Here is a 91,740-nt window from a genome sequence, read left to right as displayed (position 1 = left end):
GCTAAACGGCGTTAATGCCATCTCGAATCCAACTGGGAGGAAGTGCTTCATACCACCGCGTATCAACCACGAGCTCGAGATGCTCCGATCGTGTCCGAATCCATCAGCCGCGTGTTGCCTCTGTAGGGGCGAGACCTGCCGGCGCACATCATTGCGCCCTTGGACCGAAAATCCGAAAGTGCTGCTTCTCCCCCATTCCGCGCCAAGGCTCGGTCACGCCGGCGACCCACTACGGTCCCCCGGGCGTGAGACTGGCTCTTCTGAGCACGGGTGGTGCGGCGTAGCGTCGCTGACGCGGGTCCGGGATCGGCTGGTCGAAGTGTCATTGGCTGGGGCGCGGCGAGGTCGTCGACTTCGACCGCCTCAAGTTGTCGTGGCAGATCGACCAGACGGACGCCTGGCCGTCGGATCACGCACTGTGCGGGGCTCCGGGTCCGCGAGTCTGGCGAGGCTCGCCGCGAGCGAGGTTGCAACGTCGCCCACATCGGACGCCTCTGCGGAAAAGGCGTCGACATCTGCCTTCGACGGAGCGTCAACGTGTCCCGGCGTCTTCGCGTTGAGGAGTTTTCCCGAAGGATGATCGCTGTCGGACATGGACGACCATCCCTGCTCCCGCATCACCAACCAAAGGTCCATGATCGCTGCGGAGTGCGCCCATACGTCCCGACGCGCCTTCAGACTTCGGAGGCCAACACAGAGGTCCCTCGCGTCGCTCTTGACCTCCGTATACGCCCGACCAACATTCTTGAGCCAGTCGGTCAGGACACCTGAGTTCGATGAGAAGGTCAGATAGTCGGTGCTCATCGCCACTCCCCAATTGCCGTGGGCAGCCATCACGACATGTCCGGCCTCCAGCTCGACGCGCGCGTATACGTGGCAAACCCGCCCGATCAGGCCTTCCAACTCGGGGTCCTCTGAGAACTGCATTCGCTGCCACCCTCGACGTCTTGTCGGTCTGCGAGCTTCTATCTCGAACTCACGCCATCATGACCGAAACAACAAGAAGACCCGGACTGGCGGCCGGGTTCTTCTGTGCGTGGGGCCAGCCGTCAGCCCGCCGGACCATCTGGGCCTGCGGATCCACGTCCTACGACAATGTCTTCACGGAACACCCGAAGGGGCGCCTGAGCCGAACTCGTGACGAGCCTCGCGTCAGTCTCTGCCTTGCCGAGCAGTGCCGCCGCGGTGGGGTTGGAGTTCCTCAGAAGCAGCAGGCGGGGCTGACTGATCGCGTCCTGGGCATCACGGTCGGTCGCCATCGGCCTGACTTCACAGGCGTAGACCTGAGCGGCGAAGGAACCGCCACCGGCGCCCTCGGCGCCCGGCTTGAGCTTCGCGAGCGTGTGGTCGGGGATGCCGTCGTACTCGTTCACCAGGGAACGAACCGTCGGTGTAGTCGTCGCCCCTGTTGAGCGTGTTTACCCCCAAGAAGGTCACATGTTGCCGGGAGAGAATCGGGAACGCGCGCCGGGCTCGCCCCTGGGATGGTAAGACTGGCCCACATCGGAGAGGGGCATCGTGGCTGGCAAGACACGCAGCAGCACCGGTCGGCGAAAGTCAGTTGCCGCAGGGACGTCGCAACCTCGAAGCGCTATCACGGGTCGCTTCGTCAAGAAGGCACCTTCTGGACGCACGGCGGCCAAGACGACGGCCGCGAAAAAAGCCGCCCCCTCGAAGAAGACGGCCGCGAAGAAGCAACCCGCGAAAAAAGCCGCCCCCTCGAAGAAGACGGCCGCGAAGAAGCAACCCGCGAAAAAAGCCGCCCCCTCGAAGAAGACGGCCGGCGAGAAGGCGTCGTCGGGCAGGTACGCCCCCGCGAAGAAGGCCTCGGCGAAGAAGGGGGGCCACACGGGCGGCTTGGGTGCATCATCGGGAAGTCGACCGTCTCGGCCGAAACCGGGTGGCACGCCGAGCACAGGTCCACAGTCGTGAGCCGACTGCCTCGCGGCGCGGGAGGCTGGTTTGCGTTCCTGACTGTGTGCTTGATCTGGTTGAAGCGCAGTGGCCCGAAGCCTGCTCCCCTGCCCCGGCAGGACGATTCACCAACACCTGACGAGCCCGTGCCCTGGTTGGCGCGGGACACGGCCCTCAGCGCCTACTACGCCGCAACAGCGACCGTCAGCACAATCGTCCGACAACTAGCCTTCGTTGGGATCGCAGTCGTCTGGCTCTTCAGCGGGGTTGATCTGAAGACCGGCGAAGGCTTGGACATTCCGCATGACCTTCTGTTGCCCGGCGTCCTTCTCATCGCAGCGCTGATCCTAGACCTCGTGCAGTACGTCGTACGGACGGTCATCTGGGGAATCTGGAGTTGGCACCTCCACCGCCGGCAGGACGCCGAAAGACAACTTGCGCCGCGCTGGTTCAACTGGCCGACGCTGGTGCTCTTCTACTCAAAGATCATCTGCATCGGTTGGGCCTACGTCTTGCTTGGGCACTATCTCTACGACCTAATGCCCGATTGAAGACTCTGCCACCGCCGCGACGCACAACCTTCGAGGGGAGCCCGGACACAGATCACCAAGCTCGCGTTCGAGCGAATCCCGACTGCGTCTGCCGCCGAGGGGACTGCTGTACGGATCAGCGGACTTAGCCCATTCCGCCGCGTCACGGCGCCACAATGACACGCGCAGCGCTATTGGTTCGAGCCCACGGCGCCGAGCCCAGGGCCACTAAGGCCGACGCGGCCCAGGCCCAACCGTTGCAAGCGAGGCGCGGACAGTCCTACCCGTCTACTGAGCCTTCGTTAACCGGGATAGCGTGTGACGCCGCCCAGGCTTCCACCATCGGCCAGGCCTGGTGGCTCCAATAGCGATGCCGTACTTCGCCTTCGGTTGAGAGTTGGCCGAGTTCGGGTATGCCTGCGCCTTGCGCGAGTTCGTCGCACATGCGGGCCGCTAGGCGCACGAGATCCGGGCCGGGGTTGGCGAGATCATCGAGCGCTGCCGCTCCGATCGCCGCAATCGAGGGCACCACGTTGGTGCTGCGAGATTGAGCGAATCCTCGACGCACATGACCGATTGCGACGCCGCTCTTCAGATCTTCTGAGAGCACACGAGTGCCGACGATGCAACCCCCGCTCGCGGCCGCATCCTCCGCATGGCGCCCAAGGCGGGTGAGGCCGGTCAGGACAGCCGCGACTAGACTTTCGTCGTTGATCAAGGTGGCTTCGTGCCTTATTTCTGGCACCGATTGGCTGCGTTCCCGTAGGTCTGGAACTTGCAGAGCATAGGAACCGCACCCGTCGGCGTGCAGTTCAATGGATACCCAGCGCGACGACTGGGCACGGGAAGCGTCCTCGCTTGTGCTCCCGTCAGCCCGTAGCCGACGCCAACCAACGTCGGCTCTTTGAAAGCGCACGCTCATTGGCGTAACGGACCAGGCTTCCTGGTTCAGGATCGACTCTCGGAAACGGTGCACGGACTCTGTCGTGAGCGCCAGGTCGCCGGCCACGTCCGGTACCAGCGTTACGACCACCCACGGGCGGTCTCTTCTCAACCGGGTGAGCGCCTGGCTCTCGACTTCGCAGCGGCGGTCCTGCTGCTGCCCCGCGCTCGAGAAGCGGCTCCTGTAGGCGAAAGCAACCTCGGGCTCGGACAGGTAGCGAGTGGTGCTGCCGTTGCGTTTCGGGAACCGCAGTCCATCGTTGATCAAGACGGCGTGGGGAGCGCTTGGGCTCGGAGGTACGCAGACTACGAAGAACCCTGTTTGCTCGTCGTCGTTCTTTGGGATGAGCGAGATGTCGAAGGCAGGCAGCGGCGCGACGAGGCTCGCAACGATCTGGCGCATTCGACTTGCCTCGCCGTCGCTGAGCACAACGCCAGGAGCAGAGCTCGCGCGGGCTCGTGAGTCTTCCTGTACGCCGACGATGAGCATTCCGCCGGCAGTGTTCGCCAGCGCTGCGACGTCAGAAGCGAGCGCACGCCGGTCCGCGTCCGACCTGCCATAGAGCGAGCCTTTGAAGTCGAGGTCAAACTCCTCGCCCACAGCGCTATCAACTAGCAGCGCGATGTGATCGGCAGTCAGTGTCGCCAGCGTGGTTCCGAAGAGCGCTTCAAGACGCCGCGACCGGAAGGTTGTCACGCCCATATGGTGACGGACCCTCGCTCGGCGCGCCGGAAAATCTGACGCTCGACCCACGACGATGGGCAACCTCGACGAGACGCTCGGCGTCTGCACCTTCGCGCCGCGTTCACTCGTTGCTCCGCGGTTGAAGCGACGTTGACGCCACGAAGCGCCAGCACCGCCACTGCGGGATACCGCGCAAGCTCGACGTCGAGGGTCTCCGCGCCGATCCGGCCGGCGGCACCGCGCCGTTTCGAGATGCGTCTATCCACCGCGTGTCCGCGCATCCCAGGGAAATAGCCGGATAGGCGAGCGGGAGCAGCACTAGTGTGCGTGCCGTGGGAGCGAAGACGGCCGCCGAGCTTGCGGCGGAGTTGGAACTGCGCAGACTCAAGGACGACTTCCATCGTGCCGAACGCGCTCGCGAAGAGGCCGAGCGCGCCGAGTGGTACAGGCTCTTGGAGATCGCCGAGAAACCCGTGGCTGAGGACCTCAGGTCGATGGGGCTCGACGTGGACAGCGCGTGGGACCTCTACCTGATCCCGGACTCGCGTCCGAAGGCAATCCCCGTTCTGCTAAAGCATCTTGCACTCGACTACCCAGACCGCGTCCTGGAAGGCATCGCCAACGCACTCAACGACCCCACGGCCCGTCCATGGTGGGCAGACCTGCGAGAAATGATGCTCAGCACCCACCGCGAAGCAGTCCGAGATCGGCTTGCAGCAACACTGAGCGGTATCGCGACCAGGGTCCACTACACCGACCTTCTGGACTTTCTCGGCAACGACAAGCTCGGGTCGAATCGGATCTACTTTCTGAGACCCGTCAATCGCATCGGCAACCGGATCAGCCCCGGTCAGGGTCGAGCCGTCATCGAGACCGTCGCCGACGATCCCATCTTGGGTGTGGAAGCAAACCGGATCCTGGATCCTCAGAGGTCGGAGCCGGAGCCAATAGGCATCCTCATCCCGCGTTGAGCGCGACCGAGGGACTGCGGCGTTCCACCGCCATGGTTCCACAGCTCGGCCGAACGACAACAAACGCGTCAGGTCAGGACGCAGCCAAATTCGGCACAGACCGAATCTATGTCCTGAACGTAGCTGATCGACGAGGGGCATCCGGCGACCGTGCCCGCTGCGCCGACGACCGTCCCGATCACCACCGCGCCGGACGTGACGGCTGCGCCGGAGTGGCCGGGCTCAGAGAATGCGCCCCTGGGGGAGGAGACCATGTAGCAGTCGCACCAGGAGCTGCCGGTCGTCGCTACCCACGCTGCGTAGCCCACGACGTGACCGGAGCCCGCTGAGCCCGTCGTGACCCGACTGACGGGGGCGGTGTGCCCGGCCCCGCCCTGGGGGCCGAGGCTGCCCGTCGGAACCCCGGTTGCGTCGAGGATGGCGCCGTCGATAGCCCCCCGCAACGTCGCCGCCCGGCTAGTGCCGATGCCTCGTGGCACCTCGGACTTGAAGATCGTTAGGCGAACTGGCCCTCCGGGTTGGTCCACGTTCACTGTTCCGAGGGGGTCGGGCACCACGTGGCCAGCGGTGAGGAAGCCAGGCGTGCTACGTCCATGGTTGTCGGCGTAGGTGATTGGTGCTCCCACCCGGCCGGTGAGCGGTGTACTCGCGCCGGCAGCGGACCAGTTCGTGACATCGCCGCTCGTGACAGCGTTCGGGGATGGGGGCAGCGTCGCGCGAAGTACCGTCCCGTGCGGGACTTCGATCCCGAGTGTGGTCGACAGGGCGTGGGCGGCCCATTCGGCCTCGTCGGAGGTGAGGACAGGGCTACGACTGCCCAAGCGGCGCATGTCGCGGTCCAACCAGGCAGGATCGAGCAATAGTTGGTGCCGGAAGAACGATTCGCCGCGGTACTCCAACGCGGTCGCACCGACGCCGTACACACCCCAGCCGTCTGCGACGTCCAGTACGCATCGCACACCGTCCGGAAGATATGGCGACGTCGGGTCCGGGCGATCGTCGATGCGGTGTAACACCTCGTGAGCGACCTGATCCACGGTCGACGGGTCGACGTCGCGGTGCGCAAACGGATGCCAGTGCGGTCCCTGGCCGTACAGGTAGTGCTTCAGTGACATCGCTGGCCTCTCCTATTGAGTCTGCCCTCGGCCCTGGATGACTGTGGCGACCTGCTTGATGGCCTCGGCGGTGACTGCTCCCCACAGCAGAGCCGTCAGGTAGTCGCCGGCTGTACCCCAAGTCGCATCGGGCACGTAGAGCGCGACCATTCCTGAACCGACCGCGAGTACGAACGCGACCAACAGCAGGAAGCGGTCGTCCGCCGAAAGGGCCCGTCGCGCGCGTTTGAGCCGGCCGACCGCAGTGTCCGCTGTGCCGGACCACCTGCCCAGGACTTGGCTGTCGTGCTCGCTGACAACTCTCGCCTCTAATGTCTTGGGACCGTCAGCGAACATGTGCTGCACCTTGAGTTCGACCACTTCGCCGGCCGCACCCTCAGCGGTGTTGGCAGAACTCGTGGAATTGTCGCTGAACTCCCAGTGGTAGCGCTCGTTGTCCCGCGCCAGGGTTGCCGAGACGCGAACCATGACGAGGTCGTCGCGATCGACGCGTAGCTTCTCTGTGGGATCCTCCAACGCCTTGAGGTGACGGATCCAGTCGCGTACGCGCGACCCGACATCATCGAGGCCCCGAACGGCTTGTGGTGTAGCCGCCTGCTGATCGGCGACAAGAGGCGGCGCATCTGCGGACGGTTGTAGCGCTTCCACCTTCGTCTGAAGCTCGGCGGCGGTCTTCCGCACAGCCTCGACCTCGGCCTCGCTACTGCTCTGGACCAGTCGAGGCCCCAGCCCCTCCCACTCCTCGGTGACCTCGGTGACGTCACAGTGCGCGGCCGCTCGCTCCCCGATGGCGTCGCGGAGAGAACTGAGGCTCTCAGCGACGGCGACGGCCTTCATGCGGGTCGTAGCTGCAGTTCCGGCGGCCTGGCTCAGGTGGGTGACACGAGTCGTCGAATCGGCGACGCTCTGCCCGGGGACGAATAGGGGGTTCGGCTCGTCGACCAAGGCCGAGAGCCAGGTCGGATCCCGGTCGATGGCGTCGCCGTACAAGACCTGCAGCACCGAGCGCAGCCCCATCGCGTTCTCGATCTCGGCACGGACACCGACCCGAGTAGAGTCCGCGGTCTCGGCGAAGGTCTCGATCGCCGACAAGTCTGTCTCGGCTTTGACAGGGTCGGACGCATAAGTGGACGAAAGGCCGTCCAGATGCTGCTTGACGTAATCGTGGATGCGGTAGCGGCACGCCCAAGGCTGGTCACCTTCGCCCAGGAGCCACTGGCTCTCCCGGCTGGCGACCTCGCGCCGGACCTCCGCCACCGCAACGGAATGGAGCGCACTGCGCCGGCGCTGCGCGTACAGCACGCTCACCAGGAATCCGATCAGCACGCCGACTGTCACCGCAGCGACGGCCCACCCCCAGTAGTCGTGCACGGTGACAGTCGTCTTGATCTCCCCACCGCCTACGGACGGCTGGGTGTCCACAGTGCCCGTGTAGTTCCCTGCCCGGTCCAGCCCAGAAATTGTCAACGTGGCGGCTTCGCTCACGAGGAGGCCGTTGCCGCCCGTGTCGCCTGCGAGCGTGGCGCCCGATCGGCCTGAGTTCGGTGGCGCGATCGTGTTGGAGACCTCAGGGACGTTCGGATCCGCCTTCTCGACGAACTGCGCGACCGTCACGCCCACCACCAGGAGGGCAGCGGTTAGCCCAAGGAGCGCCAGGATGGACGCGACGAATGCCCACAAGCCGTCCTTGGCCCGCTGACCCCGATAAGCCAGTACGCCGAGGACAGCGACGACCGCGACACCCGCCACCACCAGCCACCAGTCCCGGTTCTGGGCGGGGACGGGCCGGACAAAGGAGGGGACCGCACTTACGGCGGATACCTTGAGCTGTTCGAACGTGCCTGGAACGAGAACGCCGGGCTCCTGCGGCGCGACGCCGACTAACTTCACGGCAAGCCGCTCCAGAGTTCCGTCGGTGCCGGTCAGCACAAGCGTTCCGGTCGTCGGGGGAGGTTCGGCGTCCACGCGGAGGGTGAACGATCCCGCCGCTCCGGCTGCAAGCACCTGCGAAGCCGAGGAAGGGTGGAGGTGTGGGGCAGCGTTCCCAACCACGGTGAGCGTGTACGTGACTTGCTCGGTGCCCGTGTTGATGATGTCGACCCCGACCGGGTCGGCCGTGGGGTTAGTCAGGTCGATGACGACCGGCTGGTCGTCGAGGAAGTGCCCGGCCGGGTCAGCCCCAGACGGCGGCGCCCAACCCAGCATCAGAGCCGTTACGGCGACAAGGACCGCAACGAGTCGCCCCACCAGGACCCTGGCCATCCCAACAACCTAGCCTTCTCGGGCCCGGGCTGACAGAGACAACTCCTATCGAGAACACCGAGTATGTGCCGACAGATTCCGGAGTACGCGAGGAGGTCCGACGGTTACCTGGTCTCGTGACACCAGCGTCATATCACCGCCAAGGGGCAACGCCACGACGCTTGTTCGACCCGATCCGAGCCTTGCGATCTTGACTCCACCACAGCCGTAACTGGGCAACGTCGCTGAACTTCTTGCGGACTGTGTGCGGACTCAGAAGGGTCACACCCCCTCTGACCTGCACAAACGCGCCAATTCAGACGTTGAAGCGGAACTCCACCACGTCGCCGTCGGCCATCACGTAGTCCTTGCCCTCCATGCGCACCTTGCCGGCCTCCTTGGCCTTGAGCATGGAGCCGGCGGCGAGCAGGTCGCCGAAGGAGACGATCTCGGCCTTGATGAAGCCGCGCTGGAAGTCGGTGTGGATCACGCCGGCGGCCTCGGGAGCGGTCGCGCCCTGGGGGATCGTCCAGGCGCGGGTCTCCTTGGGCCCGGCGGTGAGATAAGTCTGCAGGCCGAGGGTGTCGAACCCGACGCGGGCCAGGGTCTCGAGGCCGGGCTCGGTCACACCCATCTCGGCGAGCATCTCGCGCGCCTCCTCGTCGTTGTCGAGCTCGACCAGCTCGGACTCGAACTTCGCGTCGAGGAAGATCGCCTCGGACGGCGCGACCAAGGCGCGCATCTTGTCCTTGAGCGACTCGTCGGAGAGCTCGTCGGCATCGCAGTTGAAGACGTAGATGAAGGGCTTCGCGGTGAGCAGCGAGAGCTCCCGGATCAGGGACCGGTCGACCTTGGTGGCGATGATCGGCGTACCCGCCTCGAGGTGGCCGAGCGCCTCCTTCGTCGCGTCGAGTACGGCGGCCTGGGACTTGTTCATCCGGGCCTCCTTCTCCAGCCGCGGGATCGCCTTCTCCACGGTCTGCAGATCGGCCAGGATCAGCTCGGTCTGGATCGTCGAGATGTCGTTGCTCGGGTTGACCTCACCATCGACATGGGTGACGTCCTCGTCGCGGAAGACCCGGGTCACCTGGCAGATCGCCGCCGACTCACGGATGTGCGAGAGGAACTTGTTGCCCAGTCCCTCACCCTCGGAGGCGCCGCGCACGATGCCGGCGATGTCCACGAACTCCACCGTCGCCGGCAGGATCTTGGCCGACCCGAAGAGCTCAGCGAGCTGCGGCAGCCGGCTGTCCGGGACGCCCACGACGCCGACATTGGGCTCGATGGTCGCGAACGGGTAGTTCGCGGCGAGCACGTCGTTCTTGGTGAGCGCGTTGAAGAGGGTGGACTTGCCCGCATTGGGGAGTCCGACGATGCCGATGGTGAGTGCCACGGGCGGTCACTTTACGGGCGTACGACGACCGCGCCCCAATCAGCGCTCAGACCGCAGGACGGATCGGCCCGGCGCCCGGTGCGACCGCGTCGAGGACCTCGACCTCGTCGCCCACCCGGATCGTCACACCGGCGGTGTCCGGGACCAGGTTGACCCCGAACCAGGTGGCGCCGTCCCAGCGCCGGATCCGGGCCAGCGAGGCGATCGGCTCCTTCTCGCGTACGGCGGTGTCGGGGTCGATCGTCGTGATCACGCAGCGGGCGCAGCCCTTGACGGCCCGGAAGACCGCGTCGCCGATCCGGATCCGGCGCCAGCCGTCCTCGGCCCAGGCCTCCGAGCCGGCGATCACCACGTTGGGGCGGAAGCGCGTCATCGGCAGCGGCGCGTGGGCACCTGCGGAGCGCTCGACGATGACATCGTTGAGGGCGGCCAGCGATGCCTCGGTCGCCACCAGCAGCGGGTAGCCGTCGGCGAAGGAGACCCGATCGTCCGGCTCGCTGAACTCCGGACTGGTCGCCCGCCTCGTGGGGTCGTCGAGATAGACGAGCCGAGCCGGTTGGCCGAGGGCCTTGCTGAACCAGGCGTCCGCCTCTGGACCGGCCGGGGCTGCGGTCAGCTCCGACTTCCACAGGTCGACGGGGGTCTGCGTCCGCGGGTCCGGGGTCGAGATCGTGAACGGCGGCAGGTCGGGCGCCGCGACGATCAGGCCGTCGGCGGTGAGCTCGGGATGCACCAGCAACAACTGGTTGGCTTCGCGCGCCGTGATCGCCGAGCCGGCCTCGTCGACCAGCATCCAGCGGCGGTCTCCGGCCAGCCCCCAGGGCTCGACGACCGCGGAGTCGACGGACTCGCCGCGGCAGGACTTGACCGGGAACCGGTGGATCGAGGCGAGGCTCAGTGGCACGCGATCAGGATAGGTGCGGGTCCGCCGTACCGAGGAGTTCGGAACGCCGGGACCACCCGTAGCGCAGCGCGGTCAGCGAGAAGACCAGCGTCATCCCGACGATCCCCGCCTCGACCGCACCGCCACCGCCGGAGGTGAAGATGCCGTGCTCGAGGTCGTAGAGGAGGTCCATGCCGAAGAGGTACATCCCCGCCGAGCCCGCACACAGGATCCAGAAGAGCGCCATCGGCGTACGCCGGGTCAGCGTGACGAGCGCGCCCAGGCAGGCGAGGCCGAGCCAGAGGTCGGCGAGCGGGAAGGCGTTCTCGAACTCGTAGTAGGCCGAGCGGTGCGAGCTCGCCAGGATGTCACGGTCGGTGAACCAGATCGCCCAGTAGGCGATGTCGATGACGATCGCGATCACGAGCATCACCTGCACGATCCTTCTCATGAGCGCGATCCAACCAGTTCCAGGTCGGGGCGGAGGCCGATCGCCCGGATGGCCGGTCGCGACTGTGGCAAGAGCATCAGGACGGCCATTGCGAGTCCGTACGCCGCGCAGGCAGCCCCGACGCCGTACGCCGCGACCAGCGCGCCGAACCCCGCCATCGCCGTCGGCATCAGCACGTCGGCGCCCGCACCCCCCTCGCCCTGCGCCCGGAGCGCGACGCCGAGCGCCAGCGCCGGCGACACGGCGAGGTTGAGCCCCGACAGCGTCAGCACGAGGACGCGGGTCGTCGGCTCGTCCCGCAGGTGGCCGAACCCGCACACCATCCCGCGCAGCACCCGCTCGGCCTCGGCTCGCGGCAGCGGATAGCGCGGGCGCAGCACCAACGCCAGGTAGCCGACGACGACCGCGAACGTCACCGCGTTCGCGACCGCACTCCCGCCCAGACCCCACGTGGCCACCACCACTCCGCCGAGCGCAGCCCCCGCCATGCTGCCCAGGCGGATGGCCGTCTGGCTGGCGCCGGCGTACGCCGGAGCTGCTCGGGTGGGACGAGCTGGCGCGAGATCGTCGCCACAGAAGGCTGGTAGAGCGCGTCGCAGAGCCCGAAGGCCACGGCGGCCGCGATCAGCACGGGGACCGTCGTACCGGCCACGATCACCCACAGCGCCGTCGCGACGAGGACCGCGATCCGAACGACGTTGACGACCAGCATCACGAGGCGCGGCTCGCGCCGGTCGGCCACCACTCCCCCGAGCAGCAGCACCAGCGCACGCGGGATGGTGCCGGCGGCGACGACCAGGCCGGCGACGGCCGGGCTCGCGCGGCGTACCGTCGTCGGTGTCGATGCCCGCCTGCCAGCCGCGGACGACGTCGAGCAGCGCGTCCCGAAGGCCGGCGAGCTCGTCGGGCGTCGTCAGCGCGAGGAAGTCGGCGCTGAAGGCCGCGCGCCGCCAGGCGGGGTCGGCGCGCTCGGACGCCCGCTTCCAGGCCGCGAGCTTGCCGAGCTGGTGCTCGACGTCGAGCCGCTCGGCCGCCTTGGCCTGCGCGCGGTCCGCGACGTCGTCCGCGAAGTCCTCCACCGACCACGAGATCGAGGACTGCTCCAGGCCACCAGCTGGTGCGGCCGTCGGTGGCGAGCTCGGGCGGGCGCGACGATGCCGGCCCTCTCGATCATCCGCAGGTGGTGGCTGATGCTGCCGACCTGCTCCCCGAGCTCCCGCGCGAGCGTCCCCACCTGGGTCGGACCGTGCAGGTAGAGGTAGTCCACCATCCGCCGTCGGGTCGGGTGGTGGATCGCCCGCAGGGTCTCGATCGAGGTCACGTCCGGGACGGTAGACGGCACCACCGACCTCTACAGGAGTTCTCGTACGACTCGGGCTCTAGGCTGCACGTCGTGCGCATCGCGACCTGGAACGTCAACTCTCTCCGGACCCGGATCGACCGCGTCGAGGCACTCCTCGACCGCCACGAGATCGACGTGCTGGCCCTCCAGGAGACCAAGGCACGCGAGGAGCAGCTGCCGCTGATGGGGCTCCAGGCGCGGGGCTACGAGATCGCCGCGGCCGGGACCAACCAGTGGAACGGCGTCGCGATCCTCAGCCGGGTCGGGCTGGAGGACGTGCAGATCGGGTTCCCCGGGCAGCCCGGGTTCACCAAGGAGCTCGACACCCCGGCGGAGGCGGAGTCGCGGGCGATCGGCGCCACCTGCGGCGGCGTACGCCTCTGGTCGCTCTACGTGCCCAACGGCCGCAAGCCCGACGACCCGCACTACGTCTACAAGCTGGAGTGGTACGCCGCGCTGCGCGAAGCCGCCCGGGACTGGCTGGGCGCGGACTCGGTGCTGGTCGGCGACTGGAACGTCTGCCCCACCGACGACGACGTCTTCGACGTCACCCAGTTCAAGAACTCGACGCACGTGACCCCCGCCGAGCGCGCCGCCTTCTTCGCCTTCATCGAGGACGGCTGGGCCGACACGGCGAAGCCGTACGACGCCGGCTACACCTACTGGGACTACTACCGGCAGCGCTTCGAGCGCAACCGCGGCCTGCGCATCGACTTCCTGCTCGGCTCGCCGTCGCTGGCGGCGCGGGTGACCGGCGCCTTCGTGGACCGCGACGAGCGGGATCCGGCCCAGGGCACCGGCGCCCCCTCCGACCACGCCCCGGTGATCGTGGACCTCGACTGACGCCGAGACCGTCGAGTGACGTGAATTCGCCCTTCTGAAGGTGATCTGGGGGCGATCTCACGTCGCTCGACGGCAATGTCGGTGGCCACCCCCATGCTGGGGCCATGGAGATCCTGACGCTCTTCCTCACGCTGCTGGTGGGCCTGGCCCTCGGCGCGGTCGTCGGTGTGCTCTGGTCCCGGTCGCGGCCGACCTACACGGCCGGCGTCGTGGACCAGGCCGAGGTGATGCAGGGGCTGGACCGGCTCAGCGACCAGATGCAGGACCTGGACCACCAGCGCGCCTCCTGGCAGGGGCAGCTCAACGAGCAGGTGCTCGACATGCGGATGACCGCCGAGGGGCTGCGCCGCGAGACGCAGTCGCTCTCGACCGCGCTGCGCAAGCCCCAGGTGCGCGGCCGGTGGGGCGAACTCCACCTGCGCAAGGCCGTCGAGCTCGCCGGCCTGGTCGACCGGTGCGACTTCGCCGAGCAGGTGCGCTTCGACGACGGGGCGCGCCGCCCCGACCTCGTCGTACGGCTGGTCGGCGGGCGCAGTGTGGTCGTCGACGCCAAGGTACCGCTGGACGCCTACCTCGACGCCACGTCCACCGACGACGAGGACGACCACCGCCGCCACCTGGTGCGGCACGCGGGCCAGCTGCGCACCCACGTCGACGCACTGGGCGCGAAGCGCTACTGGCGATCGCTGGAGGAGAGCCCGGAGTTCGTCGTGCTCTTCGTCCCGGCCGAGTCGTTCCTGGCCGCGGCGCTCGAGACCGACCCCACCCTCATCGAGTACGCCGCGGCGCGGCAGGTCGTGCTCGCGACTCCCACCACCCTGATCGCCCTGCTCCGCACGGTCGCGCACGGCTGGGGCCACGAGGCGCTGGCCGATCAGGCGCGGGAGATCCACCGCGTCGGCCGCGAGCTCCACGAGCGACTGTCCAGCATGAACGGCCACCTCGACCAGCTCGGCCGCTCCCTCAACGCCGCCGTCGGCCATTACAACCAGACCGTCGGCTCCCTCGAGACCCGGGTCCTGGTCTCTGCTCGGCGCTTCGGAGACCTGCCCGCACCTCGCCAGGTCGAGGCGGCGACGCGCTCCGTCGACGGAGTCACCAGCGCCGGCCTGCACGCGGTCGACCGGCGCGGCGCCGACGACGACGGTGCCGCGGACCATAGCGTGGCCCTGTGAGCCAGAGGACCCTCTGGGAAGAGGGGCACGAGTCCGGCCGTCAGGTCGTCGTGCTCGGGGTCGCGCTCGCCCTCACCTTCACCGCGCTGGACCTGCTGGTCTTCGGCCGGCTCACCGTCCTCTTCGACATCGGCTTCGTGCTGATGTGCGTGGCCGTCGCGCTGCTGGTGCGACCGTCGGACTTCTTCACCGTCGGCGTGCTCCCGCCGCTGCTGATGGTCGGCGCGTTCGTGCTGATCGGGGTCGCCCAGCCGGACCTGGTCGCCGACGCCGGTGACGGGGCCATCCAGGCAGTCGTCAGTGGGCTGTCACACCACGCCGGTGCGCTGATCGTCGGCTACGCGTTGTGCCTCGGCGTGCTCGCCATCAGGCATCGGGTGCTCCGACACCGGGTGCCGGGGCAGCGGACTCAGGCCTCGAACCGGCCCGCGTCGCCGGCTCCGACGCGCACGACCTCGGGGTAGCCCTCCGACCAGTCGATGACGGTGGTCGGCTCGGCCAGGGTCTCCCCTGCCTCGACGACGACGTCGACCTGGTGGTCGAGCTCCTCCTTGATCTCCCAGCCCATGCTGCGCGGCTCGGTCTCACCGGGCAGGATCAGCGTGCTGGTCAGCAGCGGCTCGTCGAGGGTCTCCAGCAGCGCCTGGACGAAGACGTGGTCGGGGATGCGTACGCCGACGGTCTTCTTCTTCGGGTGCATCAGCCGCCGCGGCACCTCCTGGGTCGCCGGCAGGATGAACGTGTAGGGCCCCGGGGTCGCCGCCTTGATCGCCCGGAAGGCCGTGTTGTTGACCTGGACGAAGTGCCCCAGCTGGGCGAAGTCACGACACATCAGCGTGAAGTGGTGCTTCTCGTCGAGGCCGCGGATCCGCAGGATCCGGTCCCTGCCGTCGCGGTTGCCGAGCCGGCAGCCCAGCGCGTAGCCGGAGTCGGTCGGGTAGGCGATCAGCTGGTCGTCGCGCAGCGCGTCGGCGATCTGGGCGAGCAGCCGGGGTTGCGGGTTGTCCGGATGTACGTCGAGGTAGCGGGCCATCGTCTCTAGACCCGACCGGCGGCCTTAAGGTCGCGACGCAGCTCGTGCGGGAGCGCGAAGATCAGCGACTCCTCCGCGCTGTGCACGGCCTGCGCGTCCGGGTAGCCGCGCTCGGCGAGGTAGGCCAGCACTCCGTCGACCAGTGCCTCGGGCACGCTCGCGCCCGAGGTCACGCTGACGGTGCGGACGCCGTCGAGCCAGGCCTCGTCGATCTCGGAGGCGTCGTCCACGCGGTACGACGACCTCGCGCCGGCCTCCAGGGCGACCTCGACGAGGCGCACGGAGTTGGAGGAGTTGCCGGAGCCGACCACGATCACCAGGTCGGCGGCCGGGGAGATCTCCTTGACCGCGAGCTGGCGGTTCTGGGTGGCGTAGCAGATGTCGTCGCTCGGCGGGTCGAGCAGGTCGGGGAACCGCTCGCGGATCGCAGCCACCGTCTCCAGGGTCTCGTCGACCGAGAGGGTCGTCTGCGAAAGCCACGCGACGCGCTTCGGGTCGCGGACGACGATGCCGGGCACGTCGGCCGGGCTCTGCACCAGCTGGATGTGGTCGGGTGCCTCGCCCGCCGTACCCTCGACCTCTTCGTGACCGGCGTGGCCGATCAGCAGGATGTCGTAGTCCTCGGCCGCGAACCGCTTCGCCTCGTGATGGACCTTGGTCACCAGCGGGCAGGTCGCGTCGATGGTCTTGAGCGAGCGCTCGTCGGCCTGGCGGTGCACCTCCGGCGAGACGCCGTGGGCGGAGAACACCACGGTCTGGCCGGCCGGCACCTCGTCGAGCTCCTCGACGAAGATCGCACCGCGCGACTCGAGGTCGGCGACGACGTGCTTGTTGTGGACGATCTGCTTGCGCACGTAGACGGGCGCGCCGTACAGGTCGAGCGCCTTCTCCACGGTGATCACTGCCCGGTCGACGCCGGCGCAGTAGCCGCGCGGTGCCGCCAGCAGCACGGCCTTCTCGGCCGCCTCCGGCGACAGGATCGGCGGCATGCCCATGTCGGTCGTCATGGTGTCCATCCTAGGTGCGTCGGTGCGATCCCCTAATCTCGCCGCATGGCCATGGAGACCTCGCTCGAGTCCCCGGCCCCGGTGCGCCAGATCGCCAATGCGATCGCGGGCTGGGTGGACCGACTCGGTGCGGTGTGGGTCGAGGGCCAGGTCGCGCAGGTGAGCCGCCGGCCGGGGATGAGCACCGTCTTCATGACGCTGCGCGACGCGGTAGCCGACATCTCGGTGACGGTGACCTGCTCGCGCACGCTCTTCGACAGCCTCAACCCGCCCGTGGTCGAGGGCGCGTCGATCGTCGTCAACGCGAAGCCGTCGTACTACGCCAACCGCGGCACCATCTCCCTCTACGCCCGTGACATCCGGATGGTCGGCCTCGGCGAGCTGTTGGCACGCCTGGAGCGCCGCCGCCAGCTGCTGGCCGCCGAGGGGCTCTTCGCGCCCGAGCTGAAGCGGCCGCTGCCCTTCCTCCCCGGCACCGTCGGGCTGGTCACCGCCCCCAACAGCGCGGCCGAGCGCGACGTGCTCGAGAACGCCAAGCGGCGCTGGCCGGCGGTCACCTTCGAGGTGGCGTACGCCGCCATGCAGGGCCAGCGCTCGGCGGCCGAGGTGATCGAGGCGGTGGAGCGCCTCGACCGCAACCCCGCCGTCGACGTCATCGTGGTCGCCCGCGGCGGTGGCTCGGTCGAGGACCTGCTGCCGTTCTCCGACGAGGCCCTGATCCGCGCGGTGCACGCGGTCCGCACCCCCGTCATCTCCGCGATCGGCCACGAGCCCGACCAGCCGCTGCTCGACCTGGTCGCCGACGTCCGTGCCTCGACGCCGACCGACGCCGCGAAGCTGGTCGTCCCGGACGTGGCCGAGGAGCAGCGCGGCGTCGTCCACGCACGCGACCGGATCCGCGGCGCCGTCCGCGGCTGGCTGGCGCGTGAGCAGGCTGGGCTGGACGCGCTCCGCTCGCGGCCGGCACTGGCCGACCCGCGCACCCTGCTCGACGCCCGTCTCGACGAGGTCGTCCAGCTGCGAGACCGGGCTCGCCGTACGTTGAGCCACTCGCTCGACCGGGCCGCCGACGACGTCGGTCACCAACGCGCCCGGGCTCGAGCGCTGTCTCCCCTGGCCACCCTGCAGCGCGGGTACGCCGTGCTCCAGGACGCCGACGGCCACGTCGTCACCTCCATCGAGGGGGTGGCCGCGAAGCAGCGGATCAGCGTGCGGGTCGCCGACGGCCGCATCCACGCCACGACCACCAGCACCACCCCCACCGAGGAGCACGATGGCTGAGAAGAAGGCCGCGAAGACCGAGACGCCGTCGTACGAAGCCGCGCGAGAGGAGCTCATCGACGTCGTACGCCGCCTGGAGGCTGGGGGTACGACGCTGGGGGAGTCGCTCGCACTCTGGGAGCGCGGCGAGGCGCTGGCCACGATCTGCCAGGACTGGCTCGACGGCGCCCGGAAGCGGCTCGACGCCGCGATCGAGGCCGACGACGAGTAGTCCGACCCGGACTGCAACGTTTTGCGCACCGCGCCCCTCTAGACGGGTGTGATGACCGATCTGCTGGACGAACCGGTGACAGCCGTGCGACGACCCGAGAGCTTCGAGGAGTTCGTCGTCGCGACCGGCGACCGGATGCTGCGCACCGCGGTGCTGCTGACCGGTGACCGCCATGCCGCCGAGGACCTGGTGCAGAGCGCGTACGCTCAGGCGTTCTCGCGGTGGCGGCTGGTGAGCCGCGCCGACAACCCCGCGGCGTACACGAGGATGATCCTGACCCGGCTCTTCCTCTCCGACCGGCGCCGCAAGCGGGTGCGTGAGCTGCCGCTGCTCGAGGGTGCCGACGCCCCGGCGGCGTCCGGCGACCCGTCCCTGCGGCTGTCGCTGGTCGACGGGCTCGGCACCCTGCCGCCGCTGGACCGGGCGGTGCTGGTGCTGCGCTACTTCCACGACCTGCCGGTCGCCGAGGTCGCCGACCAGACCGGCCTGTCCGAGTCCGCCTGCCGGACCCGCGCCTCCCGCGCGCTGGCCCGGCTGCGCACCCACTTCCCCGACCTGGCCGACGAGGCCTGAGAGACCCGAGGACCTGACCATGAAGCTGCACGACTCCCTGGACCACGCCGTCGCCGACGTGTCCGCCGACCTGCCCGCCCTCGCCGTCGCCTCGCGCAACCAGGGCCTCTCGATCCGGCGTCGCCGCCGGGCTCTCGCCGCCGTCGGCTCCGTGGCTGCGGCCACCGTGCTCGCGGTCGGCGCCTATGCCCTGGCGCCCGGCCTCGACGGCGGCGCCGACCGGGGCGTAGCCACCGACCTCGCGGCACCCGTCGTCCGCGGGCCGCTGAGCGGGGAGACGGCGACGGCCACCAACCGCAGCCTCGCAGCAGCGCTCGCCGTGACGGTCGACAACGTGGCCGACGGGACCGTCGGGCGGTTCCAGGGCGCAGCCCACCGCCACGAGGGTTTCGCGTCGCTGCTGTTCCAGCCCACTGCAGGGTCAGGCCCCGCCGGGGAGGTTATGGTCAACATCCAGCCGATCGGGATTGCCGGGCGCCCTCCGTACACCTGCGACGAGTACCTCGATGAGTGGGCGGCCACCTGTGCTGTCAGGCAGCTGCCGAACGGCGACATCCTGCGCACCTACAGCGAGGACGACGACACCGAGTACGGCGTCGGGTCGCAGCGGCTGGCGGTAGAAGTGCTCAGCCCCGGGCGCCGGCTCCGGGTCGTCGTGAACGCCCTGAACACCAACCCGTGGGCCGAGGGCGAGACGCGTCGGGCCCCGGTCTTGAGCACCGAGCAAGCGACCCAGATCGCAACCCAGCCCTGGTGGAACCGCACGACCCTTCCCGCCGAGTACGTCGAGGCCGGCGAGCTGCTCCAGGACTTCGCCGACGCGAACGCCGACGAGTCCTAGGGAGCGTCGGTGAGCGGAGCGTCGGTCAGCGACTCGACGAAGCTCCGCAGGGCGTCGGGGTCGCCCGAGCTGTAGACGAGCACGGTGTCGTCGCCGTGCTCGGCCGTGTAGGCATGGTCGCCGTCGGTGTCGACCCACGCGGTCCAGGTCGCGACGTCGGTCGTGAGCTCGGCGTCGTCGTCGTCGGTCACACCGGCGCCGACGTACTTCGTGAGTAGCTCGCGCTCGCCGGTGTCCTCCTGGTGCAGCCCGGCGGTGCGCTCGTCGTCGGTGGTGAAGACCAGGTCGAGCGACGGCCGGTCACCGGGGACGAAGCTCGCGTCCTTCACGAACCAGCCGTCGGGGAGCTCGGGCGGGTAGAGCGGGTTCAGCCCGGCCTGCTGCACGCTGCTGATGAGCTCGAGGTAGTCGATGTGGGCAGGCTCGTAGTCTGGGGTCTCTCGGAACGTCCCGCGAAAGGCGACGATCGCGAGAACGGCCACGACCAGCACGATCATCGAGCCGATCAGACCACCGGTTGACCGGGTGTAGCGGCCCGGCTTCTCCGGCTGCGCCGGCTCGGGCTGGGTCGGCTCACTCACGCGAGCAGTTTCCCAGGTGGCCTACTGTCGCCCCGTGCCGGCCCTCGATCTGATCCCCGTGGCCGCACTACTCGCCCTGCTGGTCACGGCGTACGCGCACCCGTCCGGCCGGGTCGAGGCCGGGGTCGGCGTGCTCGCCGCACTCGCGACCCTGGCCACCGGCATCCTCGTCTGGTCCGACGTCGAGGACACCCTGCGGCACCTCGGACCGGTCGTGCTCTTCCTCGTGACGATCCTCGTCGTCGCGGACGTCTGCGCGCGGGCCGAGCTGTTCGCCGCGGCGGCCGCACGGGTGCGCGATGCCGGCGGTGGCCGCGCGGTGCCGATCTTCACGGGCGTCTTCCTGCTCGCTGCCGCGGTCACGGCGGTGCTGAGCCTCGACGCGACCGTCGTGCTGCTCACCCCGGTCGTGGTCGCCGCCGCGGTCAGCAGCGGTACGTCGTACCGCCCCGGCGCGCATGCCTGCCTGCGGATGGCCAACTCCGCCTCGCTGCTGCTCCCCGTCTCCAACCTCACCAACCTGCTGGCGATGCCGCACCTCGACCTCACCTTCGGCGGGTTCGCCCTGGTGATGGCGCCGGTGCTCGCGGTCGTGCTGGTGGTCGAGTACGTCGCACTGCGACTGCTCTTCCGCCGCGACCTCGCCGCGCCGGCCGGGCCGGTGCCGGGACAGGTGGAGGAGGCACCGCCGCTCCCCCGGACGCCGCTCGTCGTCGTGCTGCTGATGCTGGTCGGCTTCGGGGTCGGGTCACCGCTCGGCGTCGAGCCGTTCTGGATCTCGGGCGCGGCTGCGGTCGTCCTCGTCCTCTGGGCGCGCCGGCGGCAGCTGCTGACCACCTCCGACGCCGTACGCGCGGCCCATCCGGCGTTCGCGCTCTTCGTGCTGTCCCTCGGCGTGGTGGTCGCGGCCCTGGCCACCGGCTTCCTGGGTGACTGGGTGAGCGACGTGCTGCCCGACGGCACCGACTTCGCGAGCCTGCTGCTGATCGCCGTGCTCGCGACCGTGCTCGCCAACCTGCTGACGAACCTCTCGGCCACCCTGCTGCTCGTCCCGTTGCTGGCACCGATGGGCGACACCGCCATCCTCGCGGCGCTGCTCGGTCTCAACATCGGCTCCGGGTTGAGCTACACCGGCTCACTGGCCAACCTGCTCTGGCGCCGCGGCATGGTCCGGCTCGGTCATCCGCCGTCGCTGCGCGAGTTCCACCGGGTCTCACTGCTCGTGACGCCGATCAGTCTGGCGTCCGCGGTTGCGGCGCTTTCACTGGTCACCTGACCGCATCTGCGGCATGATCTCCGCGTGACGACGTACCGGATCGCGGAAGCCGCCGAACTGCTCGGCGTCAGCGACGACACCATGCGCCGCTGGGTCGAGGCCGGCCGGGTGGCCAGCACCAAGGCCGACGGCCGCACCGTGGTGCCCGGCGTCGACCTCGCCGCGCTCGCCGAGTCGCTCGCCGACCAGCCCGACCGGGAAGCCACCCGGGCGGCCGCCGTCAGCGCCCGCAACCGGCTCGCCGGGATCGTCACGAAGGTCAAGACGGACACCGTCATGGCCCAGGTCGAGCTGATCTGCGGTCCCTACCGGATGGTCTCGCTGATGAGCTCGGAGGCCGCCGAGGAGCTCGGCCTCGAGCCCGGCGTACGCGCTATCGCCTCCGTCAAGTCCACCAATGTCGTCGTGGAGCGCCCGTGAAGAGCCTCGTCCTGACCGCCGTCCTGGCGCTCACCCTCCCCCTCGCCGCGTGCGGCAGCGACTCCGACGGCGACGCCGGTGGTGGCAGTGGTGGTGAGACCACCACGCTGACCGTGTACGCCGCGGCGTCGCTCACGGCGACCTTCGAGGAGATCGGCAAGAAGTTCGAGGCCGAGCACGACGGCGTGAAGGTGGAGTTCGACTTCGGTGGCTCCTCCAACCTGGTCACCCAGATCCAGGAGGGCGCCCCGGCCGATGTGTTCGCGTCCGCCGACACCGCCAACATGGACAAGCTGGTGGACGCCGACCTCGCCGGGGGCGACCCGCAGGACTTCGCGACCAACACCCTCGAGATCGCCACGCCGCCCGACAACCCGACAGGTGTGGCCAGCTTCCAGGATCTGGCGAAGAAGGGGCTGCAGCTGGTCATCTGCGCTCCCGAGGTCCCGTGCGGGGCCGCGACCCAGACGATGGCCGACAACCTCGGCGTGACGCTGAAGCCGGTCAGCGAGGAGCAGTCGGTGACCGACGTGCTCGCCAAGGTGACGTCGGGCGAGGCCGACGCCGGCGTCGTGTACGTGACGGACGTGACCGCGGCCGGCGACGCCGTCACCGGGGTCACCTTCCCGGAGTCGGGCGATGTCGTGAACACCTACCCGATCGCGCCGGTCGAGGGCACCGACGCCGAGGATCTCGCCGACGACTTCGTCGAGTTCGTCCTCGGCGACACGGGCCAGAGCATCCTCGCTGACGCCGGCTTCGGGCAGCCTTAGGGAGTGGCGACGAGGCAGCGGCAGGTCGGGCTCCCCGCCTGGATCTTCGTCCCCGCCGCGCTCGGCGCCGCGCTGGTCCTGCTCCCGCTCGTCGGGATGGGGTCCCGGGTCGAGTGGGGCAGCTTCTTCGAGCTGGTCACGTCCGACTCGGCGCTGACGGCGCTGTCGCTGAGCCTGCGTACGTCGCTGGTCGCCACGGTCCTGTGCCTGCTGCTCGGCGTACCCATGGCGCTGGTGCTCGCGCGCACCAGCTTCCGCGGCCAGGGACTCGTGCGCTCGCTGGTGCTCCTCCCCCTCGTGCTGCCTCCTGTGGTCGGCGGCATCGCGCTGCTCTACACGTTCGGCAGGCGCGGCCTGCTGGGCAGCGAGCTCGACGCGCTCGGCATCCAGATAGCGTTCTCCACGGCGGCGGTCGTGCTGGCGCAGACGTTCGTGTCCCTGCCGTTCCTGGTGGTCAGCCTGGAGGGGGCGCTGCGCAGTGCCGGCGCCCGCTACGAGGAGGTCGCGGCCTCGCTCGGAGCCCGGCCGACGACGGTGTTCCGCCGGGTCACCCTGCCACTGGTGCTCCCCGGCCTGGTCTCGGGTGCGGTGCTGTCCTTCGCCCGGGCACTGGGTGAGTTCGGCGCGACCATCACGTTCGCCGGCAGCCTCGAGGGCACCACCCGCACGCTGCCGCTCTTCATCTACAACCTGCGCGTCGTCGACCCGGACGCCGCCGTCGCCATGTCGCTCGTGCTGGTGGTGGTCGCCGTGCTGGTCATCGCCTTCGCCCGACCGGGGCGGAGCACCTGGTGACCCTCGAGCTCACCGCCCAGGTGACGGAGCGCGACGTCGACGTCGCGCTCGACGTCGCCGACGGCGAGACCGTCGCCGTGCTCGGGCCCAACGGCGCCGGCAAGTCCACCCTCCTGGCCGTGGCCGCCGGCCTGCTCCGGCCCGACAGCGGCCGGGTCGTCCTCGACGGAGTCGAGCTGACCAGCGCCGACGTCTGGGTGGCCCCGCACGCGCGGCGGATCGCCCTGCTGGCACAGGACCCCCTGCTCTTCCCGCACCTGAGTGCGCTCGAGAACGTCGCCTTCGGGCCCCGCAGCCGCGGCATCCACCGCCGTACGGCGCGCGAGCAGGCCCGTGCCTGGCTGGAGGACGTCGGGGTCGCGGAGCTCGCCGACCGGCGCCCCGGCCAACTGTCGGGAGGCCAGGCCCAGCGGGTCGCCGTGGCCCGCGCGCTGGCCGCCGACCCCCGGGTGCTGCTGCTCGACGAGCCGATGGCGGCGCTCGATGTCGCCGTACGACCCGCGCTGCGCCAGACGCTGCGTCGGGTACTGGCCGACCGGACCGTCGTCCTGGTCACCCACGACGTCCTCGACGCGCTGCTGCTGGCCGACCGGGTCGTGGTGGTCGACGGCGGCCGCGTCGTCGAGGCGGGTCCGACGACCGACGTGCTGACCCGCCCGCGCAGTCCCTTCACGGCTCGGATCGCCGGGCTCAACATGGTCCGCGGCACCTGGCGCGACGGCGCCGTCGACGGGCCCCACGGGATCGCCGTGAAGGGGCTGACCACCGACCCGGCTCCGGCCACCGGCGACTCGGTCGTGGCGGTCTTCCGGCCCAGCGCCGTCTCGGTCTTCCGCGAGCCGCCCGGCGGCAGTCCTCGCAACACCATCACCACCACGGTGTCCGACCTGGAGCCGTTCGGCGACCAGGTGCGGGTGCGGGCCGCCACTCCAGACGGGCAGAGCCTCGCCGCCGACGTCACGACCCTGGCGGCGGCCGAGCTCGACCTCGCGCCCGGGCTCGAGGTGGTCTTCAGCATCAAGGCAACCGAAGTGTCGATCTATCGCACCTAAAGGGAAATCCGTGACCGATAGAGTTCGCCCATGACCGAGCCAGAGAGCCTGTCCCCCGCTCCGCAGTCGCCCGATCGCAACCTCGCCCTCGAGCTGGTCCGGGTGACCGAGGCCGCCGCCATGGCCGCCGGTCGTTGGGTGGGACGCGGTGACAAGAACGGCGCCGACGGCGTAGCGGTCAACGCGATGCGGGTGATGATCTCGACCATCGGCATGGACGGCGTCGTCGTCATCGGCGAGGGTGAGAAGGACAACGCCCCGATGCTCTACAACGGCGAGCGGGTCGGCGACGGTACCGGCCCTGAGTGCGACGTGGCGGTCGACCCGATCGACGGCACGACGCTCACGGCCAAGGGCATGAGCAACGCCGTCGCCGTGCTCGCGGTGGCGCCGCGCGGCTCGATGTACGACCCCTCCGCCGTGTTCTACATGGACAAGCTCGCCGCCGGCCCCGAGGCCGCCGACGTGGTCGACATCCGCTACCCCGTCGCCGAGAACATCCACCAGGTCGCCAAGGCCAAGGGCGGCAAGCCCGAGGACGTCACCGTCGTGCTCCTCGACCGCCCGCGCCACGAGAAGCTGGCCCACGAGATCCGCGCGACCGGCGCCCGGATCAAGTTCATCGTCGACGGCGACGTCGCCGGCGCCATCTCCGCGGCCCGGCCCGACAGCGGCATCGACCTGCTGCTCGGCGTGGGCGGCACCCCCGAGGCCATCATCACCGCGTGCGCGATGAAGGCCATGGGCGGCGTGATCCAGGGTCAGCTCTGGCCGCAGGACGACGCCGAGCGACAGAAGGCCATCGACGCCGGGCACAATCTCGACTCCGACTTCGTGCTCACCACCGACACCCTCGTGACCGGAGACGACTGCTTCTTCGTGGCCACCGGCATCACCGACGGCGACCTGATGCGCGGCGTCCGCTACTACGCCGGCGGCTGCACCACCGAGTCCCTGGTGATGCGCTCGCGCAGCGGCACGATCCGCAAGATCAGCTCGGAGCACCAGCTGCAGAAGCTACGCGCTTTTGCCTCGATCGACTTCGACAGCTGAGGCACTCGAGGTCCGCAGCAGGCTGTCCGCGACCACGTCGATGACACGGGGGTCGAACGCCATGCCCAGGTGCGAGGCGGTGACCTCGACCTGGCGGGCGACCGGGTCGACACAGGCCCGCCAGTCGACGATCCCGTCGCGTCGGGAGTAGACCGCAGTGAAGCCGATGCCGGCCGGCATCGGCGCGCGGCACTCCTCGAAGCTCTGCCGCGCACACGATCCCGCCACACAGTCCTCGGCCATCAGGCCGGGCACGCCGGCCTTGCTCAGCCGCACCAGCATCTCGACGCTCGCCGACAGCGAGCGGTGGTGTGCGCCCGGCGCGAGCATCGGGCTGCCGAGGGTGATCACGTTGGAGACCAGGTCGGGGCGGCGTACGGCGACGCCGCGGGCGAGCATGCCGCCCAGGCTGTGCCCGACGACCTGCACCCGGGAGCCGCGCCGGATCGCGATCGACTCCAGCCGTCCCTCGAGCTGCGCGGCCGCGTTGAGCGTGCAGCCGATGTTGGCGTGGATGTGGGAGCGGTAGGTGCGGAAGCCCTGAGCCCGCAGCGCGCGGGACATCAGCGCGAGCGTGCCGTCACCGGCAAGGAACCCGGGCACCAGCAGCACCGGGTCGCCGAGGCGCGAGCCCGCCCGCTCGGCGTACGACGTCTCGCGGCGGGACCGCCGGTCGCCCGCCGCGCGGAGCGCGAAGCGACCGAACTCGACGACCGCGCTGCTCTCGCGCAGGACCGCGCCGACCGCGGGGGCGGCGAAGCCCTCCGGCAGCAGGAAGTCGGCCAGTGCGTTGCTGCGCATGTGATCCACGCTACGGGGCAGCGCCGACACATTCTCGGTTTTCGGTCGCGATTTGTCCCAAGTTCGGTACGGCACGCCGCCTACCCTCCCGGCACCGGACCCACGGATGGTTGACTGGTCAAGTGCCCTCCGGATCACGACGTACCCGCGCCGCCGCGGCCGAAACGCCGGTCCAGGCCGCGGTAGCGGTCTCGGAAGAGCTGTTCGCGCCGGTCGGTCGCGGCATCGAGCTCTGCTACCAGACCTTCGGCGACCCCGACGACGCCCCGCTCCTGCTGGTGATGGGGCTCGGCGGGCCGATGAACTGGTGGGACGTCGAGCTCTGCGAGGACCTCGCCCGAGCCGGGTTCTTCGTGGTCCGCTACGACAACCGCGACACCGGCCGCTCGACGATCCTCGACTCCCGGGTCTCCCGCTCGATGGTCGTCCGCGCGTTCGCCGGCGCTCCGGTCCGCGCGCCGTACGGCCTCGAGGACCTGGCCGACGACGCGTTCGGGCTGCTCGACCACCTCGGGCTGGGGTCGGCACACATCGCCGGGGTGTCGATGGGCGGGATGATCGTGCAGACGATGGTGCTCGCGCACCCCGAGCGGGTCCGGTCGCTGACGAGCATCATGTCGACCACCGGCAAGCGCACCGTCGGGTGGCAGAGCCCCGCCGTGCTCCCCCGCCTGCTGGCGCCGACCAAACCCGGCCTCGATGCGTACGTCGCCGGCAACCTGGCGTTCACGCGGCTGACCGGGTCGCCGGCGTACCCCGACACCGACGAGCGGATCCGCGCGCGGGCCGAGGCGACGTACGAGCGCGGCCTGCACCCCGCTGGCGTCGTGCGGCAGATGCTGGCCGTGCTGACCCAGCCCAACCGCGGCAGCCGGCTGCGCGGCGTACGTGTCCCGACCCTGGTCGTGCACGGCCTCGCCGACAAGATGGTGCACGTCTCCGGGGGCCGGGCCACGGCTGCGGCCGTCCCCGGCGCCGAGCTGCTCCTCATCGACGGCATGGGCCACGACCTGCCCCCGGCCCTCTTCGAGACGTTCGTCGCCGGCATCCGGCGTACGGCGAACCGCGCGAAGTAGCCGAGTCGGCGCAAAATGACCCTGGACTGGGTCACTCTGCGCCGACTCGAGGGTCAATCTGCGCCGACTCGGCGATGGGTCACTCCGACAGGCGGGCGCCCGACTCGGTGTCGAAGACGTGCACGTTCTGGGGGTCGGTCGTCACGTAGACGGTCTCGCCCTTCTGCACGTGGTCGCGACCGTTGACCCGGATGATGATGTTGTTGGGCGTGCCCTCGACACCGCTGGTGCCATAGACGAAGGCGTCGGAGCCGAGGTCCTCGACCACGGTCACCTTGACGGGCATCCCGTCTTGGCTGTTGCCCACGATGCGCCAGGCCTCGGGGCGTACGCCGACGGTGATGCTGCCCTCCATCTTCGAGGACGCGGCCGGGTCGACCGGGACGACGTAGTCGCCGATCTGCGCCTTGCCGTCCTTGGCGTGCGCCTCGAGCAGGTTCATGGCCGGCGAGCCGATGAAGCCGGCGACGAACAGGTTCACCGGCCGGTCGTAGAGACCCAGCGGAGTGTCGACCTCCTGCAGGTAGCCGTCCTTCATGACCGCGACCCGGTCGCCCATGGTCATCGCCTCGACCTGGTCGTGGGTAACGTAGACGGTCGTGACGCCGAGGTCGGCCTGGAGCTTGGCGATGTCGGTGCGGGTCTGCACCCGCATCTTCGCGTCGAGGTTCGACAGCGGCTCGTCCATGCAGAAGACCTGCGGCTGGCGCACGATCGCGCGGCCCATCGCGACGCGCTGGCGCTGACCACCGGAGAGCGCCTTCGGCTTGCGGTCGAGGTACTCGGTCAGACCGAGGATCTTGGCGGCGTCCTGGACGCGCTTGTTGCGCTCCTCGGTCGGCACCTTCGCCATCTTCAGCGCGAACGCCATGTTGTCGGCCACCGACATGTGCGGGTAGAGCGCGTAGTTCTGGAACACCATCGCGATGTCCCGGTCCTTCGGCGGGGTGTTGGTGATCTCTCGGTCGCCGATGAAGATCTTCCCCTTGTTGACCTCCTCGAGCCCGGCGAGCATCCGCAGGGTCGTGGACTTGCCGCAACCGGAGGGGCCGACGAGGACCATGAACTCCCCGTCGCCGATCTCCAGGCTGATCCCGGGGACTGCGGGCTTGTCGGCGCCGGGATACCAGCGCTGGGCCTCTTCGAAACGAACTGTGGTCATGCTTCAACAACTCCTTCACCGGCAGGTACGTGCCGGACGATCCGTAGTAAAGGTGAGCGCGCTCACAGTAGCCGGTGCCCTCGATTCCCACGTAGTCCGGGCGCCCGAACCCCCGACCGAAGAAATGTCAACGTTTACATCCGGCCGAAAGGGGGCTACATGTGATCTAGACCACCCGGAGGGAGGGCTCATGGATCGAGTACGGCGCGGAGTCGCTGCGGCGGCGGCACTGATGACGGCCACGGGGCTGCTGGCGGCATGTTCGGCGAACGCTGACTCAGGCAAGCCCGAGCTGATCTGGTACATCAACCCCGACAGCGGCGGACAGGCCAAGGTCGCCGCGAACTGCAGCACGGACGACTACACGATCAGCACCCAGGTACTGCCCCAGGACGCGAACGAGCAGCGGATCCAGCTGGCCCGGCGACTCGCGGCCCGCGACTCCGGCATCGACATCATGAGCATCGACCCGCCGTTCACCGCCGAGTTCTCGAACGCCGGCTTCCTGGCTCCGATCCCCCAGGACCTCCAGGACAAGTTGAAGGAGCAGTCGTTCAAGGGTGCTACCGACGCGGCCACCTGGGACGGCAAGCTGGTGGTCGCGCCGTTCTGGTCCAACACCCAGGTGCTCTGGTACCGGAAGTCGTTCGCAGAGAAGGCCGGGATCGACATGAGCCAGCCGGTCACCTGGGACCAGATCATCGACGCCGCCGCCAAGAACGGCGGCAAGGTGGCGGTGCAGTCCAACAAGTACGAGGGTTACGTCGTCTGGATCAACGCGCTGATCTCGGGCGCCGGCGGCGAGCTCGCCACCGACACCGACAAGGGTGTCGACCTCAAGCTGGAGATCGACTCGCCGGCCGGCGAGAAGGCCGCCGCCGTCATCGAGAAGCTCGCGCACTCACCGGCTGCTCCCGCGGACCTGTCGGTCGCCCAGGAGGGTCAGGCCGGCAGCACCTTCGGAGGACCGCAGGGCGCGTTCATGGTCAACTGGACCTACATCTACAACAACTACGAGGCGAGCGACCCGGGCTTCAACAAGGACATCGGCTACACCCGCTACCCGCAGACGGTCCAGGGCGAGGACTCCCGCCCGCCGTACGGCGGCATCGGTCTCGGCGTCAGCAAGTACTCCCAGCACATCGACGACGCGATGCAGGCCGTCGAGTGCCTCACCAGCCCGGAGAACCAGGAGGTCAACGCCGAGCTCACGGGCAACATGCCGGCGAGCCAGGCGGGCTACCAGGCCAACGGCGACGCACTCCAGAAGACCTACCCGGCTGACCTCCTCCAGCTCTTCCAGGACAGCCTCGACGCCGCGGCGCCGCGCACGGTCACGCCGTACTGGAGCGACATCTCGGGCGGCCTCCAGTCCACGTGGCACCCGCCCGCGAGCGTCAACAGCGACACCCCGGCGAAGTCGCAGAGCTTCATCTACGACGTCCTCCACGGAAGGAGCCTGCTGTGAGTGCCATCGCGAAGGCCCCCGGCAAGCCGGTGGTGAGCGACCGGACGCGGGCAGAGAACCGGCTCGGCCAGAAGCTCGTCCTGCCCGCGGTCATCGTGATGCTGGCCGTCACGGCGTGGCCGATGATCCAGGCGCTCTACCTGTCGCTGTTCCGCTACCGGCTGACCACGCCGGACGACAAGTCCTTCGTGGGCCTGTCCAACTACGGCACCGTCCTCACCGACTCGCTGTTCTGGCAGGACACCCTCAACACCGTCATCATCATGGTGGTGACCGTGGCGATCGAGCTGGTCATCGGCTTCGCGTTCGCGATGGTGATGCACCGCATCGTGTTCGCCCGCGGCGCGATCAGGACCTCGATCCTCATCCCCTACGGCATCATCACCGTCGTCTCGGCGTATGCCTGGCAGTTCGCGTTCAGCATCAACAACGGCTTCGTGAACGCCTGGTTCTCCTGGTTGCCGTGGATCAGCACGGACACCAACTGGTTCGGCAGCCACTGGCCGGCGATGTTCGCGATCATGGTCTCGGAGATCTGGAAGACCACGCCGTTCATGGCGCTGCTCCTGCTGGCCGGACTCTCGCAGGTGTCGGAGGACATGATCGAGGCCGCCGAGGTCGACGGCGCGACCTGGTGGCAACGGCTGTGGAAGGTGATCCTCCCCAACATGCGGGCGGCGATCATGGTCGCCGTGCTGTTCCGGGCACTGGACGCGTTCCGGATCTTCGACAACATCTACGTGATGACCCGGGGTGCGCAGGACACGGAGTCCTCGTCGTTCCTGACCTACCGGCAGGTCATCCAGCAGTTCCAGCTGGGCCTGGGCTCCGCGCTCTCGGTGCTGCTCTTCCTCACCGTGCTGCTCTTGGCCTGGTTGATCGTGAAGCTCTTCCGAGTGGACCTGGCGCAGGCGAGGGGTGAGGCGTGATGGCCATGTCCAAGGGGACCCGCAACAAGATCGGCACCTGGATCGGATTCGTCATCATCCTGGTGTGGTGCCTCCTGCCGGTGGTCTGGATCATGTCGCTGTCGTTCAAGGGCCCCGGCGAGACCGCGGCCGGCAGCCCCCAGTTCCTGCCGAAGGACTGGACCCTCCAGAACTTCCGCGACATCCTCGGCGTCGGCTCGGTCACGGCGGGTCAGGAGAACACCCACAAGGACTTCCTCGACGCCCTGCGCAACTCCTTCGGGATCGCGGCGATCTCGACGCTGCTGGCGGTGATCTTCGCGACGCTCGCGGCGTACGCGATCGCCCGCCTGGAGTTCAAGGGCAAGCGGCTCGTGCTCTCGCTCGCGCTGGCGATCGCGATGTTCCCGGTCGTGGCCCTCGTCGGCCCGCTCTTCGACCTGTGGCGGACGCTGCACCTGTTCAACACCTGGCCCGGGCTGATCATCCCCTACATGTCGTTCACGCTGCCTCTGGCGATCTGGACCCTGTCGGCGTTCTTCCGCGAGATCCCGTGGGAGATGGAGCAGGCGGCCCAGGTCGACGGCGCCACGTCGTGGCAGGCGTTCCGCAAGGTGATCGTGCCGCTCGCAGCTCCCGGCGTGTTCACCGCCGCGATCCTGACGTTCTTCTTCGCGTGGAACGAGTTCGTGCTCGCGATCTCGCTGACGTCGACGACGAACTCACGCACAGTGCCCGCGCAGCTGTCCTTCTTCGTGGGACCCGACCCGTTCAACCCGCCGTACGGACTGCTGGCCGCCGCCTCCGTGGTGGTCACCGTCCCGATCATCATCATCGTCCTGCTGTTCCAGCGAAAGATCGTCGCCGGGCTCACCTCCGGCGCAGTGAAGGGGTGACCTCGTGGCTGCCATCGACATGAAGAACATCGTCAAGAAGTACGGCGACGGCTTTCCGGCAGTGAACGACATCAGCATCGACGTGGCCGACGGGGAGTTCATGATCCTCGTCGGGCCGTCCGGGTGCGGGAAGTCGACGCTGCTGCGGATGATCGTGGGGCTGGAGGACATCACGTCCGGCGACATGATGATCGGCGACAAGCGGGTCAACGACCTGGCGCCGCGGGACCGCAACCTCGCGATGGTGTTCCAGAACTACGCGCTCTACCCGCACCTCACCGTCTACGAGAACATCGCCTTCCCGCTGCGGCTGGCGAAGGCCCCCGACGACGAGGTCGACAAGAAGGTCCGGGCCGCGTCGAAGACCCTCGAGCTCGACGAGCACCTCGACCGCAAGCCGGGCAACCTGTCGGGCGGTCAGCGCCAGCGCGTCGCGATGGGGCGGGCGATCGTCCGGGAGGCGGACGCCTTCCTCTTCGACGAGCCGTTGTCCAACCTCGACGCCAAGCTGCGCGGCCAGATGCGCACCGAGATCGCCCGGCTGCAGAAGCGGCTCGGCATCACCACGGTCTACGTCACCCACGACCAGACCGAGGCGATGACGCTCGGCGACCGGGTCGCCGTGCTCAAGCGCGGGATCCTGCAGCAGCTCGCCACCCCGCGCGAGCTCTACGAGAACCCCGGCAACCTCTTCGTGGCCGGCTTCATCGGCTCGCCGCCGATGAACTTCCTCCCGGCGACCGTCGAGGGCACCACGGTGAAGCTGCCCTTCGGCAGCGTCGAGATCCCGGCCGAGAAGGCCACGAAGGCCGAGGGCAAGGGGCTGCTGATGGCGGGTATCCGGCCGGAGTACTTCGAGGACGCCAGCGTGAAGACAGACCCCGGCAGCGGGTCGACCTTCCGGGCGAAGGTCGACGTCGTCGAGTGGCTCGGCAACGAGACCTACGCCTACATCCCGTTCGAGGCGCCGCCCGAGGTCGAGGAGCAGCTGCGCCAGCTCGAGCGCGACCTGGACGGCGAGTCGCTGCACACCCAGCTGGTCGTCTCCCTGGACGGCGCCAGCCGGATCACGGAGGGCGAGGAGGCCGAGATCTGGGTCGACGGTTCGAAGATCCACCTCTTCGACCCCGCCACCGGTGAGAACCTCACCGTCGACCGCGACAACGCCGGGCGGATCCTCGAGCACGCGACCGAGCAGGCAGCGGACCAGGAGGCGGCACAGGACGCCGCGACCGGCTGAGCGCCTCCGTCAGCGGCGACGGATGCGTTTGCGCTTCTCGCCCGGCATCGGCTTGCGGTCGACCGACACCCCTCCCCAGATCGCGACGCCGCGGATCCGGACCGTCGGTGAGTTGGCGTCCAGCTCGGCCGGAACCTTGTCGTCCGGGCCGGAGTAGCCGCCCATGATCCCGGCGCCCTCCATCACCACGTTGGTGTGCGGGCCCACGGTGATCTGGGCGCCGCCCATGAACGCGTTCACCGTGATCACGACCTCTTGGGCGGCGAACCGGGCCTCGCGCAGGTCCAGGTCGGCGCCGCCCATCATCGCGAAGACCGACATCCGGCGCGGCACGACCCAGGACCCCTTGCGGTCGAGACCGCTGAGGATCGCCACATGACTCTCACTGGCAGGCCCGTCGACAACGGGCGACGGCAGGGCCGGCGGATGCCAGGAGGGCTGGCCCTGGACCGGCAGGTCGGACGTGATCGGCACCAGGTCGGCGTACGTGCGCGCGGCGTACGCCGCCTCGAGCCGCTCGTCCAGCTCGTCGAAGTCGATCCGCCCCTCGCCCGCCGCGGTGCGGAGAAGCTCGGCGACTTCGTGCCGGTCGGCGTCCGAGATGCGCAGCTGGGTGGGGTCGGGGCGGCCCTGCGGCGCGAGATCTCCCATCCGCCCAGAGTAGTGGGCACGGGGGCGGATATCCTCAGGGTTCGTGGCGACATCTCCCTCCCAGAACCAAGCGGAGTTCCTGTACTCCGACCTGCTGCCCATCGGCAAGGACGAGACGCCTTACCGGCTTCTCACCACCGAGGGCGTGACGACGTTCGAGGCGGACGGTGAGACGTTCCTCAAGGTCTCTCCCGAGGCGATCGAGCGGCTGACCTCCGAGGCGATGCACGACATCAGCCACTACCTGCGGCCGGCGCACCTCGCGCAGCTGCGCAAGATCATCGACGACCCCGAGGCGTCGGGCAACGACCGCTTCGTGGCGCTCGATCTGCTCAAGAACGTCAACATCTCCGCAGGCGGCGTGCTGCCGATGTGCCAGGACACCGGCACCGCGATCGTGATGGGCAAGAAGTCCGAGGGAGTCCTCACCGGCATCGACGACGGCGAGGCGATCTCGCGGGGTGTGTACGACGCCTACACCAAGCTCAACCTGCGCTACTCGCAGCTCGCGCCGCTGACGACGTACGACGAGAAGAACACCGGCACCAACCTACCGGCGCAGATCGAGATCTACTCGACGCCGCAGACGTCGGGGAAGCCGGAGTACAAGTTCCTCTTCATGGCGAAGGGTGGCGGCTCGGCGAACAAGTCGTTCCTCTTCCAGGAGACGAAGGCGATCCTCAACCCGCAGCGGCTGCTGACCTTCCTGGACGAGAAGATCCGCTCGCTCGGCACGGCCGCCTGTCCGCCGTACCATCTGGCGGTCGTCATCGGCGGCACGTCGGCGGAGTTCGCGCTCAAGACCGCGAAGTACGCCTCCGCGCACTACCTCGACAACCTGCCGACCTCAGGGTCGATGAGCGCCCACGGGTTCCGCGACGTCGAGCTCGAGGAGGAGGTCTTCAAGCTCACGCAGTCCTTCGGGATCGGCGCGCAGTTCGGCGGCAAGTACTTCTGCCACGACGTCCGCGTCGTACGCCTCCCCCGCCACGGCGCCTCGTGCCCGGTCGCGATCGCGGTGTCGTGCTCGGCCGACCGCCAGGCCCTCGGCAAGATCACGCCCGACGGTGTCTTCCTCGAGCAGCTCGAGACCGACCCGGCGCAGTACATGCCCGACGCCGGCGTCGCCGAGGACATCAGCGGCGGCGAGGTGGTCTCGATCGACCTCAACCAGCCGATGGCCGACATCCTCGCCGAGCTCTCTCGCCACCCGGTCAAGACGCGACTGTCGCTGACCGGTCCGCTGGTGGTCGCGCGCGACATCGCGCACGCGAAGATCCAGGAGCGGCTCGACGCGGGCGAGGAGATGCCGCAGTACCTGAAGGACCACCCGGTCTACTACGCCGGCCCGGCGAAGACGCCCGAGGGCATGGCGTCAGGCTCGTTCGGCCCGACCACCGCCGGGCGGATGGACTCCTACGTGAAGTCCTTCCAGGCTGCCGGCGGCTCGATGGTGATGCTGGCCAAGGGCAACCGCTCCAAGGTCGTCACAGAGGCCTGCGACGAGTACGGCGGCTTCTACCTCGGCTCCATCGGCGGCCCCGCCGCGCGGTTGGCGCAGGACTGCATCAAGAGCCAGGAGGTCATCGAGTACCCCGAGCTCGGCATGGAGGCCGTGTGGAAGATCGAGGTCGAGGACTTCCCCGCGTTCATCGTGGTCGACGACAAGGGCAACGACTTCTTCACCGACCCCTCAGGCACGGTCACCGTGCCACTGAGCACCTTGACGGGGGCCGGCATCCGGGTGCGTTCGGCGGAGTAGGAGGCCCGGGACGTCATCCGAATCGTGGGTTCTAGGCCACGATTCGGATGACGTCCGGCGTCCATCCGGCCGCGCGCAGTGCCTGCTCGATCTGAGCCATGAACTCGTCAGGCTCGAGGCGGAGTCCGAGGAGCGGTAGGCGGAGCACCGTGTCGCCATCGAGGACGAGATCGTTCTGACGGAGCGCGTCGCCGACCACGTTCTCCGCCCACGTGTGGTGGACGCCGTCGATCTCGACGACCAGCTTCCATTCGGACCAGTAGAGGTCGAGGTAGTAGCGGCTGCGCCGGTCCTTGCGGAGCACCTGCCGATCCGGTCGTGGCAGGCATCGTCGAGCCAGTTCGTCGCCGATCTCGAGCTCGCCAAGTGATCGGGCACCGTCCAGGAGGTCGTTGACGAGTGCGTGGAGCAGCAACCGGCGTCGATCACGCCGGATCCGGATCAGCTGGCGTCCGATGCCCTCGGCCGTGGTGATGCCCTGCTGCACGGCCATGGTCACGACCAACGCGGCCTGACTGTCGGATCGCGCCCACAGTCCAGCTCGGACGGCGGCGACCTCGGGACGCGTCCGCGGGATCCCGGACGGCATCAGATCCGCGGCATTCCATCGCCGCGTCTGGCGGATGTCGAACGCCTGGGTCCGGCGAACCTTGGCTCCTCGAGGCACCGACACCCGAACCCGCTCGACCTCGAACCTGGTGAGCCCAGACTCGATGAGGGCGGACGCCCCGTCGAGCTGAGCACGCGGTCCGCCTTGGAAGACCGCGGCCCAATGCCGAGCACGCTGGGAGAGCGGGCCCGTGTGGACGCAGATGGACTGGTCTCCGATCCGCTGCCAGCGGCCGGCTCGGAGGTTGGCCACCACCTGCCAGCGAGTGACACCGAGCCCGTAGAGCTGACGACGTGAGACCACCCCGTCCTGCTCGGCAGCGAGAGCGACGACGGCTGGGTTCTGGTTCATACCCGCAGGTTCGGTCCCCGGGCCGGGTGGCGTCGGCGTACGACCGCGCGACTGTGGACAGTGCGGTCGGAAGGGCTTCTGTGGATGTCTGTTGGGTCGGTCGTCTCGCGGGACGTCATACCTTTGGTGGCCCAGGACCCACGAAAGGTATGACGTCCGCCGTACGCCGCCGCAGGAACCCTCGACGTCGCTCAGCCGTTCGACCCAGTGACCGACGAGAGGACACGACATGCAGTGCCCCACCGATGGGACCACGCTGACGATGAGTGAGCGCAGCGGGATCGAGATCGACTACTGCCCGACTTGCCGCGGAGTGTGGCTGGACCGGGGCGAGCTCGACAAGATCCTCGAGCGGTCCTTCACGCCGCAGGCGGCCGCGCCGGCACCCGCCCCGAGGTACGGCGAGGGCCCGCAGGGCTACGCCCAGCAGGGCCACTACAAGAAGAAGCGCAAGGAGAGCTGGCTCAGCGAGATCTTCGACTGAGACATCGCCCGGGCCACCTAACGTGTGACCCGTGGAGTACGTCGAGATCGCACGGGCCGAGTCGGAGCGGGGCGAGCTGGTGCTGCGCGAGCGGCGCCCCGAAGGTGGGCCGAGCTCGTTGGAGCTGCGCGCCAACGGCGTGTTCGTGATGGACACGCTCGAGGTGGCGACCGAGCGAGCGCTGGCCACCGAGGCCCTGGCATCCGTCGAAGCACCAGCGGCGGTCGTCGTCGGCGGGCTCGGACTGGGCTTCACCATGCACGAGGTGCTGGCCGACTCCCGGGTGGAGAAGGTGGCGGTCGTCGAGATCGAGCAGTCCCTGGTCGACTGGATGCGCGACGGCACGATCACCCACGGGCCGGCGCTGCTCGCCGACGAGCGGGTCACCGTCGTGGTGGCCGACGTTGCGGTCGCGCTCGCGGAGGCCCCGCCCGCGTCGTACGACCTGGTGCTGCTCGACGTCGACAACGGCCCGGGCTACCTGGTCCACCAGGACAACGCCGCGCTCTACCGCACCCCCCTTCCTGCGCAGTGCTCGGGCCGTCCTGCGGCCCGGCGGGGTGCTCGCCGTCTGGTCGGCGGCCGAGGCACCCGAGCTGGCCGACGCGATGGCCGCAGTGTTCGACTCGGCCGAGGGCTCCGGGCACGAGGTGCTGCTGCAGGACCGCGAGGAGATGTATTGGCTCTACCTCGCGCGGGTAGCGTCGGAGGCATGAGCACCCCCGTGACCGACGACGTCCGCATCGAGCACGACAGCATGGGCGAGGTCCGGGTGCCGAGCGCGGCCCTGTGGCGTGCCCAGACCCAGCGTGCCGTGGAGAACTTCCCGATCAGCGGCACCCCCATCGAGCCTGCCCTGATCCATGCGATCGGACGGGTCAAGGCCGCCGCCGCGACCGTCAATGCCGAGCTCGGCGTGCTCGACGCCGCGCAGGCGGCAGCGATCGTCGAGGCCGCAGGCACGATCGTCGCCGGCGAGCACGACGACGAGTTCCCGATCGATGTCTTCCAGACCGGATCGGGCACCAGCTCGAACATGAACGCCAACGAGGTCATCGCGACGCTCGCCGGGCGCGCCGGCACCGAGGTGCACCCCAACGACCACGTCAACGCCAGCCAGTCGAGCAACGACACCTTCCCGACTGCGATCCATGTGGCCGCCGCCCTGGCCGTCGCCGACGACCTGCTCCCCGCCCTCGACGTCCTCGCAGGCAGCATGAGCCGCAAGGCCGAGGAGTTCGCCGGTCTGGTGAAGTCGGGCCGAACCCACCTGATGGATGCCACCCCGGTGATGCTGGGTCAGGAGTTCGGTGGGTACGCCGCCACCGTGCGGTACGCCGGCGAGCGTCTCGAGTCCGTCCTCCCCCGGGTGCGCGAGCTGCCGTTGGGCGGCACGGCCGTCGGCACCGGGATCAACACCCCGCCCGGCTTCGCCGAGCGCGTTATCGCCGTACTGTCCGAGCAGTCCGGTCAGCCGTTCACCGAGGCCCGCGACCACTTCGAGGCCCAGGGTACCCGCGACTCCCTCGTCGAGCTGAGCGGCGTGCTGCGCACCGTCGCGGTGGGCCTGACGAAGATCTGCAACGACCTGCGCTGGATGTCGTCCGGCCCGACCACCGGCCTCGCGGAGATCCACCTGCCCGACCTCCAGCCCGGCTCGAGCATCATGCCCGGCAAGGTCAACCCGGTGCTCCCCGAGGCGACGCTGATGGTCTGCTTCCAGGTGATCGGCAACGACGCCGCCGTGACCGCCGCGGGCGCGAGCGGCAGCTTCGAGCTCAACGTCGCGATGCCGGTGATGGCGCGCAACGTGCTCGAGTCGGTGCGGCTGCTGGCGGCCGCCTCACGCCTGCTCGCCGAGCGCTGCGTCGACGGCATCACGGCCAACGCCGAGCGGATGCGGCAGTACGCCGAGTCCTCGCCGTCGGTCGTCACGCCGTTGAACAAGTACGTCGGCTACGAGGCCGCCGCCAAGATCGCCAAGCAGGCCCTCGCCGAGGGCGCGACGATCCGCGAGACGGTCATCGCGATGGGGTACGTCGAGCGCGGCGAGTTCACCGAGGCACAGCTGGACGAGGCGCTCGACGTGGAGTCCATGACTCACCCGTAGGCGGCACTCCTCGGGCACTTCATGAGGTTCTCGGGCAGTGCAGTGCCCGAGAAGCTCAGGGATACCCGGTTGACCGGGTATCCCTGGAGGCCCCTAATAGAACCCGGCCGACTCGGAGTGCGCCCAGGCGCCGCAGGGGCTGCCGTAGCGGTCCTGGATGTAGCCGAGGCCCCACATGATCTGGGTGGCCGGGTTGGTGGCCCAGTCGGCCCCGGCGGAGGCCATCTTCGAGCCGGGCAGGGCCTGCGGGATGCCGTAGGCGGAGGACGACGGGTTGTCGGCGCTGGGGTTCCAGCCACTCTCGCGCGTCCACAGCGAGTCGAGACAGCCGAACTGGTCGGCGCCGAAGCCGAACTGGCCCATCAGCGCGCGGGCGATGTCGCGGGGGTCGCCGTCGCTGACGTCCACCGAGCCGGTGGTGGCCGGGCCGCTGGTGGCCGACAGCTTGCTCACCTTGACCGGGTCGGCCTCGCGGCGTCGGTCCGCCGAGCGCGAGGTCACCGACCGGTCGATGGCGGCGGCATCGGTGTCGGCCTGCGCATCCGTCAGCGTGGACCCGACGTCCTGGGCGGTGCCTGCGACCTGCGACTGCGCACCGACCACGCCGCCGGACACGGCGATGCCGGTGACCGCCACCGCGACCGAGGTCATCACGACGCCGGTGCGAAGCGCCTTCTTGGGCGCGTCGCGCAGCGTCGGCTCAGGTGCGTGACGGTGCTTCGGGACGTACTTCTTGTGCTTCGACAAGGCTTCGGGGTATCCGGGTAGCTGGCAAGGGCCGACCAACGACGGCGCTGTCGCCAGGTCACGGAAAGATCACGGCCACCCTGCCTGACGGAGGAGGTGGTTGCAAACCGAACGGCCCAACCGGCCATCAGAAATGGCCGGTTGGCCACCTCCCCCGTCACAGCATTCACAGGGGACCCAGGAGCACCAGGTTCAGGGGGCTACGTTCTCCAGCATCTCGGTCACCAGCGCCGCGATCGGCGAGCGCTCGGAGCGGGTCAGCGTGACGTGGGCGAACAGCGGGTGCCCCTTGAGCTTCTCGATCACCGCCACGACGCCGTCGTGCCGGCCGACCCGGAGGTTGTCGCGCTGGGCGACGTCGTGGGTCAGCACGACCTTGGAGTTGGCCCCGATCCGCGACAGCACCGTCAGCAGCACGTTGCGCTCCAACGACTGCGCCTCGTCGACGATCACGAAGGCGTCGTGCAACGACCGCCCGCGGATGTGGGTCAGCGGCAGCACTTCGAGCATGCCGCGGTCGAGGATCTCGTCGATGACCTCCTTGGAGGTCATCGCGCCGAGGGTGTCGAAGACGGCCTGGCCCCAGGGCGACATCTTCTCGCTCTCCGAACCCGGGAGGTAGCCGAGCTCCTGGCCACCCACGGCGAAGAGGGGCCGGAAGACCACGACCTTCTTGTGCTGGCCCCGCTCCATGACGGCCTCGAGACCGGCGCACAGCGCCATCGCGGACTTGCCGGTGCCGGCGCGGCCGCCGAGCGAGACGATGCCCACCTCGGGGTCGAGCAGCATCTCCAGGGCGATCCGCTGCTCGGCCGAGCGGCCGTGGATGCCGAACGCCTCACGGTCGCCGCGGACCAGGTGCACCTGCTTGTCGGGGCCGACCCGCCCCAGCGCCGTACCCCGATCGGAGAGCAGCACCAGCCCTTGGTGGCAGGGCAGCTGACGGGCGGCCTCCAGATCCAGCACGCCGTCGTCGTACAGCTCGTCGAGGTCGGCAGCAGCGACCTCCAGCTCGGCCATCCCGGAGTAGCCGGAGTCGGAGTCGCTGATCGCCTCGGCGCGGTACTCCTGGGCGTCGAGCCCGACGGCAGACGCCTTGATCCGCAGCGGCAGGTCCTTGGAGACCAGCGTGACGTCGAAGCCCTCCTCGGAGAGGTTGTGGGCCACCGCGAGGATCCGGGTGTCGTTGTCGCCGAGGCGGAAGCCCGAGGGCAGCGAGGTCGGGTCGGTGTGGTTGAGCTCGACCCGGATCGTGCCGCCCTCGTCACCGATCGGGACCGGCTCGTCGAGCCGGCCGTGCAGGACGCGGAGCTCGTCGAGCGAGCGCAGCGCAGACCGGGCGAAGAAGCCCAGCTCGGGGTGGTGCCGCTTGCCCTCCAGCTCGGTGATCACCACGACCGGGAGCACTACCTCGTGCTCGGCGAACCGCTTCAACGCCCCGGGATCGGCCAGCAGCACGCTGGTGTCGAGGACGTAGGTGCGGACGCCGGGCGCAGCTGGGGCGCGGGTCTTGGCGGCGGCGGAGGAGGAACGCTGTGACTTCTGAGCCTGGGTCGGCACGATGACACCCCATTCGCAGGCCGGCGGGCACTCCGCGTCCGGCCATCAACTCACACTGATGGACCGGAACGAGCCCGAGCGCCGGAGTGCCGGCTCCCGGTCGCGCACCAGCAACGCTGCTGCTGCGCTGTGCAGTCGTGAGTACTCACGAACGGGCCTCCCGATACGGCGAGCTTCCCCACTCCCCGATACCTCGGAAAGTACGCCCCGCAGATCGCCGATGTGGGAGACACGCCCAACCGTTCGGTGAACGTCACGTGGCGGAAATACGGACCCGTTCGTCCACTCGCGGGACCGGTGACGGTTTCATCGGCCGACCGACAGAACTCTCAGGACCCGAACCGTCGCTCGCGCTCGGCGTAGGTCCGGATCGCACGCAGGAAGTCGACCCGGCGGAAGTCGGGCCAGTAGGCCTCGCACACTCGCGGGACCGGCGACAGTTTCACCGGCCGACCGACAGAACTCTCAGGACCCGAACCGTCGCTCGCGCTCGGCGTAGGTCCGGATCGCACGCAGGAAGTCGACCCGGCGGAAGTCGGGCCAGTAGGCCTCGCAGAAGTAGAACTCCGACTTCGCGCTCTGCCACAGCAGGAAGCCGCCGAGGCGCTGCTCCCCCGACGTACGGATCACCAGGTCGGGGTCCGGCTGGCCCTTGGTGTAGAGGTGCTCGGCGATGTGCTCGACGTCGATGACGGTCGCGAGGTCCTCGAGCGACATGCCCTTGGCCGCCGACTCGTTGAGGAGCGAGCGCACGGCGTCGGCGATCTCGCGGCGACCGCCGTACCCAACGGCGACGTTGACGAGCATGCCGTCCACGTCGCGAGTGGCCTCCTCCGCAGCCTTCAGCTGCTCGGCGACCGATGCGGGCAGCAGGTCGAGGGCGCCTACGGGGTGGATCCGCCACCGCTGCTGGTCGGCCAGCGAGGCGACCGCCTCGCCGATGATGTCGAGCAGCGGGGCGAGCTCGCCCTCAGGCCGGTTGAGGTTGTCGGTCGAGAGCAGCCACAGCGTGACGACCTCGATCCCGACCTCGTCACACCAGCCGAGCAACGGCTCGATGTTGGCCGCACCGGCCCGGTGCCCGTGAGCCGTGTCACGACCGACGGCCTTGGCCCAGCGGCGGTTGCCGTCGAGCATCACGCCGACGTGCTTCGGGATGTCGCCGGGCATCCGCCGCAGCATGCGGGCCTCGTAAGCGGGATAGAGCAACCGCCGAGCACCCCGCTTCCAGTCCACCACCCGATGGTACGGCGTCGGATGCCGCGAGTGTTGACATGGCGTTCATCGCACGACGCGTTTTCGTGACCTACCTACGGGTACCTTCTGCATCATGAACCAGTCCGTGAACCAGACGATGCGCGCGGGGCTCGACCACCTGCAGGACGCCGTCGCCGAGATCACGGCCGAGATCAAGCCGAAGCTCCGCGGCTGGTTGCACCTCGCGACCGCCCCGTTGACGCTCGCGGCCGGCATCGTGCTCATCGCGCTCTCGCCCGACGACACCACCCGGATCGGCTCGGCCGCGTTCACCGGGACCGCCCTGATCCTCTTCACGGTCTCGGCGATCTATCACACCGGCACCTGGTCACCGCGGACGTGGGCATTCCTGCGCCGCTTCGACCACGCCAACATCTTCCTGCTGATCGCCGGCTCCTACACGGCGTTCAGCCTGCTGCTCCTCGAGGGCACGACCCGCTGGGTGCTGCTCGCGACGGTGTGGGGCGGGGCGATCCTCGGCGTGCTCTTCCGGATCTTCTGGACCGACGCCCCCCGCTGGCTCTACGTGCCTCTCTACATCGCGATGGGTTGGGCAGCGGTCTTCTTCCTGCCGGCCTTCCTCGACGGCGCCAACAGGCTCGGGGTCGGGATCGGCGTCGCGACGTTCACGATGATCGTGGTCGGCGGTGCGCTCTATACGTTCGGTGGAGCCGTCTACGGCTTCAAGCGGCCCAACCCGTGGCCGCGCTGGTTCGGCTTCCACGAGGTGTTCCACACCTGCACGATCCTGGCGTTCGTCGCGCACTACGTGGGCGTCTCGCTCGCGACGTACTCCCTGCGCTGACTCTCGGCGCCGATTCTCAGGGGACCTTGCCGGCCTTCCAGGTCGTGCCGTCCCAGTAGGCGTTGTTGTCATCCCCGAGGACCACGTACTGGTCCTTGGTCCACGCCGCGGCGGACCCGAGGTCGATGGCTGCCTTGAGCGCCGCCAGGTTGGCCGGCAGCGCCGCCCCCGCCGGGGTGAACGCGCCGGGCTTGCCGGCGCTGGCCCCCGTGGCCGGCGTCGGGGCCACGCCGGCGGCCCACGCCGATCCCGTCCAGTAGGCCTTGCTGTCGTTACCGAGGACCACGTGCTGCCCGGACGTCCACGCCGTGGCGGGACTCGCGTCGACTCCGCCGAGCGCCGCCAGGTTGGCCGGCGTGGCGTAGGTCGACGGGGTGAACGACCCGGGGGCGCCGGCCGTCGCCCCCGTGGCCTTCGGCCAGACGACGGCGATCGTGAGCGGGTAGTCATCTGGGACGAGCAGTACCTTCGTGCCGTTCTCGGCGTCCCCGGGGATCATCGCGGTCACCGTCCAGCTCCCGCCGGGCAGCTTCAGGTCGACCTTGCCGTCCGCGCCGGTCGGCACCGTCGGCAGGTAGCCGGGCGGCACCGTCACCCCGGACGGCGGCGTCAGCGTCAGCGTCGCCCCCGAGGGGGGTGCCCCGGTGACGTTGACCTGGAGGGTCGCGGCCTTCTCCTCCAGGACCAGGGACGCCGCGACCGCCTCGGCCGGCGTCGGCTGGGCAGCGGGCACGGACTTGTCGACCGACACTGCCGGCCAGAAGGCGCTCGGCGATGCCGGCTCGGCCGTCACCGTGTAGGCGCCCCCTCCGGTCGGCAGCCAGATCTTGGTCAGCGCTCCCCCGACACCGAAGGCAGGGTTCGTGTACCAGGTCTTGGTGCCGCGCTTCACCGTCACCCGGACGGCGCCGGGACCGGCCGCGGCGAAGCCCGGGTAGTTGGCGAGCGTTGCGCTGAGGTCCATCCGTCCCTCGTCGACGGCCAACGTCGCCGCCACGTCTGTCGTGTCGTCGCTCTTCGGGACGATCACGTTGTCGCCACCGTCGCACTCGGTGATCGCGGCGTCGGTGGGGCCACCCGACAACGCACCCGGGTCAGCGAGGTGCCCCGCCGGCTTCGTCAGGGCGAACGTCCAGCAACCCCACTTGACCTGCTCGAACGTCGCCTTGAAGGTAGTGCTGCCGTCCGCCGTGAGGGCGACGTTCGTGTACGCCGTCATCCCCTCCTCCTCGGGGGTCAGCGACGCCTTCATCCCCGCGGCCGCGAGGTCGTTGTTGGCCCACGGCGTGGTGATGGTGACCGTGACCTTGCGGGTGACCACCTGCAGCGTGGGGTTCAGGGCGACCGGACCGAGCACCGGTGAGAAGGGGAACTTCCCGAGCGTCTGCGAGAGGTAGCCGGACTTCATGACCTTCACCCAGTAGTCACCGTCGGGGACCATCCGGATGGCGAAGTATCCGGTGGCGTCGGTGTCCACCTGCATCGAGACACCGTCCCCGCCGGGCGCAGCGGTGGTGCAGGCGGCGGTCGCACACACCCGCACGGTCGCATCCTTGAGGACGCCGCCGTCCGAGGCGGTGATCGTGCCGTAGACGACGTTCACCGCGCGTGCGACGGGCAGGCTGATGAGCTGACCGGCCGACACGATCAGCACGTCGCTCGTCGAGGCCCGGAGACCGGCGCCGCTGTAGGCGACGATGTAGGAGCCCGGCACGACGTTGGTGAACGTGTACGACGTCCCCGAGACCCCGGCGTCCTGCACCCACTCGGTGGTGGTGCCGGCGTCGGTGAGCCGCCGCAGCTCGACGTGCGCACCCGTCACCTTGGTGGAGTCCAGGAGGAGCGTGACCGACGCGTTGACCGGTTTCAGCAGCATCTCGACGTTGCCGGTCGCCTTGCCGTCAGCATCGAACGACGAGCCCAGGACGAGGGTGCCGGGCTGCACCGGGGAGGCGACGTCGGGGAGCTTGTAACCGGGCGACACCGCCGTCACGAGCCAGTTCTTGTCGAGGTCGAGGCCCTGCTTGTCGGCGGTTCCGGTGATGGTGAACTTGCCGTCGTCGTCGGCCTTGCCCGTGAACGCGTTCGTCGCACTGAGCGCCCGACAGGTCCCGGACACGACGCTGGTGCACTCGGTGACGGTCACGTCGGCGCCGGCGAGGTCGGTCACCGGCTCGGTGGCCGGCGGGATCGCCGGCTTGCCCGTGATCGTGCCGCTGATCGTCCCGAGCTTGCGCATCTTGACGTCACACACGGTGGTGGCACCGGCCTCGAGGACGACCGAGGTGTCGTCGCCGCACTTGATCGCGAGCGGGGTGGTGACACCGAAGTCGTAGCCGGCCGATCGGACGCTGACCTTGTAGTCGGTCAGCGTCGGGTCCAGTCCGGTGAAGACCACCCCGTTCGGGTCGCCGGTGAGTGTCTGCAGCGGCGTCGTGCTCGAGCCCCGGGTCAGGACGTACGTGGCCCCGGGCACGACGGTGCCGTCGTGCTTCGCCGTGACGTCGAGCGACGACAGCTTCTCCATCGACAGGACGTCGGTCGGGTCCCACTTGCAGACGTCCGTGGTGGCGGGCCAGTGGACTGGGATCGGGCAGACGAGCGTGCCGCTCCCGTCGAGATATCCGGCGCGCTTCGCGGTGATCCGGTAGGTCCCGGGGATGACCATGTCGGGCGTGCTGCCGGTCCTGCTGTCCACCCAGGCCAGGGTCCCGGTGCCGAGGCCGGTGGCCTTGGCGCTGATCGCGTTGGTCGGGCCGGCGTCAGGCACCACCGACAACGCGACCGAGCTCCAGTCGAACGTCGAGTCAGCCGGCTTGAGGGTCGGGTTCACGGTGCCGAGCGTCACGTCGTGCGGCACGAGGGTGAACGAGTTGAGGGCGGAGGTGCTGAGCGTGTACTGGGTCTCGTTGTCGGTGATGTAGCCCGGTGCGGACCATTCGACCAGGGACGCGACGTTCGACAGGAAGGTGATCTTGCCGCGCGAGGGGTCCACCGGCGGGTCCGTCGGGCCCGGCGTCGTCCAGGAGCACCCGCCGGTCCCCGTGACGTCGGAATTGCCGGTGCCGGCCTCCTCGATGATGAAGCAGCCCGGAGAGCCCTGGGCCTGCGTCTTGGTCGTCATGGTGACGGTCCCGGGTGTGGGCACGTCGTCGTCGCCGTACTTCACGGGTGCGGTCACCTTCACGGTGGCGCCCTGGACGTTCGTCGACTGGCCGTCGAGGCTCGACGTCACCCGTCCGACCACGGCCGGGATCGGGGCGGTCAGGTTGAGCCGGACGTTGACCTCCTGATTGAGGCCGACCGACACGGGTCGGCTGTCCTTCAGGCCGCCTTCGTCGGCCGCGACCGTGTAGGCCCCGGGCCTCACGCCGACGAACTGCATCAGGCCACCCGCGGCCGTCCTCGCATCGGCCGGGATCGGGGTGGCCTCGGCCGGCTTCGGCGGGGTGTCGACCGTCGTCTTGAGGGTGACGGTCGTCCCGACGGCGGGCTCGAGCGCGCCCGAGACAGCGGTCTTGCGAACGGTCAGGTTCACCCGTCCGAGGCGGTTCAGGACGTACGACTGGTTCCGGCTCGCACCGGGCTCCAGCACGAGGTTCGCTGGGCTGGGCGTGAGGTACTCGGGGTCCTGCGGCTCGATGTAGATCGTGTAGGTGCCCTCCGTCGGGACCTCGATCGTGTACGAGCCGGTGCCGGCGGCGGTGAAGGCGCAGATGCGTCCGGTCATGCCGCTCTGGAAGGTCGCGTCGGTGGCCTGGCACTCCCGAGAGGTGCCGGTGGTGGGGGTGAGGTCGCAGTCCTCGGGCGGGGCGGCGCCGGGGTTGGCGCCGTCGTACGGGACCGCCCAGACGCAGGTGTTGCCGGACGGCGAACCGACGGTCGCTGTGATGGTGCCGACGATCTTGGGGGCGGGCAGCAACGCGAGGGTGCCGACGTTGGCGGTCTGGTCGCTGCCGATCTGGATGCTCGCGGTGGCCGATGAGTAGTGCGGAGCGGAGACCGTGACCTTGTGCAGGCCGGGCAGCAGCCCGCCGTCCGGGTCGGTGAGCGGGTCCGGCAGTGTGAACTCGTCGGTCGGCAGGAAGTCGGTGGTGTAGGTGTGGTCGTCGCTGGTGTCGTCGTCGACGCCGGGCTCGTGGACGGTGGCGACCAGGCACTCGGGCTTGGCGTCCGGACAGTTGACGGCCAGGCTCGTGCTGCCGTCGATGGCCCGGCCCTGCACGGAGGAACGGGCCGCGAGGACGCCGCCCTCGACCTGGACGATCTGCCGGTTGACGGTGGCGGTCTTGCCCGCCTTCACCGTGACCGTGACGTGATCACCGACATAGCCGAAGAACTTCGTCTCGAGCGAGTAGGTGCCGGGGGCCACGCCGTCGAAGAGGAAGCTGCCGACGGGCTGCGAGGTCGACATGGTCTTGTAGGTGTTGTCGGCGTTGGACAGGGTCAGCCCGGCGCCGACGATCCCCGCCGAGCCGCCCGTGGACGTCATCCCGTTGATGGTCCCCGCAACCGCTCCCGACGAGGACGTCAGGTCGGCATCGACGCCGGCCCTCGACTGGCCCGGCTTGAGCTTCACCTTGCTCGTCTGGGTCTGCAGGCCCGGACCACTGAGCGTCACGACGTACGTGCCGGGTGCCGGGAGGCCGGGGACGATGTAGGTGCCGACGAAGTCGGCCGCGACCCGAGCCTTGCTGCCGGGGACCGCGGCGCCCTGCGTCAGGGTCGTCGCCGTACGCACCTTGCCGTCCTCGTCGGTCACGGTGACCGTCGCGCCGCCGATGCCGGTGAGCTCGCCCGACTGGTTGGTGGTGCGCACCTTGCCGATCAGGCTCGCGACGCCGCTGACCAGGCGCAGATCGGCGGCGGCGGTCCCACCCGCGGCGAGGTCGACCATCCGGGACTCGCTGGAGTAGCCGGGCTTGGCGGCCTGCACCACGTAGGCACCCGGGGTCGAGAGACCCTTGACCGACCAGTGGCCGACCTGGCCGCGGGAGTTGCTACTCGTCGTGATCGTGTTGGTGCCGTCCGTGATCGTCACCGTCGCGGCGCCGACCTTGTTGCCACGCGGGCCGGTGACAGTGCCCGACAGCGTCCCCTGGCCGGCGGCGAGGTCCACCTCGAGCGGCTCGGCCGAGGCCTCGCTGGTCGAGTCGATCACGAAGGACTGCTTCTGGAAGCCGCGCTTGGTGAAGGTGAGGAGGTAGTAGCCGGGCTTCTTCACACCGGCGAACGCCCATGATCCGTCCGCGCTGGTCGACGACGTCCGGTTGCGCGGGGTCGTCGGCAGCGCGCGGTTGAGGAAGGAGGACGCCAGGCTCATCCCGGTGTTGCCGAGCTGCGAGCTCGGCACGCCGACCCCGATGCCACCCTGGGCGTCCTCGTCGACGAGCGAGGTGGGCTTCAGGCTGACCTGTACGCCGCCGGGCTGCTCACCCGCGACGGTGCCGGTCAGCGCGATCACCGAGTCGTCGGTGTCGGCCGCCTGCTGGGTGCCGCCCTTGCCGCCGTCGCTCTTGTCTGGCTTGTCGCCCTTGTCGCCGGAGCCGCCGCCCGAGTCGCTGGAGCCGCCATCACCGCTCGGGTCGCCCTTGCCGTCGCCGCCCTTGCCGCCGCCCTGGTCACCCTCGACCGTCGTGGAGGTGCTGGTCTCGCTGGACCGGTCCCCGATCCGGTTCGCCAGCTGCGGGATGAAGATGACCGCCGCGCCGATCCAGATCGCCAGCACGGACAGCAGGGCCACGGCCTTCATCAGCATCGTGCCCACGAGTGGGTGCTGGGCGACCGACCCTTCGACGTGCCGCAAGGACTCGGTGCCGCTCGCGCTGACCGTGTAGGTGTGGTGCTCGGTGCCCCCGAAGAGCCGCCGGTGCGTCACCGTTGCCCGGCCCCGGACCACCTCCGTCGCGCCGGGCAGGACCTCGATCGCCTTCTTGCGGAAGCGCACCCGCACCCGGGGCGACGTCTTGACGTCCAGGGTCACCCGGGCCGGCTCGTTGCCGCTGTTGCGCAGCGCGAGCCTCACCTTGCGGGACGACACCGTCGAGGCCGACCGCGGCCGCAGCTCGAGCGTGAGCTGGTTGCGGGGGTTCACCACCAGGGTGCTGTCGACCATCACGGCCGCAGCGCCGGCGGGCCGGCCGGTCGCGGGCTCGAGCGCCTGCACGGTGAACGCGAACGGGTAGCTCGCCGGCACGGTCCCCTGCGTCGGCGTCAGCACGAGCGTGACGACGACGCTCTGCCCCGGCTCCAGGGCGGCCGTGCGCAGCGGCGCGGGCAGCCACGCAGCGTCGACGCCGAGCGCGCCGACCGTGAGGACCCGGGGGGCGGAGGCGTTGTTGATCAGCGTCACCTCGACCGGGAGCGCCGCGCCTGCGGCGGTGCGCAGGTGCGTCGACACCACCAGGCCGGGTGCGGGCTCGGTGCCGGGGTAGCTCGAGGTCATTGGTCCGCCTTCACGGTGATCGTCCGCTGCTCACTGGCGGCGAGCTGGACGGTCCGCGAGCCCTGCGGCGCACTGCCGCGGGTCGGACGGACCTCGATGACGTACACCTCGGGCGCATCCACGTCGTCGAACGTGAACGACCCGCCCGCCGACGTACGGACGGTGCGGTAGGGATCGTCGGGGTAGCCGGACGACCGGTAGAGGTCGACGTACCAGCCGGCCGGGACGGGCGCATCGCCCTGCGTGACCGTGCCGGAGATGGAGGCCGCGGCTGCGAGGACCGGGCTGTAGTCGCGCACCTGGCCCGCGCTCAGCTGCATGATCGTCGACGTCGGGCTGACCCCGTTGCGGCTGACGCTGACGGTGTAAGTGCCCGGGGGGACGTTCTCGATGCGGTAGCTGCCTCGGTCCCCGCTCGGGACCGACGCCGTGATGACGGTGTACGTCGCCGTGCCCGAGCTCAGCTGGACGGTCACCTCGCCGACCGGTACGGCGCTCGATCCGGTCCCGGGCTGGCTGATCGTGCCCTTCACGATGGCGGACGAGGGTTGCATCGCCACCGCGATCCCGTCCGCGGTGACGGTGCCACCCTGCGATCCAGGAGTGATCTGGCCGGCGGCGTCGAGCGAGACCGACAGGGTCTGCGCCGCGAGGTCGGCGCGGGTGAACGTCACGGTGTAGGTGCCGGGTACGGCGAGGCCGCCGACCTTCCAGGTGCCGATCTGCCCCGAGCTCTGCGTCGCGGTGACGATCGTCTGCTCGCCGTCGGTGACGGTGACCGCAACTCCGGCCGCGGGCGCCCGGTCGGGCAGCAGCGACACGTCGCCCTTGAGCGACCCGGACGACTTGCCGAGCGTCAGTCCGACACCGGTGAGCTTCTGGCCCTTGGCGAGGGTGAGCGTCATCGTCTGGGAGGCGAAGCCCGGCTTGCTGGCGACGACGGTGTAGCTCGCGGGCGTCGGCAGGCCGCGCAGCGTGAAGCTCCCGACCTCCCCGCTGTTCAGGGAGATCGACGTGACCTCCGTCTGCCCGGAGCTGGCGGTGATCGTGACTCCGCCGAGACTGCCCGAAGCCGAGCTGACGGCTCCGGAGATCACGCCGTCGCCCTTGCGCAGGGTGATCTCGACGCCGTTGCGCTCCTCGCCTGCGCTGACGTCGACGCGCTGGCTCGCGGTGGCGTACCCGGTCTTCGTGACGACCAGGTCGTAGACGCTCGGCGAGGGCACGTTGGTGAGCTCGAAGGACCCGTCGGAGCCGATGGGGACGGTCTGCACGACGGCGCCCATCGTCGTGTCGCCGCCAGTGGTGGTGCCGACGGTCGGGACCGTGAGGGCGAGCGTGGCCGCCGACACGTCGTCTCCGAGGACGGTGCCCGTGATCGTCGCCGGTACGCCGCCGAGGGAGACGTCGAGGCCGGCGCGCTTGCTGTTGGCCTCGAGCGTGACGGTCTCGGAGTTGTCGGCAGAGAGCGCCTGCGGGAACCAGAGCTGCACGAAGCCGGCTCCGCGGAACGTGATCTTGTAGTCGCCGGCCGGCAGGTCCGAGACCGACCAGGTCCCCTGCTTGCTGGTCGCCGTGGTCGCGACCGGCGCCGAGGTGTCGTCGGCCGGGTAGACGTCGATCGCGACGCCGGGCACGGGTGCGCCGGAGGTGAGCAGCAGGACGGTCCCGGACATGCCGCTGCTGCCGGACGTGGCGGCCGCATTGCGGGCCTGCGCGATCTCCAGGGCCAGGTTGCGGTCTGCGGCGGACTGCCCGACGATCCGTGAGAGCGCGAGCGTGATCACGATCGCGAAGACCGACAGGGCGACGAGCAGCCCCAGCAGGGACAGCAGCCCGCGCCCCAGGGCCGCGCGCTGGACGAAGGACGCGTTGGCCAGCACCGGCTCTTCCGAACCCGGGCTGGGTGCGGCGAGGTTCTTCTTCTTGCGCTTCTTGACGGTGAGCTTGTGGTCGACGTTCTCGGGAGCTGGTGCCGGGACCGGCGACGGGGACCCTGCGACGCGCGGGTCCTCGAGGCCGATGTCGAGGACGCGGACGAACGGGCCGCCGACGAACGGCCGCTTCGCCTTGGTCTTGATCTCGACGACCGCGTGCTCGCCCGGCTGGAGGTCGAGCACCGGCGGCTGGAACTCGAACCGCACCTTGCCCTCGGCGTCGGTGCCGGTCAGGCGGCTGTGGACCGGGGTGTTGCCGGTGTTGTCGACGAGGAGCCCGAACCGGCCGACCTTGCCCGCCTGCAACGCCATCGGGTCGACCCGCATCTGCACGGACCTCGCCTCGGGTACGACGAGGACGACCTCCTCGACGCTGGTCGCCTCCGGTGGCGTCAGCTCGCGCACCTGCACGGTGATCCGCCGGTCGCCGGCGACCATGCCCTCGGGCACGGTGATCAGGGCCGTGATCGTCCGCGTCTCGTCGGGGAAGAGCGAGATCTCGGTCTCGTCGACCTCGATCCAGCTCGGGTCGGCGCCCAGGAAGCGCAGCGTGTAGCCGCCGATCACGTCACTGGTGTTGCTGATCGTGATCTCGAGCGGCTCGGGACGTCGCGGGATCGCGACGATGCGGCGCTGGTTGAGCTCGACGTACATCTCAGCCCGCCGCCTGCAACGTGAAGCTCTGGACGGCGTTGCCGCCCGACTTCACCTTCACCATCCCGGTCTGCTGCCTGATGCCGTCGGCAGTGACGGTGACGCTGTAGGTCCCGGGCTGGAGGGAGCTGAAGAGGTAGCCGCCGTTGGCGAGGGTGTCGCCCGCGGCGCTGCTCGTCGTGGTCCACGACTTGATGCCGTTGGTCGCGGTCACGGTGGCGCCGACGTACACGCCACCGCCCGGGCCGGTGACCGTGCCCCTGATGCCGCCGAGCTGGGTGCCGAGCGTGACGTTGAGCTTGGGTGGCGCGCCGCTGGCGCCCAGGCTGATCGGCACCGTCTCGGAGGCGTAGCCCTCGCGGATGAAGGTCAGGGTGTAGTCACCCGGGGTCGCGAGTCCGCTGATCGTGAAGCTGCCGACCGACCCCTCGGTCAGGGTCGTCGTCGACGGCAGGGTGCTGGTGTCGACGCTGCCCCCGTTCTGGACGGAGCCACCGACGAGGACCGACGTACCGCCGAGACCGTTGCCGTCCGCGTCGCGTACGACGCCGAAGACGCTGCCGGTCCCGGCGACCATCTTGACCTTGATGGCGGTCTTGCTCTGCCCCGCCTCGAGGTCGACGATCACGGCCTTGGAGCCGTGGCCCTCACTGCTGAAGGTGAGCATGTAGGTGCCGGGGGTCGGCAGGTGGTCGAGGAAGAAGGCACCGACCTGTCCGGTCGTCGGCGTGATGACCGAGACCTCCTGGCCGGCCTGGGTCGTGGTGATCGTGACGTTGCCGAGCGGGTCGGTCCCGTCGGTGACCGTTCCGCTGATCTGACCGGTGCCCGCGTTGAGGACGACCGTGGGCTGGATGCGGGCCTCACCACCGGCGACGGTGGTGACCACCTTGGTGGCCTGGTAGCCGGGCGCGGTGAAGCTCAGCTCGTAGGTGCCCGGCGCCGGCAGGCTCTTGAGCTTGTAGCTCAGGCCGTCGGCGGTGGTCCTGGCGACCGGATCCGTGTCCCCGGTGGCGGTGGTCATCCGGGCGACGACCTTGGTGGTCACCGGGTTCAGAGAGTCGCCCGGGTCGATGTCGCCCGTGATGCTCGCGGGCTTCCCCTTGATCACGACGTCGATGCCCTCGGCCTCGCCCTGGGCGGCGACGGTGACCTGCTTGGCCCCGCTCTTCGACGGGGCGCCGGGATACCAGACCGGGCGATACCCGTCGGCGCTGAACTTCAGCACGTAGTTGGTCGGGAAGAGCCCGGCGAGGCTGTACGTGCCGTCGGTCTGGGTCGCGGCCGAGCTCACCTCGATCAGCTTGTGACGCCCCTGCCGGTAGGCCTGGACGGTGATCCGGCCGGCGGGAAGCAGGTCGCTCGCGGCGGTGACGGTCCCCGCGATCTCGCCGCCGACGCCGGCGGGCAGCAGGCCGGTCTTGGGCATCGCCCCGGCGGGAGCGGCAGCCGAGCCGGCGGCCTCCTCGGCGGCCGCCTCACCTCCGCCGCCGTCACCGCTCGCGTCGCCGCCGCCGTCGGCCTCGGCGGACACGGCGAAGAAGGACGGCGGCGCCGCCTTGGTCATCGGGTCACCGGAGAGCACCTGGGTCAGCCCGAGCAGGAAGATCGCCGCCCAGAGCCCGACGATCGCCATCAGGATCAGAGCCGTCAGCAGCCCTCGGCTCACCAGCGGCTTCTGCCGCAGCCGGACCTGGGTCTCGAGCTGGAGCTCGGGCTCGGTCTCGGTCTCGTCCATCGCCGGGATCGTGTGCGCGCGCTTGGCGACCAACCCGACGTTCACGAGCCGGTCGGTCTCGGCACCGGTGAACATCCGCGGTCCCTTGACCGTGAGGATCACCGGACTGGCGATGCCCGGCTCGACGCGCAGCGTCTCGGGCGTGAACCTGGTCTTGGTGCGCTTGTCCTCCTGGGTCGACGACAGGGTGGCGTCGAGGGCCACGTTGCCACTGTTCTCGACGGTGAGGACGAAGCGCCCGGAGCGCTTCGACCGGATGGCCTGCGGGTCCGGCGAGACTTTGATGCTCGGTCGCGCCGAGACCGAGAGATCGATGTCGACGTGCTGCGTCGGCGAGCCGGATCCGTGCGAGACGACCGCGATCGTCAGCGGGTGCATCCCGGCCGGCTGGTGGGTCGGCACACCCACGGTCAGCGTGATCTGGCCCTGCGAGTCGGGGAAGAGCGGCAGCAGCTGCGGCTCCACGGCGATCTGGCCGTCAGGCAGTCCGATCAGGTGGGCTGTCACGCCCTCGATCAGCTCTCCGGTGTTGACGACGTCGACCCGCACCTCGACCGTCTCGCCGGGGTTGGCGGTCACCAGCCGGTGCTCGGTTGCTACCCGCACCGCACGCCTCCCCGATCTTGGGGAAGAACGCCACCAGATCCGCCGGGCGCGCTCAGGAAAGGAGAGGCTCGTCGCGAGCCCCTCCTCGGTTCCCTACTCAACGTCCGGTGCACGTCGTCCTCGCCGCGGGTCCGGCCACTTGGCTGACCGTCCCGATCCTAGGAATCGTGAACCGCGCGCGTGGCCGAATCGAGAAACTCGGCGGGCGGTTCCCCTGGCCCGTTCGGGTGGTCCCGACCACCGCATGCAGACGGCCTCGACCCGAGGGGTGATGTGCGGGATTTCCTGTCGGCCCCTCCGATGCGTGTCAGACTCACCGCGTGTTCATCAGCCACGTGGACTCGGGCCTGGAGAAGCTTCTCCGCACACGGCTCCCGCTCCCGGACGAGATGGGTGACGTGTCGTTCGACCCGCCCAGTGGCACCTGGTCTGCCCAGCTGTCCCGGATCACCGTGAACCTGTTCCTGTACGACGTCCAGCGCAGCAGCCAGCCGTCGGCGCCGTCCGTCCGCAACCAGGAGGGAGGCCCCGCCCAGCGGCGCCGACCCCAGCCGATGGTGCAGCTGGGCTACCTGGTCAGCGCCTGGGCCGGCAGCCCGCGCGACGAGCACCAGCTGCTCGGCGACGTGGTGAGCATCTTCGCCGGCACCGAGGCGATCCCCGACACCCTGCTCCCCGACGAGCTGTCCTCGACGGTGCGGCTCTCACTGGGTGACAACGACAACAAGGTCCGTGAGATCTGGGCCGCCTCGGGCGGCTCGCTGAAGGCGTCGTTCTGCCTGATGGCCACCGTCGCGGCGGACACCTTCGACTGGGAGCTCACGCCACCGTCGGTGGAGCGGATCGCTCCGATGGCCTCGCGGATGGACGACGCCGCGAATGCCTGACCGCTTCCGTCTACGGCGTGGCGCGACGACCGCGCTCACCGCCGCGCTCGTGCTGCCGATGCTCGGTGGCTGCGGCCTGTTCGGCGACGACGACGAGGGCGAAGGCGTGTCCGTCTTCTCGATCAAGCCGGGGCAATGCTTCGAGGGTCAGGGCGAGGTGAAGGCGCAGCTGAGCAAGCTCACCGAGGTCGACTGCGACCAGGAGCACGCCCAGGAGTCCTACGCGATCGTCGAGTACACGGCCGACGGCGTGGAGAATCCGGACACCTTCCCGGGCGACGACGCGCTGTCCAAGTTCGCGAACGGCGCGTGCGCCGGCGAGTACGGCGCGTACGTCGGGGTCGACTACCTCGACTCGAAGCTCTTCTACACCTACCTGCTGCCCTCGGCCCGCAGCTGGGAGGACGACGATCGCAACGTCATCTGCTTCGTGACGTCTGCGGGCGAACCGCTGCAGGGATCGGCAAAAGACTCGAAACGCTGACAGCCGCCGTCGCGGCGAGGAGGAACATCATGGGTCAGAACGCAGTCATGGGGGCGATGCTCGCGTGCTCCTTCGGCGTCGCACCGTCAGCCCTGGTGCCGAAGGGCACGAGCAAGGTGATGATCGAGGGCCGCCCGGCGGCCACGGTCATGGACAACGCAGGTGGCGCCAACATCCCACCGTTCGGCATGTGCACCAGCCTTGCCAACCCGACCGTCGCGGCGGCGACGTCGGCCGCACTCGGCGTGCTCACCCCGATGCCGTGCGTCCCGCTCGTCCCGGCTCCGTGGGTCCCCGGCGCGGTCAAGACGATGATCGGCAGCCAGCCGGCATTGGTCTCGGGCTCGATGTGCCAGTGCGCGTACGGCGGCGTCATCCAGATGACGATGCCGGGCGCCATCCGCACCACGTCCAACTGACCCAGCACCCCGGGGCCACGCCGGTGGCACTGAAGTCACTTGACGGTTGGGCGGATCGGCATCAGCCGCCAGGGCTCGGCGCCGCTCGACCGAGCCCCGTGCGACCAGGCGAACACGTCTCCGGGTGCCAGCCCGGCCCGCACCCGCTCGACGTCCGCCGCGAGGGCGGTCGGGTCGGCCTCGGCGTACGCCGCCATCGCCAGCCACGCGCCGACCATGTCGGGCCAGCGCCCCGGCTCCCGCGCGGTGTGGACGGAGATCCGCGACCGAACCGCGAGCGCCTCGCGCAGCGCCGGCAGGCTGACCGGCCCGCGACCGTCGGTCACCAGGTGCAGCCGGGAGGCGGTCGGCCAGTGGGCACGCGAACGGTTCACCTCGTCGAGGAACCCCAGCAGTGCGCTGGCCGTGTCGTTCGGCGCGGGCGGCAGCTCCCGACTGAGGGCGGCCGCGAGGTCGCGCAGGGCATCGTCCGCGGCTGAGTCGTCGGAGCGGGCGGCGGCGCGAGACGGCTCCCGCACGTCCAGCACGGCGAAGCACTCCGGCTGCCCCAAGCGCAGCGCGAGCACGGCAGCCACCCGGCCGGTCAGCGCGGGGGTGACCGCGAACCGGTAGCCGCCGCGCACCGGCTGCAGCCCGTACGTGTGCCAGGCCCGGACCACCGTGCCCCGGCCGATGCCCAGCTCGTCGCCCAGCAGCCGAGATGACCAGTGGGTGACCCCGAGCCGGCGCGGTGGGGCCGCGAGCGACGCCCGGAGCACGTCGAGAGCAGACGCCTGCGGCCGTCGCCCCGGCCGGGACCGGTCGGCGAGCCCGTCGAGGCCGTCCTCGGCGTACCTCTCACGCCACACCAGGACCGTCGGGCGGGAGACCCCGACCTTGTCGGCGATCTCGGTGTTGGACAGACCCTCGGCCGCGAGGAGCAGGATCCGGGCGCGCTGGGCCAGTCCCGCGCGCACGGTGGGGCTCCGGGTCATCGCGGCCAACCGAGGATGGTCGCCCTCGCGGAGCTCGAGCGGCGCTGCCGGGCGGTTGGCCATTGCCCGATCATCGAGACAGCCGCCGCCAACCGTCAAGACATCTCCGCGCCATCGGCATAGTCATTTCGGGCCATGTGTCGCCGTTCTCGTCACAGCACCCGGGAGCCGGGAGGACGCTCTCGATGTCCTGCCACCTGTCGCGAGAGCGGATAAAAGAGATGCCCACATACACCGCACCCGGCGTCTACGTCGAAGAGGTCCCGTCGTCCCAGAAGGTTCTGTCCGCGGCTCCGACCGCGGTGGCCGCCTTCGTCGGGTTCACGGCCACCTCGCCGACCGACGACCCCAACGACCCCCAGGGTCTGGCCCCCCGGCTCGTCACGAGCTGGACGCAGTTCGAGTCGCTGTACGGCGGCTTCTCCGAGGGCTGCGTGCTCCCGCTCTCGGTCTACGGCTACTTCGCCAACGGCGGCAGCATCGCCTACATCTGCCGGGTCCCGAACACCGAGCCCGCCGGTGAGCCGGCCCGCCTGGCCCTCCCGGCCGCGGACCGCTCCCTCGGCCTGCCGGTGGCCGTCGAGAGCCTCGAGCCCGACGCCGACATCACTCTCCAGGTGACCACGGACGACGGCGGCGAGGACGACGTCGACGGTCCCGCCAGCTTCACGATCACCGTCCTCGAGGGCGGTGCGGCCGTGGAGTCCTTCTCCGGCCTCGGCTTCGGCAGCGGCGACACCAACGTCGCGACCGCCGTCAACGCCACCTCGACGAAGATCAAGATCGAGCTCAACCTCGACGACAAGGTCGACCTGGCCTCGCAGCTCGAGCTCGTGAAGCCTGGTCTCTACCCGCTCGAGAAGGCCGCCCCCACGCCGGTGCCCGTGACCGGAGCGAAGTTCGCCGGCTCCGAGTCGGCCCGCAAGGGCATCAACGGCCTCGCCGTGGCCGAGGACGTCACCATGGTGATCGTCCCCGACCTGGTCACCGCCGCCACGGGCGAGGACGGCACCGTCGACCTCAACCTCTGGAAGGCCGTGCAGACCGCCCTCATCTCGCACTGCGAGCAGAACGGCAACCGGATGGCCGTCCTCGACGCACCTCCCGGCATGTCGCCGCAGCAGATCAAGGAGTGGCGCAGCGAGGTCGCGATGTACGACTCGGCGTACGCCGCGCTCTACTACCCCTGGGTCAAGGTCGACAACCCGACCGGCGTCAACGGCAACAGTGAGATCCTGATCCCGCCGTCGGGCCACGTGGCCGGCGTCTGGGCGCGGACCGACGACACCCGCGGCGTGTGGAAGGCCCCGGCCAACGACACGATGCGCGGCGTGCTCGACATCGAGCGCACCGTCACCCAGAACGAGCAGTCCCTGCTCAACCCGATCGGCATCAACTGCATCCGGCCCTTCGGCACCCGCGGCATCCGCATCTGGGGCGCGCGCACCCTCTCCTCGGACACCGACTGGAACTACATCAACGTCCGTCGCCTGTTCAACATGGTCGAGGCGACCATCCTGACCGGCACGCAGTGGGCGGTCTTCGAGCCCAACGACATGGCGCTGTGGGAGGGCGTGAAGCGCACCGTCGGCGCGTTCCTGCGTGGCCTGTGGTCGGCCGGCGCCCTCTTCGGCACCTCTGCGGACGAGGCGTTCTACGTCAAGTGCGACGCCGAGACCAACCCGCCCGAGTCGATCGACCAGGGCCTCCTGGTGGTCGAGGTCGGCATCGCCCCGGTGAAGCCGGCGGAGTTCGTGGTCTTCCGCATCAGCCAGAAGAAGCAGGTCGCCGGCTGACGCCGGTGACTCCGACACCCACTCGACCTTCCTAGAGACCGGAGACCGCAGCCATGGCTGGCAACGACCTCATCGCAACAGACCCGATCGTCGCGCAGAACTTCTACCTGGAGATCGACGGCGAGAACATCATCCTGTCCGGCGTCTCGGGCCTCGACGTCGAGCACGACGTCGTGACCATCCAGCAGAACGGCCCCACCGGCCGCATGCAGGTGGTCAAGACCCGCGGCAACACGCAGAAGGCGCCCGACCTGACCATCACCCGCATGGCTCCCTCGGACGCCATGGCCGACCCGATCTGGAAGTGGTTCATCGCGATCCGCGACAAGGGCCTGACCATGGACCGGGCGAGCGCTCGCAAGAACGGCTCGATCGTCCTCTACGACACCTCGTTCGTGGAGATCGGCCGCTTCAACTTCATCAAGGGCTGGCCGAGCAAGATCGCGACCGACGCCGTGAGCACGGAGTCGAGCGAAGCGGTCAAGGAGACCATCACGCTGGTCATCGAGCGCCTCGACCGGGTTAAGTAGGCACGTGAGCTCACTGCGTACGTCGTACGAATTCACCCTTCCGCGTGGCTACGTGGACGGGCAGGGTCGTCTGCACAAGACGGGCACGATGCGGCTGGCGACAGCCCGCGACGAGCTCGAGCCGCTGCGCGACCCGACCGTGCAGGGTCCCGACGATCCGCGTCTCACCATCTTGGTGCTGACGCGGGTCGTGGAGGCGCTCGGCAGCCTGGAGCTGGTCACCTCGTTCGACATCGAGGGCCTCTTCGCGGTTGACCTGGCGTTCCTCCAGGACTTCTACGGGGTGATCAACTTCGGCAGCCAGGAGGAGTACGACGCCCTGGTCAACGCCCAGGCGTCGTCCTCCCTCCTCGGCGTCGGCTCGGCCGCCGCTCCCGCCCCGACTGAGTCGGAGCCGGAGTCGGCGGCCGCGCCGGCCGAGCCCGCTGCTACGCCGGATCCGGGTCCGCGACCGAACCTGCGTCGAGCGGTCGAGGAGATCCCGCGCAAGGTGCAGTGAGCTGAGGTGAGCACGCAATGATGCGTTACCCCACCGAAGCCCTCTGGCAGGAGATAGCGTTTCTCGCGTACCACCTGCACTGGCGCATGGACGACCTGCTCGACCTCGAGCACATGGACCGTGTCCGCATGGTGCGCGCGGTGGTCTCGTTGAACGATCGAGCCTGGCAGGCGGTGCGCGAGTATGGGCAGCAGTGACATCACCACCCCTCTCGGGGGCGACCTGCCCATCGCCAACAGGTTCCTCTTCGAGCTCGACGGCGTCGAGCTCGGGGTCTTCAAGGAGGTCACCGGCCTGAACGTCACCGTGCAGGTCGAGGAGATCCGCGAGGGCGGCCAGAACGGCTACGTGCACCAGATCCCGGGCCGGATGACCTGGCCGAACCTGGTGTTCCGTCGCGGCGTGACCAACAGCAACGCCCTCTTCGAGTGGTTCCAGAAGACCTCGGGCGAGGGCTTCGCGAGCAACTCCAACAAGCTCACCAGGTCGACCGGAGCGGTCACCGTCATCGACCCGGTCGGCGCCCGGCTCCGCTCCTGGGAGTTCATCGACGTCTTCCCGGTCCGCTGGGCAGGACCGGACTTCTCGGTCGCGAGCACCGACCCGCTCGAAGAGGAGCTCGAGGTCACCCACCACGGCTTCCGGGCGGTCACGCAGGCCTCATGACCACGACTCCGGCGGACCACACCGCCCCGGCCGATCTGCGGCTGGGGCGCGACGTCGTACGCCGGATGCGGCTGCCGGGTCCGCCGCTCGGCATGCCGCTGCCCAGCCGGATCGGCAGCCTCGCCTCGTCGGTCACCCGCTTCGCTGCCGCGACCTCGCGTCCGGTCGACGTACGCCGGGCGTTGATCGGCCCCGGTCCGCACGGCCTCGCGGGCAGCTCCGCGCCGCCACGCTGGTGGACGCCGGTCGCGTCCTCCGAAGCCGACTCCCCCGCCCCCGACGCGGATCCCGCTGCGGGCCCGGTGCGGCGTACGCCTGCTGCCACGTCGTCGCCCGCCGCGACGCCGGCCTGGCTGGCTCCGGCCCGTCCGGTCGCCATCCGCCGCCTGCCCGAGCGCAGCCTGCCTCGGGCGGCCCGCGAGGTGCCGAACGAGGCGACCTGGACCCCCGGCGGCATCGTCGGTGGTCTTCGCGGCGAGGTCGCCCGGGTCCGTCGCCTGGAGGAGGTCGTGGCCGTCGGCCCGATGCTCACCCAGACCGACCGGGCCAAGCTCAACGCCGGGCTCGCCGCCCGTAGCGCGCAGCAGGCCGCGGCCCAACAGGCCACCAGCCAGCCGACGGTCGCTCGCCGCGCGACCACGCGCACGCCGCGCCAGTCCGCGACCGCCTCGTCGGCGCCCTCTGCATCGGAGCCCTCGACAGCCCCAACGGCCTCGTCGGGCACGGTCGCGCCCTCAGGTTCTGCGCCGGGGAGCGGTGCGTCAGCAACCGATTCCACGGCTGGTTCGGTTGCTCAGGCACCGCCAGGAGCGATGTCCACCGGCGCGGCGCCGGTCGGCGGTGCGTCAGCAACCGATTCCGCAGCTGGTTCGGTTGCTCAGGCACCGCCGGGAGCGATGTCCGCCGGCCCCGCGCCGGCAGCGGTCGGCACCCCGATCCGGCGCGTGGCCCGCCCGTCGTGGCAGCTGAGGTCCCAGCAGTCTCGCTTCGACGGCCTGGTGCGCCGTACCCCGATCGGCCACGGCGCCACCGCAACTCCTGTCGGCGTCGGCTCCCCCGCCGCGGCTGCCCCTTCGTCCGTCGGGTTGTCGAGCGTCGTCTCGCGGCTGGCAACCCCCGACCGGCTGCGGCCCCCGACCACGTCGGCCGGCCCGTCGAGCTCCCTCGAGTCATCGGTGCGCGGCGCCGAGGTCGTCGCGGCGGCCGGGCCGGGCTTGATCGCCGGCGGCATGGACGCGCCGGCCACCGTACGACGCCACGCGTGGTCGGCCGGCAGCCTGGTGATGCGACAGGCAGCTGGTGCCCGCGCCGAGGCCGGGGTGCCCACCGCCTCCCGCCCGGCCGCAGCGACGGCACCGTCTGCCGCGCCGCCCGCAGACCCGGGCGTAGCGCCCGCTCCGGTGAGCACGACCACCGCGGGCGCAACCATCACCACGACCTCGGCTCCGGCGGCCCGGTCGGCCGAGCCGGTGGTCCGTCGACTGCCGTCCGCCGTCGGCAGCGCTCCGGTTGCCGCCACCGAATCGTCTGCACCTTCCGGCGGTGCGCAGGCAACCGATTCAGACCCAGGAACGGTTGCTGGCTCACCGCCCGCCGGTCCGAGCGGTGCGCAGGCAACCGGTTCAGGCCCGGGAACGGTTGCCGGCTCACCGCCATCCGGCGCCACCACCCTCGCCACGACGGACGTACGCCGGCTCCCGCGGCTGTGGCGGCGGGCGACCGACATCCGACCTGCGACCGACGTGCGTTCCTCGGTCCCGGCTCTCGTCGTCCGCCTCGCGACCGACCCGGCCGCGCCGACTTCCGCGCCGACCTCCGCGCCGACCTCCGCGCCGACCTCCGCGCCTGCCTCCGCGCCTGCCTCCGCGCCGACGCTCCGCCGGCTCCCGACGGCCAGCACGCCGGCCCCGAGCACGCCGGCCGCACCACTGTCCGCAGCTCAAGCGGCGGCGTCCACGTCGCCCGCAGCCGCAGCACGAACCCCGAACGCTCCGGCATCGACCTCCCCGGCATCGAACTCCCCGTCCGCGACGATGCCGCAGACCACCGGCTCCCCGACGTCGGCACCGACCCCGGCATCGGCGGCCGCACCCGCACCAGCCGCCGCAGCACCGACCGCACCCGCCGCCATCGCGCGCCGCTCGACGTTCCCGGTGAGCCGGATCGGCGCCCACGTCGCGAACCCTGGCATCGCGGGGGCCGAACTCAAGATGCCGGAGCTGATGACGATTCGCCGCGCCACGTCGCACGGCACCGACGCCAACCGCACCCTGGCCACCGGGTTCGGCGCCCCGCAGACGATCCGCCCAGCTGGCAGCCCCGTCGCCGCCCCGGCCGCCGCAGTCGGTGGCGAGACCCGGCTCTGGCGGCGCACGATCACACCGTCGGGCGCCGTCGGCGGCTTCGGCGCCCCGGCCATCCCTACCGCCTCGGCCTCCTCACCCTCCGCGATGGCCACGGCCCCCTCCGCAAGCCCGGCCGCCCGCGCGTCCGCCCCGGCCAGCGGGTTCGCGGCCGGGTTCGCGACCGGTCGCGCGGCCGCCGCCGCGCCCAGCTTCCCCGGGGCCAAGCCCGCGACCCGCGCGGCCTTGCCCGTGCGCCGTACCTGGCAGCCCTGGACCGACGCTCCGGCCGCCGCGGGCACCTCACCCAGCGCCGTGCCGACCGCCGCACCCATCACGGCCTTCCCGGGCGGCACTCCCGGCGCCGCGTCGGCACCGACCGGCCGCCGCCCGGCCCTCGACGTACGCCGGATGACCGTCGCGCCGCCGCGCATCAGCGTGGCTCCGTCGCAGCCCCCACCTCCACCGGTTCCCGCCGTCGCGCGCACGGCTTCCGGCGGTCAGCAGCAGTCCACCGCGCCGGCCGCGCGCCACCGGCCGAGCAACACGGCAAGCTCGAGCACGGGCGGCTCGCTGGTCGAGTCGACCGCCCACCTCTTCGCCACCCCGGACGCTCCACTCGTCCGCCGCGCCGTCCAGCCAGGAGGATCCTCCATGTCGTCGCTCTCCCCATCCCCGACGTCGAGCAACCCACCGATCCGACGGCTGCACGGGCAGAGCTCGGACGGCGGCACCATGTCCGACGAGACCCTGTCGGCAGCCGCCACCGACAGCCTCGTCGACCAGGTCGTGGAGCGGATCGAGCGCCGGGTCATCGAGGAGCTCGAGCGGCGCGGACGCTTCTATGGACGAGGGGGCTTCTGATGGCCGAGCTCGAGAAGGCCTTCTTGGAGATCGAGGGCACGACCGAGAAGGTCCCCTGCCTGTACAACCCGGAGACGGTGACGGTCGGGAGGCGCAACAACTGGGTCTCCAACCCGATGCCCGGACGGGGCGTCCAGACCCTGCGCTACGCAGGCGCCAACTCCGGCTGGCTCAAGGTCGACCTGACGTTCGACACGACCAATGACGGTACGCCGGTCTCGACCCACACCGGCAAGATCGTCGACCTGATGGACGTCGACCCGTCCCTGCCCGGCAGCGACGAGACGACCAGCAACGTGCGTCCCCCGACAGTGACGTTCCACTGGGGTGACCTGCACTCGTTCAAGGCGGTCATCGAGGGCCTGCGGCTCAGCTTCACGTACTTCTCCTCCGCGGGCGTGCCGTTGCGGGCCAACATGGAGCTCGAGCTGCGGCAGTACGAACCGTCGTTGGCGTTCGGCGCCCAGAACCCCACCTCGGGCACCCCGAAGCCGCACCGGGTCCACCGGGTCCAGCCCGGCGAGACCCTGGACCGGATCAGCGCCCGCTACTACGGCGACTCCACCCGCTGGCGCATGCTCGCCACGGCCAACGGTCTCGAGGACCCGCTGGCCGTGCGTCCGGGCACCATGCTGACCGTGCCCCGGTTGGAAGGGGGAGCCTGACGTGCCGTCGGGAGCCAGCTCGGTCGCGTACATCAGCCCGGTCATCAAGGTCAACGGCGCCAACGTCCCCGATGAGGCGGCACTGATCCAGGTCGAGGTCGACCTCGGCCTCAACCTGGTCGGCAGGGCGACGCTGCGCTACCTCGAGCGGTCCTTCGACGTGATGGTGCTGCCCAAGTTCAGCCTCGGCACCGAGGTGACGATCGGGACCCTGGCCGACGGTGCCGACGAGAAGAACCTCTTCAAGGGCCTGGTGACAGGTGTCAGCCTCGAGCAGGACTCCAGCTCCGGCACCGTGCTGACGGTGACGGTCGATGACGCCGCCCACAAGCTGGGCCAGCACACCCAGAACACGGCGTACCTCAACTCCACCTACTCCGACGTGATCACGAAGATGGTCGCCGGCACCGGCCTGCAGTCGTCCATCGACGGCACGACCCAGGCGCACCCCTACCTGCTGCAGACCGGCACCAACCTCGCCTACCTCGACTGGATCGTCAGCCGCTGCGGCATGGTCTGGTGGGTCGACTACGGCAAGCTGATGGTCAAGAAGATCAGCGCGCCCCCGAGCTCGACCGTCGCCGAGCTCAGCCTCACCGAGGACCTGATCCGGTTGTCGACCCGAGCGTCGGGGCTGCACACCGGCAAGGTCACCGTCACCGGGTGGGACGACGCGCAGCAGGCGGCCGTCGCCAACGTGGCCGACACGAAGTCGGCAGCCGAGTCCACCTTGGTCGAGAAGTTCCCGGGCCGCGTGGCTCCGACTGGCGTCGGGACCAAGATCTCCGGGGCCTCGCCGCTGACCGCCGACGAGGCCAAGCTGGTCAGCGAGACCATGCTCGCGGAGTCCACCTCTGCGGCCGTCACCACCCGCGGGACCTGCTACGCCAACGGCGCGATCAAGCCGTTCACCAAGGTCAAGGTGTCGAACGCCGGACCGGCGTCGGGCACCTACCTGGTCACCCGGGTCCAGCACGTCTTCACTGCCGAAGGCTTCCTCACCCACTTCACGGCCGGACCGATCAGGCCCGAGGGGCTCGTCGACCTGCTCGCCGCACCGGTCCAGAGCTCGGGCGCAACGATCAGCGGCCTGATGGTCGGCGTGGTCACGAACATCAACGACACCGAGGGCAAGATCGGCCGGGTCAAGGTGAAGTTCCCGACGATCGGCTCCGACATCGAGTCCGAGTGGGCGCGGGTCGTCACGCTCGGCGGCGGCGCGAGCCGCGGTGTGGTGTTCCAGCCGGAGGTGAACGACGAGGTCCTGGTGGGCTTCGAGCAGGGCGACACCCGGCGCCCGGTGGTGCTGGGCGGGCTGTTCAGCAAGAAGAACGCCCTGCCGACCAATGACAACGTCGACTCCGGAGGGAAGGTCACCTACCGCCGGATCAACTCCCGCACCGGCCACCTGATCGAGATGGCCGACGGCACGTCGCCCGACAAGAAGCACATCCTGCTCAAGACCTCGAACGGCCACCTGATCCGTCTCGGCGAGGACAAGCTGGAGCTCACGGTCGCCGACAAGCCGGTCACCATCACCAACGGCAAGGCCACGATCGAGTTCACCGCCTCCGGCGACATCAACATCGAGGGCATGAACATCAACATCAAGGCCAAGACCGGCATCAAGATCGAGGGTGCGCAGGTCGAGGCGAAGGCCTCGGGCACCGCCAAGATCGAGAGCCCCGTGCTCGACGTGAAGGCCAGCGGGACCGCCACCGTCGACGGCGGCGGCATGCTGACGCTCAAGGGCGGAATGGTGGCGATCAACTGATGTCCGAAGGCGCCATCCGCAGGTACGACGATCCCGGCCAGCCGGACTCGTCCTTCATCGGCCGCGGCTTCACGTGGCCCCTGGCCGTCGACCACACCGGCGCCATCGGGCTGTCCGCCGGCGTGCCCGACCTCGACCGGTCGATCGAGATCGTGCTGATGACGGCACCGGGCGAGCGACTGATGCGCCCGCAGTTCGGGTGCCGGATCTGGGACCTGCTCTTCGAGCCGGTCACCGGCAACCTGCTCGGCCTGATCGCCGAGGCGGTCCGCGAGGCCCTCGCGCAGTGGGAGCCCCGGATCGTCGTCGAGGACGTCCGTCCCGAAGCCGACCCCGACAACCAGGCCCTGGTGCGGATCCAGATCACGTATCGGGTCCGCGCCACCAACGATCGCCGTAACCTCGTCTACCCCTTCTACGTGATCCCTCACGACGCCGAGTAGGACGCCCGATGCCGCTGCCCACGCCCGCCCTCGACGACCGGACCTTCCAGGACATCGTCGACGAAGCGAAGCGCCTGATCCCGCGCTACTGCCCCGAGTGGACCAACCACAACGTGTCCGACCCCGGGGTCGCGCTGATCGAGCTGTTCGCCTGGATGAGCGAGATGGTCCTCTACCGGGTCAACCAGGTGCCGGACCGGCTGTACGTCCACTTCCTCAACATGGTGGGCATCGAGCCCTTCCCACCGTCCGTCGCGCGCACCGACCTCACGTTCTGGCTCTCGGCCGTCCTGGAGCAGCCGGTCCTCGTGCCCGCGAACACCCAGGTGATGACACAGACCAGCGCCGCCGAGGGTGAGGGCGTCGTCTTCAGCACGGTCCAGGAGCTGGTCATCGCCCCGCCGGAGCTGGTGGCTTCGAAGTCCGCCGCCGCCGACGGTGAGCAGATCCTCGACGTTTGGGAGGACCTCCGCTTCGGCACCGACGGCGCCAGCTGCTTCCCGGCCGACACGATCACCCCCGGGGACGCCTTCTACCTGGGCTTCCGCGAGAGCCTCGCAGGCATGGTGTTGCGCCTGCAGGTCGAGGCCCGCGCCGAGGGCATCGGCGTCGATCCCCGCAACCCCCCGCTGATCTGGGAGGTCTGGAACGGCGAGGGCTGGCTGCCGACCCGCATCTACGAGGACACCACCGGCGGCCTCAACCGTCCCGGCGAGATCGTCCTGCTCGTCCCGGTCGAGCACCAGCCGCTGACGGTCGCCAACGAATCGGCGTACTGGCTGCGAGCACGGCTCCTGGCGCCGCGCACCGGGCAGCCGATCTACCGCAACTCACCCCGGGTGCGCGGCATCGAGGTGTCGGCCCTCGGTGGCACGGTCGGAGCCGAGCACGCCGAGACCATCGGCAGCGAGATCCTCGGGCGCAGCAACGGCGCGCCCGGCCAGACCTTCCAAGTCGACCGCTTCCCGGTGCTGCCCCGGCGCGAGAGCGAGACACTCCGGATCGTCGACGGCGAGCGAGTGGACGTCTGGTCGGAGGTCGAGGACTTCTCCGCGTCCGGGCCGAACGACCGCCACTTCGTGTGGGACAGCGGCACCGGCGTCGTCCACTTCGGTCCCCGGATCCGCTACCCCGACGGGTCGATCCGCCAGCACGGCGTGATCCCCCGTGACGGCGCATTCGTCGAGGTGTCGGGCTACCGCCACGGTGGTGGCTCGCGCGGCAACGTCGGCGCCAGGACGCTGACCGTGATGCGGACGGCGGTGCCGTTCGTCAACGGCACCATCAACCTCGGACCCGCCTCCGGTGGTGTCGATGCCGAGTCGGTCGCCGAGGCCAAGGTGCGCGGCCCGCTCACCCTGCGCACCGGCAACCGCGCCGTCACCGCCCGGGACTTCGAGCGGCTCACGATCGAGTCGTCGATCGAGGTCGCGCGCGCCCGCTGCCGGCCGGCCGGACGCGGCAACGGCGCCGTCCAGCTCCTCGTCGTACCCCATGTCCGCAGCGAGCCGACCGGTCACAAGCTCGACGACTTCGCGATCTCGCCGCCGCTGATGACGACCATCGTCGACGCGCTCGACGAGCACCGACTGGTCGGTACGTCGGTCGAGGTGAGCACGCCGTACTACCAGGGCGTCTCGGTCGTCGCGCTCCTGCACGGCGCGCCCGGTCGGCCCGCCGCGCTCGTGCGCCAACGCACCATGGACGCCCTGTCGCGGTTCCTGAACCCACTGGTCGGTGGCTCGGACGGCACCGGGTGGCCCTTCGACGCCGACGTCAACCTCGCCGTCATCACCCAGCTCCTCGAGAGCGTCGATGGCGTCGAGCGGGTCGAGGAGGTGCTGCTGTTCGAGTACGACCTGCGCACCGGACGCCGCCTCGGCGGCGGCAAGGACGTCATCCGCCTCGACAAGCAGTCGCTCTTCCTCTCCGCCGGGCACCAGGTCGTCGTGCGATGACGATCGAGCGGATCAGCGCCACGGTGGTGCCGGGCGGGCAGACCCGGCCCCAGCGCTCCCCCACCTGGATGCTCGACCAGCTGCCGGTCTCGATGCTCGACCACGACTTCTTCGTGCGCTTCGTGTCGATCTTCCAGGACATGGGCACCACGCTCCTCGAGGACGCCGACAACATCGAGCACGTCCCCAACACGACGGTCTCCCCCAGCCCGATGCTGCCCTACCTGGCGTCGTGGATCGGCGTGGAGACGATCGACGATTCCCAACCTGAGAGCCTGCAACGCCGTATCGTTGCCGGTGCAGCAAAGACGTTGACGTGGCGGGGCACCGCTCGCGGACTCAGGTCCTACTTGGAGCTGATCAGCGAAGGACCCGCCGTCATCGAGGAAGGCGGCGGCATCTGGCGTGCCGGCGACGCTCCTGAGGACACCGCGTGGGTGGTGATGAGGGTGCAGTCGACGGGGCTCCTGGAGCTGACCGACTTCATCGACGTCGTCAGGGACGAGGTCCCGGCTCACGTCCGCGCGGAGCTGTACGTCGGGCCTGACCGGGTCTGGACATCGGAGGAGGAGTGGCCGGGGTGAGCGAGACGCTGACCGGGAAGCACGTGTTCTCCGGCGGGGAGCCGGACGACACGAACCCGCTCGAGCCCAAGCCCTCGTTCACAAACGAGCAGAGGGCGGACGAGCAGCCCACCCAGACGCTGGCCCCGCCGCTCGCCGTACCCACGCCCACGTCCGCACCCGACGAGCAGGTCACCTGCCCCGAGTGCGGCACCGTCGCGATGGTCGCGCTGACCCGCCGCGAGTCCGACGACTTCTGCCGCCAGTGCGACTACCCGCTCTTCTGGACACCGTCCAAGGTCGTCCTCGACAGCGGCACCCTCGCCGGCGACTCGCTGCGCCGCCTGCCCGGCACCTCGGGGCGGGTGATGGTGGCCTCGGTGCCATGCCCGCACTGCGCGGAGGGCAACCTGCTCACCGCTGTCCTGTGCGCCCGCTGCGGCGGCGACATGAACCCGCCGGCGCCGGCCCCCGTGGTCGCGGCTCCACCGCCGCCTCCCGCGCCGGCTCCTGAGCCGCAGAAGCCCGTCCCCTGGTGGGTCTGGGCGCTCGGCGGTACGACGCTGCTGCTGCTGATCGCGTTGATCGTCTACTTCGTGCGCTGACGGGTTCCCTAAACTAGAACCTGTTCCTATTGTGTCGGGCATGACTGTGCACGGCAGCTGCCAACCGGCGTACGAACCGCTCCGCGACCTGCTCGCGTCCCGCCTGGCCGACGGGTCCGAGCTGGGCGCGTCCGTCGCCGTGGTCCATGACGGCGAGCTGGTCGCCGACCTCTGGGGCGGCGAGGCCCGTCCCGGCGAGTCGTGGCGCGAGGACACGATCGTCCAGGTGTGGTCGGTGACAAAGACGATGGCGGCACTGACCGTCCTCGTGCTCGCCGACCGCGGACTGCTCGACCTGGATGCGCCGGTGTCGTCGTACTGGCCGGAGTTCAAGCGCGACGACGTGCTCGTGCGGCACCTGCTCGCCCACACCTCGGGCATGGCCGGCTGGACGGAGACGCTCGACGTCGCCGGTCTGCTCGACCTCGAGCACTCCGAGCGGATGCTCGCCGAGCAGGAGCCGTGGTGGGCGCCGGGCACGGCGTCCGGCTACCACATGGTCAGCTACGGCCATCTGCTCGACGGCCTGGTCCGCGCGGCCACCGGCAGCCCGCTCGCCGACCGGTTCCGGGAGCTGGTGGCCGAGCCCCTGAGCGCCGACTTCCACCTCGGCGTGCCGGAGTCGGCGATGGGCCGCTGCGCCGACCTGGTCCCGCCGCCACCCGGCGGGCTCGACCTCTCGTTGCTGCCGGAGGGCAACCTGCTGGTGCCGACGATCGTCAACCCGCTGCTTGACGTCGGTGGCTTCTGCAACACCGCCCCCTGGCGCGGGGTCTCGGTCGCGGGCGCCAACGGACACGGCAACGCCCGCTCGATCGCCCGCGCACAGTCGGTGGTCTCGCACGGCGGCGAGGTCGACGGCGTACGCCTGCTGTCGGCCGCGACCATCGACCGGATCTTCGAGGTCCAGGCAGAGGGGCCAGACCTCGTGCTGATGGTGCCGCTGCGATGGGGCATCGGCTACGGGCTGCCGCAACCGGCGACGGCTCCGGCGGTGCCGGACGGGCGGGTCTGCTGGTGGACCGGGTACGGCGGCGCGATCGTCGTCAACGACCTGGACCGCCGTACGACCGTCGCCTACGCGATGAACCGGATGGACAACCACTTCACGTCCTCCGGGCGCACCGATGGCTACGTGCGGACGGCGTTCGACTGCGTGGACGGAGCTGGGCGATGAACGTCTGCATCATCGGAGCGGGCTGCTCCGGCATCACGACGGCGAAGCGCCTCAAGGACTACGGCATCGACTACGACCAGTTCGAGCTGTCCGACGACGTCGGGGGCAACTGGTACTTCCGCAACCCCAACGGCCGTTCGTCGGTCTACGAGTCGCTGCACATCGACACCTCGACATCGCGCCTGGAGTTCGAGGACTTCCCGGCACCGGCGGACTACCCGCACTTCCCGCACCACAGGCTGATCCACCAGTACTTCCGCGACTACGTCGACCACTTCGGGCTGCGCGACGCGATCACGTTCGGCGTCGGCGTCGACCTGGCTCGACGTACGTCGGACGGATGGGACGTCACCCTGTCGACCGGGGAGAAGCGCTCCTACACGGACCTGGTGGTGGCCAACGGACACCACTGGAAGCCGCGCATACCCGACTACCCGGGCCACTTCGACGGCGAGCTCCTGCACAGCCACTCCTACATCTCGCCGTTCGAGCCGGTGGAGATGCGCGGCAAGCGGGTCATCGTGGTCGGCATGGGCAACTCGGCGATGGACATCGCGAGCGAGCTGTCGGCGCCGTGGATGGCGTCGCGTCTGTACGTGTCCGCGCGACGGGGCGTGTGGGTGCTGCCGAAGTACCGCAACGGCCAGCCCGCCGACAAGGTGATGGCGCCCCCGGACATCCCCAAGGAGCAGGCACTCACGGCCTCCCGGGCCCTGATCCGGGAGCTGGTGGGCTCGATGAGCAGCTACGGGCTGCCCGAGCCGGACCACGAGCCGCTGGCCGCGCACCCCTCCGTGAGTGCCGACTTCCTGACCAAGGCCGGCTCCGGTGACATCCACATGCTGCCGGCCATCGCGCGGCTCGACGGCTCCACGGTCCACCTGGTCGACGGTTCGACCGTCGAGGCCGACGTGATCGTGTGCGCGACGGGCTACGAGATGAGCTTCCCCTTCTTCGACTCCACGGAGACCGACCTGCACCCCGACGACGAGCACCGCTACCCGCTCTTCAAGCGGATGATCAAGCCCGGCGTCGACCACCTCTACTACCTCGGTCTCGCCCAGTCCTCCCCCACGATCGTCAACCTCGCCGAGCAGCAGTCCAAGCTGCTCGCCAAGCTGCTGGCCGGCTCGTACGTGCTCCCGTCGGTCGAGGAGCAGGAGCGGATCATGCGCGCCGACGAGGCCGCTCACCTCGAGCAGTACTACGACGCCCCGCGCCACACCATCCAGATCGACTTCGGCCGCTACTGCCTCGACCTGCACGCCGAGATCGCCGCCGGTGAGGAGCGCGCCGCCACCGGTGGTTGACGTGTGAGGGCCGCCGGGCCCGAGCCTCGAAACCACCACCAGCGTGGGCCACTTGTCGTCCACAAGCCTGCTTGCGGCAGCGTTGTCCACGGGCCGACGGCGCCCGGATGCGGGCGCCGGTCGCAGGGGGTTGGCTGGACTCATGACCGCGATCGCAGCCCCGAGACACCGAGTGTCGGTGGCGGTCGCGCACGCACACACCGAGCTGGAAGCCGTGGCGGACGCCTCGGTGTGGTCGATGGATGCTGCCGAGACCGCATCGACGCTGGTGGAGCTGACCCGCCTCGAAGCGCAGGTCGCCGAACTGCGGTCCCGGGTCGCGGCGCACGCCGACGAGCTGCAGGTCGGCCAGGAGGTGGGTGCCACGTCGACGGCGAACTGGCTCGCGCACACGGTGAAGGAGACCCGTCCGGGCGCGGCGCGGACGGTCCGGTTGGGCTACGACCTCGCCACGCACGACCTGGTCCGGGCCGCGTTGGCGCACGGTGACCTCCGGGTCGAGCAGGCCCAGGTGATCATCCGCGCGGTCAAGGCTCTGCCCGAGGACCTGGACCCGGACCTGGTGATCAGGGCCGAAGGGCACCTGGTCGCCGCAGCGCAGGAGCACGACGCCCACACCCTGAGGATCCTCGGCCGCCGGCTGCTGGAGGTGGTGGCACCCGAGCTGGCCGATGCCCACGAGGCCGACCTCCTCGAGAGGGAGGAGGCCAAGGCGGCGCAGGCGACCCGATTGACGATGACCGACGACGGGCACGGCAAGACCCACGGACGGTTCACCCTGCCCACGGCGCAGGCCGCCAGGTTGAAGAAGATGCTGCTGGCGATCGCCGCCCCCAAGCACCAGGCCGCCACCCACGGAGCGGGCGCAGGTGTGGAACGCCGGCCGGGGCCGGAGCGGCTGGGGAGGGCGTTGGCCGAGCTCATCGAACGCATCACCGCGAAACACCTGCCGAAGGTCGGCGGCACCGACGCCACCATCGTGGTCACCATCGACCTCGACACCCTCACCGGGAAGCTGGCGAAGGCCGGGGTCCTCGACACCGGCGACCGGATCAGCCCGAGAGAGGCCCGTCGGTTGGCGTGCACCGCCCGGATCATCCCCGTCGTCCTCGACGGCAAGTCTCAGGTCCTCGATGTCGGCCGCGCCCGCCGGCTCTTCACCAAGGCCCAGCTGCTCGCCATGACCCTGAGAGACGGCGGCTGTGCCGCCGACGGCTGTGACTGGCCACCCTGGATGTGTCACGCACACCACTGGCAGCGATGGACCGACGGAGGGCCGACCGACCTTCACAACGGCGGACTCCTCTGCCCGAGACACCACGCGAGAGCCCACGACCCCACCTACGAGACGACCCATCACCCCACCGGCAAGGTCAGCTTCCACCGCAGGACCTAGGCCGGCGGCACGGACGACCGATACGGACCCCAGTGGCGTGCAGGCGTCATTGGGCTACGGGAGCTGCAGCTTCCGGCCATGGCCACGCCGAGGAGCGGAACGTGATGACGAGAGCTGCGGTGGTCACGAGGGCGACGACAGCCAAGCTCAACAGCAGCGGGCCGTGGTGCCACGTGACGGCCCAAAGGAGGCGAGCAACAGTGGCGGGAGAGCGGCGACAGTGCCGACGAACCGGAGCGCGCGTCCGCCGGTCCGACGCTTCCGAGCGGCTACGCCGCTTCCGAGGACCAGCAGAATCGTCGCAGCGGACGCCGACAGCACGAAGACGCTGAACGGGAACTGCGCCCGCGTGATGCCGTCGGAAGAGTGGCGGTCGCCGTACGACGCCATGGCGGCCCAGACCGCGTAGGCACCGACGGGCACGCTGGCCGCCACGTAGGCCACCGCGACCGCCGCGGTCACCGATCGATACGACATCTCTGGACCCTAGAGCACCAGCACGCGTCATGATCGTCGTGTGTGGGATCAACCCGTCGTCCCGAACCGCCCGCCGCCCGGCGCACCAGCGGGGGCACTGCTCGGCGTGCTGACCGGTCTGCTCCTCACGTCGATCTGGCTGTACGGCGCGTGGGACGTCGCCCTCGCGGTCACGGCCGTGTTCGCCGGCCTGATCGCCGTGCTGTTCGCGGGCGCGCCGGGATGGAGGGCGTTCGGGACGGGGTTGCTGGTGGCCGCCGCCCTCGCGGGCGGCGCTCTCGCCCTCGTCGCCAGCTAGCGCCCCAGAGGCTCATCCCTCAGAGGCTCATCCCTCAGAGGCTCGGCCCTCAGAGCAGGGCGCGCAGGTCCAGCCCGGCGAGCCGGTCGGGGTCGGCGACGATGTTGATCTCGACGATCCGGCCGTCGCGGATGGCGGGGCTGAAGACGGATGTCGGCCGCCCGTCGACCACGGCGAGCAGCCCGACCGCGCCGTTGACCAGGACCGGGACGCCGGTCGGCCCGATCTTCGCGAACATCAGGGCCTGCCCGGCGACCGTGGCCGCGCCCCGGATCACCCGGGACGGGCCGGCGTCGCCCAGGTCGGCGCGGAGCGTGACGTCGGGGTCGAGTACGGCGACGAGCGCGTCGAAGTCGCCGTCCCGAGCAGCAGCGAGGAACGCGTCGAGGACTCGGCGCTGGGTGGGGAGGTCGGCGGCGGTGGGTGGCGCCTCGCGGACCCGGCGGCGCGCACGGCTGGCCAGCTGGGTGGCCGTGGCGGCGGAGGTGCCCACGATCGTGCCGATCTCCCCGAAGGGCACACCGAACATGTCGTGGAGCACGAAGGCCATCCGTTCCCGCGGCGGCAGGGCCTCGAGCACGACGAGCAGCGCCAGGCTGACCGCGTCGGCCTGCTCGGCGGCCGCCTCGGGGTCGGCGTCGAGGCGGCTCACCACGGGGTCGGGCACGTGCACGTCGAGCGACTCCTCGCGACGCGCCTTCCGCGAGCGGAGGAGGTCGAGGCAGATCCGGCTGACGACGGTGGTGAGCCACCCGCGCAGGTTGGTCACGTCGCTGACGTCCGTCCGGGCCAGCCGCAGCCAGGCCTCCTGGACCGCGTCGTCCGCCTCGGCCACCGACCCCAGCATCCGGTAGGCCACCGCGCGCAGGTGCGTGCGGTGCTGCTCGAACTGCTCGGCCAGCTGATCCTGGTTGGTCACTGTCAGGTTCCTCCTTCGAGATCCGTCACCTGCTTGACGAACCGACGTCGACCGACATGACAGGAGCCAGCACATGCAAGCACGGATGACCCACCCCGTCTTCCTCGTACCCGCGGCGTTGAAGGGGCTGGCGGCGTACGCCCAGGCCGCGGAGGGGCTCGGGGTCCCGAGCACGACGTTGGAGCTGGTGCACCTGCGCGCCAGCCAGATCAACGGCTGCAGCGTGTGCGTGGAGCTGCACGGCACCGCGCTGAAGAAGGAGGGCGAGAGCGACGAGCGGCTCTTCGCGGTGGCGGCCTGGCGCGACGCGCCGTACTTCACCGACGCCGAGCGCGCCGCCCTCGAGCTGGCCGAGCACGTGACCCGCGTGGCCGATCGCGGGGACCCGGTCCCGGACGCCGTCTGGGCTGAGGCGGCGCGTCACTACGACGAGCAGGGGCTGTCCGCGCTGCTGATCGCGATCACGTCCGTCAACGTCTGGAACCGGCTGAACGCCGCGACCCGGCAGGTCGCGGGCGCGTGGGCCCCGTGACCTGACCCACCCTCGACGCGTGACCCGACGACACCGGCTGCTGCTCCCGGTGGTGATGGCCCTGGTCGTCAGCACACTGGTGGCGCTGGGCACCATCACACTGGGCACCACCGCGCCCGCGATCGCCGGCCCGCCGGCCCGCCGGTCGACTCGCCACAGCCGTGGCACCTGCCGCTGAGCAGGTACGCCGATGCCCCGGTCCACGCGACCGTGCCGGCGGGTCTGGCCGCACGGGCCGGCGCGGCCGCGGTTGGCGTGTCGCCGACCAGCGGCAACGGGTCGTTCACGTAGTCGTGGATCTGGGGAACCTGCGACCCGCTCGGCACCGACACCTACACCGCCATCGACGTCTCGGGAGCGGTCGTGCGGACGACGTTCACCATCGGCAGTGGGACGGGACCGCCGCCCGCGCCGGTCGGCAGCCAGCTCATGTTCGACGCCGCCTCGGCTCCCAGCCTCGCGACATGAGGGCGTGGCTCGCCTCGCCGTACCGTCGGCGTCTACGTCCCGGTCGCGCCGGGCACTGACGACCGGCACGACAAGGTGCAGTCCAACCCTCACCGCCTCGTGGGTCGCCGAGGTGTCCGCGATGGGCTGCGGCGGCTGCGGGCTATTGATCACGGAAGAAGTGAATCGTTCCAATCGTGGCTTTTTGCGGATAGTGTCACACGTCACAAAGGCTCCATGTCCCTCCAACGGAGCCGTCGCCTAGCGAAGGAAGCTTCTCTTGATTCGATTCAATTCTCGGGGACGAGTCCTGCTCGTCGGAGCCGTCTCAGCCGCATCCGCACTCGCCCTGTCAGTTGCCGCGACCCCGGCAGACCCCGCCACCGCGGGGCCCGGCGGCTCCGGCGCCACGGCCCCACACGCGCGCGGCTTCGACGCCGCGGCGTTCGCCGACCCTCCCCACGACAGCCGTCCATCCATCTACTGGTACTGGACCGGCACCGTCACCCCCGACGTGGTGGACGCGCAGCTGGCCGAGATGCGCGACAAGGGCATCTACGAAGCCGTCCTCTTCCCCTACGGCGGCGCAGGGATGAAGCCCGCCTACTTCACCGAGGCCTGGTTCGACATCGTGGGACACGTCCTGCGCGAGGCCAAGCGCACCGGCATGCGGATCTGGCTCTTCAATGACAGCAACTTCCCCAGCGGCAAGGCCGGCGGGATCATCGCCAACGGTGGCACCGTCGGCGACAAGACCTACGAGCCGAGCCCTGAGCTGAGGCTGAAGGCGCTCCAGCGGTCCACCCGCGTGGTCGAGGGGCCGACGACGATCGACCCCGCCGAGTCCAGCGGCCTCAGTGTGGCCGACGGTCGCCTCGTCGTGGACGCCGCGATCCGCGAGGGCGCGCACCCGCTCACTGCGGGCGACGCCTGGACCGACTACACCGTGACCGGCAAGGTGCGTCTGACGGCGTCGGGCGCGCAGCTTGTCGTCCGCTCTTCCCCGGACGGGACGAAGGGCTACCTGGTCGACATCGACGTCAAGGGCAGGGCGAGCGTCTGGCGCGTTGACGGCGATTCGAGGACCCAGCTGACACAGGGCATCCCCGCCCCCGGCTTCCACCCCCGCAACGAGCAGACGGTCACGGTCAAGGTCGCCGGCGACCGCATCCAGCCAGTGGTCAACAAGACCGTGCAGCCCGTCGCCACCGACGCGACGTACCCCGTCGGAGCGCCGGCGGTCAGCGCCGAGTACGGCGGCGTCGGCGTCCAGGACGCCGTCGAGGGTCTGCAGCGCGTCTCGTGGGATCACCTTGCCGTCACTGACCCGGATGGCAAGGAGCTGTGGTCGCGGACCTTCGACAACGGTGAGCAGATCGGTGGCTTCGGTGGACCGACGGTGCGGATCACCGGCGCCGTCGCAGCCGCGGCCCGCCCGGCCGGCTCGACCGACGCAGCCGACCTGGTCGAGCTGACTCCGGAGCTCGAGAAGGGCTCCTGGCGAGTCCCTGCGGGGCGCTGGCAGGTGGACACCTACGGCAAGGCGATCCTGACCGACGACTCCAGCGGCTACCACCGGGGCTACCTCGACCTGCTCGACCCGAAGGCGACCGACCGCTTGTTCGACGTCGCTCAGGGCGAGTACGTGCGCCGCTTCGGCTGGGCGATGGGCTCCGTGGTGCCGGGCTTCTGGGATGACGAGCCGTTCATCTCCTCCGCCGCGCCGTGGCCGTTCAAGCGGCTCCCTTGGTCGAGCAGCCTCGAGAAGCTGGTCGAGGAGAGCGGGTCGACTCCGGGAGTCGCCTACACGGCCGCCTTCGAGCAGCTCGGCCGCACCGGTGAGGAGTACTCCGGTGTCTACTGGCGGGCCGTGAACAACGCCTTCGCGACCAACTACTACCAGCGCCAGGCCGAGTGGATGGGAGACCGAGGCCTCCAGCTCATCACGAACCCGCTGCTGGACGAGGAGAGCCCCCAGAAGCGGATGGAGAGCACCGGCGACCTGGCCAAGGACAACCAGTACGCGCAGGTCCCCGGCACGGACATGATCACCGAGGACTACGTGGCCGGCCACCAGACCAGCCTGGGCCGCAACGCCGCGGCCTCGGCCCACCACAGCGGAGCGGACCGGGCACTGTCGGAGGTCTTCGGCAACTCCGGTTGGGATGTGGCGCCCGAGTACATCCATGCCACGATCGGCGCCCTCGCCACGCGCGGCGTCAACTCCTTCTCGCTGCACGCGATGTGGACGGATGAGCAGCAGGTCTTCTTCGCGCCTCCCTTCGGGCCCAGCAACACCTACTGGGATGCGATGGGCGACGTCGACGCGTGGATCGGCCGGGTCAGCGAGATGGCCCGTGGCGAGTCGCTGGCTCGGACGGCACTGCTGCAACCGCAGCGCGCGGCCGAGCAGACCCGGGTCTCCGACACGGCGCATCAGCTCGACGAGGACCTGAGCTCCACGGCGTTCGCGCTGGAACGAGGGCAGGTCGACTTCGACATCGTGAGTGACGGATCCTTCTCCGGCGACCCGCACACCCGTTACCAGGCGCGACCCAAGGCGGGGTCGCTGCACGTCGGCTCGGCGTCGTACCGGATGGTCGTCGTCCCGACGACTCCTGTATTGGACTTGGAGACCGTCAAGACCCTGCAGGGGTTCGTCAGGGCCGGAGGTCGCGTCCTCTTCGTGGGTCCCCTTCCCGAGCACGAGGCGCGCGGCCGGGACAAAGCGATGGCCTCCGCATTCACGTCACTGGTCGCCGGCGCCTCCGGACACTGGACGCGGCGCGGGGCCGGCCGAGTGGCTCTCGTCCCGGACGCCGACGCGGTCGGTGCGCTGGCGCGTGAAGCCGACGTCGCGGCCGCAGAGCTCTCACCAGCGGCTCCCGCGGTCCGGGTGCTGCGCACCGGCCGGGGCAGCGATGTCTCGTTCCTGGTCAACAACGAGAGCGATCAGCAGGTGAGCACCCGCGCGACGCTTCCGGTCGACGGAGTCCCGGAGATCTGGGATCCACGCACCGGAGAGGCCGAGGTCGCCACCACGTACGACGACGGCGGCCGCGATGCGACGACGGTGCCGCTCGAGCTCGACCCGTACGAGACCATCGCGGTGGTCTTCCGCAAGCGCACGAAAGCCAACCCACACCTGGTCGGCGACCGGGTCGCGGAGTCCGTGGCTCGGGTGCGCAACACGCTCAGGGCGGCCCTGGTCCTCGACGAACCCGGGACCATCGAGCTGACGGGCAGGGACCACGGCAAGGCCTTCCGCGGCCACGTCACGGTGCGCGACCCGTTGCAGCCCATTCCGGTGGACGGGCCGTGGACCGTGCAGCTCGAGCGCGACGGTGAGAGCCCCCAAGCGACCGACCTGGGATCGTGGACGGTGACCGACCCGACCTTCTCCGGGAGCGCGGTCTACCGGACGTCCGTCGACCTGACCGGGTCCGATCTCGGTGACCGCCGGCTGATGCTCGACCTCGGCGAGGTGAGCGACGTGGCACAGGTGACCGTCAACGGGGTCAAGCTCCCGCGTGCCCTGTGGAGCCCGTATGTGGTCGACGCGACCGAAGCCCTGCGAGCAGGAGACAACACCATCGAGGTGCGGGTCACCAACACCTTGCTGAACAGGCGCAGCAAGACACCGCCGCCCTCGGGCCTGCTCGGTCCGGTCACGCTCCGCCCCTCGGCTGTCGTCGACGTGAGTCTGAGGTAGCCGGAGAGTCCGCGAGCGAGGCGTGCAAGGCGTGACGCCACTGGCAGCTCCAGCCAGTGGCGTCGCGCTCGCGAGCCGGCGTGCCAGCGCACCGACGACGTCAGCGCTTCTTGGCGCGCCCGTGCAGCAGCCCGATGACCTGGGCGAGCTGCTTGTCGGCCTTGGCCGTCCGGTCGAAGCTGGTGAGGTTGATCATCGGCTTGAACCTCTGCCGCGCGATCGCCTTGGCGTAGGTGAACTCCTTGAGGCCCTCGGGTCCGTGGATCCGGCCGAAGCCCGAGTCCCCCACGCCACCGAAGGGCAGGCTCGGGATGCCCGCGAAGCTGATCACGCCGTTGACCGCGGACATCCCCGAGCGGACCCGCTCCGCGATCGCCATGCCGTTGACCTTGCTGAAGACCGTGTTGCCGAGGCCGTAGCGGGTCGCGTTGGTCTTCTCGATCGCCTCGTCCATGGTGCGCACCTTGGCGATCGTCATCGTCGGGCCGAAGGTCTCCTCCTGCACCGCCAGGGAGTCCTCCGGCACGTCGACCAGGATCGTCGGCTGCACGAACCGCTCACCCACGGCGTCGATGCCGCCGACCACCGCGCGGCCGCCGTGGTCCAGCGCGTCCTGCACATGGCTGCGGATCACGCCGACCTGGCTGGGCATCGTGATCGGGCCGATCTTGCCGTCCCGGTCCGCCCGGAGCACGGCCGCCTTCGCGGTGATGGTCGAGAGGAACTCGTCGTACACCTTCTCGTGCACGTAGACCCGCTCGACGCCGATGCAGGTCTGGCCGGCGTTGCTGCACGCACCCCACAGCGCCGCGTCGGCGGCGGCCTCGACGTCGGCGTCCGCGTCGACGATGACCGAGTCCTTGCCGCCGGCCTCGATGACGACCGGGGTCAGCGTCTCGGCGCAGGCGGCCATCACCTTCTTGCCGGTCGCCGTCGATCCGGTGAACGCTACCTTGTCGACACCGGCACGGCACAGCGCGGCCCCGGTCGCGCCGAGGCCGGTGACGAGCTGGAGGACCGGACGGCCGACGGCGTCCTGGAACGCCTGCACCATCCACGCCCCGACACCGGGGGTGTGCTCACTCGGCTTGAAGACGACGGCGTTGCCGGCTGCCAGCGCGTAGGCGACCGAGCCGAGGGGCGTGAAGACCGGGTAGTTCCACGGGCCGATGACCCCGACGACGCCGAGCGGCTTGAACGCCACCGACGCCGATTGGTTGACCATCATCAGGCCGGGCGACACCCGGCGCCGACCGAGCACCCGGCCGGCGTGGCCCGCGGCCCAGGAGACGTGCTCCATGGCCAGCCCGGCCTCGAGCATCGCATCGCCGACCGGCTTGCCCATCTCGAGGCGCATCAGCTCGGCCAGCTCCGGCAGCCGCTGGGTCATCGAGGTCTTCCAGGCGTTGAGGTGCGTCTTGCGCTCCCCGAAGCTCAGGCCGCCCCACCACGCCGCCTCCTCGCGAGCGCGGGCCACCGCTGCCTGCACCTCCTCCGCGGTCTGCACCGGGTGGGTCCCGACGACCTCGCCGGTCGCGGGGTTCAGCGACTCGAAGGTGGAGCCGGACTGCGGTCGAGCGGGCGCCTGGGTCATGACGGTCACAGTAGTGCTGTCACGGTCACCGCAACAGGGCTGCCTCCAGGTCTGCCACGGTGGTCACCGGGCGCTCGCAGACGAAGCCCCGGCAGACGTACGCCGCGGGCCGGCCGTCCACCGGCTCCCGTCCGACCAGGAGCGGGATCCGGTCGTCGGGTCCGTCCGCGACGACCACCACCGCGCCCGGGTGACGACGGGCCCGGCGCTCCAGTGCGTGCCGATCCTCGCTCGCCCCACCCACGACGGCCACCTCGACCGGCCCGTCGAGCATCGCCTGGGCCGCTGCGAGCGACCACCCGGCGAACCGCGGCGCCTGCTCGGCGACCACCTCGACCGTCGCGAGTGCCGCCTCGGCGGCGTCCCGATGCCGGCCCGAGCCGGTCACCGCGGCGTACGTCGACAGCGCATGGATCAGCGAGGACAGCCCGGACGGGTAGGCGTTGTCCGACGGGTCGCGCGGGCGGGCGACCAGCGTCTCGGCGTCGTCCGCGGTGTCGAAGAACCCGCCGTCGTCAGCGGCGAAGTGGTCGAGCGCGATGTCGAGCAGTACGCCGGCCCGCTTCAGCCACAGCGGGTCGCCAGTGACCTGGAGCAGGTCCAGGTAGCCGGCCGCGACGCACCCGTGGTCCTCGAGCACCCCGGCCGGCGCGCCGACGACGCCATCGCGCGACACGCGGCGGAGCCGGCCGTCGACCAGGTGCACCCGCCAGAGGAGGTTGCCGACAACCACGGCGTCCTTGACGTAGGTGGGCCGGTCGAGCAGCCGCCCGGCGCGGCACAGCCCGCTGATCGCCAGCCCGTTCCACGCTGCGACGACCTTGTCGTCGCGAGCCGGGCGCTCCCGGCGGTCACGAGCAGACCTGAGCAACCGCTGGGTCCGGTACCACCGTTTGAGGTCGTCCGGCTCGGTGAGCAGCTGGAGGGTCGACGTGCCGTGCTCGAAGGTCCCTGCATCCGTGACGGACAGCAGCCGGGCGGCCCACGGGCCGTCGTCGGGCCCGAGCACCTCGGTCAGCTGGGCCGGCGTCCAGACGTAGTAGGTGCCCTCGGCGCCCTCGGAGTCCGCGTCGAGCGCGGACGCGAACCCGCCCTCCACCGTTCGCAGCTCACCGAGCAGGAACTCGGCGATGCCCTCGGCAGCCCGGTCGCCCAGCTCGGTCCCCCACTCGGCGTACACCCGCAGCAGTAACGCGTTGTCGTAGAGCATCTTCTCGAAGTGCGGCACCACCCAGTCGCGGTCGACGCTATAGCGCGCGAAGCCGCCGGCGAGCTGGTCGTGGATGCCGCCGCGGGCCATCGCCTCGAGCGTCGCATCGGCCATCCGGCGGGCCTCGGTCGGCGACTCGGCCGATGTCTCGCCACCGCCCGCCATGCGCAGCAGGAACTCGAGCACCATCGTCGGCGGGAACTTCGGCGCACCGCCGAACCCCGCCGACTGCTGGTCGAACTCCCGGGCCAGGCCGATCACCGTCCGCTCGAGCAGCTCGGCTCCCGTCACGGTCGCCGCACCCCGGACGCCACCCTGGGACGCGAGGTGCTCGCGGAGCGTCTCCGCAACCCGGGCCACCTCCTCGCCGCGGTTGGCCCACGCGTCGGTCAGCGCCTCCAGGACCTGGCGGAACGACGGCTGCCCACCGCGCGGGCGGTCCGGGAAGTAGGTGCCGGCGAAGAACGGGTTGCCGTCGTGGTCGAGCACGCAGGTCATCGGCCAGCCGCCCCGCCCGGTCATCGACGTCGTCGCCTGCATGTAGACCGCGTCCACGTCGGGCCGCTCCTCGCGGTCGACCTTGATGCTGACGTAGTGCTCGTTGAGGTACGCCGCCGTGGCCTCGTCCTCGAACGACTCGTGCGCCATCACGTGGCACCAGTGGCACGCGGCGTACCCGACGCTCAGCAGTACCGGCACGTTGCGGCGCCTCGCCTCCTCGAAGGCCGCCGGCTCCCACTCCCACCAGTCGACGGGATTGTCCGCGTGCTGCAGGAGGTACGGCGAGGTCGCGGACGCCAGTCGGTTCGGCACCACACCACCGTACGGGCGGCCGCCCGACGCGTGGTCCGATTCCCGCCAGCATCGCGCGGCGGTCCGCGTGGAGATGGGTGCGCCGTCGATCGACGGCGACAACCCTGAAGGAGACCCCATGAAGATCGCGTTCGTCACCGGAGGCAACCGCGGGATCGGCCTGGCGAGCGCCCGCCGACTCGCCCACGACTGCGGCCACGTCGTCATCACCTCTCGCGACGCCGCCGCCGGCGAGGACGCTGCCGACCGGTTGCGGCGGGAGGGGTACGCCGTGACGAGCCTGCAGATGGACGTCACCGACGAGACGTCGGTGAAGATCGCGGCGGGGATCGTGGGGGGATCGTGGGGGACCGGTTCGGGCACGTCGTCGTGCTCGTCAACAACGCCGGTCAACGTCAGCACGACGATGGGCTCCCTGGCGGACCAGACGAACCCGGACTCGCCGTACCTCTCCCTGGTCGTGCCGGCCTACCAGTCCTCGAAGGCGGCGCTCAACAACGTGACCATCACGCTCGCCAAGCAGCTGGCCGTCAGCTCGATCAAGGTCACCTCGGTATGCCCCAGATTCGTCCGCACCGACCTGGCTCCTGCCGCGGCCGAGGCACCTCTGGCTCCCGAGGACGCAGCCGAGGTCGTCTACCGGGCTGCCACGCTGCCCGACTCCGCCGCGTCCGGGACGTTCGTCGACGCCCAGGGCGCGGTGCCGTGGTGAGTCGTCAGGCGATGCGCGCGAGCCGGGTCAGCACCCAGCCCAGCAGGATCAGCACGACGCCGACCACCGCGACGAACGCGGCCACGCCGAACGCCACCACCGACGTGAAGAGGCTGGCCCGCAGGAACGACGCGTTCATCACCGTCGCGCGGTTGGGGTCGTCCTGGGCGAGCTCGGAGTAGGTCTTGCCGCCGCCGATCTCCTCGGCGTGCTTGGCGATCACGTCGGCTTGGGCGTACGCGGTGAACGGGCCCTTCACGTCCTTGCCCGCGAAGTGCGCCGCGTCGTCGGAGACGGTGATCTTCTCGTCGGCCAGGGTGCTCGAGATGACGGCGTACGTCGCGACGCCGGCGACCAGGAACACGATGCCGAGCACGGCGACGATGATGCCGACGACCCGGACTGCTTTGTCATTGCGCTTGGCCGGCTTCGCCCCGGCAGGCTCGGTCTCAGTCATGACACCCAGCAGAGCACCGCGCCCGGGGCGGCGGCTCACCCGGACCGGGTGACCGTGCCGGACCCCGCTGACCGCTGACCGCTGACCGCTGACCACACGGCCGCATGCGGCGCCGGCCTCCACCGACGCAAGCGCTCGGAGGGCCGACTCCTCTACCCGGGACCGGCTTGTGTTCACGGCGACTTCTTCGGAGGGTCGTGTCGTGATCCTGGTCCGCGGCACCTCGCTGTCCGGGTTCGTCGAGCTGGTCGAGATGATGGCGACGTGGTGATCCGCCTCACGCAGGTCGGAGCCGATCAGCTCTGGGGGCGCTCCGGTGCCTGCTCGGGCATCTGGACGGGCTTCCGGTCGGACGGGTCGTAGAGCCCCGCGTCCTCGGCGGCGTCCACCTTGCGCAGCTGCTTGACCAGGCTCCAACCGAGGAACGCTACCGCGAGGATCAGGCCGATGAAGATCGCGAAGCCCACCCATCCGGCCTTGACGTCGTTGGCCTCGGGCACCTCGTCGACGAACGAGAGCACCTGCGGAAGGACGGTCAGCACCTGCATGGAGAACAGTCTCTCAGAGTGGGTGGGTGATGCCCGCGAAGAGGTCGTCCTCGGGGAGCTCTGACGTGACGTGGCTCGTCACCAGCTCGAAGTCCTCGGTCGGCCAGACCTCGGCCTGGAGCTCACGCGGGATCGCGAACCAGAAGCCGTCCGGGTCGATCTGGGTCGCGTGCGCCAGCAACGCCTGGTCGCGGACGCCGAAGTAGTCGGAGCACGGGACCCGCGTCGTGACCCGGGCGTCCCACTCGGGCTCGTCCTTCCACTCCGCGAGCCGCTCCGCCCACGGCGACTCCAGACCGTGGGCGATCATCGCGTCGTGGGTCGCCTGGATCCGGGCCTTGTTGAACGAGTGGTGGTAGTAGAGCTTGAGCACCTGCCAGGGCTCGCCGAGCTCGGGGTAGCGCTCCGGGTCGGCCGCCGCCTCGAACGCGGCGACGCTGATCTCGTGGCACTTGATGTGGTCGGGGTGCGGGTAGCCACCACGCTCGTCGTACGTCGTGAGGACGTGCGGGCGGAACTCGCGGATCAGCCGCACCAGGGGCGCCATCGCCTCCTCGAGCGGCACCAGAGCGAAGCAGCCCTCGGGCAGCGGCGGCTTGGGGTCGCCCTCGGGCCAGCCCGAGTCGATGAAGCCCAGCCAGTCCTGGCGGATGCCGAGGATGTCGCGAGCCCGCTCCATCTCCTGGCGCCGGATCTCGGTGATGTTCTCGAGGATGTCCGGCCGGTCCATCTTGGGGTTCAGGATCGACCCGCGCTCGCCGCCGGTGCAGGTCGCAACGTGGACGTCGACCCCCTGCGCGACATACATCGCGGTGCTGGCGGCGCCCTTGCTCGACTCGTCGTCGGGGTGGGCGTGGACGTGCATGAGCCGGAGACCGGCGCGGGAGGGGTGCTGCGTCACCCGGACATCCTAGGTGGGACCATTTCGACGTGATCCAGCCAACCGACCTCGCCGACAGGTACGGCGCGCCGGCACCCTGGCGACGCCGGGCGACCGTGGGGGTGTGTGTCGTCCTGGTGGCCGCGTTCCTGGGCTGGCTGGGCTGGACCGTCTGGGACCAGTCGACCCCGCAGGTCCGCTCGGACATCGTGGGCTACAAGGTCGTCGACAAGCACCTGTCCACCGCCACGGTCGAGGTGCGGCTGGCCGACGACGACGTCGTCGCGAGCTGCACCCTGCGGGCGTACGCCGAGGATCACACCGTCGTCGGCGAGCTGGTCTTCACCCCCGTCGACGGCCAGAGCGTCCAGGAAGTGCGCACCGAACGGCTCGCGACGTCGGTCGAGCTGCTCGGCTGCACGGCCCCCGGGCAGAGCCGGCCGCGCTGAACGATCTGCTTTTGTAGCGGTCCGTTGTTAGACTCGCCGATCTGACGCTCCCCGCAGGGCCGTCGAGGACGGCCCGACGCGATCACGCACTGTCGTTTACCGACATCCTGTGCGGGGAACCCACCGACGATGCGACGGAGCGATTCCGCCGTACCTCGAAGAAGCAAGCAGGAGTTACCCATGACGCAGGCAGCAGCACAGGGCAAGGTCTGGCTCACCCAGGACGCGTTCGACAAGCTCACCCAGGAGCTCGAGGATCTCAAGGGTCCCGTCCGCCAGGACATCATCGCCCGGATCAGCGCGGCCCGCGACGAGGGCGACCTCAAGGAGAACGGCGGCTACCACGCCGCCCGTGAGGAGCAGGGCAAGCTCGAGGGCCGGATCCGGCAGCTCGAGGACATGCTCAACCGCGCCGAGGTCGGCGAGACCCCGGCCGACGACGGCGTCGTCGAGCCCGGCATGAAGGTCACCTACAAGTTCGTCGGCGACTCCGACGACGACGTCGAGACGTTCCTCCTCGGCGCCCGCGAGATGGAGGACGCCGCAGGCGGCCTCAAGGTCTACTCGCCCCAGTCGCCGCTCGGCTCCGCCATCCTCGGCTCCTCCAAGGGCGACACCGTCACCTACGAGGCGCCCAGCGGCAAGGAGCTCCAGGTCGTCATCGTGGATGCGGTCCCCTACACCGGCTGAGTCACCGAGATCGCCGAGTCGGCGCAGATTGACCCACGAGTCGGCGCAAAGTGACCCTTCCAGGGGTCACTTTGCGCCGACTCGGCGTCTAGGACAGGACCCGGTAGCCGTGCTCGCCGAGTCGGGTGAGCACCTGTTGGGCGTGCGGCTCGCCGCGGGTCTCGAGCTGCAGCCGCACCTCGACCTCGTCGACGTGCAGCGTGGGTGAGATCCGCTCATGCGCGACCTCGAGGACGTTCGCACCGACGGCGCTGATCTCGGTCAGCAGCTGCGCCAGCCCACCGGGTACGTCGGGGATGCAGACGCGCAGGTTGAGGTAGCGACCCGCGGCGGCCATGCCGTGCCGGATCACCTTGCCCAGCAGCAGGGGATCGACGTTGCCGCCCGACAGCACCGCGACCGCCGGCGTCCGGAAGGCGGTCGGGTGCTCCAGGAGCGCCGCGACCGCCGCCGCGCCGGCCGGCTCGACGAGCATCTTGGCGCGCTCGAGCGTGGCCAGTACGGCGCGCGCGAGCGCGTCCTCGGAGACCGTGATGATCTCGTCGACGTGGTCGCGCACCGCGGCGAACGTGATGTCGCCCGGTCGGCCGACGGCGATGCCGTCGGCCATCGTCGTCATCGAGGACAGCGCGACCGGGCCACCGTGCTCGAGCGAGCCCGGGTACGCCGCGGCACCTGCGGCCTGGACTCCGACGACTCGCACCTCGGGCCTCCCGAGGACCCGGCACTGCGCCTTGATCGCGATCGCGATGCCCGCGAGCAGACCGCCGCCACCGGTCGGCACCAGCACAGTCTCGACGTCGGGGGTCTGCTCCAGGATCTCCAGGCCGACGGTGCCCTGGCCCGCCACGACGTCGACGTGGTCGAAGGGGTGGATCAGCACCGCGCCGGTGCGCTCGGCGAAGGCGTGCGCCTCGTGCAGGGCGTCTTCGAGGTAGCGACCGTGGAAGACCACCTCGGCGCCGTACCCGCGGGTGGCCTTCTCCTTGGGGATCGGAGCGCCCTCGGGCATGAAGACGGTCGCCTTGATGCCGAGCAGTTGCGCGGCGAGCGCGACGCCCTGGGCGTGGTTGCCGGCGGAGGCCGCGACGACCCCGTGGGCGCGCTCCTCGGCGGAGAGCCTGGAGATGCGCACGTAGGCACCCCGGGTCTTGAACGAGCCGGTGCGCTGGAGGTTCTCGCACTTGAGCGACACCGGGCCGCCGGCCAGCGCGGAGAGCCAGCGCGACTCCTCCATCGGCGTCTCGATGGCCACCCCGGCGAGCACCTCGCGGGCCAGCTCGATGTCGGCCAGTCCGACGGTGGGCGGCTCAGTCATCGCTCGGCCCGTCCCCCACGTCGACGGTCTCCCCAGTCTCCTCGTAGTCCTCCTCGAGCTCCTCGATCGGATCGTCGCCCGGACTCGTGTAGCCGGCGAGATGCTGGACGACGGCGTTGACGGCCGCCGCGATCGGTACGGCGACCAGCGCGCCGGCGATGCCCGCGATCAGGATGCCGGCGGCGATCGCCAGGATGACCGCGAGCGGGTGCACCGACACCCAGCGGCCCATCAGGAACGGCTGGAGCACGTGTGCCTCGAGCTGCTGCACGCCGATGATCACGGCGAGCATCAGCAGGGCGGTGATCGGGCCGTTGGCGACCAGCGCGACCAGCACGGCCACGGTCCCCGCGACGGTGGCACCAACGAGCGGGACGAAGGCACCGAGGAAGACCAGCACGCCGATCGCGAGCACGAACGGCACGCCGAGGACCGCGGCGCCGACCGCGATGCCGATCGCGTCGACCAGGGCGACGATCACCGTCGCGCGTACGAACTGGGTGAGCGAGATCCAGGCGACCCGGCCCGAGCTGTCCACGTGGCCCCGGGCGGCCCGCGGCGACAGCCGCACCATCCAGGACCAGATCCGGGTGCCGTCGGCGAGGAAGAAGTACGTCGAGAACAGCACGATGAAGAAGCCGGCGAAGACGTGCCCGACCGCGGTGCTCACCTCGGTCACGCTGCTCAGGTTCGCACCTTCCTTGGTGCGCTTCTCGATCGCGTCCTGGGCGCTCTGGATGTAGTCGTTGATCTGTGAGTCGCTCGCGTGCAGCGGGCCGTCCTTGAGCCAGCTCTTGATCTCGTCGAGGCCGGCCACGGTCTGGTCGGCCAGGTCGGTGGCCCCGGTGGCGATCTGCTGGCCGGCGAGCGTGAGCAGCAGTCCGACCAGCGCGATGCCGGCGATCACCACGCCCAGCGCGGCGAGGCCCCGCGGGAGCCCGATCCGCACCAGGCCGTCGACGATCGGGACGACCAGGGCGGTGATCAGCAGCGCGATCACGACGGGGAGCACGACGACGGACAGGTAGCCGATCGCCAGGAAGACGACCGCCCCCGCGCCGACGATCACCAGGAAGCGCCACGACCACGCAGCAGCGAGGTCCACACCCCACGGCACGCCCTCACGGCGTACCGGCGCCGCGCCACCGGCGACCGCCGGCAGGCCCAGCTGGGCCTGACGCTCGTCGCGCAGGTGGGCGAACTGGTGCGCGAGCCTCGCCGCGAGCCGCTCCTCGCGCTCCTCGTCAGCGGCGCTCGGCCGGTGCCGCAGACCGATGATCGGTCGGCGGCGACGGGTCTCGGATCCGTCGTCCTCCGGTACGCCGTCGGGGGTCGTGTCCTCGGCGTCGTTGCCGTCGTTGCTCACGGCGACAACCTATCCTCCACGCCGGTCAGCCCAACGCCCTCTCGAGGTCGGCCACCAGGTCGTCGGCGGTCTCGATGCCGACACTGAGCCGGACCAGGTCCGCCGGCACCTCGAGGTCCGTGCCGGCGACGCTCGCGTGCGTCATCCGGCCCGGGTGCTCGATGAGCGACTCGACCCCACCGAGCGACTCCCCGAGCGTGAAGACCTCGGTGCGCTCGCACACCGACAGCGCCTGCGCCTCGCCGCCGTTCACGCGGAACGACACCATCCCGCCGTACCTCTTCATCTGGCGCTGGGCGACCTCGTGCCCGGGGTGGGTCTCGAGGCCGGGGTAGATCACGTCGCCGACCGCCGGATGGCTGGTCAGGAAGTCGACGACGCGCTCGGCGTTGTCGCAGTGGCGCTCCATCCGCAGCGCGAGGGTCTTCAGGCCGCGCAGGGTCAGCCAGGCGTCGAACGGCCCGGCGACCGCACCCATGGCGTTCTGGTGGAAGGTGACCTTCTCGGCGAGGTCGAGGTCCTTGACCACGATCGCGCCGCCGACGACGTCGGAGTGGCCGCCGCAGTACTTCGTCGTGGAGTGCACCACGACGTCGGCGCCGAGCGTCAGCGGCTGCTGGAGGTACGGCGACGCGAAGGTGTTGTCGACGACCAGCAGCGCGCCGACGTCGTGGGCGATCGCGGCGAGGGCCTCGATATCGCCGATGTTGAGCAGCGGATTGGTGGGCGTCTCGACCCAGACGAGCTTGGTCTCGCCGGGCCGTACTGCGGCCGCGACCTTCTCCAGGTCGGACACCGGCGCCGGGCTGTACTCGAGGCCCCAGACCTTCTCGACCTTGTCGAAGAGCCGGAAGGTGCCGCCGTACGCGTCGTCCGGGATCACCACGTGGTCACCGGGCCGGCACAGCCCGCGGACCAGGGTGTCCTCGGCGGCCAGGCCGGAGGCGAACGCGAACCCGCGCTCCCCCTCCTCCAGCGCCGCGATGTTGCCCTCGAGCGCGGTCCGGGTGGGGTTGGCGGAGCGGCTGTACTCGTAGCCGCCGCGCAGCCCGCCCACGCCGTCCTGCTTGTAGGTGCTGGTCGCGTAGATGGGCGGGATGACCGCCCCCGTCGCCGCGTCGGGCTCGTACCCCGCGTGGATCGCACGCGTCTCGAAGCCGGACTTGTTTCGGTGCTGCTGCTCGCTCATTCCTCGAGGCTAGCGGTGGTTGAGGTGCGAGCGAGCGAGCCGACCCGGTGGTTAGGTGTGAGGCGCGCCAGCGCCGAGACGCTTCTATAGGTTGTCAACTGGTGTGGTGGCTGTGAGGTGTCGGTAGA

Annotated in this window: 85 protein-coding genes and 1 pseudogene; 50 read left to right on the top strand and 36 right to left on the bottom strand. The window is 70.0% G+C overall.

The window, feature by feature from the left end; all coding sequences use genetic code 11:
- Positions 1–363 precede the first annotated feature (363 nt).
- On the bottom strand, positions 364–927 hold the full coding sequence (locus ABEA33_RS23245; RefSeq protein WP_345529461.1) for a hypothetical protein: 564 nt from the start codon (positions 925–927) through the stop codon (positions 364–366).
- 122 nt (positions 928–1,049) lie between these two features.
- Positions 1,050–1,373, bottom strand: a complete 324-nt coding sequence (locus tag ABEA33_RS23240) for a hypothetical protein (protein WP_345529460.1) — start codon at positions 1,371–1,373, stop codon at positions 1,050–1,052.
- 111 nt (positions 1,374–1,484) lie between these two features.
- Between ABEA33_RS23240 and ABEA33_RS23235 the strand changes: the two genes are divergently transcribed.
- Positions 1,485–2,465: a hypothetical protein gene (locus ABEA33_RS23235; protein WP_345529459.1), complete on the top strand. Its 981-nt coding sequence runs from the start codon at positions 1,485–1,487 to the stop codon at positions 2,463–2,465.
- A gap of 259 nt (positions 2,466–2,724) precedes the next feature.
- Here the strand turns inward: ABEA33_RS23235 and ABEA33_RS23230 are convergent, their stop codons facing one another.
- Positions 2,725–4,083 carry an AlbA family DNA-binding domain-containing protein gene (locus ABEA33_RS23230; protein WP_345529458.1) on the bottom strand — a complete coding sequence of 453 codons (1,359 nt, stop codon included), beginning with the start codon at positions 4,081–4,083 and terminating at the stop codon, positions 2,725–2,727.
- Positions 4,084–4,403: 320 nt separating this feature from the next.
- On the opposite strand from ABEA33_RS23230, the gene ABEA33_RS23225 reads away from it, so the two are divergent.
- A complete protein-coding gene (locus ABEA33_RS23225; protein WP_345529457.1) occupies positions 4,404–5,042 on the top strand; it encodes a hypothetical protein in 639 nt (212 codons plus the stop codon).
- Positions 5,043–5,110: 68 nt separating this feature from the next.
- Here the strand turns inward: ABEA33_RS23225 and ABEA33_RS23220 are convergent, their stop codons facing one another.
- The 8 genes from ABEA33_RS23220 to ABEA33_RS27545 form a co-directional block, all read right to left on the bottom strand.
- Positions 5,111–6,157, bottom strand: a complete 1,047-nt coding sequence (locus tag ABEA33_RS23220) for a chymotrypsin family serine protease (protein ID WP_345529455.1) — start codon at positions 6,155–6,157, stop codon at positions 5,111–5,113.
- A gap of 12 nt (positions 6,158–6,169) precedes the next feature.
- Complete coding sequence (locus ABEA33_RS23215; protein WP_345529454.1) at positions 6,170–8,419, bottom strand: hypothetical protein; 2,250 nt, start codon at positions 8,417–8,419, stop codon at positions 6,170–6,172.
- Between the two features lie 295 nt (positions 8,420–8,714).
- Positions 8,715–9,791 carry a redox-regulated ATPase YchF gene (gene ychF / locus ABEA33_RS23210; RefSeq protein ID WP_345529453.1) on the bottom strand — a complete coding sequence of 359 codons (1,077 nt, stop codon included), beginning with the start codon at positions 9,789–9,791 and terminating at the stop codon, positions 8,715–8,717.
- A 46-nt stretch (positions 9,792–9,837) separates the two neighbouring features.
- A complete protein-coding gene (locus tag ABEA33_RS23205) occupies positions 9,838–10,695 on the bottom strand; it encodes an MOSC domain-containing protein (protein ID WP_345529452.1) in 858 nt (285 codons plus the stop codon).
- 4 nt (positions 10,696–10,699) lie between these two features.
- Entirely contained in the window at positions 10,700–11,125 is a 426-nt protein-coding gene (locus ABEA33_RS23200; RefSeq protein WP_345529451.1) for a hypothetical protein, read from the bottom strand.
- Positions 11,122–11,583, bottom strand: coding sequence for a hypothetical protein (locus tag ABEA33_RS23195; RefSeq protein ID WP_345529450.1), 462 nt, complete (start codon positions 11,581–11,583; stop codon positions 11,122–11,124). Before ABEA33_RS23195 ends, ABEA33_RS23200 begins: the two co-directional genes overlap by 4 nt.
- Positions 11,538–11,888, bottom strand: a complete 351-nt coding sequence (locus tag ABEA33_RS23190; RefSeq protein ID WP_345529449.1) for an MFS transporter — start codon at positions 11,886–11,888, stop codon at positions 11,538–11,540. The genes ABEA33_RS23195 and ABEA33_RS23190 overlap by 46 nt, the downstream gene beginning before the upstream one ends.
- A 150-nt stretch (positions 11,889–12,038) precedes the next feature.
- Positions 12,039–12,395: an ArsR family transcriptional regulator gene (locus ABEA33_RS27545; protein WP_425577467.1), complete on the bottom strand. Its 357-nt coding sequence runs from the start codon at positions 12,393–12,395 to the stop codon at positions 12,039–12,041.
- A 123-nt stretch (positions 12,396–12,518) separates the two neighbouring features.
- Between ABEA33_RS27545 and ABEA33_RS23180 the strand changes: the two genes are divergently transcribed.
- The 3 genes from ABEA33_RS23180 to ABEA33_RS23170 all read left to right on the top strand — a co-directional run bounded on the left by ABEA33_RS23180 (position 12,519) and on the right by ABEA33_RS23170 (position 14,949).
- The gene (locus tag ABEA33_RS23180; RefSeq protein WP_345529447.1) at positions 12,519–13,310 is read left to right on the top strand and encodes an exodeoxyribonuclease III; all 792 of its coding nucleotides are present in this window, start codon (positions 12,519–12,521) and stop codon (positions 13,308–13,310) included.
- A 104-nt stretch (positions 13,311–13,414) separates the two neighbouring features.
- On the top strand, positions 13,415–14,485 hold the full coding sequence (locus tag ABEA33_RS23175) for a DNA recombination protein RmuC (RefSeq protein ID WP_345529445.1): 1,071 nt from the start codon (positions 13,415–13,417) through the stop codon (positions 14,483–14,485).
- A complete protein-coding gene (locus tag ABEA33_RS23170; protein WP_345529444.1) occupies positions 14,482–14,949 on the top strand; it encodes a DUF6542 domain-containing protein in 468 nt (155 codons plus the stop codon). Before ABEA33_RS23175 ends, ABEA33_RS23170 begins: the two co-directional genes overlap by 4 nt.
- Here the strand turns inward: ABEA33_RS23170 and ABEA33_RS23165 are convergent.
- Complete coding sequence (locus tag ABEA33_RS23165) at positions 14,895–15,518, bottom strand: L-threonylcarbamoyladenylate synthase (protein ID WP_345529443.1); 624 nt, start codon at positions 15,516–15,518, stop codon at positions 14,895–14,897. The two genes, ABEA33_RS23170 and ABEA33_RS23165, sit on opposite strands and share 55 nt — an antisense overlap.
- Before the next feature lie 5 nt (positions 15,519–15,523).
- A complete protein-coding gene (locus ABEA33_RS23160) occupies positions 15,524–16,525 on the bottom strand; it encodes a 4-hydroxy-3-methylbut-2-enyl diphosphate reductase (protein WP_345529442.1) in 1,002 nt (333 codons plus the stop codon).
- Between the two features lie 45 nt (positions 16,526–16,570).
- On the opposite strand from ABEA33_RS23160, the gene xseA reads away from it, so the two are divergent.
- From xseA to ABEA33_RS23140, 4 genes are read left to right on the top strand one after another with little or no spacing between them, the layout of a single operon-like run.
- Positions 16,571–17,806 (top strand): exodeoxyribonuclease VII large subunit, encoded by a 1,236-nt coding sequence (gene xseA / locus ABEA33_RS23155; RefSeq protein WP_345529440.1) that lies wholly within the window; start codon positions 16,571–16,573, stop codon positions 17,804–17,806.
- Complete coding sequence (locus tag ABEA33_RS23150) at positions 17,799–18,017, top strand: exodeoxyribonuclease VII small subunit (protein ID WP_345529439.1); 219 nt, start codon at positions 17,799–17,801, stop codon at positions 18,015–18,017. Before xseA ends, ABEA33_RS23150 begins: the two co-directional genes overlap by 8 nt.
- 51 nt (positions 18,018–18,068) lie before the next feature.
- Positions 18,069–18,590 carry a SigE family RNA polymerase sigma factor gene (locus ABEA33_RS23145; protein ID WP_345529438.1) on the top strand — a complete coding sequence of 174 codons (522 nt, stop codon included), beginning with the start codon at positions 18,069–18,071 and terminating at the stop codon, positions 18,588–18,590.
- 19 nt (positions 18,591–18,609) lie between these two features.
- Positions 18,610–19,431 (top strand): hypothetical protein, encoded by an 822-nt coding sequence (locus tag ABEA33_RS23140; protein ID WP_345529437.1) that lies wholly within the window; start codon positions 18,610–18,612, stop codon positions 19,429–19,431.
- Here ABEA33_RS23140 and ABEA33_RS23135 read toward each other — a convergent pair.
- Positions 19,428–20,012, bottom strand: a complete 585-nt coding sequence (locus tag ABEA33_RS23135) for a DUF4245 family protein (protein WP_345529436.1) — start codon at positions 20,010–20,012, stop codon at positions 19,428–19,430. The two genes, ABEA33_RS23140 and ABEA33_RS23135, sit on opposite strands and share 4 nt — an antisense overlap.
- Positions 20,013–20,046: 34 nt before the next feature.
- Between ABEA33_RS23135 and ABEA33_RS23130 the strand changes: the two genes are divergently transcribed.
- The 6 genes from ABEA33_RS23130 to glpX are packed head-to-tail and all read left to right on the top strand — an operon-like array spanning position 20,047 to position 25,381.
- On the top strand, positions 20,047–21,288 hold the full coding sequence (locus tag ABEA33_RS23130; protein ID WP_345529435.1) for an SLC13 family permease: 1,242 nt from the start codon (positions 20,047–20,049) through the stop codon (positions 21,286–21,288).
- A gap of 24 nt (positions 21,289–21,312) precedes the next feature.
- Entirely contained in the window at positions 21,313–21,708 is a 396-nt protein-coding gene (locus tag ABEA33_RS23125; protein ID WP_345529434.1) for a TOBE domain-containing protein, read from the top strand.
- On the top strand, positions 21,705–22,481 hold the full coding sequence (gene modA / locus ABEA33_RS23120) for a molybdate ABC transporter substrate-binding protein (protein ID WP_345529433.1): 777 nt from the start codon (positions 21,705–21,707) through the stop codon (positions 22,479–22,481). The genes ABEA33_RS23125 and modA overlap by 4 nt, the downstream gene beginning before the upstream one ends.
- A gap of 3 nt (positions 22,482–22,484) precedes the next feature.
- Complete coding sequence (locus ABEA33_RS23115) at positions 22,485–23,276, top strand: ABC transporter permease (RefSeq protein WP_345529432.1); 792 nt, start codon at positions 22,485–22,487, stop codon at positions 23,274–23,276.
- Positions 23,273–24,328 carry a sulfate/molybdate ABC transporter ATP-binding protein gene (locus ABEA33_RS23110; RefSeq protein ID WP_345529431.1) on the top strand — a complete coding sequence of 352 codons (1,056 nt, stop codon included), beginning with the start codon at positions 23,273–23,275 and terminating at the stop codon, positions 24,326–24,328. Before ABEA33_RS23115 ends, ABEA33_RS23110 begins: the two co-directional genes overlap by 4 nt.
- 30 nt (positions 24,329–24,358) lie before the next feature.
- Positions 24,359–25,381 (top strand): class II fructose-bisphosphatase, encoded by a 1,023-nt coding sequence (gene glpX, locus ABEA33_RS23105; protein ID WP_345529430.1) that lies wholly within the window; start codon positions 24,359–24,361, stop codon positions 25,379–25,381.
- On the opposite strand, the gene ABEA33_RS23100 is transcribed toward glpX, so the two are convergent.
- Complete coding sequence (locus tag ABEA33_RS23100) at positions 25,346–26,182, bottom strand: esterase/lipase family protein (RefSeq protein ID WP_345529429.1); 837 nt, start codon at positions 26,180–26,182, stop codon at positions 25,346–25,348. The two genes, glpX and ABEA33_RS23100, sit on opposite strands and share 36 nt — an antisense overlap.
- A 122-nt stretch (positions 26,183–26,304) precedes the next feature.
- Between ABEA33_RS23100 and ABEA33_RS23095 the strand changes: the two genes are divergently transcribed.
- Positions 26,305–27,258 carry an alpha/beta fold hydrolase gene (locus ABEA33_RS23095; protein WP_345529428.1) on the top strand — a complete coding sequence of 318 codons (954 nt, stop codon included), beginning with the start codon at positions 26,305–26,307 and terminating at the stop codon, positions 27,256–27,258.
- Between the two features lie 79 nt (positions 27,259–27,337).
- Here ABEA33_RS23095 and ABEA33_RS23090 read toward each other — a convergent pair whose 3' ends face one another.
- A complete protein-coding gene (locus ABEA33_RS23090; protein WP_345529427.1) occupies positions 27,338–28,420 on the bottom strand; it encodes an ABC transporter ATP-binding protein in 1,083 nt (360 codons plus the stop codon).
- A 190-nt stretch (positions 28,421–28,610) separates the two neighbouring features.
- Here ABEA33_RS23090 and ABEA33_RS23085 point away from each other — a divergent pair, with 190 nt between their 5' ends.
- From ABEA33_RS23085 to ABEA33_RS23070, 4 genes are read left to right on the top strand one after another with little or no spacing between them, the layout of a single operon-like run.
- Entirely contained in the window at positions 28,611–29,888 is a 1,278-nt protein-coding gene (locus ABEA33_RS23085; protein ID WP_345529425.1) for an extracellular solute-binding protein, read from the top strand.
- Entirely contained in the window at positions 29,885–30,817 is a 933-nt protein-coding gene (locus ABEA33_RS23080) for a carbohydrate ABC transporter permease (RefSeq protein WP_345529424.1), read from the top strand. The genes ABEA33_RS23085 and ABEA33_RS23080 overlap by 4 nt, the downstream gene beginning before the upstream one ends.
- A 5-nt stretch (positions 30,818–30,822) precedes the next feature.
- Positions 30,823–31,692: a carbohydrate ABC transporter permease gene (locus tag ABEA33_RS23075; RefSeq protein WP_425577466.1), complete on the top strand. Its 870-nt coding sequence runs from the start codon at positions 30,823–30,825 to the stop codon at positions 31,690–31,692.
- Between the two features lie 4 nt (positions 31,693–31,696).
- Positions 31,697–32,932 carry an ABC transporter ATP-binding protein gene (locus ABEA33_RS23070; RefSeq protein ID WP_345529423.1) on the top strand — a complete coding sequence of 412 codons (1,236 nt, stop codon included), beginning with the start codon at positions 31,697–31,699 and terminating at the stop codon, positions 32,930–32,932.
- A 9-nt stretch (positions 32,933–32,941) separates the two neighbouring features.
- Here the strand turns inward: ABEA33_RS23070 and ABEA33_RS23065 are convergent, their stop codons facing one another.
- Positions 32,942–33,583 (bottom strand): DUF1707 SHOCT-like domain-containing protein, encoded by a 642-nt coding sequence (locus tag ABEA33_RS23065; RefSeq protein WP_345529422.1) that lies wholly within the window; start codon positions 33,581–33,583, stop codon positions 32,942–32,944.
- Between the two features lie 43 nt (positions 33,584–33,626).
- Here ABEA33_RS23065 and ABEA33_RS23060 point away from each other — a divergent pair, with 43 nt between their 5' ends.
- Positions 33,627–35,345 (top strand): fumarate hydratase, encoded by a 1,719-nt coding sequence (locus ABEA33_RS23060; protein WP_345529421.1) that lies wholly within the window; start codon positions 33,627–33,629, stop codon positions 35,343–35,345.
- A 31-nt stretch (positions 35,346–35,376) separates the two neighbouring features.
- Here the strand turns inward: ABEA33_RS23060 and ABEA33_RS23055 are convergent, their stop codons facing one another.
- Complete coding sequence (locus ABEA33_RS23055; protein WP_345529420.1) at positions 35,377–36,306, bottom strand: DUF559 domain-containing protein; 930 nt, start codon at positions 36,304–36,306, stop codon at positions 35,377–35,379.
- A 229-nt stretch (positions 36,307–36,535) separates the two neighbouring features.
- Between ABEA33_RS23055 and ABEA33_RS23050 the strand changes: the two genes are divergently transcribed.
- From ABEA33_RS23050 to ABEA33_RS23040, 3 genes and pseudogenes are all read left to right on the top strand, one after another.
- Entirely contained in the window at positions 36,536–36,790 is a 255-nt protein-coding gene (locus ABEA33_RS23050; protein WP_345529419.1) for a TFIIB-type zinc ribbon-containing protein, read from the top strand.
- A 148-nt stretch (positions 36,791–36,938) separates the two neighbouring features.
- A pseudogene (locus tag ABEA33_RS23045) lies at positions 36,939–37,196 on the top strand (spermine/spermidine synthase domain-containing protein); the annotation flags it as partial.
- A gap of 306 nt (positions 37,197–37,502) precedes the next feature.
- Entirely contained in the window at positions 37,503–38,900 is a 1,398-nt protein-coding gene (locus ABEA33_RS23040) for a class II fumarate hydratase (protein WP_345529463.1), read from the top strand.
- Between the two features lie 93 nt (positions 38,901–38,993).
- Here ABEA33_RS23040 and ABEA33_RS23035 read toward each other — a convergent pair whose 3' ends face one another.
- The 4 genes from ABEA33_RS23035 to ABEA33_RS23020 all read right to left on the bottom strand — a co-directional run bounded on the left by ABEA33_RS23035 (position 38,994) and on the right by ABEA33_RS23020 (position 42,446).
- Positions 38,994–39,647, bottom strand: coding sequence for an aggregation-promoting factor C-terminal-like domain-containing protein (locus ABEA33_RS23035; protein ID WP_345529418.1), 654 nt, complete (start codon positions 39,645–39,647; stop codon positions 38,994–38,996).
- A gap of 192 nt (positions 39,648–39,839) precedes the next feature.
- Positions 39,840–41,207 carry an RNA 5'-3' helicase PhoH2 gene (gene phoH2 / locus ABEA33_RS23030; protein WP_345529417.1) on the bottom strand — a complete coding sequence of 456 codons (1,368 nt, stop codon included), beginning with the start codon at positions 41,205–41,207 and terminating at the stop codon, positions 39,840–39,842.
- 329 nt (positions 41,208–41,536) lie between these two features.
- The gene (locus tag ABEA33_RS23025) at positions 41,537–41,653 is read right to left on the bottom strand and encodes an undecaprenyl diphosphate synthase family protein (protein WP_425577465.1); all 117 of its coding nucleotides are present in this window, start codon (positions 41,651–41,653) and stop codon (positions 41,537–41,539) included.
- 19 nt (positions 41,654–41,672) lie between these two features.
- Positions 41,673–42,446 (bottom strand): isoprenyl transferase, encoded by a 774-nt coding sequence (locus ABEA33_RS23020; RefSeq protein WP_345529416.1) that lies wholly within the window; start codon positions 42,444–42,446, stop codon positions 41,673–41,675.
- A gap of 91 nt (positions 42,447–42,537) precedes the next feature.
- Between ABEA33_RS23020 and trhA the strand changes: the two genes are divergently transcribed.
- Positions 42,538–43,269: a PAQR family membrane homeostasis protein TrhA gene (trhA, locus tag ABEA33_RS23015; protein WP_345529415.1), complete on the top strand. Its 732-nt coding sequence runs from the start codon at positions 42,538–42,540 to the stop codon at positions 43,267–43,269.
- 16 nt (positions 43,270–43,285) lie between these two features.
- Here the strand turns inward: trhA and ABEA33_RS23010 are convergent, their stop codons facing one another.
- Genes ABEA33_RS23010 through ABEA33_RS23000 form a run of 3 tightly spaced genes read right to left on the bottom strand, consistent with a single transcriptional unit; the run spans position 43,286 to position 54,649 of the window.
- The gene (locus tag ABEA33_RS23010; RefSeq protein WP_345529414.1) at positions 43,286–49,714 is read right to left on the bottom strand and encodes a carboxypeptidase regulatory-like domain-containing protein; all 6,429 of its coding nucleotides are present in this window, start codon (positions 49,712–49,714) and stop codon (positions 43,286–43,288) included.
- A complete protein-coding gene (locus ABEA33_RS23005; RefSeq protein WP_345529413.1) occupies positions 49,711–52,305 on the bottom strand; it encodes a carboxypeptidase regulatory-like domain-containing protein in 2,595 nt (864 codons plus the stop codon). Before ABEA33_RS23005 ends, ABEA33_RS23010 begins: the two co-directional genes overlap by 4 nt.
- Before the next feature lies 1 nt (position 52,306).
- Positions 52,307–54,649: a carboxypeptidase regulatory-like domain-containing protein gene (locus tag ABEA33_RS23000; RefSeq protein WP_345529412.1), complete on the bottom strand. Its 2,343-nt coding sequence runs from the start codon at positions 54,647–54,649 to the stop codon at positions 52,307–52,309.
- A gap of 320 nt (positions 54,650–54,969) precedes the next feature.
- Here ABEA33_RS23000 and ABEA33_RS22995 point away from each other — a divergent pair, with 320 nt between their 5' ends.
- Genes ABEA33_RS22995 through ABEA33_RS22985 form a run of 3 tightly spaced genes read left to right on the top strand, consistent with a single transcriptional unit; the run spans position 54,970 to position 56,439 of the window.
- Positions 54,970–55,536, top strand: a complete 567-nt coding sequence (locus ABEA33_RS22995; RefSeq protein ID WP_345529410.1) for a Pvc16 family protein — start codon at positions 54,970–54,972, stop codon at positions 55,534–55,536.
- A complete protein-coding gene (locus ABEA33_RS22990) occupies positions 55,529–56,020 on the top strand; it encodes a septum formation family protein (RefSeq protein WP_345529409.1) in 492 nt (163 codons plus the stop codon). The genes ABEA33_RS22995 and ABEA33_RS22990 overlap by 8 nt, the downstream gene beginning before the upstream one ends.
- A 29-nt stretch (positions 56,021–56,049) precedes the next feature.
- Positions 56,050–56,439 (top strand): DUF4280 domain-containing protein, encoded by a 390-nt coding sequence (locus tag ABEA33_RS22985; RefSeq protein ID WP_345529408.1) that lies wholly within the window; start codon positions 56,050–56,052, stop codon positions 56,437–56,439.
- A gap of 35 nt (positions 56,440–56,474) precedes the next feature.
- On the opposite strand, the gene ABEA33_RS22980 is transcribed toward ABEA33_RS22985, so the two are convergent.
- Positions 56,475–57,476 carry a helix-turn-helix domain-containing protein gene (locus tag ABEA33_RS22980; RefSeq protein ID WP_345529407.1) on the bottom strand — a complete coding sequence of 334 codons (1,002 nt, stop codon included), beginning with the start codon at positions 57,474–57,476 and terminating at the stop codon, positions 56,475–56,477.
- Between the two features lie 158 nt (positions 57,477–57,634).
- On the opposite strand from ABEA33_RS22980, the gene ABEA33_RS22975 reads away from it, so the two are divergent.
- The 15 genes from ABEA33_RS22975 to ABEA33_RS22905 all read left to right on the top strand — a co-directional run bounded on the left by ABEA33_RS22975 (position 57,635) and on the right by ABEA33_RS22905 (position 74,001).
- On the top strand, positions 57,635–59,209 hold the full coding sequence (locus ABEA33_RS22975; protein ID WP_345529406.1) for a phage tail sheath family protein: 1,575 nt from the start codon (positions 57,635–57,637) through the stop codon (positions 59,207–59,209).
- A gap of 53 nt (positions 59,210–59,262) precedes the next feature.
- Positions 59,263–59,739: a phage tail protein gene (locus tag ABEA33_RS22970; protein WP_345529405.1), complete on the top strand. Its 477-nt coding sequence runs from the start codon at positions 59,263–59,265 to the stop codon at positions 59,737–59,739.
- Between the two features lie 4 nt (positions 59,740–59,743).
- Complete coding sequence (locus ABEA33_RS22965) at positions 59,744–60,238, top strand: hypothetical protein (RefSeq protein WP_345529404.1); 495 nt, start codon at positions 59,744–59,746, stop codon at positions 60,236–60,238.
- A 17-nt stretch (positions 60,239–60,255) separates the two neighbouring features.
- Positions 60,256–60,435, top strand: coding sequence for a DUF6760 family protein (locus tag ABEA33_RS22960; protein WP_345529403.1), 180 nt, complete (start codon positions 60,256–60,258; stop codon positions 60,433–60,435).
- The gene (locus ABEA33_RS22955; RefSeq protein WP_345529402.1) at positions 60,422–60,904 is read left to right on the top strand and encodes a phage tail protein; all 483 of its coding nucleotides are present in this window, start codon (positions 60,422–60,424) and stop codon (positions 60,902–60,904) included. The genes ABEA33_RS22960 and ABEA33_RS22955 overlap by 14 nt, the downstream gene beginning before the upstream one ends.
- Complete coding sequence (locus ABEA33_RS22950) at positions 60,901–64,110, top strand: hypothetical protein (protein WP_345529401.1); 3,210 nt, start codon at positions 60,901–60,903, stop codon at positions 64,108–64,110. Before ABEA33_RS22955 ends, ABEA33_RS22950 begins: the two co-directional genes overlap by 4 nt.
- Positions 64,110–64,775: a CIS tube protein gene (locus tag ABEA33_RS22945; protein ID WP_345529400.1), complete on the top strand. Its 666-nt coding sequence runs from the start codon at positions 64,110–64,112 to the stop codon at positions 64,773–64,775. The genes ABEA33_RS22950 and ABEA33_RS22945 overlap by 1 nt, the downstream gene beginning before the upstream one ends.
- Before the next feature lies 1 nt (position 64,776).
- Entirely contained in the window at positions 64,777–66,549 is a 1,773-nt protein-coding gene (locus ABEA33_RS22940; RefSeq protein WP_345529399.1) for a phage baseplate assembly protein V, read from the top strand.
- Complete coding sequence (locus ABEA33_RS22935; protein WP_345529398.1) at positions 66,549–66,992, top strand: GPW/gp25 family protein; 444 nt, start codon at positions 66,549–66,551, stop codon at positions 66,990–66,992. The genes ABEA33_RS22940 and ABEA33_RS22935 overlap by 1 nt, the downstream gene beginning before the upstream one ends.
- 8 nt (positions 66,993–67,000) lie before the next feature.
- On the top strand, positions 67,001–68,950 hold the full coding sequence (locus ABEA33_RS22930) for a putative baseplate assembly protein (RefSeq protein ID WP_345529397.1): 1,950 nt from the start codon (positions 67,001–67,003) through the stop codon (positions 68,948–68,950).
- Positions 68,947–69,534 carry a phage tail protein gene (locus ABEA33_RS22925; RefSeq protein ID WP_345529396.1) on the top strand — a complete coding sequence of 196 codons (588 nt, stop codon included), beginning with the start codon at positions 68,947–68,949 and terminating at the stop codon, positions 69,532–69,534. Before ABEA33_RS22930 ends, ABEA33_RS22925 begins: the two co-directional genes overlap by 4 nt.
- A complete protein-coding gene (locus tag ABEA33_RS22920) occupies positions 69,531–70,118 on the top strand; it encodes a hypothetical protein (RefSeq protein ID WP_345529395.1) in 588 nt (195 codons plus the stop codon). The genes ABEA33_RS22925 and ABEA33_RS22920 overlap by 4 nt, the downstream gene beginning before the upstream one ends.
- 40 nt (positions 70,119–70,158) lie before the next feature.
- Positions 70,159–71,295, top strand: a complete 1,137-nt coding sequence (locus tag ABEA33_RS22915) for a serine hydrolase domain-containing protein (protein WP_345529394.1) — start codon at positions 70,159–70,161, stop codon at positions 71,293–71,295.
- On the top strand, positions 71,292–72,605 hold the full coding sequence (locus tag ABEA33_RS22910; RefSeq protein ID WP_345529393.1) for a flavin-containing monooxygenase: 1,314 nt from the start codon (positions 71,292–71,294) through the stop codon (positions 72,603–72,605). The genes ABEA33_RS22915 and ABEA33_RS22910 overlap by 4 nt, the downstream gene beginning before the upstream one ends.
- A gap of 142 nt (positions 72,606–72,747) precedes the next feature.
- Positions 72,748–74,001 (top strand): HNH endonuclease signature motif containing protein, encoded by a 1,254-nt coding sequence (locus tag ABEA33_RS22905; RefSeq protein WP_345529392.1) that lies wholly within the window; start codon positions 72,748–72,750, stop codon positions 73,999–74,001.
- 147 nt (positions 74,002–74,148) lie between these two features.
- Here the strand turns inward: ABEA33_RS22905 and ABEA33_RS22900 are convergent, their stop codons facing one another.
- Positions 74,149–74,478: a hypothetical protein gene (locus ABEA33_RS22900; protein ID WP_345529391.1), complete on the bottom strand. Its 330-nt coding sequence runs from the start codon at positions 74,476–74,478 to the stop codon at positions 74,149–74,151.
- Positions 74,479–74,518: 40 nt separating this feature from the next.
- Between ABEA33_RS22900 and ABEA33_RS22895 the strand changes: the two genes are divergently transcribed.
- Complete coding sequence (locus tag ABEA33_RS22895; protein WP_345529390.1) at positions 74,519–74,776, top strand: hypothetical protein; 258 nt, start codon at positions 74,519–74,521, stop codon at positions 74,774–74,776.
- A 49-nt stretch (positions 74,777–74,825) separates the two neighbouring features.
- Here ABEA33_RS22895 and sigJ read toward each other — a convergent pair whose 3' ends face one another.
- Positions 74,826–75,695, bottom strand: coding sequence for an RNA polymerase sigma factor SigJ (gene sigJ, locus ABEA33_RS22890; protein ID WP_345529389.1), 870 nt, complete (start codon positions 75,693–75,695; stop codon positions 74,826–74,828).
- Positions 75,696–75,768: 73 nt separating this feature from the next.
- On the opposite strand from sigJ, the gene ABEA33_RS22885 reads away from it, so the two are divergent.
- The 3 genes from ABEA33_RS22885 (at position 75,769) to ABEA33_RS22875 (ending at position 80,386) form a co-directional block, all read left to right on the top strand.
- Positions 75,769–76,227 carry a carboxymuconolactone decarboxylase family protein gene (locus ABEA33_RS22885; RefSeq protein WP_345529388.1) on the top strand — a complete coding sequence of 153 codons (459 nt, stop codon included), beginning with the start codon at positions 75,769–75,771 and terminating at the stop codon, positions 76,225–76,227.
- Between the two features lie 19 nt (positions 76,228–76,246).
- Complete coding sequence (locus ABEA33_RS22880) at positions 76,247–76,405, top strand: hypothetical protein (RefSeq protein ID WP_345529387.1); 159 nt, start codon at positions 76,247–76,249, stop codon at positions 76,403–76,405.
- A gap of 549 nt (positions 76,406–76,954) precedes the next feature.
- Positions 76,955–80,386: a glycosyl hydrolase gene (locus ABEA33_RS22875; protein ID WP_345529386.1), complete on the top strand. Its 3,432-nt coding sequence runs from the start codon at positions 76,955–76,957 to the stop codon at positions 80,384–80,386.
- Positions 80,387–80,486: 100 nt separating this feature from the next.
- On the opposite strand, the gene ABEA33_RS22870 is transcribed toward ABEA33_RS22875, so the two are convergent.
- Positions 80,487–81,980 (bottom strand): aldehyde dehydrogenase family protein, encoded by a 1,494-nt coding sequence (locus tag ABEA33_RS22870; RefSeq protein ID WP_345529385.1) that lies wholly within the window; start codon positions 81,978–81,980, stop codon positions 80,487–80,489.
- Positions 81,981–82,005: 25 nt separating this feature from the next.
- A complete protein-coding gene (locus ABEA33_RS22865; protein ID WP_345529384.1) occupies positions 82,006–84,003 on the bottom strand; it encodes a thioredoxin domain-containing protein in 1,998 nt (665 codons plus the stop codon).
- A gap of 118 nt (positions 84,004–84,121) precedes the next feature.
- Here ABEA33_RS22865 and ABEA33_RS22860 point away from each other — a divergent pair, with 118 nt between their 5' ends.
- Positions 84,122–84,715: an SDR family NAD(P)-dependent oxidoreductase gene (locus ABEA33_RS22860; protein WP_345529382.1), complete on the top strand. Its 594-nt coding sequence runs from the start codon at positions 84,122–84,124 to the stop codon at positions 84,713–84,715.
- A 4-nt stretch (positions 84,716–84,719) separates the two neighbouring features.
- Here ABEA33_RS22860 and ABEA33_RS22855 read toward each other — a convergent pair whose 3' ends face one another.
- The 3 genes from ABEA33_RS22855 to mca form a co-directional block, all read right to left on the bottom strand.
- Positions 84,720–85,172 (bottom strand): aromatic ring-opening dioxygenase LigA, encoded by a 453-nt coding sequence (locus ABEA33_RS22855; RefSeq protein WP_345529381.1) that lies wholly within the window; start codon positions 85,170–85,172, stop codon positions 84,720–84,722.
- Positions 85,173–85,468: 296 nt separating this feature from the next.
- Positions 85,469–85,720: a hypothetical protein gene (locus ABEA33_RS22850; RefSeq protein ID WP_345529380.1), complete on the bottom strand. Its 252-nt coding sequence runs from the start codon at positions 85,718–85,720 to the stop codon at positions 85,469–85,471.
- A gap of 13 nt (positions 85,721–85,733) precedes the next feature.
- Positions 85,734–86,585 carry a mycothiol conjugate amidase Mca gene (mca, locus tag ABEA33_RS22845; protein WP_345529462.1) on the bottom strand — a complete coding sequence of 284 codons (852 nt, stop codon included), beginning with the start codon at positions 86,583–86,585 and terminating at the stop codon, positions 85,734–85,736.
- A 65-nt stretch (positions 86,586–86,650) separates the two neighbouring features.
- Between mca and ABEA33_RS22840 the strand changes: the two genes are divergently transcribed.
- Together ABEA33_RS22840 and greA are read left to right on the top strand one after the other, a co-directional pair.
- Complete coding sequence (locus ABEA33_RS22840; RefSeq protein ID WP_345529379.1) at positions 86,651–87,049, top strand: DUF4307 domain-containing protein; 399 nt, start codon at positions 86,651–86,653, stop codon at positions 87,047–87,049.
- 180 nt (positions 87,050–87,229) lie between these two features.
- Positions 87,230–87,739 carry a transcription elongation factor GreA gene (gene greA, locus ABEA33_RS22835; RefSeq protein ID WP_345529378.1) on the top strand — a complete coding sequence of 170 codons (510 nt, stop codon included), beginning with the start codon at positions 87,230–87,232 and terminating at the stop codon, positions 87,737–87,739.
- Positions 87,740–87,827: 88 nt separating this feature from the next.
- On the opposite strand, the gene ilvA is transcribed toward greA, so the two are convergent.
- From ilvA to ABEA33_RS22820, 3 genes are read right to left on the bottom strand one after another with little or no spacing between them, the layout of a single operon-like run.
- On the bottom strand, positions 87,828–89,057 hold the full coding sequence (gene ilvA / locus ABEA33_RS22830; protein WP_345529377.1) for a threonine ammonia-lyase: 1,230 nt from the start codon (positions 89,055–89,057) through the stop codon (positions 87,828–87,830).
- A complete protein-coding gene (locus ABEA33_RS22825) occupies positions 89,050–90,423 on the bottom strand; it encodes an AI-2E family transporter (protein ID WP_345529376.1) in 1,374 nt (457 codons plus the stop codon). Before ABEA33_RS22825 ends, ilvA begins: the two co-directional genes overlap by 8 nt.
- A gap of 25 nt (positions 90,424–90,448) precedes the next feature.
- Positions 90,449–91,612 (bottom strand): cystathionine gamma-synthase, encoded by a 1,164-nt coding sequence (locus ABEA33_RS22820; RefSeq protein WP_345529375.1) that lies wholly within the window; start codon positions 91,610–91,612, stop codon positions 90,449–90,451.
- Between the last annotated feature and the right edge of the window lie 128 nt (positions 91,613–91,740).

Source organism: Nocardioides endophyticus (assembly GCF_039543845.1).
Lineage (GTDB): Bacteria > Actinomycetota > Actinomycetes > Propionibacteriales > Nocardioidaceae > Nocardioides > Nocardioides endophyticus.
The sequence above is the reverse complement of the archived record's forward strand: the minus strand, read 5'-3'. Positions and strand labels throughout refer to the sequence as shown.

Bases quoted from the DNA above. Each gene is read 5' to 3' on its own strand.
- ABEA33_RS23055 (WP_345529420.1), bottom strand. From the start codon at position 36,306: ATGAACCAGAACCCAGCCGTCGTCGCTCTCGCTGCCGAGCAGGACGGG.
- ABEA33_RS23215 (WP_345529454.1), bottom strand. From the start codon at position 8,419: ATGGCCAGGGTCCTGGTGGGGCGACTCGTTGCGGTCCTTGTCGCCGTA.
- ABEA33_RS22900 (WP_345529391.1), bottom strand. From the start codon at position 74,478: ATGTCGTATCGATCGGTGACCGCGGCGGTCGCGGTGGCCTACGTGGCG.
- ilvA (WP_345529377.1), bottom strand. From the start codon at position 89,057: ATGACTGAGCCGCCCACCGTCGGACTGGCCGACATCGAGCTGGCCCGC.
- greA (WP_345529378.1), top strand. From the start codon at position 87,230: ATGACGCAGGCAGCAGCACAGGGCAAGGTCTGGCTCACCCAGGACGCG.
- ABEA33_RS23065 (WP_345529422.1), bottom strand. From the start codon at position 33,583: ATGGGAGATCTCGCGCCGCAGGGCCGCCCCGACCCCACCCAGCTGCGC.
- ABEA33_RS22855 (WP_345529381.1), bottom strand. From the start codon at position 85,172: ATGACTGAGACCGAGCCTGCCGGGGCGAAGCCGGCCAAGCGCAATGAC.
- xseA (WP_345529440.1), top strand. From the start codon at position 16,571: ATGGCCATGGAGACCTCGCTCGAGTCCCCGGCCCCGGTGCGCCAGATC.
- ABEA33_RS27545 (WP_425577467.1), bottom strand. From the start codon at position 12,395: ATGGTGGACTACCTCTACCTGCACGGTCCGACCCAGGTGGGGACGCTC.
- ABEA33_RS23235 (WP_345529459.1), top strand. From the start codon at position 1,485: ATGGTAAGACTGGCCCACATCGGAGAGGGGCATCGTGGCTGGCAAGAC.
- ABEA33_RS22985 (WP_345529408.1), top strand. From the start codon at position 56,050: ATGGGTCAGAACGCAGTCATGGGGGCGATGCTCGCGTGCTCCTTCGGC.
- ABEA33_RS23175 (WP_345529445.1), top strand. From the start codon at position 13,415: ATGGAGATCCTGACGCTCTTCCTCACGCTGCTGGTGGGCCTGGCCCTC.
- ABEA33_RS22915 (WP_345529394.1), top strand. From the start codon at position 70,159: ATGACTGTGCACGGCAGCTGCCAACCGGCGTACGAACCGCTCCGCGAC.
- ABEA33_RS22955 (WP_345529402.1), top strand. From the start codon at position 60,422: ATGGGCAGCAGTGACATCACCACCCCTCTCGGGGGCGACCTGCCCATC.
- ABEA33_RS23220 (WP_345529455.1), bottom strand. From the start codon at position 6,157: ATGTCACTGAAGCACTACCTGTACGGCCAGGGACCGCACTGGCATCCG.
- ABEA33_RS23050 (WP_345529419.1), top strand. From the start codon at position 36,536: ATGCAGTGCCCCACCGATGGGACCACGCTGACGATGAGTGAGCGCAGC.
- ABEA33_RS22975 (WP_345529406.1), top strand. From the start codon at position 57,635: ATGCCCACATACACCGCACCCGGCGTCTACGTCGAAGAGGTCCCGTCG.
- ABEA33_RS22910 (WP_345529393.1), top strand. From the start codon at position 71,292: ATGAACGTCTGCATCATCGGAGCGGGCTGCTCCGGCATCACGACGGCG.
- ABEA33_RS22930 (WP_345529397.1), top strand. From the start codon at position 67,001: ATGCCGCTGCCCACGCCCGCCCTCGACGACCGGACCTTCCAGGACATC.
- ABEA33_RS22935 (WP_345529398.1), top strand. From the start codon at position 66,549: ATGTCCGAAGGCGCCATCCGCAGGTACGACGATCCCGGCCAGCCGGAC.
- ABEA33_RS22945 (WP_345529400.1), top strand. From the start codon at position 64,110: ATGGCCGAGCTCGAGAAGGCCTTCTTGGAGATCGAGGGCACGACCGAG.
- ABEA33_RS23005 (WP_345529413.1), bottom strand. From the start codon at position 52,305: ATGTACGTCGAGCTCAACCAGCGCCGCATCGTCGCGATCCCGCGACGT.
- ABEA33_RS22885 (WP_345529388.1), top strand. From the start codon at position 75,769: ATGCAAGCACGGATGACCCACCCCGTCTTCCTCGTACCCGCGGCGTTG.
- ABEA33_RS23085 (WP_345529425.1), top strand. From the start codon at position 28,611: ATGGATCGAGTACGGCGCGGAGTCGCTGCGGCGGCGGCACTGATGACG.
- ABEA33_RS22870 (WP_345529385.1), bottom strand. From the start codon at position 81,980: ATGACCCAGGCGCCCGCTCGACCGCAGTCCGGCTCCACCTTCGAGTCG.
- ABEA33_RS23160 (WP_345529442.1), bottom strand. From the start codon at position 16,525: ATGACGACCGACATGGGCATGCCGCCGATCCTGTCGCCGGAGGCGGCC.
- ABEA33_RS23200 (WP_345529451.1), bottom strand. From the start codon at position 11,125: ATGAGAAGGATCGTGCAGGTGATGCTCGTGATCGCGATCGTCATCGAC.
- trhA (WP_345529415.1), top strand. From the start codon at position 42,538: ATGAACCAGTCCGTGAACCAGACGATGCGCGCGGGGCTCGACCACCTG.
- ABEA33_RS23075 (WP_425577466.1), top strand. From the start codon at position 30,823: ATGTCCAAGGGGACCCGCAACAAGATCGGCACCTGGATCGGATTCGTC.
- ABEA33_RS23090 (WP_345529427.1), bottom strand. From the start codon at position 28,420: ATGACCACAGTTCGTTTCGAAGAGGCCCAGCGCTGGTATCCCGGCGCC.
- ABEA33_RS22950 (WP_345529401.1), top strand. From the start codon at position 60,901: ATGACCACGACTCCGGCGGACCACACCGCCCCGGCCGATCTGCGGCTG.
- ABEA33_RS22990 (WP_345529409.1), top strand. From the start codon at position 55,529: ATGCCTGACCGCTTCCGTCTACGGCGTGGCGCGACGACCGCGCTCACC.
- ABEA33_RS23140 (WP_345529437.1), top strand. From the start codon at position 18,610: ATGAAGCTGCACGACTCCCTGGACCACGCCGTCGCCGACGTGTCCGCC.
- ABEA33_RS22970 (WP_345529405.1), top strand. From the start codon at position 59,263: ATGGCTGGCAACGACCTCATCGCAACAGACCCGATCGTCGCGCAGAAC.
- ABEA33_RS22850 (WP_345529380.1), bottom strand. From the start codon at position 85,720: ATGCAGGTGCTGACCGTCCTTCCGCAGGTGCTCTCGTTCGTCGACGAG.
- glpX (WP_345529430.1), top strand. From the start codon at position 24,359: ATGACCGAGCCAGAGAGCCTGTCCCCCGCTCCGCAGTCGCCCGATCGC.
- ABEA33_RS23100 (WP_345529429.1), bottom strand. From the start codon at position 26,182: ATGCGCAGCAACGCACTGGCCGACTTCCTGCTGCCGGAGGGCTTCGCC.
- ABEA33_RS23145 (WP_345529438.1), top strand. From the start codon at position 18,069: ATGACCGATCTGCTGGACGAACCGGTGACAGCCGTGCGACGACCCGAG.
- ABEA33_RS23040 (WP_345529463.1), top strand. From the start codon at position 37,503: ATGAGCACCCCCGTGACCGACGACGTCCGCATCGAGCACGACAGCATG.
- ABEA33_RS22860 (WP_345529382.1), top strand. From the start codon at position 84,122: ATGAAGATCGCGTTCGTCACCGGAGGCAACCGCGGGATCGGCCTGGCG.
- ABEA33_RS23245 (WP_345529461.1), bottom strand. From the start codon at position 927: ATGCAGTTCTCAGAGGACCCCGAGTTGGAAGGCCTGATCGGGCGGGTT.
- ABEA33_RS23150 (WP_345529439.1), top strand. From the start codon at position 17,799: ATGGCTGAGAAGAAGGCCGCGAAGACCGAGACGCCGTCGTACGAAGCC.
- ABEA33_RS23010 (WP_345529414.1), bottom strand. From the start codon at position 49,714: ATGACCTCGAGCTACCCCGGCACCGAGCCCGCACCCGGCCTGGTGGTG.
- ABEA33_RS22820 (WP_345529375.1), bottom strand. From the start codon at position 91,612: ATGAGCGAGCAGCAGCACCGAAACAAGTCCGGCTTCGAGACGCGTGCG.
- ABEA33_RS22925 (WP_345529396.1), top strand. From the start codon at position 68,947: ATGACGATCGAGCGGATCAGCGCCACGGTGGTGCCGGGCGGGCAGACC.
- mca (WP_345529462.1), bottom strand. From the start codon at position 86,585: ATGCACGTCCACGCCCACCCCGACGACGAGTCGAGCAAGGGCGCCGCC.
- ABEA33_RS22905 (WP_345529392.1), top strand. From the start codon at position 72,748: ATGACCGCGATCGCAGCCCCGAGACACCGAGTGTCGGTGGCGGTCGCG.
- ABEA33_RS22980 (WP_345529407.1), bottom strand. From the start codon at position 57,476: ATGGCCAACCGCCCGGCAGCGCCGCTCGAGCTCCGCGAGGGCGACCAT.
- ABEA33_RS22960 (WP_345529403.1), top strand. From the start codon at position 60,256: ATGATGCGTTACCCCACCGAAGCCCTCTGGCAGGAGATAGCGTTTCTC.
- ABEA33_RS23165 (WP_345529443.1), bottom strand. From the start codon at position 15,518: ATGGCCCGCTACCTCGACGTACATCCGGACAACCCGCAACCCCGGCTG.